This window comes from Bradyrhizobium sp. 604_D8_N2_3, assembly GCF_051810765.1.
Taxonomy (GTDB): Bacteria; Pseudomonadota; Alphaproteobacteria; order Rhizobiales; family Xanthobacteraceae; genus Bradyrhizobium; species Bradyrhizobium barranii.
In genome coordinates this window covers 2,980,678-3,096,020 of record NZ_JBPWPM010000001.1, presented here as the reverse complement: position 1 = coordinate 3,096,020, position 115,343 = coordinate 2,980,678, and the positions used below count along the sequence as shown (strand labels likewise).

The window sequence follows — 115,343 nt, the reverse complement described above, 5'->3', positions numbered from 1 at the left end:
GGTCGCCAAGGTTTTCAAGGATATTCATCTCGATGCCGGCATCGGCATCGAGCTCCAGATCGGTCCGCAATCGCGGATGGCGGCGATCCATGTCGCGGAATATGTGAAGAGCAACGGCCTCGATCCCGCCGCCTGCAACATCCGCTTCGGGCTCGATCCGCTTGCGGCCGGCGCGGTGTGGGGTCACAGCCCCTACACATGGGACGAGATCGTTCCGGCCGTCACTGGCGCCATCAAGGGGCTCGCCGCGCTCGGCTTCAAGGGACCGTTCGCGTCCGCCGACGGGCGCGTGATCCACGATGCCGGCGGCTCCGAGGTGCAGGAGCTCGCGTTCGTGCTGGCCTGCGGCGTCGCCTATCTGCGCGCGATCGAGGGCGCCGGCGTTCCACTGGAGCAGGCGCAGGACATGATCTATGCGCGGCTCTCTGCGGATGCCGACCAGTTTTTGACCATGGCAAAATTCCGCGCACTGCGGCTGCTGTGGGCGCGCATCGAGACGGCGTGCGGGCTGACGCCGAAGCCGCTGTTCATTGCCGCCGATACGGCCTGGCGCATGCTGACCCAGCGTGACCCTTACGTGAACATGCTGCGCGCGACCATCGCGACATTCGCGGCCGGGCTCGCCGGCGCCAATGCGATCACCGTGCTGCCGCATACGCTGGCGCTCGGGCTACCTGATCCATTCGCGCGGCGCGTGGCGCGCAATACGCAAGCCCTGCTTCTGGAAGAAAGCAACCTCGCCAAGGTCAGCGATCCCGCCGCCGGCGCGGGCGGCATCGAGACATTGACGGCGCAGCTTTGCGACGCCGCCTGGGCGCTGTTCCAGGACAGCGAGAAAGCCGGCGGCGCCTTCGCCGCGCTTCAGCAAGGCCTGTTCCAAAGCAAGGTCGCGGCCGCGCGAAAGGCCCGCGACGCCAACATCGCAAAGCGCCGCGACGTGCTGACAGGCGCCAGCGAGTTTCCCAACCTGCATGAGCGCGAGACGGCGGTGCTGACGGCGACGCCGGTCAAGCTCGCTCCCTACGGCGAGCAGAAATACAAGTTCGATGCGCTGCCGCCGATCCGGCTGGCGGAACCGTTCGAGGCGTTGCGCGACAAATCCGATGCGGCGCTGAAGGCGCGCGGTGCGCGGCCAAAGGTGTTTCTGGCCAATCTCGGCACGCCCGCCGATTTCACGGCGCGGGCGACCTTTGCCAAGAGCTTGTTCGAGGCCGGCGGCATCCAGGCCGTCGACAGCGAGGGCTTTGCCGATCCGGCCAAATTGGCCGCCGCATTCAAGGCCTCCGGCGCCGAGCTCGCCTGTCTTTGTTCCAGCGACAAGGTCTATCCGGAACACGCCGACGCCGCGGCGAAGGCCCTGCAAACGGCGGGCGCGCGACATATCTATCTGGCAGGCCGTCCGACCGATGCCGAGGCGGCACTCCGTGCGGCCGGCGTCACGGGTTTTGTCTTCGCCGGAGGCGATGCGCTTGCGACACTGCAAGACGCCTACCGACGGATGGAGCAGGCATGAGCGAGGCGGGCAAACCAGTTTTCACCGGCGGTTGCCAATGCGGCGCGGTGCGCTTTGCGATTTCGGCAACCCCCAACAGGGTTTCGATCTGCCATTGCCGTATGTGCCAGAAGGCGAGCGGCGCGCCGTTCGCGTCCTTCGCCGACATCAACCGGACGGACTTCGCCTGGAGCAAGGGGCAGCCGGCGTTCTTCCGCTCCTCCTCGATCGCTGATCGCGGCTATTGCGCCGCCTGCGGCACGCCGCTGAGCTTTGGCCGCATCGACGGCGACCGGATCGAGATCATGACCGGCGCCTTTGACCGCCCCGACCAGCTGGTGCCGACGCGCCAATACGGATCCGAATCCCGGCTCGGCTGGGTGGTCGGAATCTCCAATTTGCCGAGCCAGACCACGCAACAGAATTACGGACCGGAGAAGATGGCGACCATCGTCAGCCATCAGCATCCGGATCATGATTGAGCGTCTAATGATATGGTTGAAACCATGAGCCGCATTCCTGATTTCGCCGACGTCGCCTTCGAGCGCATCGCTACCGCCGCGCCGTCAGGCAGCGCCGAGCCGTGGCTGACGCCCGAGGGCATTCTGGTGAAGCCCGCCTATGGCGAGGCCGATCTCGCCGGGCTCGATTTCCTCGAGACCTATCCGGGCATCGCGCCGTACCTGCGCGGCCCCTACCCGACCATGTATGTCAATCAGCCCTGGACCGTCCGGCAATATGCCGGCTTCTCCACGGCGGAGGATTCCAACGCATTCTACCGCCGCAACCTCGCGGCCGGACAGAAGGGCCTCTCGGTCGCCTTCGACCTCGCCACCCATCGCGGCTATGACAGCGACCATCCGCGCGTCGGCGGCGACGTCGGCATGGCCGGTGTTGCCATCGATTCCATCTACGACATGCGCACGCTGTTCGCAGGCATTCCGCTCGACCAGATGAGCGTGTCGATGACCATGAACGGCGCGGTGCTGCCGATCCTCGCGCTCTATGTCGCCGCCGCCGGCGAACAGGGCGTGCCGCCGGAAAAGCTCTCGGGCACCATTCAGAACGACATTCTGAAAGAGTTCATGGTGCGCAACACCTATATCTATCCGCCCGCGCCCTCGATGCGGATCATTTCGGACATCTTCGCCTATACCTCCACGAAGATGCCGAAATACAATTCGATCTCGATCTCCGGCTATCACATGCAGGAGGCCGGCGCGACGCAGGACCTCGAGCTCGCCTATACGCTCGCCGACGGCGTCGAATATCTGCGCGCCGGTCTTGCCGCGGGCCTCGACGTCGACCGCTTCGCGCCGCGCCTGTCGTTCTTCTGGGCGATCGGCATGAACTTCTTCATGGAAGTCGCCAAGATGCGCGCCGCGCGCCTGCTCTGGGCGAAGCTGCTGAAGCCCTTTAACCCGAAAGACCCGCGCTCGCTGTCGCTGCGCACGCATTGCCAGACTTCGGGCTGGTCTTTGACCGCACAGGACGTGTTCAACAATGTGATGCGCACGACGGTGGAGGCGATGGCGGCCACCCAGGGCCACACCCAGTCGCTGCACACCAACGCGCTCGACGAGGCCTTAGCGCTGCCGACCGACTTCTCGGCCCGCATCGCCCGCAACACCCAGCTGTTCCTGCAGCAGGAGAGCGGCACCACCCGCATCATCGATCCCTGGGGCGGCTCGTATTATGTCGAGCGGCTGACGCGCGACCTCGCGGCGAAGGCCTGGAGCCACATCCAGGAGGTCGAGGAGCTCGGCGGCATGGCCAAGGCGATCGAGGCCGGCGTGCCCAAGCTGCGCATCGAGGAGGCCTCGGCCAAGACGCAAGCCCGGATCGATGCCGGCAAGCAGGCGGTGATCGGCGTCAACAAGTACAAGCCGACGGATGAGGCTCCCATCGACATCCTCAAGGTCGACAACACCAATGTCCGCCGCCTCCAGATCGACAAGCTGACGCGGCTGAAATCCGAGCGCAACCAGACCGACGTCGACGCGGCGCTTGCCGCGCTGACGCGCTCGGCCGGCGAAGGCAACGGCAATCTGCTCGCGCTCGCGATCGACGCAGCACGGGCGAAGGCGACCGTCGGCGAAATCTCGGACGCGATGGAAAAGGTGTTCGGCCGGCACCGCGCCGAGATCAGGTCCATCACCGGCGTCTACAAGCGGGAGGCGTCCAGCATGGGTAACCAGGTCGAGAAGGTTCAGGCGCTGATCGACGCCTTCGAGGAGGCGGAAGGCCGCCGGCCGCGCATCCTGGTCGCCAAGATCGGCCAGGATGGCCACGACCGCGGCCAGAAGGTGATTGCCTCGGCCTTCGCCGACATCGGCTTCGACGTCGACATCGGGCCGCTGTTTGCAACTGCCGATGAAGCTGCGCGGCAGGCGGTCGAGAACGACGTGCACATCCTCGGCGTCTCCTCGCTCGCCGCCGCCCATCTCACCGCAGTGCCTGAACTCAAGGCCGCGCTGAAGAAACAGGGCCGCGACGACATCATGATCATCATCGGCGGCGTGGTGCCGCCGCAGGATTACGACGCGCTCTATGCGGCCGGCGCCGAAGCCATCTTCCCGCCGGGCACGGTGATCGCGGAAGCCGCCGAGGAGCTGATCCGCAAGCTGAATGCCCGGCTCGGGCATAGCGAGGCGGCGGAGTAGATGGTACGCTGGCCGTATCACCGGCCGGATTGTCTCCATGACACGTGATGAGGTCATCGCTGCGATACGCCAGAACGCTGATGCCATCAAAGCCAAGGGCGTCTCGAAGCTCGCCATCCTCGGCACGCGGGACGGCGACGATTATCACCCGCACAGCGACATCGATGTCCTGGTCGAGGTCGAACCGGAGGCCTCTTTCTCGCTGCTCAACCTGATCGACGTCGAGCAGATCATCGAGGATGCGACCGGCTTGCAGGCGCAGGCGACTGTCCGGCGCTCCGCCTCCCCCCACTCTGCGCAGCAGATCGCAGACCACATCCTCGAAATATTCTGACGCTCACGTAAGGAGCACTCCCATTGAAGTTCATGATCGGTTTGAGCGTCGCCATGGCGCTTAGCGCAACGTGCGTGATCTCCGCCCTCGCCGCGGACCCCAAGCCCGACGCCATCATCAAGACCAAGAGCATCGACGCCCGCGTCTTCCTCGACGACAGGATCAAGGCGGATGCGGCGCTCGCGGCGGATTGCCTGGCCGAAGGCAGGAAGTGGCTCGACAAGAACGCGGCCGAGGCCGCCGCCTCGCGCAAGGAAGATCCGCAGTTCTTCAAGGACGGCGGCTGGGATTTCGAGCGCAAATATGCGATCCGCTCCGTTGTTGCAGATCGCTATGTCAGCGTCCTGCGCAACGACTACATGGACACTCATGGCGCCCATCCCAACTCGGACGTGAACACGATCCTGTGGGACAAGAGCGAGGGCAAGCGCATCTCGATCCGCCCGTTCTTCACCGAGACCACCGACAACGGGGCAACTATGAAGGCGATGGTGAAGGCCGTGATCGCTTCGCTGAGAGTCGAGAAGAAGAAGCGCGACACCAGCGAGACCGCGACCGACGAGTGGTTCAAGAGCGTCGAGCCGAGCCTGCTCAAGATCGGCGCGGTGACGCTCGCGCCGTCAACCGAAACGGGCAAGAGTTCCGGGCTCACCTTCCACTATCCGCCTTACGCGGTCGGCCCCTACGCCGAGGGCGAATATGTCGCCTTCGTGACGTGGGAAACGCTGAAGACCTATCTCACGGCGGAAGGCATGCGTATCTTCGGCGGTGCGCGACCGAAGGGCGACGCGGCGGAGCCGCAGTGATGATGTTTTGAGCAGCGACACATTGCTCACAACGCTGTGGTAGCGCTACCTTGCAGCGGCGCCGCAAAGCCGACTAGAATGCCTTCATTGACAAGAGCGCCCGGTGTCACGGGCGCCGCTGGGAGGCATTGATGTCCAAGATTTCGCGCCGCACTTTTGCGGCCTCTTCCGCCGCGATTGCCGCATCCGCCGCATTCGGTCTCACACCCGCACGCGCACAGGCGTATCCGGCCCGGCCGGTCACCGTGATCGTGCCCTGGGGCGCCGGTGGCGGCACCGACGCGACTGCGCGCATTGTCGCAGCCCTCCTGGAAAAGGATCTCGGCCAGCCCTTCAACGTCGTCAACCGCACCGGCGGTTCAGGCGTGGTCGGCCATAGCGCGATCGCGACCGCGCAGCCGGACGGCTACACGATCGGCATGCTCACCGTCGAAATCTCGATGATGCACTGGCAGGGCCTCACCGAGCTGACGCCGAAGAGCTACACGCCGCTGGCGCTGATGAACGAGGACCCGCCCGGCATCCAGGTCTCCTCCTCCTCGCCCTACAAGACCGTCAAGGAGCTCGCCGAAGCCATCAAGGCGGCGCCTCCCGGCAAGTTCAAGGCGTCGGGCACCGGTCAGGGCGGCATCTGGCATCTCGCGCTGGTCGGCTGGATGCAGGCGATGGGCCTGCCCGCCAACCAGGTCGCCTGGGTGCCGTCGAATGGCGCTGCGCCCGCGATGCAGGATCTCGCCGCCGGCGGCCTCGACCTCACGACGTGCTCGGTGCCGGAGGCGCGCGCCATCATCGAGGCGGGCAAGGCAAGGAGCCTTGCCATCATGGCGCCGGCGCGCAACCCGATCTTCAAGGACGTGCCGACGCTGAAGGAGGCGATGGGCATCGACTACGCAACCGGCGCCTGGCGCGGCATCGGCGCACCGAAGAACCTGCCGCCGGAGATCGCAACGAAGCTCACCGCAGCGCTGAAGAAGGTCTACGACTCCGCCGAGTTCAAGGACTTCATGAGCAACCGCGGCTTCGGTACGGTGTGGGGCGATGCCGGTCAGTTCGCAAGCTTCATGGACAAGGGCGACGCCCAGATGGGCGAGGCGATGAAGGCCGCCGGCCTGAGCAAGGCGTGATCCGGACCTGCGATGCTCTGATCGCCTCCCCCCGCTTGCGGGGAGAGGCCGGAATTCGCGCGAAGCGCGGGTTTCGGGTGAGGGGGACTCTCTACGAGTCCAATTCTCACCTCCCCCGCGGAGAGCCCCCCTCACCCCAACCCTCTCCCCGCGCGCGGGGAGAGGGAGAATACCTCGCATAGGATTCTCACATGCGTCTTCCCGACTCCGTCACGGGATCGTTTCTCGTCGTGCTCGGCGCGGCGGCTGCCTATGGCGGCTGGATCCTGCCGCCGGTGCCGGGGCAGCCGGTCGGCCCCAACGTATTTCCGCTCGTGATCGGCATCGGGCTCGCGCTGTGCGGGCTCGCGATCGTGTTCGGCATCGGCCATTCCTTCGAGGAGGAGGAAGAGCTGGTCCCGCTCGAGGACGGCCAGGTGGCGGCCGCACCGCCGCCGCAGGGCAAGCTCTACGGCCTGCGCGCCCTGCTGCCGCCGGCGCTGCTGCTGTTCTACGTCGCCGCCGCCGACCGGCTCGGCTTCATCATCACCGCGGCGATCATGGTCTACGTCACCTCGACCGCGCTCGGGGCGAAGTGGAAGCTGGCACTGCCGCTCGCGGCGCTGTCGCCGTTCGCCATCCACCTCATCTTCGGCAAGCTGCTGCGCGTGCCGCTCCCCGCTGGCCTGTTGCCGACGCCCTGGTGATCCCATGCTCAAGACCCTCATTGAAGCATTCGCGCTGATCTCCACCTGGGAGGTCATCATCGCGATGTTCGCAGCCTCCGTGTACGGCCTCGTCATCGGTTCGCTGCCGGGCCTGTCGGCGACGATGGCGACCGCCCTGCTCGTCCCCGTCACCTTCTACCTCTCGCCGATCGCGGCGATCGCAACCATTGTCGCAGCCTCCTCGATGGCGATCTTCTCGGGCGACATCCCCGGCGCGCTGCTGCGCATTCCCGGCACCCCCGCCTCGGCAGCCTATGCCGACGAGGCCTACGCCATGACGCGCAAGGGCCAGGCTGAGCTGGCGCTGGGGGCCGGCGTCTGGTTCTCCGCCGTCGGCGGCATTGCCGGTGTGCTGTCGCTGATGATCCTGGCGCCGCCGCTCGCCGAGATCGCGCTCTCGTTCTCGACCTTCGAATATTTCTGGCTGGCGCTGCTCGGCCTGATGTGCGCCACTTTGGTTGCGCGCTCCTCGCCGGTGAAGGCGATCGCGGGCATGTTCCTCGGCTTGCTGGTGTCCTGCATAGGTATCGAGAATCCGGGCGGCGTGCCGCGCTTCACCTTCGGCATCACCGATTTGTTCGGCGGCATCGAGCCGATCCCGGCGCTGGTCGGCGTGTTCGCGGTGGCGCAGGTGATGCGCGCGATGCTGACGCCCGAGCCGCCGCCGCTGCCGCGGCGAAAATTCGGAAGCATCATGGCCGGCCAGTGGAAGCTGACCAAGAAATATCACTGGCAGATGACGCGTGGAAACATCATCGGCATCATCATCGGCGTGCTGCCCGGCGCCGGCGCCGACATGGCCGCCTGGGTCTCCTATGCGATGTCGAAACGCTTCTCCAAGGAGCCGGAGAAATTCGGCACCGGCCACGTCGAGGGCCTGGTCGAGGCCGGCGCGAGCAACAATGCCAGCATCGCCTCGGGCTGGGTGCCCTCGCTGCTGTTCGGCATCCCCGGCGACACCATCGCCGCGATCGCGATCGGCGTGCTCTACATGAAGGGCCTCAATCCCGGCCCGACGCTGTTCACCGAGAAGGCGTCGAGCATGTACGCGATCTATCTGATGTTCATCATCGCGAACATCCTGATGATCCCGCTCGGCATCGCCATGATCCGGATCGCCGCCTACATCCTGCTGGCACCGCGCTCCGCCATCATGCCGATCATCATGCTGTGCTGTGCGGTCGGCTCATTCGCGATCGGCAACAACATGTTCGGCGTCGTCACCGTCGCCGCCTTCGGCATCATCGGCTATGTCATGGAGGCGAACGGCTATCCGGTGGCCGCGATGGTGCTCGGCATCGTCATGGGCACCATGGTCGAGCAGGCTTTCGTGACCTCGCTGATCAAGTCGGACGGCAGCATCCTGCCGTTCTTCGAGCGGCCCGTCGCGGCGATCCTCGCCGCCATGGCGATCGGCGCGCTGCTCTGGCCGGTGCTGGTGTGGGTCTGGCGCAAGGTGAAGCCGGTGCAGACAGCGGCGGCAACGACTCGGTGATATCGGGCGAGCGGCCCTCGCCTGCCCCGCCGGGGCGTTGTAAAGCAGGGCATGACTGAGAAGAAGGCCTCGCTGGACATCAAAACCCTCGCCCGCGACTTGCGCTCCGGCAGTCGCGCAGCCCTCGCCCGCGCGATCACGCTGGTGGAAAGCCGGCGCGGCGACCATCAGGCGCTGGCGCGCGAGCTGGTGCAGATGCTGCTGCCCGACACCGGCAAGGCGGTTCGCGTCGGCATCACCGGCTCGCCCGGCGTCGGCAAGTCCACCACCATCGACGTGCTCGGGACGTATCTCATCGAGCAGGGAAACAAGGTCGCGGTACTCGCGGTCGATCCGTCCTCGGCGCGCAGCGGCGGCTCGATCCTCGGCGACAAGACGCGGATGGCGCGGCTGTCGGCCTCCAATGACGCCTTCATCCGTCCCTCGCCATCGTCAGGCACGCTCGGCGGCGTCGCCGCCAAGACGCGCGAGGCCATGCTGTTGTGCGAGGCCGCCGGCTTCGACGTCGTGCTGGTCGAGACCGTCGGCATCGGCCAGTCCGAGACCGCAGTTTGTGACATGACCGACTTCTTCCTCGCGCTGATGCTGCCGGGCGGCGGCGACGAGCTGCAAGGCATTAAGAAGGGCCTGGTCGAGCTCGCCGACATGATCGCGATCAACAAGGCCGACGGCGACAATCTCAAGCGCGCCAACATCACCGCCGCCGACTATCGCGGCGCGCTGCATATTTTGGCGCCGCGATCCGAGCATTGGCACCCGCCGGTCGAGACCTATTCGGCGCTGACCGGCGACGGGATCGCAAAACTCTGGCAGAAGGTTCTGGATCACCGCAAGGCGATGAACGCGTCCGGTGATTTCGCCGCACGGCGGCGCGAGCAGCAGGTGAAATGGATGTGGTCGATGCTGGAGCAGCGCATGCTGGCGCGGCTGCGCAGCGAGGCGTCGGTGCGGACCAAGGTCAGGAAGATCGAGGCTGAGGTGGCCGAAGGCCATCTCACGCCGGCACTCGCCGCCGAGCAGATTCTGGAGTTGCTGCAATGAGCGAAAAGCTCCGCATTCTCCTCACCGGCTTCGGACCGTTTCCCGGCGCGCCCTATAACCCGACCCAGCCACTGGTGGCGCGGCTGGCGCAATTGCGCCGTCCGGCGCTCGACGATGTCGCGCTCGCGAGCCACATCTTCCCGGTCACCTATGCCGCGGTCGACCGGCAATTGCCTGATGTGCTCGCGAAGGAACAGCCCGACGCGCTGCTGATGTTCGGCCTCGCCTCGCGTACGCCTTACCTCCGCATCGAGACCCGCGCACGCAATGCCGTCACCATGCTCTGGCCCGATGCCGCCAACACCCGCTCCAGCAAGCGCGGGATCGCCGGCCATGCGGACGCGATGACGTTCGGTCCGCACACGGCAAGACTGCTGCGCGCCGCGCGCCTCACCGGCATCGACGCGCGCGCCTCGCGCGATGCCGGCGCCTATCTCTGCAACTATCTCAGCTGGCGCGCGATCGAGAATGTGAGGGCGGGCGGACCGCAGCTTGCGGCGTTCATCCACATTCCCCTGCTCGCCCGCAGCGGCGCGGTGCGGCGCAAGGGCGCAGCCCGGATTACGCTGGAGGAGCTGGTGGACGCGGGGGAAGCGATGCTGATGGAGCTGGTGGGGCTGGCAAGGAAGCAGCGGAACACTCAGATTTCGTAGGGTGGCAAAGGCGCGTCGCGCCGTGCCCACCATACATCCGCATTCGTGTAACAATGGTGGGCACGCTTCCGCCTTCGCTCTTCGAGCTACGGCGGACAAGTCGCTTTGCCCACCCTACGGCACCGTCTTTGCGGTAAACATTTAACCCTACCGCGAACAATCCTCACCGCCCCAGCCACCCTGCGCTACCTAGTCGGTCGCGGACCTCCCGCGTCCGCCGAAGGATGCGTCATGGACCTCAATCGCCGTCATCTCATCGGAGCTTCGACCGCAGGCATCGCGGGCGCCCTCGCCATGCCGGCCGACGCCGCGCGCGCGGCGCCGCTGACGTCCCTGCTCGGCCGCGATGCCACGCAATACGGCGTGCGGCCCGGCAGCAGCGAGGACCAGACCCGCGTGCTCCAGCGCGCCATCGACGACGCTGCGCGGGCACAGATGCCGCTGGCGCTGCCACCCGGCATCTACCGCAGCGGATTGCTGCGGTTGCCGAATGGCGCCCAGCTGATCGGCGTGCGCGGCGCGACAAAAATCATCTTCACCGGCGGGGCCGCAGCGATCCAGAGCGACGGGTCGGACTCGATCGGCCTGACCGGCCTCATCTTCGACGGCGGCGGCATCCCGCTGCCGACGCGGCGCGGACTGATCCATGTCCTCGGCGGGCGTGACGTCCGCATCACCGATTGCGAGATCACCGGCTCCGGCGGCAGCGGCATCTGGCTCGAGCAGGTGTCCGGCGACATCTCGGGCAACATCTTCACCAACATCGCGGTGACGGCAGTCGTCTCGTTCGACGCCAAGGGCCTCAGCGTGTCCCGCAACACCATCATCGGCACCAACGACAACGGCATCGAGATCCTGCGCACCGCAATCGGCGACGACGGCACGCTGGTCACTGACAACCGCATCGAGGACATCAAGGCCGGCCCCGGCGGCTCGGGCCAGTACGGCAACGCCATCAACGCGTTTCGCGCCGGCAACGTGATCGTGCGCGGCAATCGCATCAGGAACTGCGATTACTCGGCGGTGCGCGGCAATTCGGCGTCGAACATCCACATATCAGGCAACAGCGTCAGCGACGTGCGCGAGGTCGCGCTCTATTCGGAGTTCGCGTTCGAGGCCGCGATGATCGCCAACAACACGGTCGATGGTGCCGCCGTCGGCGTCTCGGTCTGCAATTTCAACGAAGGCGGCCGCATCGCGGTGGTCCAGGGCAACATCATCCGCAATCTGATCCCGAAGCGGCCGATCGGCACCGCCCCCGACGACGATGCCGGTGTGGGCATCTACATCGAGGCTGACAGCTCCGTGACCGGCAATGTGATCGAGAACGCGCCGTCCTATGGCATCGTCGCCGGCTGGGGCAAATATCTGCGCGACGTCGCGATCACGGGCAATGTGATCCGCAAGGCGCTGGCCGGCGTCGGCGTCTCCGTGGTGTCCGGCGCAGGCACCGCGCTCGTCAACAACAACATGATCTCGGAAACCCCGCGCGGCGCCGTGGTTGGGCTCGATCACGCCCGTGCAGTGACGTCGGATCTGTCGGCCGACGGCGCACAGCGCTTTGCGCAGCTGGTGGTCGGCGGCAATGCGGTGCGGCGGTAGCTGCCGCCCTCATCCCGGAGCCCAAACGCTAGAACGCGTTCCTCAGCAGCGGGTACTTCGCTTGCAGGCCGTCGAGGCTGAAGGTGAATTCGACGACGCGCTCGGGAGCGGCGACAATTTCGGCGGCGGGCGGGGCGAACTGCGGCAGAAGCGTTGCCATTACAGCAGGTGTGGCGGGCGGCGCCTTCACGGCAGGTGCGGCGAACGCCGCCTTCACGGCAGGCGTGGTGAACGCCGCCATTGCGGCAGGCGCGGCAACCGGCGACCTCACGGCGGGTGCGGTGAGCGGCGCCCGCGCAGCGGGAGCCTTGAGCGGCGCGACAGCGGCGGGCGCAGTGAACAATGCCACCGTAGCAGGCGTCGCTCGCGGCGCGAGCGGGGCTTCGGTGATTTCGGCAAGGACCTCCGGCTTGGGCGCGAGCCTGACCGGGACGGCGGTCTCCGCGGCGATGTGGACGGCCTTCGGCTGCACGGTCTGGGCCTGCTGGTCGCGCGGAAACACGCGGGGCATGGTCGCCGGCGACCAGCCGAATACGGGCGAGACACTCGCGGCCGCCGCGGCCACGTCACTACCGGTCGCGAGCGCGCGCCAGGTCTGGACGGCGCGCTTGGCTTCCTGGATGTTTTCGAGGAATGCGAGCTCGGAGTGATAGCGGCGCCAGCGTCCGGTCTCGAACATTTCGGAGAGATGTTCCAGCCGCTGCTCGGCGAGAGCGCACCAGCGTGCCGCAATGTCGCGGCCACGCGCCACGTCGCGAACAGCCTCTTGGCGATGTGTCATAAACCAGCCCGTTGGGAGAAAAATACGGACGCGACGCAACGCACACGAATCAATTTAGACGCGACATGAATATTTTGTGGAAAAGTTTTGACTTGTCCAGCAACGACACGCCGGTCGTCGTCAATCACCGTAGTCGTGCGGACAATTGCTGTGTTTTCGAGTCAAGCTTCGCACAAGCATAACCGGCCTGCGGGGCGACTCCCGGACGCCGACAAGGGGCGCCGCCACGTTCGCTCAACCAGAAGCTGATCGTGCCGAGCGATTCAAGAAATCAGACGCCTGAAAAGAAAAGACCCGTCCGGGGGGACAACCGGACGGGTCGAGCCATATGGGCGCTTGGGGTGGATGGGCGCTCGCGCCTGATATGACTTATGGGGAGGGATGACCGCTCCCACATAATTTGGTCGTGGCAGCCGGCTGAACGTTCAATGCGGCGTTCGATTTCTTGGCCCTCGCACGGCGCGCAAAGTTGTCGCAGCCGCTATCGCGTCGCCGGCCTATCCGCCTGAGAAATCGTGGATTTATCGTCTGCGCTCGACAGCGAAGGTTGTTCGATCGCGCGGATGCCAGGCTCGTCGCGACGCTTCTCGGCATCTTCACGTTTTGTTGTACCGGACGCAGCCGCAACAGGCGTCGCGCTGTCGGCGGGAACGGCCATCACTGCGGCAAACGCGTCGGCCTCACCGTCGCCGAACAGATCATCACGGCCGGGTGAGCCGAGGTCGCGCGCGGTCTTCGCCAGCGTCATGCGCAGCGCCTCCGGCTTGAGCGTGTAATTGCGCTCGAGCAGCAGCGCGGCGACGCCGGAGATATAGGCGGCCGAGAACGAGGTCCCCGAGGTCATCTGGTACTTGCCGTCGGGCGCCGGCAGGAAGATGTCGACGCCGGGCGCGGCCAGCGCGATGTAATTGCCGCGGTTGGACGCCGAGAACAGCTTGTCCTGCTGGTCGGTCGCGCTGACCGCGATCACGTTGGGATTGGCGGCTGGATAGAGCGGCGGCGATTTCGCGCCGGCATTGCCGGCTGCCGCGATCAGCACCAGCCCGCGGGCGGCGGTCGCCGCGATGGCGCGCTCGATCACGGCATCCTTCGGACCGGCAAAGCTCATATTGACGATCTGCGCGCCGTGCTCGGCGGCGTAATTCAGTGAGCGCAGGACGATGTAGGACGAGCTCTGGGCTCCACCCGTCGAGCCGCCAAAGGCGCGGATGGCGATGATGCGCGCCTCGGGCGCGCTGCCCATCAGCTTGGCATGCGCCACGATGGCGCCGGCAATGCCGGTGCCATGGACATGCGGGCCCTCGGCGCTGCCGAGCGCATCAAAGTTGTCGGCGATGGAGTGGGCGAGCTCGGGATGTTGGGCGTCGATGCCGGAGTCGATCACGGCAACCGTCACGTTGGCACCGTGCGCCAGCGTATGCGCCTGCGGCAGGCGAAGCCTGGCCAGCGCGTATTGCGCGGGATCGCCCTCGGTCGGCACTGACGATTTCTGATCCTGGAGCACGTAGCGGAAGTTCGGCTGGAGCGAGCGCACGCTGCCGTCGGCGGCGAACTCACGCCGCACCGTCTCGGAAGGCCTGCCGTCCGTGATGCGGAACAGGCCGAACGTCGCCCCGATCAGCGGGAAATTCTCGGATGAGACACGCGTCAAGCCGTGGCGACGCGCAAGCTCGTCGGCTTCAGTCGCCGACAGCGCGCCGTCGATCTCGGCCACGAATTCGTTGGCGAAGGTGCGCAAGTCGACGGCGGCCGGCGTGCTGTTGCCCCGCCCCTTCCCGGCGCTCTTCTTGCCCGATTTTCCCGCGCCATCGCCGCCCGCGCCCGGCTGCGCCAGGCATTCGCCGTCGGCGTCGCGATAGGGGGCGGTGCAGGCCGGATAGAGGTTCGGCGAATAGCGCGCATAGGGCAGCACTGGGGTCGGTCGCATCCGCGCCGTGGTGGTGGTACGCGGGATAGCAGGGATAGAACGCGGGCCGGGGCCGACGCCGACAGCCCGCGCACCAACACCGGGGCTGACGCGCGCGGCGATGCTGGGAGAGATGGTCGGGGTGCGCGTGGGGACGCTGATCGTCGGCGTGCGCATGATCGCCTGCGCCTGCGCAACCTCGACGCCGAGACCGGCGAGCAGGAGTGCAGCTCCGACCGATGAAGCGTAGGCCCCGGCTCGCGACTTACTCTCGGACTTGCGCGTCATCGGTGCAGCGGCGCCTTACGGCGCCGCGACGGCGAGGTTGACGAACTTCTCGCGCGACATCCTGCCGAGCAGCGAGGCGAGCTCGTCCCGGCCCATCGCCTTGTCGAACTGGAGACGGAACATGCCGCCCTTGGCATCGCCGATGATCGAAGCCTGGTAGCTGTCGAGCAGCGCGGTGATGTCGGCGACGCGCGCCTCGGGCGTGAAGCGCACCAGCGCGCGCGCAGGTGGAGCTCCAAGCTCACGCGTGATCGGCGCGCCGACCGACAGCGAAGCGGTCTCGAAGGTCGCGGGCTGGGTCTTTATCAGCACGGCGCCGATGATGCCGGCCTGGAGCAGCAGCGCGATGGCACCCAGGCTCGCCGACCAGGCCAGCGTACGCGGCGACAGGCTCGAGAAGAAGGTCGCGATGCGCGCCGAGAGCGGCAGCGAACCGACCGGCCGCGCCGGCTCGGCGTCGATCGCGGCGAACAGCTTCTGCATCGCCCGCGCCGACGGAGCCCCCAAGCTCTCGTTCAGATGGATGGTCTCTTCGTACTCGCCGCGGATCGCGGCATATTGCTTTGCAAGCGCCGGATCACGCGCCAGCGCTTCCTCGACGCGGCGAGCGTCACGCGTGTTCAGCGTGCCGGCGGCGTGCCAGGGCAGCAGCAGTTCAATTTCACTGGGCTCTTGCTCCAGCATCTTTTTGCTCAATGCCATCATGGCCAGCCTCGCTCAACGCCGGCTGCCTTCAGCAGTTCGGCCAGTTTCTTGCGCGCATAGAACAAGCGCGTCTTCACAGTGTTCTCCGGAATACCGACGATTTCGGCCACTTCTTCCACGGATTTCTCGTGGTAGTAGACGAGATCGACGATTTCCCGATGGTCCGGCGAGAGGCCCGTCAGACACTCCCGCAACGCTTCACTGGTATCCTTTTTCTGCACCGCGATTTCCGGATCGTCAGACGAATCCTCGATCGCGTTGGCAGCTTCGTCGTCCAACCCAACGTCCTTCCTGCGCCGGAGCGCAGACAGGGCCTTGAATCGGGTGATTGCCAGCAGCCAGGTGGAAACGGCGGATCGACCCTCGAACTTGCCGGCTTGACGCCAGACGTCGAGAAACACCTCGCTGATGAGGTCTTCCGCCGCCTGCTCGTCCCGCACGAGCCTTAGCCCGAACCTGTAGACCCTGACATGGTGCCGCCCGTACAGCACCTGCATGGCGAGCCGGTCACCTTGAGCGATCCTGGCGATGAGGACCTCGTCCGAAGCCGCCTGTGTCACGCTCAATGCCCGTCTCGCAAAGTTGGTCGGGTCGGCGCGGCGGACGGTTCGACGGGCGGGGCGAAATTCTTCAGCCTACCGCAGTCACACGGGGGTCTGTGTGATCTACCCCACATACGCGAATTTTCCTTTTGCCACCCGCGGCGGTTGGCCGGCTCGCTCGATAACGGTAACATAGTAATGAAGAATTCCCTGCGCAATGCCGTCCGGCGCGGACGGCCCGACATGATGGAACCATAGCAGCCCTGCACGACGTATGTCTCACCAAGCCCTGCTTTGGCTCGACCCCGTCGCCAACGATGCCTAATCGCCGGCAAATTTCCCCGCCGGCCGCTGTCACCCTGTTGCGCGCTGCACCGTTTGGATTCGATTTCGAAGGATACCAAACCTAAAGGCTTGCCGCGTAGATTTTTGGGCGACATTCACCCTTGGCGGGACAATGAGCACGGCCGCGACGACCTTACCGGAGAGGAATGCCGCTGAGGTCGCGGATCTCGTTCTCATGCCCGACGCGGCTGCGCCCGAGGTACGAGCACGCCGGGTCCGGCAACGCCGGCAGATGTATGTCGGCCAGGTCGCAAGCTACTCGCTCGGCGCCTTCGTGCTGCTGATCTATGCCCATGACGGCGTCGTCCCGATGAACGTTCCGTCGCTGTTCTGGGTCGGCGGCCTGATGATCATCGGCATCTTCGTCGTGATGTCGGAAGCCGGCGTCGGCGACAGACACAGCGACCATTATCTCACCGTCTTCCAGATCTCGGCGCACATGGCGCTGCAGTTCATCTTCCTGGTGTCGGTGCCGACCCTCGGCATCGCCTTCATCAGCGTGCTGTTCCTGATCTTCGCCTTCGGCACGCTGCGCATGACCTCGGCGCAGGCGATGTTCACCTGGGCGATCGCGACGACCTGCCTCGCGGCCGTCTTCCTCGCCTCCGACCTGCCGATCGGCATGCCAGTCGCCACGAAGCTCCAGCGGACCGCCTCGATGCTGTGCTTCGTCCTGGTGATCGGCCAGTGCGCCTTCCTCGGCCTGTTCGGTGCCACACTGCGAAAGGTCCTGTACCGGCGCAGCATCGAGCTGAAGGCCGCCTATCAGCGCATCGAGGAGCTCGCCGAGCTCGACGAGCTCACCGGCTCCTACAACCGCCGCTGCATCATGCGGCTGCTCGATGCAGAGGTCGAAAAGTCGCAGCAGGCGTCCGCACCTTGCGCCATCGCGCTGATCGACCTCGACTGGTTCAAGCGCATCAACGACGCCCACGGCCACCCCGTCGGCGACGAGGTGCTGCGCACCTTCGCCATCACCATTTTTGCAAATATCCGCCCGGCCGACTTTTTCGGCCGCTATGGCGGCGAGGAATTTCTGCTGCTGCTGCCGGGCACCGACGGCGGCGCAGCTGGGCGCATGCTCGAGCGGCTGCGCGGCATCGTCGCCGATCTCGACTGGAGCGCATTTTCCCCCGGCATGCGGGTGACGATTTCCGCGGGCGTCGTGACGCTGCGCGACAACGATACTGCCGACACGTTTCTCGCACGCGCCGACAGCGCGCTTTATTCCGCCAAGGCGCAAGGGCGCAACCGTATTGCAACGAGCTGACTAATCCATTTTTTCCTGGCTGCGCAGAAGCCGCAGCCGGACCGAACGCTCCAGGACAGGGCCATGAGATCGAAATCCGACAAACCATCCGAGAACCTGCTTGATGAATTGCAGACCGCGCTCTCGCACGGCACCGTCGCGCGCCGGGTCGAGGCCCTGCGCCGCGTCACCGATCTCTTCATCAACAATGCGGTGGATTATTCCGACGAGCACATCAGGGTGTTCGACGACGTGTTCCAGTGCCTGATCGAGCAGATCGAGACCTCGGCGAGAGCGCTGCTCGCCAACCGTCTCGCGCCGATCGCGGCCGCGCCGCCCAGGATCATCCGCACCCTCGCGCTCGACGAGGTGATCGAGGTCTCCGGCCCCGTGCTCTCGAAATCGGAACGGCTGGACGAGGCGACCCTGATCGAGATCGCGCGCACCAGGGGCCAGGCGCATCTCAAGGCGATCTCGCTGCGGCGGGTGCTGTCGGAAGCGCTGACCGACGTGCTGGTGGCGCGCGGCAACGAAGACGTCGTGCAATCGACCGTCAGCAATCCGGGCGCGCAGCTCTCCGAGGGAAGTTTTACCGACCTCGTCACGCGCGCCGAACGCGACGATGACCTCGCCACCTGCATCGGCCTGCGGCCCGACCTGCCGCGCCATCACTACCTGAAGCTGATCGCCAAGGCGTCCCTGAGCGTGCGCAGGAAGCTCGAGACCGCGCATCCGGAGCTCGCGGACGAAGTGTCCAGCGTGGTCCAGGAAGCGACCCATCGGGTCCGCGCCGCCGCCATGACCAGGCAGACCGAAATGGCGCGCGCGCTGGTGAGATCGCTGCACGAGGACGGTCGTCTCAACGAGTTTCAGGTCACCAGCTTCGCCGAGCAGGGCAAGTTCGACGAGACAAATGCGGGGCTCGCAGCACTCGCGGGCGTCGCGGTCGAGACCGCCGAGAACATGATGATCGAGAGCCGCAACGAGGGCGTGATGGTTCTCGCCAAGGTCGCGGGCATGCAATGGTCGAGCGTCCGCGCGATCATCGCGATGCGCGAAAAGCTCTCGGGCGGCTCGAAGACCGACATGCTGACGCTGCGCGATGCCTACGAGGCCCTGCGCTCATCGACCGCGCAGCAGGTGCTGCGCTTCCACCGCATGCAGCAGGGCACGACGCCGGCGGCGTGAGGCCGCCGCCGCTAGTAGCGCAAAACTTTCGAACCCGCGTAGGCGCCGATCGCGGTCACGAGTGCCGTCGCGATCGTGTACCAGGTCGCGACGAACAGCGGCGAGTCGTCGGTGCAGTGCGAGGCGTAGAGCGTTGCGGCAAGGCCGGCCGACAGCAGGCCGGCGAGCGCGCCGGCGAGTGCAGGATGCGACGGCGCGCCGTGGCGCAGGCCGAACAGCGCGCCCGCAAGCAGCGGCAGCGACATCGCGGGGATCGCGAGCATGCACACCCGGGAGTTCTTGCCCACCAGCCGCATCGTCATCGGCATCGCCGGGGCCATCATGGTCTCGCCGCCGATCGCAACCGCAAGCAGGCCGACGGGAAGCAGCAGCAGCCAGCCCCAGCCGCGCATCAAGGCTTCGGGCCGCGACAGATGCAGGCTGACGATGATCGCGGGAATCGCAAGCGACAGCGTGACCGCGAACTTCGTGTCGAAGAACGGATTATGCATCGCGGTCATCACGTCGGGCCGCACGCCAAGGAAGCTGGCGAAGATCAGGATCGAGAACGGCGCCGCCACCAGCAGCGCCATCGTCAGCACGGCACCGACGCGCGGCGCGCGATGGGCGTTGTCGGCCGCGAGCGAGCGAATGAGTTGATCGGTATCCATGACTAGTGGTCCCGCAGTTTGGCAGTCAGCGCCGCAAGTCCGCGATGCAGCGCGACCCGCACCGCACCTTCGCTCATCGAAAACTTTGACGCCGTGTCCTTGATCGAAGCGCTGTCGACGGCGATCGACTGCAGCACGTCGCGCTGGCGCTGCGGCAGCGTGTCGAGCTGCGTTGCGACCTCGGCCGCCGAGGCCGTCTCCTGCGGTGCCTCGCCCGGCAGCGTCTCGGCGAAATCGTCGATGTTGACGAAGACCCGCCGGCCCCGCCGCCGGAGCGCATCGATCAGCTTGTTGCGCCCGATCGCAAACAGCCACGGGGCGAAGGGGGCTTCGCTGTCCCAGGTGTGCCGCTTCAGATGCACCGCCAACAAAATCTCCTGCACGATATCCTCGGCCTGGTCGGGAGGCTGCCCGGCCCGCGCCAGACCCCGCCTCGCGGCAGCGCGCAGCACAGGCGTGACCGCCTTCAACAGGCGATGATACGCCGCATCATCGCCTGCCATGGCCGACCGCATCAGGCCGGTCCACTCGTCCTCACGTCCGCGCACGCGCCCTCACCATGCAATTCGGCAGCTCTTTCAGTTTGTTACGCCGGCACCAGAAAGATCACGACTTCGTGATCTGCGCCGTGCCTCGCCACGCGATGCGGCCGTCGAAACCCGCGACGGCTCATAACACCGATCGGTCCCGTCCGCATCCGGCGGCCGGTTGCGAGGCGGCGGTTTGCCCCGCTTTTGCCCGGGATAGCCCGAAGATTCCCATTTTTTGCCCCGCTGTGGTCACGCCCCAGGGGCTCTGTTCGGTCCCGGGACAGGCGGAATTGGGGAGATCGTCAACATGATGAAAGCCAGCGGGCGCGCCGCACTGATTCTTCTTGCCGGCCTTTTCGTGCTGGTCGGAGCCGCTGCACAGGCGGCACCGAGTTCAGCCGCAAGCAGCCAATCGGACAGCGCGGGCAACCAGGCCGACGCAGTCAAGCCGAGCAAGCAGCGGCGCCATGCATCGCGCCACCGCGACAGCGGCAAGACGGCGCAGAAATCCGACGACAAGGCCGACAAGAAGGACGGCGCGGCGAAGGCCGAAAACGACGTGCCGGCCTTGAGCCAGATGCCGCCGGCAGTCGCCAACGCCAACGCGCAGATCGCCGCAGCCGATACGCCGACGGCTGCCGCGGCCTCCGCGTTGACCGGCCGCGCCAACGACAACGTTCAGGCTGCAGCCGATAATACCACCGCGCCGAATGACGAGGCTCAGGTGGTGGCGCCCGATCAGCTCAACGACATCGACCGCGCCCTCCAACAGGACCCGCCGGCACAGAAGGCGGTGATCGCCGCAACCGACGCGCGGCCGGCGCCGGTGATGGCGAGCAGCCACAGCTCGGCCTGGGACCAGAGCTCGCTGATCGGCAAGATCTTCATCGGCGTCGGCACGCTGCTGACGCTGGCGTCTGCCGCACGCATGTTCTTCGCTTGATGCTTGGCCTGGTTTTTGGCCTGATTTTGGGGTGAGGGACCTCGTCCGGAACGCGCGTCTCGCCGCGCGTTCCGGACGGCCTCGTTCCGACAGCTTTTCGGCCCTTGAAGCCCACCGCGCCAGCGGGCACATTGCCCGCCCAATCAAACGCGTGGGTGGAGCATGAGCACGTTCGAACACATCATCGTCGAGAGCAAAGGCGCGGTCGGCATCATCAAGCTGAACCGGCCGAAGATGCTCAATGCGCTCTCCTTCGGCGTCTTCCGCGAGATCGCCGCGGCCGTCGACGATCTCGAGGCCGATGACGCCATCGGCTGCATCGTCGTGACCGGCAGCGAGAAGGCCTTTGCCGCCGGCGCCGACATCAAGGAGATGCAGCCGAAAGGCTTCATCGACATGTTCTCCGAGGATTTCGCCGCGATCGGCGGCGATCGCGTCGCGCGCTGCCGCAAGCCGACCATCGCCGCGGTTGCGGGCTATGCGCTCGGCGGCGGCTGCGAGCTCGCCATGATGTGCGACTTCATCATCGCCGCCGACACCGCCAGGTTCGGGCAGCCCGAAATCACGCTCGGCACCATTCCCGGCATCGGCGGCACCCAGCGCCTGACCCGCGCGATCGGCAAGTCGAAGGCGATGGACCTCTGCCTCACCGGCCGCATGATGGATGCGGCGGAAGCAGAGCGCTCAGGCCTCGTCAGCCGCATCGTGCCCGCCGACAAGCTCATGGACGAGGTCATGGAAGCCGCCGAAAAGATCGCATCGATGTCGCGGCCCGCCGTCGCCATGGCCAAGGAAGCGGTCAACCGCGCCTTCGAGACCACGCTCGCCGAAGGCATGAGCGTCGAGCGCAACCTGTTTCACGCGACCTTCGCGCTGGAGGACCGCTCCGAGGGCATGGCGGCGTTCATCGAGAAGCGCAAGCCTGTCAACAAGAACCGGTAATGCCCGCGAGCGGTCAGGCTGGTGTAAGGCTTCGCCGCTCTGGTGCAGAAACCCTGTGACGCGCCTGCAACAAGCACGGAATAGATGGGGGTTTTCCCCGCGGCAGTTTGCCTGCGGGACCCCGGCTGGTTAAACAGTTAAGAGGCCACCGTCGGCGGGGGCGGACAGCCGGGGTTTAGCAGGATTACATGATTGGGCGTGCCGCCAGAGTTGGTCGCGTGATGACGCGGCATCGATCGGGCGTGGGTCCTGTGCTTGCGACATGGACCACGCTGGCGCTCTGTTGCGCCCTGCCCTCCGCCGCATGGGCGGAAGCCCTGCCGGAGGCGCTCGCCAAGGCCTACCAGACCAACCCGCAGCTCAATGCCGAGCGCGCGCGGCAACGCGCCACGGATGAAAACGTGCCGCAGGCCCTCGCCGGCTACCGGCCGCAGATCGTGGCAAGCCTCAGCGCCGGCCTGCAATCGGTGCGCAATCTGCTGCCCGACAACACGATCCAGACCGCCAATCTGAAGCCGTGGATCATCGGCGTCACCGTGACGCAGACCCTGTTCAACGGGTTCCGCACCGCCAACAGCGTCCGCGCTGCGGAACTTCAGGTGCAGTCCGGCCGCGAGGCGCTGCGCAATGTCGGCCAAGGCGTGCTGCTCGACGCGGTCACCGCCTACACCAACGTGCTGGCCAACCAGTCACTGGTCGAGGCGCAACGCTCCAACGTCGCGTTCCTGCGCGAGACGCTCGCCGTCACCCAACGCCGCCTCAACGCCGGCGACGTCACGCCGACCGACAGCGCCCAGGCCGAGGCGCGGCTCAGCCGGGGGCTCGCCGACCTCAACGCCGCGGAAGTCGCGCTGGCGGTGAGCCAGGCGGTCTACGCGCAGGTGATCGGCAATGCGCCATCGCAGCTTCGGCCCGCCGAAGTCGTCGACCGCTATCTGCCGAAGAGCCGCGAGGATGCGCTGACGACGGCGATCCGCCAGCATCCAGCGGTGATGGCGGCGGGCTTCGACGTCGATGTCGCCTCGACCAACATCCGCGTCGCCGAGGGCGCGCTGCTGCCGAGCGCCAGTCTCCAGGGCAGTGCCAGCAAGAGCCGCAGCAACGACCCGACGCTGAGCACCATCGCCGAAGACCAGGCCTCGATCGTCGCCAACGTCACCGCGCCGATCTACGACGGCGGCCAGGCCGCCGCACAGACCCGACAGGCCAAGGAGATCACGGCGCAGAGCCGGCTCGTGCTCGACCAGGTCCGCAACCAGGCGCGCACGGCGGCGACCAGCGCCTGGGTCGCCAATGAGGGCGCCAAGATCACGGTCTCCGCTTCCGAATCAGAGGTGAAGGCGGCGACCGTCGCGCTCCAGGGCGTGCAGCGCGAGGCCGCCGGCGGGCAGCGCACGACGGTGGACGTGCTGAACTCGCAGGCCGATTTGATCCAGGCCAAGGCCCGCCTGATCGGCGCACTGCGCGACCGCGTCATCGCCTCCTACACGCTGCTCAGCGCCGTCGGCCATCTCGACGTCAAGACGCTCAGCCTCAACACGCCGGACTATCTGCCCGAGGTGCATTACCAGCAGGTCCGCGACGCCTGGCACGGCCTGCGCACGCCGTCGGGGCAGTAGTTTCAAATCGTCTGGCCTGATGCCGATGAAGAGCCGCCGCATCCATCTGATGGGAGCTTCGGGCTCCGGCGTGACGACGCTCGGTCGCGCGCTCGCCGGCCGGCTTGCGCTGCCGCATCACGACAGCGACGATTATTTCTGGCTGCCGACCGTGCCGCCCCACCAGACGACGCGCCCTGCCGCGGAGCGCCTGCGCCTGATGCGCGAGATGTTTCTGCCGCGTCTCGACTGGGTGCTGAGCGGAACCGTCACCGGCTGGGGCGACGAACTCGTCCCGTTCTTCGATCTTGTCGTCTTTGTGACGACACCGCGCGAGCTTCGCTTGCAGCGCCTGCGTGGCCGCGAGGCTACGCATTTCGGAGCTGATGCCGTCGCACAGGGCGGCTGGCGTCACGAGGAGACGGAGTCGTTCGTCGAATGGGCCTCGCGCTACGAAGCCGGCGATCGCGAGGGCCGCAGTCTCACAAAAGATGAAGCCTGGCTCGCGGGCCTGCCCTGCCCGGTCGTGCGCATCGACGGCTCACGCCGGCTTGCGGATCTTGTCGAGCAGCTATGCAGTGAAGCGGAGCGGCTACCCGGCTGATGTGATATTGTTCCGGTCCCACCTCAAAAATAACGAAGCAGGGAGAGAACCATGCTCAACCGACGCAGCGTCCTGCTTGCCTCCCTTGCCGCCGGAGTAGCCATGACCAACAAAGCTCACGCCCGTGCGGCGCAGCCCGCGACGCCGGTCGATTTCGACGTTCCGGCCCTTGCCTGCGATTGCCACACGCACATCCATGGTGACGTCGAAAAGTTTCCGTTCTTCGCGGGGCGCGTCTATACGCCGGAACCGGCAAGCCCCGAGGAAATGGCGGCGCTGCACAAGGCGCTGCATATCGAGCGCGTCGTGATCGTGACGCCGAGCGTCTATGGCACCGACAATTCCTCCACCTTGTTCGGCATGAAGGCGCGCGGCGCGACCGCACGCGGAGTGGCCGTGATCGACGACAAGACCACGGAAGCCCAGCTCGACGCGATGCAGGCGGACGGTTTTCGCGGCAGTCGCATCAATCTCGCCACCGGCGGCGTCAGCGATCCGAATGTCGGCCGCGCGCGCTTCACCGCCGCCGTCGAGCGCATGAAGGCACGCGGCTGGCACGTGCAGCTCTACACCACGCTGCCGATGATCTCGGCGATCAAGGAGCTCGTGCTGGCTTCGCCTGTGCCGGCTGTGTTCGACCATTTCGGCGGCCTCGAGGCGTCGCTCGGACTGGAGCAGCCGGGATTCTCCGACCTGATCGCGCTCGTCAAATCCGGTAAGGCCTATGTGAAGATCTCGGGAGCCTATCGCTCGTCGAACCTCGCGCCCGACTATCAGGACATGGTGCCCTATGCCCGGGCGCTGATCGCGGCGAACCCGGACCGCATCGTCTGGGGCACCGACTGGCCGCATCCGGATTCCAGCCCCGTCGAGGGACGCAAGCCCACCGACATCGCGCCCTTCTATCAGATCGAAGACGGCCGGCTCCTCAACCAGCTTCCGGTGTGGGCGCCGGATGCGGAGGTGCGCAAGAAGATCCTGGTCGACAATCCCGCGCGTCTCTACGGATTCTGAGGCGCGGCGACGGCGCGCGATCAGCGCGCGCGGCGGGAGAAGAAGGAGATCAGGACCGGCAAGGTCACGAGGATCACGACCGGCGCGAGCATCATGCCGGTGACGACGACGACGGCGAGCGGCTTCTGCACTTGCGAGCCGATGCCTTCCGACAGCGCCGCCGGCAGCAGGCCGACGCCGGCAACGACGCAGGTCATCAGCACCGGCCGGAGCTGCAACTCGCCGGTGCGTATCACCGCGCTCACGCGGTCCATGCCTTCTTCGATGAGCTGGTTGAACTGCGACAGGATGATGATGCCGTCCATGACCGCAATGCCGAACAGCGCGATGAATCCGATCGCGGCGGAGACGCTGAAGGCGGTGCCGGTGATCAAGAGACCGAGCACGCCGCCGAAGATCGCCATCGGAATCACGCTCATGGCGAGCAGCGTGTCGGTCATCGAGCCGAAATTGAACCAGAGCAGCACGCCGATCAGCGCCAGCGAGATCGGCACCACGATCGACAGCCGGCGGATGGCGTCCTGGAGATTGCCGAACTCGCCGACCCAGTCCATGTGCGCGCCGGGCGGCAGCTGCACCTGCTCGGCGACCTTCTGTTGCGCCTCGCGGATCGCGCTGCCGAGGTCGCGCTCGCGCACCGAGAACTTGATCGGCAGATAGCGTTCCTGCTGCTCGCGATAGATGTAGGCGGCACCGGAGACGAGGCTGATGGTGGCGACCTCGCTCAGGGGAATCTGCGTGACGGTGCCGTTGGGGCCAGGCGCGCCGATGCGCAAATTCTGGATCGCCTCGGCGCTCCTGCGATATTCCGGCGCGAGGCGGACGATGATCGGGAAGTGACGATCGGAGCCCGGCTCGTAGAGATCGCCCGCGGTATCGCCGCCGATCGCGACCTTGATGGTGGCGTTGATGTCGCCCGGCGCGAGCCCATAGCGCGCGGCCTTGGCACGGTCGATGTCAATCTGAATGGTCGGCTGCCCGAGCGAGGTGAACACCGCGAGGTCGGTGACGCCTTGCACGGTCGCCAGCACCGACTTGATCTTGTTGGCGGTGTCGGTGAGCGCCTGGAGATCGCTGCCGAACAGCTTGATGGAGTTCTCGCCTTTCACGCCCGAGACGGCTTCGGAGACGTTGTCCTGGAGATATTGCGAGAAGTTGAATTCGACGCCTGGGAAGCGATCGTCGAGCTGCTTCAATAGCTGCGCGGTCAACTCTTCCTTGTCGTGCGTCCCCGGCCATTGGCTCGCGGGCTTGAGGGGGGCGAAGAACTCGGCGTTGAAGAAGCCGGCCGCGTCGGTGCCGTCATCGGGGCGGCCATGCTGCGACACCACGGATTCCACCTCGGGCCGGGCACGGATCAGCTTGCGCATCTCGTTGACGTAGGTGTTGCCTTCCTGGAGCGAGATGGTCGGCGGCAGCGTGGCGCGGATCCAGAGATTGCCCTCTTCCAGCTTGGGCAGGAATTCGAGGCCGAGCAGGCGGCTGAGCGCCACCGTCATCAGCACGAGACCGACCGCGCCGCCGAGCATGATGCCGCGGTTGGCGACGGCCCAATTCAGCACCGGCATGTAGATCCGGTGCAGGATCCGCATGACCCTCGTCTCGGTCTCCTCGAGATGCGCAGGCAGAATGATCGCGGACAGCGCCGGGGTAATCGTGAAGGTCGCGAGCAGCCCGCCGGCGAGCGCATAGGCATAGGTGCGCGCCATCGGCCCGAAGATGTTGCCCTCGACGCCGGACAGCGTGAACAACGGCAGGAACGCCGCGATGATGATGGCGGCGGCAAAGAAGATCGAGCGCGACACGTCGGCGGCGGCGCTGAGGATGGCGTGGCTCTTCATGCCGAACAGCGTCTCGGGCGACATCTGCTCGGATTCCGACACCGGCGTGGTCTGCGTCAGGCGGCGGAAGATCGCTTCCACCATGATGACGGTGGCGTCGACGATGAGGCCGAAATCGATCGCGCCGACCGACAGCAGATTCGCGGATTCCCCGCGTAGCACCAGGATGATCACGGCGAAGAACAGCGCGAACGGAATGGTGGCGCCGACGATCAGCGCGCTGCGGAGATCGCCGAGGAACATCCACTGCAACAGTACGATGAGCAGGATGCCGACCACCATGTTGTGCAACACGGTGTGGGTGGTGAGTTCGATCAGGTCCCCGCGATCGTAGATGCGCTCGATGCGCACGCCGGGCGGCAGGATGCTGGAGTTGTTGATGGTTTGAACGAGCTGGTGGACGCGCTTGATGGTTGGCGAGCTTTGCTCACCGCGGCGCATCAGGACGATGCCCTGCACGATGTCGTCGGAATCGTCGATGCCGGCAATGCCGAGACGGGGTTTTTGGCCGACAGTGACGGTGGCGACGTCCTTGACCAACACCGGATTGCCGTTGGTCTGCGAGACCATGGTGTTGGCGAGGTCGTCGATCGAACGGATCAGGCCGACGCCGCGTACCACGGCCGATTGCTGGCCGATATTGACGGTGTTGCCGCCGACATTGACGTTGGAATTGCTGACCGCCTGGAGCAATTGCGGCAGCGTCAGGCCGTTGGCGACGAGCTTGTTGAAGTCGACCTGGAGCTCGTAGGTCTTGCTCTTGCCGCCCCAGCCGGTGACGTCGATGACCCCGGGTACGGCGCGGAAGCGGCGCTGGAGGATCCAGTCCTGGATGGTCTTGAGGTCGAGCACGCTGTAGTTCGGCGGGCCGACGAGGCGGTAACGGAAGATTTCGCCGATCGGGCTGAGCGGCGAGATCTGCGGCTGCACATTGCCCGGCAGCGGCGCGAGCTGCGCCAGCCGGTTCAAGACCTGCTGCTGCGCCTCGTCATAGGTGTAGGCGAAGGAGAACTGCAGTTTGATGTCGGAGAGGCCGTAGAGCGAGATGGTGCGGATCGTCGTGAGGTTCTTCAGACCCGCGACCTGGGTCTCGATTGGAATCGTGATGTAGCGCTCGATCTCTTCCGCCGACAGGCCCGGGCTCTGCGTCACGATGTCGACCATCGGCGGCGTCGGATCGGGATAGGCCTCGATGTTGAGCTGGTTGAACGCGATCAGGCCGCCGATCAGCACGGCGAAGAACATCCCGACCATCAGGAAGCGCCGGTTGACGGCAAGGGCGACGAGACGATCCATTCAGGTCTTCAATTTTCTTGGGTCGTCGATCAGCTACCGGACGCCGCGCGGTCGATGAACAGGCTGCCCTTGGTGACGACCTGCTCGCCTGGCTTCAGATTGCTGGTGATCTCGACGAAATTGCCATTGATGAGGCCGGTCTTGATCTGGCGAAGCTCGACCGACTTGTCCTCGCGCGCGACCCAGATGCGGACCTTGTCGGCCTCATAGATCAGCGCCTGCTTCGGCACCGCCGGCGCGGCACGGTCGCCGGCCGAATAGATCGTGACGTTGGCGAACATTTCCGGCTTGAGCAGGCCGTCCTTGTTGTCGATGGTCGCGCGAACCAGCAGGCGGCGGGTGGTGGGATCGATGGCGGCGGCGACGTAGTTGATCTTGGCGGTCAGGGGGTGGCCCGGCAGCGCCATCACGTTGACGCTGATGTCCTGCCCGATGCACACCGCGGCCGCATCGCTCTCGCGCACGAAGGCGGTGAGCCAGACCGTCGAGAGGTCGCCGATCACGAACACCGGATCGCTAGCGCCGGAATTGACGTATTGGCCCGGGCCGATCTTTCGCTGCACGACGGTGCCGGAGATCGGCGAGTAGATCGTGATCTCCCGATCGATGACGCCCTTGTCCTGGAATGCCTTGATGGTCTCGTCGGTGAAGCCGAGGATGCGCAGCTTGTTGCGCGCGGCTTCCAGCGCCGTCCCCGAGGAGCGCACGTCGTTCTGCGCCTGGACCTGGGTCGTTTCGGCCTGCTGATAGTCCTTCAGCGGAATGGCGCGGCCCTCATAGAGGTCCTTGGCGCGCCTGAACTGGATGTCGGCAAGATCGATCGCAGACTTCGCCTTGTTCTGCGAGGTCATCGCCGCGATGAAATCGTTCTGGGCCTGCACGGTGTCGGCGGCCTCGATCGTGAACAGCGGTTGACCTTGCTTCAGCATCTCGCCCGGCTTGGCGAGCAGCTTGGTCACCCGGCCCGCATAGGGCGAGAACACCGGCGTCGAGCGATCCTCGTCGACCGCGACCTTGCCCTCGGTGACATATTCGGCCCGGAAGGTCTTGGCCTTGACCGGCTCGATCGTCAGCGTCGCCCACTCGGACGGCGTCGGCGTGAAATTCTGCGCATTCCTGCGCGACTGGCTGGAGACCTCGGAGTGGCTCTTTTCCTTGGCCCCCGCACGCAGGAAGCCATAGGCACCGGCGCAGGCGAGTGCCAGTAAAACTACGGATGTGATCACCCGTTGTTTTGTAAACACCTGCAATCGCTTGGTATTTTCAACTACCATGGGGCCCGGTCAAGTCTGCGACGATCTCGGCAGACGCCTGCCTTATCGGTCGCGCTAATAGTGCTGAATTGGGATTTCAAACAACCTAAAAAACGCCAGCCACCTTTCCGTTTGCGTTAAAATATTGCATCGCGTCAGCTTCACGTCAGTTTCGCGCCGGCCATTGTGGCGGATGACTGCCGAGCGGCATCGCCGGGCGGCTCCATCGCGCCGGCGTGGTCGACAGCAGCGCGGAATGGCGCACCGCCTTCAACGTGCCGAAGCCAGATGGCATGGACTCGATGAATGCAGCATGTACGGCCTCGCCCGTAAGATCCGGGGTGTCCAGGCCGCCATCGAGCCGGCCGAGATTCCACAGCCAGCGTCCGGTCTGCGCCAGCGACACGCGCACGTGCCAGCTCCCGCCCTCGCGGGCCTGGCGTGCCTTGGCCATCATCGCGCCGAACGCCATCAGATAGCCGGTGGCATGGTCGAGCATCTGCGCCGGCAATTCCTTCGGACCGTCGATGCCCGCGGCCTGCCCCTCGGCGTGGTTGAAGCCCGTCGTGGTCTGCACCAGTGAATCAAAACCGCGCCGCTCCGCCCAGGGGCCGGCATGGCCATAGGCCGACAGCGTGACATAGACGATGCCGGGATTGATGTTCGCTGCATCCTCCGGCGCGAACCCGAGGGCTGCAAGCGCGCGCGGACGATAGCCTTGCGAGAAGATGTCGGCGCCCTTCAACAGCTCGCGCAACTGCGCCCTGCCCGCCTCGCTCTTCAACTCGACCAACGTGGTGAGCTTGCCGCGGCCGGTGTCGATGGTGAGCCAGGGAATGGCCGGCAGCTCCGGCCCCGAGACGAGCAGCACATCCGCGCCGTGCGCGGCGAGCGTGCGGCCGGCAACGGGGCCCGCGATGACGCGCGAGAGATCGAGCACGCGCAGGCCGGAAAGCGGACGATCGCCGTTCGACAATCCCTGCGGCCATGGCTTGGGTGGGGCCTCGCCGATCTTCTCGATCGAGACCAACGGCAGTTCGGCGAGCGCGCGCGCCTGCGGCAGCGCGGACCATTCGTCGTAGGAACGCATCAGGGCGACGACGCCGCCCGCGGCATAGGCCGCAGTTTGAAAATCCTCGCCCTTCCATTGCATCAACGCGGCCTGAACCTTGTCGCGCTCGGGCTCGCAGCCGAGCACGTTGCAGACGGCGTCGCGATGATGCGGGAAATTGGTGTGGCAGCGGACGAAGCGGTTGTCGCCGGTCTTGTAGACACCGGCGATGGCGTCCCAGGCTGGCGGCGGCGGCTTATCGTCGAGGCGCAAATAGCGCTCCGAACGGCATTCGGCGACGGCGTGGCGCATGTCGACGGAGACGTCCTGCGTCTCACCGCTGCGCAGTCTCCGGATTTCGGCGGCGGCAAGACCGGCGGCTGCGATCGTCGTCTGTCCGGCGACGGCGACGCGAAACGAGGACGGAATTTGCGGCTCCTCGCCGGTCAGCCGCACGCGCTCGAGCGCGGCCTTGTCGCCGCCGATGGAGGTCCAGAGATCCCTAAGAATATCGGCGGGGCTTTGCATGACCGCTTCTCTCCCTTTCAGATTTGAGCATGATCTTTTCGTAAATCCGCTGCGCATTTTCCGGATCATGCTGTAGTTTTCGCGACCATGTCATGATCGCAGAAAGGAATGCAATGGCCGCCGTAGATCCCCTCACCGCAGGCGCCGTGTTCATCGCAACGGCGGCCACCGACGCAGTCTATGTCATGTTCACCTCGGCCGTGATCGCGCGCAAGCGCGTGCCGGCGGCGAACTGGAGCGCGGTCTGGTACCTGCTCTCCTCCTACGCCGTGATCAGCTACACCGAAAACCCGTTCTATGTCGCTTTCGCGGCGATCGGCTCGTGGGCCGGCGCCTACGTCTCGCTGACCTTCCTGCACCGCCCGCCCGGCGGCCCGCCGGTGGGGGCGGCACCGGAGTGAGAGGACCGCCTCTCCGCGTCGTCATTGCGAGGAGCCCTTGCGACGAAGCAATCCAGACTGTCTCTGCGGATGCATTCCTGGATTGCTTCGCTACGCTCGCAAGGACGAATTGGAGAGTTCAGCATGTCTCCTGAAACGGCTACACTCTTTGCACCAACAAAAAGGAAAACCAAACAATGGATCTCGGTCTCAAAGCAAAAAACGCCATCGTCCTCGGCGGCACGCGCGGCATCGGGCGGGCGATTGCGGCGACACTGGCCGGCGAAGGCGCCAACGTCGCGGTGTGCGCGCGCAACGCCGATCAGGTTGCGGCGACCGTCACTGAACTCAAGGCAAGCGGAATCCGTGCCAGCGGCGGACCGGTCGACGTCACCGACGGCGCGGCGCTGAAATCCTGGATCGAGACTGCTGCAAAGGAGCTCGGCGGCGTCGACCTGCTGTTCGCCAATGCCGGCGCGATGGCGCAGGGCCACGATGCGGCGTCCTGGGAACAGAACTTCCGGCTCGACGTGCTCGGCGCCGTGCATGCGTTCGACGCCGCGCGGCCGTTCCTCGAGGCCAGCGGCGAGAAAAGCGGCGATGCCGCCTTCGTCATCATCTCCTCGATCTCGGCGGCGCAGGCCGATCTCGCCAGCTCCTACGGCCCGATCAAGGCGGCGCTGATCCACATGGCCAAGGGATTGGCGCGGCAATACGCAAAGAAGAAGATCCGCGTCAACGTGGTGTCGCCCGGCACGGTCTATTTCAAGGGCGGCGTCTGGAACATGATCGAGCAGAACATGCCGGAGCGCTACAACGACGCGATGAAGCGCAACCCGACGGGCCGCATGGCAACGCCGCAGGAGATCGCAAGCGCGGCGGTGTTTCTGGCAAGCCCGGTGTCGGGGTTCACCACGGGCTCCAATCTCGTCGTGGACGGCGCGATCTCGAACCGGGTGAATTTTTAGAGCGGGCACTCTGTCATCGCCCGACTTGATGTTTAGCCCGGACAGATCACTGACGGGTGTTCGGAGACATAGCTGACACATCAACATTGGCTGGATTGGTCCGATTCGGGAGGCCGTCCATGCCTTGGAGCGAGGTGTCAGTGATGGATCAGCGCCACGAGTTTGTGCGGCTGGCTTTGCAGGAGGGCGCCAACCGGCGCGAACTGTGCCGTCGGTTCAACATCAGTCCTGACGTCGGCTCCAAGTGGCTGGCGCGCTGGCAGGCCGGCGATCGGGAGCTGGCCGACTGTTCCCGGCGCCCGCATGCGATGCCCAAGCGGAGTGAGGCTGCGGTCGAGGCAGAAGTCCTGGCTGTACGCGACAAGCATCCGGCTTGGGGAGCACGGAAGATTGCCCATTGCCTGAAGCGGGGCGGGCAGACGGTGCCTGTGCCATCAACGGTGCACCAGATCCTGTGTCGGAACGACCGGATCAAACCGAGTGAGAATGCGCCGCCCAATCCGGGCCACCGGTTCGAGAAGGAAGCTCCCAACCTGCTGTGGCAGATGGACTTCAAGGGTCACCTGCCGCTCGCCAATGGGACGCGGTGCCATCCGCTAACGATCGTCGACGATCACTCGCGCTACGTGCTGTGCCTGAAGGCATGTGCCGACGAGCAGCGCCTCACCGTGCAGAATCACCTGTCGACGACGTTCCGCTGCTATGGCCTGCCGGAGGCCTTCTACACCGACAATGGCTCACCCTGGGGCGATACGTCCGGCATTCGTTGGACCGGACTGAAGGTGTGGCTGCTCAAGCTTGGCGTCAGGGTGGTGCACGCAAGGCCATGCCACCCACAGGCCCGCGGCAAGAACGAACGCTTCCATCGCACCCTGAAGGCCGAGGTGTTTGCAATGCGCCGCTTCCGAACTCTCCCGGAAGTCCAGCGCGCCTTCGACGCCTGGCGGCCGGTCTACAATCTGGAGCGGCCTCACCAAGGCCTCGATATGCAGGTCCCTGCCGATCGCTTCCGGCCAAGTGCTCGCCCCATGCCGGCCCGCGTTCCGAACGTCGAATACGACAGCGGCGAGATCGTGCGCAGGGTCTCATCGACAAGACCCTACATCTCCTTCAAGGGACACTTCTGGAAAGTTCCCCAGGCCTTCGCCCGCGAACGCCTTGCCATCCGGCCGCTGGATCGTGACGGCCACTACGGAATCTTCTTCGCCAGCTGGCAGGTCGCATCGATCGACTTGACCAATGGCCAACCTGTCAGTGATGTGTCCGAACAGGTGTCAGCCATGTCTCCGGGCTAAACACTTGATCGGGCGATCCAGTATTCCAGAGACAGCGCGGCTAGAACCGAGAAGCCGCAGCGTACTGGATACCCCGCTTTCGCAGGGTATGACACCGAGAGTATGACACGGCCCGGCTCAACAAGCTCGTCATTGCGAGCGCAGCGAAGCAATCCAGAGTCTTTCCACGGGCGGCAGTCTGGATTGCTTCGCTGCGCTCGCAATGACGGTGTGGCAGCATTCTGCGTCACATCTTCAATGGAAATCCCGCGATGGCGGCAGGATGCGGACGTTGCGGGGGTGGCGGATTTTTTGCGCCGGCATATCCGCGTGGGCCCGGGGATCGTCGTTGAGGGGCTCGATCAGGTCGGCGCCTGCCGGCACCGGATGCTTGCGGCTCAGCGCGTCGTTGGCGAGGCCGACCAGATCGTGCGAGCGGTCGACCATGCGCTGGGCGATGAGATGCGTCACCTTTTCGGGGCTGCTCTGGATATAGCCCTCGACCAGGATGAGGCGTGCGCCCATCACTTCCTTGCGGTACTGCTCCATGATCTTGGGCCACACCACGACATTGGCGATGCCGGTCTCGTCCTCCAGCGTCATGAACACGACGCCGCTGGCGCTGCCCGGCCGCTGCCGCACCAGCACCACGCCGGCGCAGCGGACGCGGCGCCGCTCGTTCTCATGGCTGATGTCCCTGCAGGCCACGACACGCTCGCGCGAAAACATCTCGCGCAAAAACTCCATCGGATGGCCCTTCAGCGATAACCGGATAGTCTGGTAGTCCGCGACCACCTGCTCGGCCAGCGGCATCTCCGGCAACGGTTTTGCATGCTCGTCCGGCTGCTCGCGCGCGGTCGCGGCCTCGAACAGCGGCAGCGGCACGTCGTCGGGCAGCCGCCGCACCTGCCACAGCGCCTCGCGGCGGTCGAGGCCGAGCGAGCGGAAGGCGTCGGCATCCGCGAGCAGGATCAGCGCACGCTTGGGCAGGCCGGTGTCGCGGGCGAAGTCTTCGAGCGAGGTGAACCGCTGGCGGTCGCGAGCCTTGATAATGCGGTCGGCCCAGTCTTCCTGAGTGACATAGACCTTGCCCTGCCGCTCAGCCTGCTGCCTCTTAAGCTCCTCCTCATCCGGATCGAGCCAGTGGAAGCCGTCGATCTGGCGAAAACCCAGACGCACGGCGCAATATCCGTCGTCCATATTCTCCAGCGTATTCTGCGCAAAACTGCAGGACACGTCGATGTCGCGCACCTCGACGCCATTCTTGCGGGCGTCGCCGACGATCTGCGCGGGCGCGTAAAAGCCCATGGGCTGCGAGTTCAACAGGCCGCAACAGAACACATCGGGGTGATGATATTTCAGCCATGACGAGATGTAGACGAGCTGAGCAAAGCTCGCGGCATGGCTCTCTGGAAAACCGTAGGAGCCAAAGCCCTTGATCTGGTCAAAGCAGCTTCTGGCGAAGTTGGGATCGTAGCCGCGCGCGACCATGTTGCCGATCAGCTTCTCCTCGTACTGGCCGATGGTGCCGACATTGCGGAAGGTCGCCATCGAGCGGCGCAGGCCGTTAGCCTCCTCGGAGGTGAATTTTGCCGCCTCGATCGCGATGCGCATGGCTTGCTCCTGGAACAAGGGCACGCCTTTCGTCTTGTGCAGCACCTTGTAGAGTTCGTCCGCGGGACCGTGTTCGGGTGATGGCGAGGGATAACTCACCTTTTCCTGGCCGTTCCGCCGTCGCAGATACGGATGCACCATGTCGCCCTGGATCGGTCCGGGCCGCACGATCGCGACTTCGATGACAAGGTCGTAGAAGGTCCGCGGCTTCAACCGCGGCAACATGTTCATCTGGGCGCGGCTCTCGACCTGGAACACGCCGAGGGATTCCCCAGCACACAGCATGTCGTAAACCTTGGGATCGTCCTGAGGGACACTCGCCAGAACCCAGCGCTTGCCCTTGTGGTGGTCGATCAAATCAAAACATTTCCGGATGCAGGTCAGCATGCCCAGCGCGAGCACGTCGACCTTCATCATGTTGAGCGCGTCGACGTCGTCCTTGTCCCACTCGATGAAGGTGCGTTCGTCCATCGCGGCGTTGCCGATCGGCACATAGGTGTCGAGCCGGTCCTGGGTGAGCACATAGCCGCCGACATGCTGGGAGAGATGACGCGGGAATTCGATCAGCTCGGTCGCAAGCTCGACCGCGAGGTTGATCATGGGATTGCTGGGATCGAGCCCGGCCTGCCTGACCTGCATGTCGTTGAGGCCCTTGCCCCAGCTTCCCCAGACGGTGTCGGCGAGCGCGGCGGTGACGTCCTCGGTCAGGCCCAGCGCCTTGCCGACGTCGCGAATGGCGCTGCGTGGACGGTAATGGATCACGGTGGCGATGATCGCGGCGCGGTGGCGGCCGTAGCGGCGATAGACATATTGCATCACCTCCTCGCGCCGCGAATGCTCGAAATCGACGTCGATGTCAGGCGGCTCCAGCCGCTCCTTGGAGATGAAGCGCTCGAACAGGAGATCGACGCTGGTCGGATTGACCGAGGTGATGCCGAGCACGTAGCAGACCGCTGAGTTCGCCGCCGATCCCCGCCCCTGGCACAGGATGTTCTGGCTGCGCGCATAATGTACGATGTCGTGCACGGTGAGGAAGTAGTGCGCGTATTTCAGCTCGGCGATCAGCGCGAGCTCTTTCTTCAGGGTCGTGCGCAGCTTGTCATCGATCTTGCCGCCGAAATATTTGTCGACGCCGGCCCAGGTCAGATCCTCCAGATGCTCTTGCGCGGTCTTGCCCCGCGGCACCGGTTCGTCCGGATACTGGTATTTGAGCTGGTCGAGCGTGAAATCGATCTTGCCCGCAAAGCGCATGGTCTCCGCGATCGCCTCGGGAAAATCGCGGAACAGCCGCGACATTTCGCGTGGCGTCTTCAGGAAGCGCTCGGCGTTGGCTTCGAGCTTCCTTCCGACCGCCTCGATCGTGGTTTTTTCCCGGATGCAGGTGAGCACGTCCTGGAGCGGACGGCGGCCGGGATCGTGATAGAGCACCTCGTTGGTCGCGAGCAGCGGCACGTTTGCTTTGGCGGCGAGATCATCGAGCCGCGCCAGGCGGCGGCGGTCGTCGCCGCGATAGACCAGGCTCGCCGCCAGCCACACGCCCTCGGCGCGGCTGTCCTTAAGCTTGGCGAGAACATCCAGCGCCTGCGCGGGCTCGAAGCGATGCGGCAGCGTCAGGATCAGGAGCTGGCCCTCGGAAAACTCAAGAAGGTCGGCAAAAGAGAGATGGCATTCGCCCTTCTCGATCCGCGTGATGTCGTCGCCGCGCTTGCCTCTGGTGAGGAGCTGGCACAGCCGGCCATAGGCGGCGCGGTCGCGCGGATAGACAAAAATGTCGGGCGTGCCGTCGATGAAGACGATGCGCGCGCCGATCAGCAATTTCGGCTTGTGCAGCACCTTGTCATTGTCGAGCTCCTTGTAGGCGCGCACCACGCCGGCGAGCGTGTTGTGGTCGGCAATGCCGATCACGGGAATGCCGAGGATGCTCGCCTGATGCACATAGGCGCGCGGATCCGAGCCGCCGCGCAGGAAGGAGAAGTTGGTGGTGATGCCGATCTCGGCATAAGCGGGCGTGGTCATGCGAAGAGACCGTGCACATACCAGTTGGGGGGAATGGGTTTGCCTTCGTCGTCGAACACCTCTCCTTCGTAAAGACCGTCGCGAAAGATCCAGAAGCGCAGGCCTTCGGCATCCTCGATGCGGAAATAATCCCGCGTCAATTGCTTGCCGTCCTGCCGCCACCATTCCATCGCGATGCGCTCGGGCCCTTCCACCCGCACCACCGCATGCAGCGCACGCCGCCAGGTGAACTGATGCGGCGGGCCGTCCGGCACGGTCGCGAACGGCACCTTGATCGGCTCCGGTCTGTCGAACAGCCGCAGGGGGCGCAGCGGCGGCTCGCTCTCGGCGCGCGCCGGCCATTCGGCCTGCATGGCCACGGCGAGATGGTGCTGGGCAGGCGCGGCCAGCACCGCACATTCGGGGATATGGGTATCCTCAGGCAAATGCACGACGACGCGCTTTCCGCCGATGCGCGCGGCGATGCGGTCGATCAGCGCGGCGAGCTCGTCATTGTCATGGACATGGGCGTCGAGATCGCGCTGCTCCTGCACCACGATCTCGGTGCGGCTCGCCGACAGCCGCACCATGTCGAAACCAAAGCCGGGATCCAGCGGATCGGCGAGCGCATCGAGACGTTCGCGAAACAGCCGGTCGATGACTTTGCTTTGCGTCACCGGCCGCCCGGTCTCGACCATGATCGCGCGCACCACGCCGTCGGTACGAAAGAAGGCGGCTTCCAGGCGCCGCGCGCCCTTGCCCTGCTTCTCCATGGACGCGATCAGCGTGTCGGCGAGCCGCGACAGCGTCAGCGCGATCATGGTGTCGGTGGCGATCGGTTCGGCAAAGCGCTTCTCCACGATATAATCCGGCAGCGGTTTGCGCGGATTGATCGGGGCATCGCCATGCCCCTGCGCATGCGCGAGCAGCGTGGAGAACCGCGCGCCGAACCGCGCCGTGATCTCATGCGGCTCGCGCGAGGCGACATCGCCGATGGTTTTCAGGCCGGCGCGGCGCAGACCAGTGGTGATGGCCTCGCCCGCACCAAGCGCGGATACCGGCAGCCGGCTGATCGCCGCCGCCTCCCCGCCATCGGCGACGATGGTGCCGGAGGCCTGCCGCGTCAGCGTGCGCGCACAGACCGAGGTGCCGGCGATCGCCGCGCTGACGGCAAAACCCTGACGGGCGAGCGCGCGGACGAAGGTCTGCAACAACGCAGCCTCGCCGCCGAACAGATGCGCGCAGCCGGTGATGTCCAGAAACAGCCCGTACGGCGGATCGAGCGCCACCAGCGGCGTGAAGCGGTCGCACCAGTCGGCGACGTCGCTGAGCGTCTTCGCATCGGCCACGACATCGGCGTCGAACACTTTCAAGTCCGGACACATCGCCCGTGCATTGGCCAGGGGCTGGCCGATGTGCAAGCCGAGGCGCTCGGCGGCTTCGTCCAGCGCATGGATCACCAGCGCATTGTTGTCCTTGATGACAACGATGCTCGGATCATTGGTCTTACCCAGCGCGCCGAAGAACCGCTGAATCCGATCGATGGGCAGGCGCGGCAGCCACAGGCTGAGGATACGTCGACGGTTCAGAGAACTGGCACTCATCACATTTCCATTCCATGATCCACCGGCCGCACGGGCCATGACGATTGCGCAAGAGTTCGGCATCGAAGCGCGGCGCGCCCCAGGAGCTCCATGCCGGGCCCGGCGGCGAATGCGCCGCGCGCAACATCCACCGCGTCTCCGCGGTCGAGGGCAGCGGCTGCGCGGCCATCCGCAACATCAGGCCGGTGACACCGGAGCCTTGCGCGGCCAGTGTCAGCTTGCGGCTCGCCACGAGATCGAACTGCCGCGTCTCACCCCAGAGCTCGAGCACAACGGCGCCAAGCGCGTCGCAGGCGAGCGCATCGGCCGAGGTCCGCAACGCGCTCTCGACATCGGCGGCGCGCACCATCACCACGCGGCGCGGATCGAGACCGATCTCGGCAAGCCCGCTCATCGACAGCGCGCCGGTCTCGAGTTCCGAAAAATCCTGCCGCACCCACAGCAGCGGCCGGCGCCGCGAGACACGCCCCGCAAGCCCCATGACAAAACCCGTCGCGGCGGTTCCCTGCCGGCCCTCGCAAAACACCTCGTGGATCACCGCGCGCGCGAGCCCGCCCTTCAGCGCGCTGTCGACCTCGTCGTGGCCGAGCGCGACGCGATCGTGCTGATGCACGACCTCCGCCGTCTCGATGCGCTCGATCTGGCCGCGCAAGGTCGCAAGCGCGTTCATCCGTGCGCCGCTCATATACGCCGCTCCTTCAGAGGTGATTGCCGAGGTTCTCAAAAATAAGAACCTACGGCTGGCTCATTTGTTCATGATATGTTCTAATATAAAGCTAACAGCGGCCGGGGAGTCAATCGAATTGGTGCTCATCCGGATTCGTAAGCTGAATCAAAGGGATTCCACGATGGACGTACAACGCAAGCTGGAGATTCTGGCTGATGCCGCCAAATACGACGCGTCGTGCGCCTCCAGCGGCACCGAGAAGCGGGATTCCAGCGATGGCAAGGGCATGGGCTCGACCGCGCCGGGCATGGGCATCTGCCATTCCTACGCGCCGGACGGACGCTGCATCTCGCTGCTCAAAGTGCTCCTGACCAACGCCTGCAATTACGACTGCCTTTATTGCGTCAACCGCGCCTCCTCCAACGTGCCGCGTGCCCGCTTCACCATCGACGAAGTGGTCAAGCTCACGCTCGACTTCTACCGGCGCAATTACATCGAGGGCCTGTTTCTCTCCTCCGGCATCATCCGCAGCCCCGACTACACCATGGAGCAGGTGGTCAGCGTCGCGCGCAAACTGCGCGAGGAGCATCACTTCCGCGGCTACATCCATCTCAAGACCATTCCCGAGGCCGACGACGCGCTGATCGCGGAAGCCGGCAAATATGCAGATCGCCTCTCCATCAACATCGAGATGCCTGAGGAGACGAGCCTGCAGCAATACGCACCGGAAAAGGATGTGCGCGCGATCCGCCGCACCATGGGCCGGCTGCGGCTGAAGCTCGACGAGGCCGAGGAAAACCGCAGCACAAAGACGAAGGCCAGGCCGCAGCGCTTCGCGCCCGCCGGACAGAGCACACAGATGATCGTCGGCGCCGACGCGGCCTCTGATCACACCATCCTGCACACCAGCTCCAATCTCTATGGCTCCTACCGGCTGCGGCGCGTCTATTACTCCGCCTTCAGCCCGATCCCCGATGCCAGCCGCGCTTTGCCTCTGGTACAGCCGCCGCTGCTGCGCGAGCACCGGCTTTACCAGGCCGACTGGCTGATGCGGTTCTACGGTTTCGACGTTGCGGAGATCGTTGACGACAGCGCGATGCTGCCGCTCGACATCGATCCGAAGCTCGCCTGGGCGCTGCGCCATCGCGACCGCTTCCCGCTCGACGTCAACCGCGCCAGCCGCGAGGAGCTGTTGCGCGTGCCGGGCTTCGGCACCAAGGCGGTCGAACGCATCATCGCGACGCGGCGCACCACCACGATCCGCCTCTCCGATCTCGCGCGGCTGCATGTGCCCCGCAACAAGGCGCTGCCATTCATCGTCCTCAGCGATCACCGGCCCGCGCCGCATCGCCTCGACGAGGCGCGGCTGATCGAACGGTTCAAGCCGAAGGCAACACAATTGGGGTTTGGCTTCTGATGCAGTACATCACCCTCGACACCGAAACCGATTTCGACGGCTGGCGCAAAGCCGCGCGTAGCCTCGTGCTGCATCATGTGCAGCCAACCGATGTCACCTGGACCGTACAAGGCGGCGAAGCCGAGCTGTTTGCACCGCCCTCCCCGTCTCCGATATTTGAGGTGAACGACAGCACCTTTAACGTCTCGGCAAAATTCGTCGATCTCGCCAAGGCCGCGATCCTGCATCGCGACGGCGAGCGCTTTGCGATCCTCTATCGCCTGCTCTGGCGATTGAAGGACAATCACGATCTCATCGAGGTCGCGACCAATCCTGATGTCGCGCAAGTCACCGCCATGGCAAGAGCAGTCCATCGCGACGAGCACAAGATGCATGCCTTCGTGCGCTTCCGCGAGATCGGCCGCGAGCGCGCGGCGCATTACGTCGCCTGGTTCGAGCCGGAGCATTACATCGTCGAGCTTGCCGCGCCGTTCTTTGCCAAGCGCTTCGCCGACATGCCATGGTCGATCCTGACACCCGATCTGTGTGCGCATTGGGATGGCCACGCGCTCTCGTTCACGTCGGGCGTGAGCAAGAGCGAAGCACCCGGCGAAGACCGGCTCGAGGAAACCTGGCGGCGCTACTACGCCAGCATCTTCAACCCGGCGCGGCTGAAGGTGAAGGCGATGCAGACGGAGATGCCGAAGAAATACTGGAGGAACCTGCCCGAGGCGTCGATCATTAAGCCCTTGATCGAGGACGCCGAGCGCATGACCGGCGCCATGATCGCCAATGCCGCAACCGATCCGCACAAGCCCCAGAAGCGGCCGGAGGCTCCGATGCCACGCAAGCTGGCTGCCGACGATCTCGAAGCGCTCCGCGAGGAGGCCGCGCACTGCCGCGCCTGCCCGCTCTACAAGGACGCGACGCAGACCGTGTTCGGCGAGGGCCCGAAAGACGCGACCATCATGCTGGTCGGCGAGCAGCCCGGCGACAAGGAAGACCTCGCCGGCCACCCCTTCATCGGCCCGGCCGGCCAGATGCTCGACCGTGCGCTTCAGGAAGCCGGCGTCGACCGCAACAAGGTCTACGTCACCAACGCGGTCAAGCACTTCAAATTCGTGCCGCGCGGAAAGATCCGTCTGCACCAGAAGCCGGCGACGCCGGAGATCCGGGCGTGCCGGCAATGGTACGAGCGGGAAGTTTCGGCAATCCAGCCCGAGCTCATCGTGGCAATGGGCGCCACCGCCGCGCAGAGCGTGTTCGGCAAGATCACCCCGATCGGCAAGACCCGTGGCCGGCTCATAGATATGCCCGAGGGACGCAAGGCACTGGTGACGGTGCACCCGTCCTATCTGTTGCGGCTGCCTGATCCGGAAGCCAAAGTGCTGGAATATCAGCGCTTTGTCGAAGACCTGAAGATTGCCGCCAGTTTGCAGAAGAAAGCCCCACGCGCCGCCTAAATACTGGCGAATACTGGTGGGAAAGCGACTTTAGGACGCAGTTGTCATCCAGCCTTCAAATCCATCGCGGACAATAGCCCCTTCAAATTAGTTAAGGGGCGTCCAAAAATGACAGACGTTGCATTCGACCGTGCGGTAGGCGATCCGACGCCCGTCCAGCCGGCTTCCAGGCCAAATCTCGACAAGGGTTTTAACCCGCTCACGATGATCCTGTTCTTCGGCATCCTTGCCGCAGGCCTGCTGTTCGTTGCCTACAGCATCTATGTCGACGTCAACGCGACCGGCACGAAGGTGACGACCTTCCTGCCCTACATCCTCTTGTTCGTCGCGCTGCTGATCGCGCTCGGCTTCGAATTCGTCAACGGCTTCCACGACACCGCCAACGCGGTGGCGACCGTGATCTACACCCATTCGCTGCCGGCTGAATTCGCGGTGATGTGGTCGGGCTTCTTCAACTTCCTCGGCGTGCTGCTGTCCTCCGGCGCGGTCGCGTTCGGCATCGTCTCGCTGCTGCCGGTCGAGCTGATCCTCCAGGTCGGCTCCAGCGCCGGCTTCGCCATGGTGTTCGCACTCTTGATCGCCGCGATCATCTGGAACCTCGGTACCTGGTATTTCGGCCTGCCCGCCTCCTCCTCGCACACGCTGATCGGCTCGATCATCGGCGTCGGCATCGCCAATGCCGTCATGCGCGGCCGCGACGGCACCTCGGGCGTCGACTGGAGCAAGGCCACCGAGATCGGCTACGCGCTGCTGCTGTCGCCGCTGTTCGGTTTCATCTGCGCCGCCGTGCTGCTGCTGCTGCTCAAGTTCATCGTGCGCAACCCTGCGCTCTATGCCGCGCCCGAAGGCAACAAGGCGCCGCCGCTCTGGATCCGCGGCCTGCTGATCGCAACCTGCACCGGCGTCAGCTTCGCCCACGGCTCGAACGACGGCCAGAAGGGCATGGGCCTGATCATGCTGATCCTGATCGGCACCGTGCCGACCGCTTACGCGCTCAACCGCGCGCTGCCGGAGAGCCAGGTCGCCCAGTTCCAGAAGGTCTCGGAGGCCGCCTCCAAGGTGATCGCGGCCAAGGGCGCCGGTCACTCGATCATCGGCGATCCTCGTCCTGCGGTGACGCAGTACATCACCTCGCACCACATCAGCGAAGGCACCTACCCCTCGCTGTCGGTGCTGGTGAAGGATGTCGGCGACCAGGTCGCGAAGTACGGCTCGCTCAACAAGGTACCGGCGGAAGTGGTCGGCAACACCCGTAACGACATGTACCTGACCTCGGAAGCGATCCGCTTCCTGATGAAGGACAAGGAAAACGACCTCAACAAGGAAGAGGTCGCGACCTTGAACGCCTACAAGGGCGGCCTCGATAGCGCCACGAAGTTCATCCCGACCTGGGTGAAGGTCGCCGTCGCCATCGCGCTCGGCCTCGGCACCATGGTCGGCTGGAAGCGCATCGTCGTCACCGTCGGTGAGAAGATCGGCAAGACCCATCTCACCTACGCACAGGGCGCCTCCGCCGAGCTGGTCGCCGCCGCCACGATCGGCGCCGCCGACGTGTTCGGCCTGCCGGTCTCGACCACCCACGTGCTGTCGTCGGGTGTCGCCGGCACCATGGCCGCGAACGGCTCGGGCCTGCAGATGGCGACCATCCGCAACCTGCTGATGGCCTGGGTGCTGACGCTGCCCTGCGCGATCGCGCTGTCGGCCACGCTGTATGTGATCTTCTCGCGGATCTTCTGAAGCCGATCACGCGCCTCAAAGACAAAGGGCCCGTGCGATGCACGGGCCCTTTTCGTTTGTGGTTCGGGGGGCGGCGTTAAGACGCCGCGAGCGATTCCTCGACCAGCTTGACCCAATAGGACGTGCCGAACACGATCGCCTCGTCGTTGAAATTGTAGGCTGGGTGATGCAGGCCGGCGCTGTCGCCGTTGCCGCAGAAGATGAACGCGCCGGGCCGCGCTTCCAGCATGTAGGCGAAATCCTCGCCGCCCATCAGCGGCGGCATCTCGTGCACATTGGCCTCGCCGGCAACGTTCCTGGCGATGCGCCGCGCCACCTCGGTCTCCGCAGCGTGGTTGTTCACGACAGGGTAGTTGCGCTTGTAGTGCAGGTCGATCTTGGCGCCGGTGATCTGCGCCACGCCCGCCACCACCTCGTGCACGCGCTTCTCGACCAGCTTGCGCACCTCCGGCGACAACGTGCGGATGGTGCCCCTCAGCGTTGCGGTCTGCGGAATGACGTTGCGGGCGTTGCCGGCGTGAAATTCGCAGATCGAGATCACGGCCGATTCCAGGGGATCGACGCTGCGGGCGACGATTGACTGCAGCGCGGTGATCACCTGCGCGCCGACCAGCACGGAATCGACGCATTTGTGCGGACGCGCGGCGTGGCCGCCGAGGCCCTCGATCATGATGTCGACCTCGTCGGTCGCCGCCATGATCGGGCCCGGCCGGATTGCGAACGAGCCGATCGGAATGCCCGGGCCGTTGTGCATGCCGTAGACCTGCTCGATGCCGAAACGCTCCATCAGGCCGTCCTTGACCATGGCCGCGCCGCCGGCGCCGCCTTCCTCGGCAGGCTGGAAGATTACGACAGCATCGCCGGCGAAGTTGCGGGTCTCGGCAAGGTAGCGGGCCGCACCGAGCAGCATCGCGGTGTGGCCGTCATGGCCACAGGCGTGCATCTTGCCCGGAGTCTTGGAGGCGTAAGGCAGGTTGGTCTGCTCGTCGACGGGCAGCGCGTCCATGTCGGCACGCATGCCGATCACCTTGAGCCCATCGCCGGCCGGCTTGCTGCCCTTGATCACGCCGACCACGCCGGTCTGCCCGAGGCCGGTCACGACCTCGTCGCAGCCGAACTCGCGCAGCCGGTCCGCAACGAATGCTGCGGTGCGGTGAACGTCGTACAGCAGCTCCGGATGCTGGTGGATGTCCCGGCGCCATGCCTGAATATCGGGTTGGAGGTCGGCGACTCGGTTCACGATGGGCATGGAGGGTCTCAAGCCTTGTTGGGAATACAGGACTGTCTACCATGCAAGCACCAGTCCACCTAACTCCCGTGGATCGAGGGTCCCCTGTGCTCTCGTCATGGCCGGGCCTGTCACCAGCTTGTCTTGGCCATCCACGTCTGACTATTAGGACGGAAAGCGCGTGGATGCCCGGGACGAGCCTGGGCATGACGCCTGTTTGGGTGGAAGCAGAATGCCGAGGCGGCTCGAAGGTGAGTTTGACTACATTGTCGTCGGGGCCGGCACGGCCGGCTGCATCATCGCCAACCGCCTCTCGGCCGTATCAGGGAATCGCGTCCTCATTCTCGAAGCCGGCGGCGACGACAACTGGATCTGGTTCCACATTCCGGTCGGCTATCTCTTCGCGATCGGCAATCCGCGTTCGGACTGGATGTTCAAGACCGAGGCCGAGCCCGGTCTCAATGGCCGCTCGCTGGCCTATCCCCGCGGCAAGGTGATCGGCGGCTCTTCGGCGATCAACGCCATGATCTCGATGCGCGGACAGGCCGCTGATTACGACCACTGGCGCCAGCTCGGCATGACCGGCTGGGGTTATGACGACGTGCTGCCGCTGTTCAAGAAACTCGAAGATCACTTCCTCGGCGCGAGCGAGCATCACGGCGCCGGCGGCGGCTGGCGCATCGAGGCGCCGCGGCTGTCATGGGCCGTTCTCGACGCCGTGGGCGACGCCGCCGAGGAGATGGGCATCAAGCGCATTCCGGATTTCAACACCGGCGACAACGAAGGCACCAGCTATTTCCACGTCAACCAGAAGCGCGGTCGGCGCTGGTCGTCCGCGCGCGGCTTCCTCAAGCCCGCACTGAACCGCCAAAATCTGCGGCTCGAGAAGAACGTGCTGGTCGATCGTCTCATCATCGAGCAGGGCCGCGCCGTCGGCGTACGCTTCATCCAGAATGGCGAGGTCATCGAGGCGCGCGCGAAGCGCGAGGTGATCCTCTCGGCAGGCTCCATCGGCTCAGTGCAGGTGCTGCATCGCTCCGGCATCGGTCCCGCCGACTGGCTGTCGCCGCTCGGCATCGACATCGTGATGGACAAGCCCGGCGTCGGCCGCAACCTTCAGGACCATCTCCAGCAGCGCGCGATCTACAAGGTCGAGGGTGTGCGCACGCTGAACGAGACCTACTACAATCTGTTCCGCCGTGGCCTGATGGGGCTCGACTACGCCTTCCGCCGCCGCGGACCGCTGACCATGGCGCCGTCGCAGCTCGGCATCTTCACCCGCTCCGACGCGACGCGCGCCCGCGCCAACATCCAGTTCCACGTGCAGCCGCTGTCGCTCGACAAGTTCGGCGATCCCCTGCACTGCTTCCCCGCGATCACCGTGAGCGCCTGCAATCTGCAGCCGACCTCGCGCGGCACGGTGCGGCTGCGCTCGGCGAGCTTGGACGAGAAGCCGATCATCGCGCCGAACTATCTGTCGACCGACGACGACCGCCAGGTCGGCGCCGACGCCATCCGGACCACGCGGCGACTGATGCGGCAGAAGGCGCTCGCGAAATATCGCCCGAGCGAATATCTGCCCGGTCCCACCGTCGGCGACGACGATGCCTCGCTCGCCAAGGCCGCCGGCGACATCGGCACCACCATCTTCCATCCCGTCGGCACCGCAAAGATGGGCGCGGCGAATGATCCGATGGCGGTGGTGGACGAGCGGCTGCGTTTCTACGGCCTGAGCGGCCTGCGCATTATCGACGCGTCGATCATGCCGACGATAACGTCAGGCAATACCAATACGCCGACAGCGATGATCGCCGAGAAGGGCGCGACGATGATTTTGGAGGACGCGAAGTAGCGTCCCGTCCCCATGATCAATCCACATCGCTTCTCCATTGGCCCCACTGACGCGCAGATCGCGATGCTGCAATGGGGCGAGAGCGGGAGGCCGCCCGCGCTGCTCGTGCACGGCACCGGTTTCGTCGCCGACGTCTGGGATGAGGTCGCGCGCGAGCTTGCATCGACCTGCACCGTTTACGCGCTCGACCGCCGCGGCCACGGCGCGAGCCACAAGCCCGATGCCTATCATTTCCTTGATTATGCCGAGGATGTCTGCCGGGTGATCGATGCGCTCGATCTGCGCGACGTCTACGGCATCGGCCACAGCGCCGGCGCGACCGATCTCCTGCTCGCGACGAAACTTCGGCCAGGACGCTTCACGCGCCTGTTCGTGATGGAGCCGACCGTGATGGACCCGCGCGCGGCGCGGCCCGGAGGCTTGAGCGAAGACTCGCTCACCCGCGTCCAGGGCACGCTGCGCCGGCGGGCCGAATTCGACAGTGCCGACACCGTGTTCGAGCGCTACCGCACAGCGCCGGCGTTTGCCGATTGGACCGAACCATCGCTGCGGGCCTATGTGCGCCACGGCTTCGTGCCGCTGGAGAATGGCCGGGTTCGGCTTTGCTGCACGCCCGAGATCGAATTCGCAATCCTGCGTCCGATCTACGAGGCGATGGAGCAGGTCTATGTCGGCGATGCCCGCGGCAATCCGTTTGTCTCGCTCACCGAGATCGACTGCCCGGTGCGCGTCACCACCGCCGCGAAGTCGGGGCCGATCTACAAGGAGATGGCGCGACGCGCCGTGTCGCTGATTCCGCGCGTCAGCACACTGGTCTTCGAGGGCGCCGGGCACTGCGTGGCGCAGGAAGTGCCGGAACGCGTGGTGGAGGCCGTGCGGGAATTCGCGAAATAAGTCTCGCGCCCCGGACGCGCTGCAGCGTGCAACGCTGCTGCGCAGAGCCCGGCCCAGACAATCCGAGCCGCGCGGGTCCCGGCTCTGCGGCGCACCGCCATAACGCGTCGAAGACGCGCGTGAACCCGCTCTTGGGCGCTGCACCGCGTCCGGGACACGAGACCCTACCACCTCACGAAAACGTCATCGCATCCGGGAATAAGTCTCCTCCGCCCCCAATCACCTCCCCGAAGCCCAATTCCGGGCGAAGTGGAGACGTGCGATGAGCGGACACGATCACGGGGACGGCGTCAGCCGCCGCAAGGTGCTGGAATGCATGACCTGGGCCGGCACCGGGGTGCTATGGACCATCACGGGCGGCGTGCCGCGCTCGCTCGGCATCATCGATTCCGCGCAGGCCGCCACGGCAGCCGCGCCCGGCATGACCTTCCTCCAGATCAGCGACAGCCATGTCGGCTTCGACAAGCCGGCAAACCCCAACGCGCTCGGCACGCTGGAGGAGGCCATCAACAAGATCAACGCAATGCCGGCAAAACCCTCCTTCATGATCCACACCGGCGACATCACGCACCTGTCGAAGGCCGCCGAGTTCGACAATGCCGACCGCATCATCTCGCAGAGCAAGCTCGACGTGCACTACGTGCCTGGCGAGCATGACTTTCTCGACGAGGAGGTGAAATTCTATCGCGAGCGTTACGGCCGCGGCACCAAGGGTGCAGGCTGGTATTCGTTCGACGCCGGCGGCGTACACTTCATCGGCCTCGTCAACGTCGTCGACCTCAAGGGCGGCGGTCTCGGCAATCTCGGCGCCGAGCAACTCGCCTGGCTCGAGGACGATCTGCGCGGCAAGTCGAAATCGACACCGATCGTGCTGTTCGCGCATATCCCGCTCTGGACGGTCTATCCCGAATGGGGCTGGGGCACCGAGGACGGCGGTCGCGCGCTCGAATACGTCAAGGGCTTCGGCTCCGTCACCGTGCTGAACGGACATATCCATCAGGTGATGCAGAAGGTCGAGGGCAACGTCACTTTCCACACCGCGCGCTCGACTGCGTTCCCGCAGCCCGCGCCGGGGACCGCGCCCTCGCCCGGACCGATGAAGGTCGAGGACGCAAAGCTGCGCGGCATGCTCGGCGTCGCCAGCATCAACTTCAAGCAGAACGAGCAGCGGCTCGCGATCATCGACACGCCGCTGCAGGGTTGATCCAAGATTGAACGGAAAAAGGCTGAACGGAAGCTGACAATGAAAACACTCAATCGCCGCGACTTCGGTGTCGCCGTGGTCGCGGCCATCCTGTTGCCCGCAACGACGGCCCGTGCCGACGACATGGAAGTGCATATCGACAATTTCGTTTTCCAGCCGGCCGAGTTGAAGATCAAGCTCGGCACCACCGTGACCTGGACCAACCGGGACGACATCCCGCACACCGTGGTGTCGGCCGGCAAGTTCAGGTCCAAGGCCCTGGACACCGACGACAAGTTCTCGTTCACCTTCACCAATGCGGGCGACTACAAATATTTTTGTTCGTTGCACCCGCACATGACGGGGATGATCAAGGTTGAGTAACGTCTCAAACCAAGGCATCAACGTCTTGCCCGGCCGGTGGTCCCACGCCGGCCGGGCTCGTGTGCCTTCCGTCACACACGGAGACGAAACAAACAGGGACGAAACAACGCGACGCGCAGAACAAGAGGCAAAGCGAGGAGCGATGCCCGCCAACGACGATTTGCAGAAGGCGCAGCGCTTCCGTGAAGCCGCGCTGCCCTATCTCGACGACGTCTACACGCTCGCGCGCTATCTGCTGCGCGATGCCTCCGACGCCGAGGATGCGGTGCAGGAGTGCTATTTGCGCGCGTTGAAGCATTTTGACAGCTATCGCGGGCCGGCGATGAAGCCCTGGCTGTTCGCGATCCTGCGCAACGTCTGCAACGCAGAATACGCGCGGCGCGCGCACAGGCCCAGCGCGATCGAGGATACGCCCGGCGCCGCCGAGCAGACGCCGATCTGGCAGGAGAGCGAGGCGAGCCCCGAGACCGAGGTGCTGCGCAGCCGCGATGCCGGCGCCATCCGCAAGTTGATCGACGCGCTCGCCGAACCGTTCAAGGAAACATTCGTGCTGCGGGAGATCAACAACCTGTCCTATCGTGAAATCGCCGAGGCCGTCGGCGCCCCCGTCGGCACCGTGATGTCCCGCCTCGCCCGCGCCCGCGCCATGCTGCGCGCGGCCTGGACGGCGGAAGAGGAGCACTCGAGATGACCTGCGACGAAGCAAAAATCCTGCTTCACGCGCTGCTCGACAACGAGCTCGATGCCGGCCACGCGCGCGAGGTCGAAGCCCACATTGCCAGTTGCCCGGACTGCGCCGCGGAGTTTGCCGCACAACGCGAGATGCAGCGCGTGCTCGCCGACACCGATTTGCGCTATGCCGCGCCGGCTAGCCTGCGCGCCCGGATCGAAGCCGCGCTGCCGCAGCCGCAGCGCCGGCAACCGACCCGCCGCTCCGTGCTGCGCGGCTTTGCGATGGGCTCGGCCGTCTCCGCGCTCGCCGCCTCCGGCGTCGTCGCCGTGGTGCTGCGCCAGGACGACCAGCAGCGCATCCTGTCGGAGGTCGTCTCCGCGCATCTGCGCTCGCTTCAGGCCGGCCATCTCATCGACGTGGTCTCCACCGACCAGCACACCGTGAAGCCGTGGTTCAACGGCAAGCTCGACGTCGCCCCGCCCGTGATCGATCTCACCGCGCAAGGCTTCACGCTGGTCGGCGGCCGGCTCGACTATATCGACGCCCGCGCCATCGGCGCCGTCGTTTACAAGCGCCGGCAGCACGTGATCAATTTGTTCGTATCGCAGACATCGAACGCGGAATATCGCGCGCCGAAGACCGAGACCATGCAGGGCTTCAACTGCCGCCGCTGGGGCAATCGCGGCCTGAACTTCTGGGCCGTCAGCGATATCGGCGCCGACGAGCTCGCCGAATTCGTCGACAAGTTCGAGGCGGCGATGAAGGCGAATGTGGAGGGGTAGCTGGCGGAGCGAAGCAATCCAGCCCGCATCCGCAGAGGGATACTGGATTGCTTCGCTTCGCTCGCAATGACGACCGCTGAGATAGATCGGCGAATTTACGCCGACCGCCGCACCGCGTTGTCCACCAGCGTCTTGCCGAGCGACCAGATCGCGCCGGGGACCTTGTGGCTGCCGGCGATGACGTCGTCGAAGGCGCGCTCGATCCAGCCGCAATCTTCCTCGGTGATGGTGAGCGGCGGCAGCAGCTTGATGGTGTGGCTGCCGTGACCGGCGACTTGCGTGAGGATCTTGTGGTCCTTGAACAGCGGCACGGTGATGAGCTGGCAGAACAGGCCCTTGTTGGCAGCTTCCAGCACGTTCCAGGACGCCCGCAGCCGCAGCGACTTCGGCGGGCCGAACTCGACGCCGATCATCAGGCCCTTGCCGCGCACTTCCTTCATCAGCTCGTAGCCTGGCACCATGCGCGTCAGCGCGAGGCGCAGCTCGGCGCCGCGCTTGGCGGCGGACTCGATCAGCTTCTCGGACTCCATGACGTCGAGCGTCGCGATGCCCGCGGCCATCGCCAGATCGTTCTTGGAGAAGGTGGAGCCGTGCACCACGGCGCGGTCCATCTGGTTGAAGATCTTGTCGAAGATGCTCTTGCGCGTCAGCACGGCGCCGACCGGCACGTGGCCGCCGGACAGCGACTTCGACAGCAGCACCATGTCGGGCTCGACGTTCCAGTGCTCGACCGCCAGGAAGCGGCCGGTGCGGCCCATGCCGGTCTGGATCTCGTCGGCGACGAACAGCGTGCCGTATTTCTTGCAGAGCGCGGCAGCGCCCGGCAGGAACTCGTCGGTGGGCATGTTGACGCCCTTGCCCTGGATCGGCTCGACGACGAAGGCCGCAACCTCGCGCGAGGCCAGCGCCTTTTCGAGCGCGGCGAGGTCGTTGAACGGAATCGAGGTGCAGCCGGGCAGCAGCGGCTCGAAGCCGGTACGGAAGTTCGAATCACCCGTTAGCGACAGCGCGCCGTAGGTCAGGCCATGATAGCCGTGGGCGCAATAGACGATGCCGGGACGGCCGGTGGCGCCGCGGGCGAATTTGATCGCGGCTTCGACGCATTCGGCGCCGGAATTGGCGAAGAACGCCTTGTCGAGATAGGGGACGTATTTCAGCAGCCGCTCGGCGAGCACGCCGGCAAGCACCGAGACGTCGAACTGGACCAGATTGGGCAGGTCGGCATCGAGCACGCTCTTGAGCGCCTCGCGCATGACAGGGTGATTGCGCCCGATCGCGAACACGCCAAAGCCGGACAACAGGTCGAGATAGCGCGCCCCCTCGCGATCGTAGAGGTACTGCCCCTGCCCCTTCTGGAAGCCGACATCGTAGCCGATGGTCTTGAGAACCCGAACGAACTGCTCGTTCAGATACCGATTATGCAGGGTGCTGCGCTGGGCCTGACGGTCCGCGAATAGCTGAGACATGTCTGGATTTGGGCTGTGCATCCGCTACATACTTCGCTTGAGGGCCGGCTCGTCAACTGAAAAGGGACCGTTACCGAAAACGGTCTGTGCGGCCTTTTGCCCTTTTTCGGACCATCTTCGCAAGCACAGCTTTAAACCATGTTGCACTGCCAAGGAACTATCATGCGTTTAGCCCTTTACACCGGACTAATACTGGCTGGTGGTTACACCTGCCTGACACCCGCGCTCGCCGCCGATCCCACCGGCGACTGGCGGGTCGCCGACGCCGTCGCCAACATTCGTGTCGCCCAATGCAATGGCAGCATGTGGGGCGCGGTTTCCTGGGAAAAACAGCCCGGCGGCCGCGATGAATACAATCCGGATCCGTCGAAAAAGACCAGGCCGACGCTGGGCATGGCGACCCTGATCGACATGAAGAAGAAGCCCGGCGTCGATCAGTGGGAAGGGCAGGTCTACAACGCCAAGGACGGCCAGCTCTACAGCGCAACCATCACGACCGTCGGCACCGACCAGCTCGAAATCAAGGGCTGCGTGATGGGCTTCCTCTGCGGCGGCGAGACCTGGACCCGCGTCGCCCCGCCGATTCCTTTGAGCACCGCCAACGCCATGGCCAAGGGCGCACCGAAGCCCACCGGCGCGGCGCCGAAAGCCCAAGGCAACAACGGCGGCACCACAGGCGGCCCGACAACAGGCGGCACGACCGGCGCCAGCGCCACAGCGCCGGCCCCTGCCCCCGCAGCCCAGAAGACCGCTACCACCGCCAAGCCCGGTCAGAAGAACGCCGCCGACCCGGTCGGCGACATCTGCCTACTCCCTGAGATTGCGGGGTTTGCCCATTAGGGCCGGCTGGAACAGCAGCACTGCGGCAAGCGTCGTCACCAGCGAGAGTGCGAGTAGCTTGCCCATGCTGGACGTTCCGGGGTGGCTCGACAGCCACAGGCTACCGAACGCGGTCGCCGTCGTCAGCGCGCTGAAAAAGATCGCGCGTGTCAGGCTGGTCTGGAGCAGGTTTGTCCTGCCCGAGCGCCAGGCCACGACATAATAGATCTTGAAGGCGACGCCGACGCCGAGCAGCAGCGGGAACGCGACGATGTTGGCGAAGTTGAGCGGCAGCCCGATCAACACGCAGATTTCGAGCGTCACCGCGCCGGCGACCAGCAGCGGCACCAGCGTCATCAGCACGTCGACGAACCGCCGCAGCGTGATCCAAAGCAACAGGCCGATCACCAGCAGCGCGTAGATGCCGGCGTGGATGAACGCCTTCACCACGGTGTCACCGGATTTCAGGATCGAGACCGGCCCGCCGATCGCGGTCGGCTCGGCCGCGAGCACCGCCGCCGCAAATTTGCGCAGCGTGTCGTTGTCGTTGGGATCGCCCTTCGGCTGCGCCTCGACGCGGATGATCCCGTCCTTGCTCTTCCAGGCGCTGACGAGCTCGGGGGGCAGTGAGGCCAGGGTGACCGGCCCGGCCTGCATCGCGTTCCTGAGCTGGCCGAACGCGATCTTCAGCGGCGTGACGAACACGTCCTGCGCCGTGTTCCGCGTGGCCTCGTCGCCATTGGCGAGCTTTTCGAGCGCGTCCGCCAGCCGGCGCGAGGCGACGGCGCCCGGGCCCTTCGTGTCACCGGCGGTCCGGCGCAGATTGTCGACCGAGGATTTCAACGCCTCGACGTTTTCCTTGTCCGTTGGCGCAGCGTCGACCTGGTCAGGATTGAGCGCGGGGTTGAGCACCTTGGCGCCCTGCGCGAGCAGCTTCAGCTTTGGCGCCTGGTCGGTCGGCACGAAGCTGTCGAGCGACATCACGCGCAGCACCTCCGGCACCTTCTCCAGCTTCGCCTCGACCTGCCTCGCCTGCTCCTCGGACGTGGTCATCACGTTGATGGCATTGGCGCCGGTGTTCGGATCCTTGCGCAAATCGAGGAAGGTCGCGATCGACTCGGCCTTCGGGTTGCGCAGGTTCATCGGGTTGAAGTCGAACTTCAGGAAGTAGAGCAGCGGCAGGCCGGCGAGCGCCAGCAGCAACGTGCCGCCCACGACCAGCACACGGTGCTTCTCCAGAAAGTAATCGAGCGGCGCCAGGAAGGCATAACCGACGGGCTCCTGCTCACCGGGCGGGTTCAACAGCTTCAGCATTGCGGGCAGTACGGTGATGCTGGAGAGGAACGCCACCAGCATGCCGACGCCGGCGATCTGGCCGAGCTCGGAGATGCCCTTGTAATCGGTGGGCAGGAAACAGAGGAAGCCGGCGGCGGTCGCCATTGCCGCCAGCGACAGCGGCACCGCGGAGCGCTTGGCGGCAAGCACCAGCGCGCCGGAGAGATCGTTGTGCTTGTAGCGCTCCGAGCGGTAGCGGACGCTGTACTGGATACCAAAATCGACGCCCAGTCCCACGAACAGCACGGCGAACGCGATCGACAGCAAATTGAACGAGCCGACCATCATCAGGCCGGCAGCGGTCGTCAGCGCAAGGCCGACGAAGAGATTGACGAACACCGCGAAAATGATCTTCGACGAGTGCAGCGCCATCCACAGGATGAGCAGCACGACCAGCACAGTCCCGACGCCGTTGACGACGGCGCCCTCCTGGACGGTGGCGTATTCCTCGTTGGCGATCGGGACGGGACCGGTCAGTCGCACTCGTGCCTGGTACTTGTTCGCAAAATCCAGATCAACTGCCGCCTTGCGGATCGCGTCGGTGGCGCCCTTGCCGGGCTCCAGCGCGTTGTAGTCCAGGATCGGCTTGAACTCGATGAAGGCGCGCTTATCGGAATCCGTCAGCGGCTCGTCGCTGACGAGCTCACGCCAGGAGAAGCTCGCTTTGCCCTTGTTGAGCACGGTCTCGACGGTCTGCGCGATCTGATTGAAGGGCCGCGCGGTATTGTCGAGCTTGACCTGGCCGCGCTTGACGCCGGCAAGTCCCGTCTCCAGCGCGCCGGTCAGGCCGCGGATCGAGGGATCACCGGCCATGATCTCGACCAGGGGCGCTGCGGATTCGAACTGGCTGGTGATCTTGCCGACCTCTTCGGTCGGCAGGAACAGCAAGCCGTTCTTCTCAAAGAACTCGCCGGTGCCGAGCTGCTGCATCGACTGGAAGTCGGTCTTGTTGTCCTTCAGCTTGGCGAAGAGCGCATCCGCCGCCGCGGTCGCCATCTCCGGCGTCCTGGCCTCGACGACCGCGAGAATCGTCGCGTCGCGGTCGAAGGCACGGTCGAATTGCTGGTCGCGCTGGCGCCAGTCCAAATTCTGGGCAATCAGCGAATTGATGTCGGTGTTGATGGCGAAATGCTTAGACGTGTAATAGCCCGCCCCGACCGAAAGCAGGAGCCCGAGAACGACGACGAGGGAGGCAAACCGGGTGCAGGCCCTGACGATGGCAACGACTACGCTTTGCAGCATCTTTTCTTTCTGCGGTTAACAGCTTGCCGGAAACGCCCGCTGTTTATCGGAGTTCCCCGGCGAAACCTATTGCTGTTTTGAGTGGTTCTCGCCGCACGAAGGTTCGAGGTAAACGGCGACAGACCTAGGCAAAATCATGCGGGGCGGTCGGTATAGCCGGTGACTTGAGGCGGGAAAGTGGCGAAGCGGTGAGCACAAATGTCGCCATTTTGCTCAGAGCGCATGCCCTATTATAATACCGCGGATGCGCACGGTAACGGAACCAGGGTTTCATCCGGTCTTTCCTTTTTGCCGATTTTTTGACACAAAGTGCTGTGCCTCCATGCGCCGGGGCCCAGATAGGGTGGGCGGTTACCGCGTGCGCGAAACCAATGGTGCGGTTATTGCAACTCATTGGACAGTATCGAAGTGCCGCCGGGGACTTGAGAAGCGGATTGGTGCAAATTGCGTGATGGGCGTCCTATGGAAGTTTATCTAGCGCAGCCGCGCGGCTTTTGCGCGGGCGTGGTGCGTGCGATCGAGATCGTGGAACGGGCGCTGGAGAAGTACGGCCCGCCCGTCTACGTGCGCCACGAGATCGTGCACAACAAGTACGTGGTCGAGAGCCTGAAGAACAAGGGCGCGATCTTCGTCGAGGAACTGTCCGAGGTTCCGCCGAAAGCCGTGACCGTTTTCAGTGCCCATGGCGTCGCCCGCAGCGTCGAGGAAGAGGCTGCCGCGCGCGACCTTCCGGTGCTCAATGCCACCTGCCCCCTGGTCACGAAAGTTCACAATCAGGGGAAACGCTACATCTCCAGGGGCCGCACCCTGATCCTGATCGGCCATGCCGGCCACCCCGAGGTCGAGGGCACGATGGGCCAGGTTCCCGCCCCGGTGCTGCTTGTCCAAAGCGTTGAAGAGGTTAAGGCCTTGACGCTGCAGGCGGATACGCCAGTGGCCTACATCACCCAGACCACCCTGTCGGTCGACGACACCAAGGACATTATTGCGGCCCTCCAGGCCCGCTTTACAGATATTCAAGGCCCGGATATCCGGGATATCTGCTATGCGACACAGAACCGCCAATCTGCGGTAAGGGACTTGAGCAAGCTGGTCGACGTGATCTTGGTGGTGGGCGCTGCCAATAGCTCGAACTCGAACCGGCTCCGCGAAATCGGCACTGAGGCCGGCGTCGCGAGTTATTTGATTGCCGACGGCAGCGCGCTCAATCCGGAGTGGTTGAAAGATGCCAAGACCGTCGGCGTCACGGCCGGCGCTTCGGCGCCTGAGGTACTCGTGGATGACGTGATCGAAGCGATGCGGCGGATCGGACCAGTCAAGGTCTCGGTGCTGCCGGGCCGCGAGGAAAACATCGAATTCCGGCTTCCGGCCGAACTGGCTGCGAGCTGACCCACCCGAAGTCCTAGCCCAGAAAGAAACTTGTAATGGCTATCCCCTTCTTCAAGGAAATGCGTATCGGCGGCTATTTGCTCAAGCAGAAACTGCTTGGCCGCAAGCGCTATCCGCTCGTGCTGATGCTGGAGCCGCTGTTCCGCTGCAACCTCGCCTGCGTCGGCTGCGGCAAGATCGATTATCCGGATGCGATCCTCAACCGCCGCATGACCGCCCAGGAGTGCTGGGACGCGGCCGACGAGTGCGGCGCGCCGATGGTCGCCATTCCCGGCGGCGAGCCGCTGATCCACAAGGAGATCGGCGAGATCGTGCGCGGCCTGGTCGAACGCAAGAAGTTCGTCTCGCTCTGCACCAACGCGCTGCTGCTCGAGAAGAAGCTCGACCTGTTCACGCCCTCCCCGTACCTGTTCTTCTCGGTGCATCTCGACGGCCTGAAGGACCATCACGACAAGGCTGTGTCGCAGAAGGGCGTGTTCGACCGCGCCGTCTCCGCGATCAAGGCGGCCAAGGCGCGCGGCTTCACCGTCAACGTCAACGCCACCATCTTCGACGGCCATCCGGCCGAGGAGATCGCGAAATTCCTCGACCTCACCGTCGAGCTCGGTGTCGGCGTCTCGATGTCGCCGGGCTATGCGTATGAGCGTGCGCCGGACCAGGAGCACTTCCTCAACCGCACCAAGACCAAGAAGCTGTTCCGCGACGTCTTCGCGATGGGCAAGGGCAAGAAGTGGAACTTCATGCATTCCGGCCTGTTCCTGGACTTCCTCGCCGGCAACCAGGAATACGAGTGCACGCCGTGGGGCATGCCCGCGCGCAACATCTTCGGCTGGCAGAAGCCCTGCTATCTGCTCGGTGAAGGCTATGCCAAGACCTTCAAGGAGCTGATGGACACCACCGATTGGGAAACCTACGGCACCGGCAAGTACGAGAAGTGCGCCGACTGTATGGCCCATTGCGGCTACGAGCCGACGGCTGCGACCGCTGCCATCAGCCACCCGCTGAAGGCGATGTGGGTGTCGCTGCGCGGCATCAGGACCACGGGCCCGATGGCGCCCGAGATCGACATGACCAAGCAGCGTCCGGCGCAGTACATCTTCTCGGCGGAAGTGCAGAAGCGCCTGTCGGAGATCCGCAAGGACGAGGCGGCCGCGGCGCAGGAGAAGGCGGCGCGGAAGGCGTCGACCGCCGCGTAAGCACGCAAGTCGGTACGAACAAAGAAGGCCCGGTCGCCACCGCGACCGGGCCTTTTCATCTTCGGCACGAACGCCCCGAGGCGACCGGAGGCAGATCCGCTGCCCCGTGAAGCCAAACGGCCCTGCGCGGCCACTCGTGCCATAAGGCAGATTGCCGACCTTCGTCAGGCTGATCGCGCTGAATCCAGCAAACCGACGATCGAGCCCAGCGTGTCCGGAACGAGCGTCGTGCGACGGCGATCTATCTGCGTCCAAGCGAGTCGGCGGCAATTGTCGAGGGCATGATGCGACGGACGCTGTGGGTCGTGGATCGAAACCGCATGGAAGCGACCGAGTGAGCAGGCACCAAAACGCAAAAGGCCCGGTCGCCAATGGCGACCGGGCCCTTTGCTTTATCGTATCAAGAGGTCAGGCCGCCTTGGAGACCAGGGCCTCGCTGTCGACGAGCTCGGTGCCGATCAAATAGTCGCGGCAGCCGCGCAAGCTACGCAGCGCGCGGTTGAAGTCGATGCCGGTCGAGACCAGCGCATGCAGCGTGGTCGGATTGCGCACGATGCCGCGCAGAACGGCGGCGAGATCGATCTGGCCGTTCGGCTTGATGGCGGCGCGGGCGAGCGCCGGCAGCGCGCGATGGGCGGGATCGCTGATGACGCGGACCGCGGCAAAGGGCAGCCCCGCCTCGGCGGCGTAGGCGGCCGCGATGTGGCTCTCCATGTCGACGGCGGAGGCGCCGGTTTCCGAATGCAGCGCCGCCTTGCAGGACCGCTTCGTAACCACCTCCTCGGCGCCGGCAAGGCTGCCGCGCACCACGCGGCGGCGGCCCGACGTCAGGCGGTCGATCAGGTCGTCGCCGAGCGACAGGCCCGCGGCCCAGCGGGTATCGCCGGAGAGCACCTCGGTCGCCAGCACGACGTCGCCGGAGCGCAGCGTCGGGTCGAGCCCGCCGGCCACGCCGAACGAGATCACGCCGCGAATCGTCTCGGGATCCACCACCGTCAGAAGCGCCCGCAACTGGGTCGGGCTGCTCGACGAGCAAATGACCGCCATTCCGGGCCCAGCCGCGATACGGGCCTCCTGAACCAGTCCAGTCACGATCAATATCGGCCGCGGGTCGATGGCATTACCCACGGTCAGATAGTCCCCCGTCCCCAAAGTCACATCCCGACCCCTACCACCCTGCTGTTGGTGTTCCGCAAGTTCCGATACCGCGCCAACGCCCACAGCGGGAAGAACTTCGGGTAACCGTGATAACGCAGATAGAATACACGAGGAAAGCCTGTGGCGGTGTACCGCTGCTCGTCCCACAGTCCTTTTTTGTTCTGTGTTGCAATCAGGTACTCCACCCCGCGGGCGACGGCCGGGTGATCAACCTCGCCAGCAGCCATCAGGGCAAGCAAGGCCCATGCCGTTTGCGAGGCGGTCGAGGGAGACGCCTCCCAGCCCTTGTAGTCGAGACGGTAGCTGACGGCGGCCTCGCCCCAGCCGCCGTCCTTGTTCTGGATCGAGGCCAGCCAGTCGGCGGCTTTCCGAATCATCGGGTCGTTATGGCGGACGCCGGCCATGTTGAGGGCACAGAGCACCGACCAGGTTCCGTAGATGAAGTTCATGCCCCAGCGGCCGTACCAGGACCCTTCCGGGTGCTGGGTCTTCCTGAGGTAGGCGACCCCGTCGGCGACATGCTTGCTGGTCTTCTCGGTCTCGCCGAGCTGGGCCAGCATGGAGATGCAGCGCGCGGTGACGTCCTCGGTCGGCGGATCGAGCAGCGCGCCATGGTCCGAGAACGGGATGTTGTTCAGATAGTATTCGAGGTTGTTGACGTCGAAGGCGGCCCAGCCGCCGTCGTCGCTCTGCATGCCCTCGATCCACTCCCGGCCGCGGTCGATTGCGGCGTCATAGCCGGTCGCACCGTGCTCGCGTCGCATGCGGTCCATCGACATCACCACCACCGCGGTGTCATCGAGATCGGGATAATAGGCATTGTTGTACTGGAAGGCCCAGCCGCCCGGGCGCACGTCGGGCCGCTTCACCGCCCAGTCGCCCTTCACCTCGAGCTCCTGCTTCGGGATCAGCCAGTCGAGGCCCTGCTTGGCCGCAGGCAGGGCTATGTCACCGCCGGCTTCGAGCAGCGCGTGGGCGGTCAGCGTCGTGTCCCACACCGGCGAGACGCAGGGCTGGCAATAGGCCTCGTCGCCGTTGAACACGAGCAGCTTGTCGATGCCGCGGCGCGTGACCGCTCGCGGCGGATAATTCTCGTCCTTGCCGAGCGCGTCATACATCATGACGATGTTGGCCATGGGCGGATAGATCGCGCCCATGCCGTCCTCGCCGTTGAGCCGCTCCTCGGTGAAGGCGAGCGCCGTATCGATCGCGCGCTGCCGCAGGCTCTTCGGAAACATCGGCTCGATCACGCGCAGAATGCCGTCGAGCGCGCGGAATAGCACGAACCAGGCCATGCTCTGGTGCGGCGCCTTCGCGGTCATGCCGATCGAGCGCGGATCCTGGAGAAACAGCTCGTCGATCCCGACGCCCTTCGGATTCTTCGCCAGCGGCTTCAGCGCGGCGAGAACCATCAGCGGCACCATGGTGGTGCGCGCCCAGTAGGAAATCTTGTTGAGGTGGAACGGCGACCAGAACGGCAACAGCACGATCTCGATCGGCAGCACCGGCACCGCGCGCCAGGTCACCACGCCGAACATCGCAAGCAGGAAGCGCGTGAAGACGTTGCTGTTGATCGCGCCGCCGCGGGCATGGATCGCCTCGCGCGCACGCACCATGTGCGGGGCGTCGACGGAATCACCGATCATCTTGAGCGCGAAGTAGGACTTCACGCTCGCGCTCATGTCGAACTCGCCGTCATGCACGAGCGGCCAGCCGCCATGGGCGCCCTGCACGCGGCGGAGATAATTGCCGAGCTTGGCCTCGAGCACGGCGTCCACGGGCTCTGCGAGATAATGGCGCAGCAGGATGTATTCGGCCGGAATGGTGCAGTCGGCCTCGAGCTCGAACACCCAATGGCCGTCGGATTGCTGGAAGCCGAGAACGCCTTGCGTCGCCGACGCAATGCTCGATTCCAGGACGCCCGATTCCAAGGCTTCGCGGCTGGTCGCGTTCACGGAATCCATGTCGCTCGATTGCTCCGATAGTCGATTGAAATTGACCGGGACTTTGCCCGTCAGGGCCGCTTTGCGGCCAAAACCAGATCGGCGGCGCGATCACCGGACCGCACCGATCCCTCGATGGTTGCAGGCAATCCCGTAGCAGTCCAGTCGCCGGCAAGAAACAGGTTTTTCAGCGCAGTGGCCGGCCCCGGACGCAGGGCATTCTGGGCCGGCGTGGCCGCAAATGTGGCACGGCGCTCGCGCACGATCTGCCAGGGGGGCAGCTCGCCGGAGACCCCGCCCGCCTTGCAGACGTCGTTCCAGATCGCCTGCGCGAGTTCCTCGCGCGGCATGTCGACCAGGCGGTCGCCATTGCTGATGGTCACGGAGAGCCGGTTCGGGAACGCGAACAGCCATTCCACGACGCCGCCGATCACGCCGAGGATCGGCGCCGAGCCCGGCGGCGGTTCAAAGCGGAAATGCGCGTTCACGATGGCGCGGAATTCGGTCGGCGTCTTCAGCCCGGGCAGCAGGCTCGCAGCGGCACGCGGCGGCACTGCCATCACGACGACATCGCCCTCACCGAGCTGGATCACATCCTCGCCGCCGAAATTCAGCGCGCTGGCCTTGCCGTCACCGGTCGTAAACGAACGCAGCTCATGGCCGAGCTGAACGGTGTGGCCGCGCTCCTGCAAGAACTTGACGGCAGGCTCGATCAGCACGGCGCTCAAGCCGTCGCGCGCAATCAGCGGCCGGCACGCCTGTCCGCCGGCAAGCAGCGTCTCGCGCACGATCGCGCCGGCAAGCCCGGCCGAGCCCTCGGGCGGATCGACGTTGAGCGCCGCAAGCAGCAGCGGCTGCACCAGCCGCTGATACAGGATGCCTTCGCAGGGAATGGACTTGCCGACCAGCGTCTCCTCCGACGCCCAGATCAGCGGCGCCAGCTTGAGATAATCGCTGAGCCCGGTGTCGGGAACGCGGCGGCTCTCGTCGAGCACCCAGGTCGGCAGCCGGCCATCGCCGAGATCGATCTGCCAGCGCTGCCCGGTCTTGATGTCGACGAACGGAAACTGCGCGCGCTCGGGGCCGACGAGGCCCGCCTCGGTGCCGATCGAGCGGGCATAGGCGCGCGCATGGCTGTTGCCCGACAGCAGCAGATGATTGCCGTTGTCGATGGTGAGATTGGTGGCGCCGTCGAAATAGGAACGGCAGCGGCCGCCGGCCTGGTGCGTCGCCTCGTGCACGGCGACCTTGAAGCCGGCATTGGCGAGCCGCACGGCGGCGGAGAGGCCGGAAATTCCAGCACCGATGATGTGAGCTGTCTTTTGCATCAGATGAAAGCGTAACGGAGCAGGATCAGGATGCGCGCGACCTTCGACACACGCACCGGCTCGCGCGGCGCGTTGAAGCCGCGTGCGATCAGGAGGTCCAGAATGGAATGGTAGTATTTCGACATGATCCGCGGCGCGCGCACGGCGCGGCGCTTGTTGCGGTTCATGATCTCGTCAGACTTCTCGAAATGCGCCTTCGCACGCTGCGTCAGCGGCTGGCAGACCTTCGGCAGCGCGCGCTCGGTGATCACGCGGTTCGGGTCGTTGGAGGTGATGCCGGCATGCAGCAGCGCCTCGCGCGGCAGATAGAGCCGGCCGAGGCCAGCGTCCTCGTCGATGTCGCGCAGGATGTTGGTGAGCTGGAGCGCGCGGCCGAGATGGTAGGCGAGCTGGATGCCGTCTTCCTCGGGCAGGCCGAACACCCGCACCGACAGCCGCCCCACGGCGCTGGCGACGCGATCGCAGTAGAGATCGAGCGTCGTCATGTCGGGCGCGCGGATGTCCTGCGGCACGTCCATCTCCATGCCGTCGACGATCGCAAGGAAATCCTCGCGCTTGAGGCCGAAGGTCTTCACCGAGGCGACGTAGTCCTTCAGCCGCGGCGGCGGATGGCCCTGATAGAGCGCGTCGATGTCGTTGCGCCACTCCTGAAGCGCGGCGAGCCGCTCGTCGCGCGGGCCGTCGGAATCGGCGATGTCGTCGACCTGGCGGCAGAAGCTGTAGATCTGGAACATCGCTTCGCGCTGGTCATGCGGCAGGATGCGCATCGCAGCGTAGAAGGAGCTGTTCGATGCGGTCGAGCCGTAATTGGCGCTGGGCGAGGTCGCCTCAAGCGTCATGTGCAGTCCCCGGTCTGGAAATGGCCTTGCGCCCGATCGCGCGGCGGCCGACTTCGCCGATCATGCCGGCGAGGCTGAAAGTGAGAAGCTCGAACTTGTTCAGATGCACGCGCTCGCGCAGGGGATCGCGCACCTTCAACAGGCGCACGATGCGATCGGCATAGGCCTGGATCACCGCGACGTCGACGCCGAGGCGGAAATCGCGGATCTCCGCGCTGAGCGACCGGCCCTCGTCGAGCAGGGCTGCGTTGCGCACGGCGAGCGCCTGAAGGCAGGCCAGCATCGCCGGCGGCGACTGCGTCAGCCCGAGCTGCTCGACCGAGGCGCCACTCGCGGCCAGCGCGTCGCGCGGCAGATAGACGCGATTGAGCTCGCGAAAATCCTTGCCGCAATCCTGGAGGTGGTTGTTGATCTGAAGACCTGCGCAGAGCGCGTCCGAGGCCGCCCATGTCGACGTGCTCTCGCCGTGGACGTCGAGCATGAAACGGCCGACCGGCATCGCCGAGTAGCGGCAATAGTGGATGACCTCGTCCCAGTTCTCGTAGCGCAGCTTGGTGACGTCCATGCGGAACGCGATGAGCACGTCGAGCGCGTGGCGCGGCGCCATGCCTCGCTCGGCCAGCGCCCGCCGCAGAATGACGGCTTCGGCCTGGGTGTCGCCCTCGCCGAGCAGTTCCGCCTCGAGCAGGTCGAGATAAGCGAGCTTCTGGTCGGGCGGCAGCGTCGCGTGATCGGCGATGTCGTCGGCGGTGCGGACGAAATTGTAGTACGCCAGGATCAGCGCGCGATGGCGCGGATGAATGATCCAGGACGCGACGGGAAAATTCTCGTCGCGGTCACCCTTGCCGGATCGCAATTCGCTCGCAGAGGTCATCGAGGGCTGGTTTACAATCGTTTGGACAGGAAGGGCTTTTTCGCTCGCGCGGGCTCATGCCGGCGATGCCGCCGCGGCCCCCATATAGGGGAATACGGCCGCAAAACCAATCCTGTCTCTCGATGGCTGCCCTTCCGGATCCGGCCCGAAAAGGCGGCCCCGGGGCCGCCCTTGGTAGGCCAGTGGCCGAGCTTACTGGTTGTGGGTCTTCAGGACCTGGTCGCAGGCCTGCGAGATCTTGGCCCGGTTCTCCTTGAGGCAGGCCAGGATGGTGAAATCGCCCTGGTCGATGACCGGACGGCAGAACTTCTGCACATCGCGCGTGCAGGCCTTCTGTTCCGCGTCCGTGCCGCGTCCTGCCTGGGCGAATGCCGCCGTCGAAAGGGATGCCGACAGCAGGGTGAGAGCGACGAGAAGCTTACGCATTGTATTCCTTCATTCTGACGGCAGAATCGCACCAATCCCGGACAGCACAGGGCGGACGACCGGAATGGATTGTTCTGATGGCAAGTCGCCGCGGAACGTGCGGCCTCGGAGAAGGCACAAGCACTGGCAAATGCGGCCAAATTGGCGCCACAGCCACCAAATTAGGTCTTCCCTCGCTCTTCATTGGCAGATGTAAGAGTTTGATACTACGTCATAATTCTGGCACACCGCGTTTTGATGCGTACCTGTTGCAGAGCTGCATCTCTCCGCCCTGCTTTTCCCGCCAGAAACACACCGAAACAGAGAGAATCGCGCAGCCTGACCTGGCGCGAGGGCGTCGTGAACCGCCGTCCCCGGCTGTCAGACTTTGAACCAGACACAGCCTCGGAACACTAAACTTTCGATGTGGCGAGACGTTCATCCTAAGCGAACGTCGCTCGAAAACGGGATATTCAAAATGCAATTCTTTGGGCGATCTGGACAGGCAATCAAGGCGGCCGGCATCGGGGCTGCGCTGCTCTTCTCAGTCTCGGCAAGCCATGCTCAGTCGTCCGGACCGTTTGCAGGTTTCGACGGTGCGTGGAGCGGCACCGGCACGGTGTCGCTGTCCGATGGCAGCACCGAGCGCATCCGCTGCAAGGCCGACTACAAGGTCGCCGGCACCGGTCTCAGCCTCAAGCAGGCCCTTCACTGCGCGTCCGACAGCTACAAGTTCGACCTCACCAGCGACGTGACGAGCCAGGGCGAGCGAATCTCCGGCAACTGGAGCGAGACCAACCGCAACATCTTCGGCAATCTCCAGGGCACCGCCGGCGGCGGCCAGATCGAGGTGTTCGTCGAAGCCAACGGCTTCGCCGCCAACCTGTCGCTGCGCACCAACGGCACCAAGCAGACGGTGCAGATCAGCTCGAAGGGCGAGATCCGCGGCGTCAACATCACGATGACGAAGGGCTGACGCCCTTCCCAGCGGATAAGGAACACGCCCCCGGTTCTCGCGAGCCGGGGGCTTTTTGCTGACATTGTTGCGGACATGGACCCAATTCGCAGACATCTGCTCAAGGCCGCCGGGCTCTTCGTAACCAGCCGCGCCTTCGCCAATGACCAGCAGGGTACGAGCATGCAGCCTTCGTCGGTAAAACCGCGTCACGTGCTCTGCTTCCTCGGCAAGGACGAGAGCCTGCTGCACCCGTCGAAGGCGGTGGCCAAGACAATCGCGGATTTCAACTTCGAGATCGACCGCACCTATTCGCAAGCCAAACCCGATCCGCACATGGAGCGGTCGTTCGGCGTGTGCTGGGACCGCGTCTTCCCGAAAGCCTGGTCTGCCGCGGACGAAGCGACCGTGGCCAGCCACAAAGCGGTGCTCTATTTGCTGAGCCCGCCGCTGGAGCAGCAGAAGGCAGTCGCCTTTTCGGCCGCGGCCTTGCGCATCGTCGAGGAGATGATCGAAGCCGGTGCCACCGCCGTGAAGGGCGAAAGCGCCGGCATTGCCCACGGCCTCGAGCGGTGGCGCAGTCTCGGCGATCAGGCCCGCAAGGGCGCAAAGACCAGTCAGGGCCTTGGCATGACCCTCGCCGTCGCCAAGGCGTGTCGTCTTGCTTTCGCCAAGCGTCCGCTCGGCGGCGATCGCTATTACGAGACCGTCGGCTATCACCTCGTCGGCTTGCCGGAGATCTATGTCGCGAAATCGCGCGGCAACGAATGGTCGGCGGTGATGCTCATGGAGGAGCTTGCCAACGCGATGGCCGAGAGTGGCATCGAAGCGACGCTACGCGATCGCAAGCTTACGCTCTCGCGGGAGCAGGACTACGCCGAGGACGATTTCAAGTTCAATCCGTACGGGATCGTCCGGGTCGAGGCGTGAGCAAAGGGCGGCGTATGCCGCCCGCTCAGATCGCCGGCTTGTCAGGGCCCTGAAGCTTGGCGTGCAGGTTGATCAGCCACATCGCCGTCGGCCGCAGGATGAAGAGGTCGGCGACGAGGGCCATCACCATCGAGAAGGCGCTGAGCCAGCCGAACAGCCGCAGCGACGGCAGGTCGGAGAACACGGTGACGACGAGACCGCAGGCCAGCACCAGCGTGGTCAGGATCAACGCCGGGCCGACCAGCACCGTCGCGCGCTCCACCGCGAGCGCCGAACCGACGCCCGGCTTGCTCTCCAGCCTGAGGCGATTGAGGAAGTGGATCGTCGCGCTCAAGCCCAGGCCGAACGAAACGGTCAGCGCCACGACACTGGCAAATTGCAGCCCCTCGCCCATCGCCCACAGCACCGTTCCCGACATCACCACCGGGAAGATGCCCGGCAGGATACAGGCGAACATCACGACCCAGGAGCGGAAGGCAAGGCCGATGAAGATCGCGACGAGCGCGAATTCGACAGTGAGCCCGCGGTTGAGCTTCTCGATCATGCCGGCCGAGTTGCGCGCGGCAATCGCGGCAAGACCCGTTACCGCGATCTCGTAGCCCGGATGCTTCTTGCGGACGGCGTCAAGTTCGGAATCGAGCTTGTCGACGATCGGTAGCAGCTGGCTGGAATCCTTGTCCGGCACGCGGCCTGCGACCACGACGGCGTCCTGCTCGGCGTCGATGAAGCGCCGGACCAGATGCTCGGGGATGACGTTGACATATTCCTTCAGCGTCGCGACGTCGGCGCTGCCGGCCTTGTCTGCGAGCCAGCGGCGCAGGGTCTCGAGCGACCAGACGTTGCCGACACCGGCCGCCTTCTCGACGGTCGCATGCACGTCCGCGATGGTCTGGAGCGTCTCCGGCGAGTAGAGCGTCTCACCCTTGGGGAACTGGACCAGCACGTTGACCGGATTGGCACCGGTGAGCTTGGCATCGAGCCGGTCGCTGGCGGCGACGGCCTGGCGCTTGTCCGGCACCTGATCCGCGAGCCGGTAGCGCGGTTCCAGATTGGCGTAGATGACGCCGAGGCCCGCGACGAACAACACTGCAATCAGGCTGAACAGGCCGGGACGGCCCACCATGCGGACCGCGATCCAGTAGCAGAAATTGCGCAGCGCCTGCACGCCGGCATCCGCGCTCTGGAACTTGGAAGCAAAGACTTTCTCATTGCGCACCAGCAGCACGCCGAACACCGGCACCAGCGACAGCACCGCGACCAGCGCGATGATGGTGGCGGCGAGGCCCGCCTCGCCGAACTTGCGGATCAGGTCGGAGTCGGAGAACTGGAGCGCGATGAAGGAAATGCCGGCGGTGCCGTGCGTCAGCACGCAGGCCGGGCCCACCACCAGCACGGCGTTCTTGAACGCGGTGAACTTGTCCTGGCCCGCGATCAGCCGGTCGCGCGCGGCGAACGTCAACTGCATCGAGTCCGAGAAGCTGATCACCATGATGAGCGGCGTCATCACGTTCAGGAACATGTTGAGATTGAAATTGGCCCAGCCGAGCGCACCGAGCGCCAGCAGGATCGCAATCATCGGCGGGAACGCCGCCGCGACCATGAACGAGATCTTGCGGAAGAAGATGATGGCGATAACGCAGCCGGCGAGGATGCCGAGGATGTTGTAGGTCAGCCCGTCACGCTCGACCGCGTTGCGGATCTCAAGCTGCATCACCGGCACGCCGGAGAGCTGCACGTTGAGGCCGGTATTGCCGAGGTCTTCCTTCATCAGCGCACGGATGTCGCCGACGGTCTTGGTCAGCTTGCTGGAGGCGACCACCTCCGGATCGAGCGAGAGCACGATCAGCGCCAGCGTGCCGTCGTCCGACAACAGCTTGCCGCGGATGATCTCGTTGTTCTTGACGGTCTCGACGAACTTGTCATAGGCCGCGCCCTCGGGCAGTTCGGGCGGGAACAGCGCCGCCGGCAGCCTGCCCGGCGCCGGCGCCTGCCGCGCCGAGAACAGCGAGACCAGGCCGCGCGTGCCTTCGACCAGCTGCATGTCGGTGACGAAGTCGCGCAGCTTCTCGAGGTTATTCCGCGCCAGGAGGGTCTTGCCTTCGACCACGACGAGGACGTCGAATTCCTCAGCCGGGAACTTCTTTGTCACCGCTTCATACTGGCGGAATTCCGGCGTGTTGGACCGGAACAGCTGGGACAGCGAATCGTCGATCTTGATCCGGTGAATGCCGAACACGGCACCGACGATCAGGGCGAGCAGAACGATGCAGGAGACGATCGGCGCCCGGACGGCGATCAGCCCGATGCGCTCGAGCCCGAAGGCGATCGAGGACGTCGGTCCCTGCTCGACCTTGTCGACATGAACCTCATTCTCGCGGTGCTTTTCGAGCATGCCTTGTCCAGTTCCTAATCGGCTCGGGTCTGTGAGCTTATTGCGTCCCGCGAACGGCTTGAAAATGCCATACAGATGGGAGGCTTGCCCTTTGAAAATGCGCGGAAAATCGCCGCGAGGGGTTTAGCAGGTCCAAACGCCCTCTCGCAAGCGCGCGCAAGCGCACAAATTGGATCAACATGCGGCGATTTCGACCCTTGATACCGGTCATTCCGGCCGGATCGTCCCGATTCGAGCGGGAGGATCGCCGCTCTCGTCTTTCAGCGCCACGCCGGTGGCCTCCCGCGCCAGCCCCTCGCGAACAAGCCAGGCGATTTTGAAGGCGGCCTCGTCATGGCTCAACCCGGCCTTGTGGACGTTCGAGACGCAATTGCGCTCGGCATCGGTGCGGCCCGGCTTCGGTGCGAAGGTCAGATAGGCGCCGAGGCTGTCGGGCGCGGACAGGCCCGGCCGCTCGCCGATCAGCGTCACCACCATGCGCGCACCGAGAATGGCGCCGATCTCGTCGCCGAGCGCGACGCGCGCGCCTGAGGCGACAACGAAATGTCCAATCGCGACGTCGTTCCCTTCCGCAAGCAGCGGCAGCAGGTGAGACACCAGCGCCACCGCATGGGCGTGGACCGCGGCCGACGACAGGCCGTCGCCGATCACGATGGCGAGCTGGCACGGCTCCGAGGCACTTCGCGCCAAAAGCTCCGCTGAACCGGCATCGAGCTGTCGTCCCAGATCCGGCCGCCGCAAATAATCCCTGCGGTCGACCGCCTGGCTCCGCGCCTCGGTGACGATAAGGCCAAGCGCGCGGAGATCTGCGACCAGACGCGGCGCGTCGAAGACTGCATGCACGGCATCGCGGGCGCGGGCATGGTCCAGCGTGAAATCCAGCAAGGCCCTTGTCGGCACGCTCGCGCCGCTGCGGCCGAGCGCGACGCGCGCAGGCGTCAGCGACCGCAGATCGAGGGTCGGGCGGCGCGGGACGGCCGGATCAGACATGTCGCGTCATTCGGCGGGAACGGAGGCCTCGCGCAGGCGGATCGAATAGTTCGAGGCGTTTTGCCTGCCGCTGGACGCCGCGCGCGCAAACGTAATCAGATGGTGCGCGATCAAGGTGCAGCCGATCAGCCCTTCGAGGTCGCCGCGCTTGATGCGCCCGAGCGCAAACTTCCAGAACACGCGCCTGTAGTCGCCGAGCACACCGACCTTCCAGAAGATGTTGCGCAGCATCACGAGACCGCGCCGGATGTTGGGCCAGGTCTTCATCTCGTCCGGCGTCGGCATCTTCAGGCGGTGCACATAGACGTTGTCGCATTGATACTGGAAGCGCGCGTAGACCTTCTCGGGCTCGTAGGCGACGCCCATGGCGTGCTTCCAGGATGCGACGACCTCATCATAGGGCAACAGGAAGTCGACGTTGGAATCGCGACCGTCATCCTCGATCAGGCGTCCCTCGCGCTCCAGACGGTCCCACAGCGGCGTCTTCGGCAGCGCCTGGAGCAGGTTGATCGTGAGCAGCGGAATCCGGGACTCCTCGACGAAGGCCAGCAGCGCCTCCGAGGTGTTCGGCTTGTCGGTGTCGAGCCCCATGATGATGCCGGACACGACCTCCATGCCGTAGGAGTTGATCGTTTGCACGCCCTCGAGGATCGGGACCATCATGTTGTGGTCCTTGTGCATCGCCTTCAGCGCGTCGGGATCGGGCGTCTCGATGCCGCAGAAGATGGTGATGAAATAGGCCTCGCGCATCTTTTCGAGGATCTCGGGCCGCTTGGCGATGTTGAGCGTCGCCTCGCAGGCGAGCCGCACCACATAGCCGGTCCGCTTCTGCCATTCGATCAGATGCGGCAGCAGGTCCATCGCCGCCTTGCGGTTGCCGATGAAATTGTCGTCGACGAAATAGACCGTGTCGGTCATCCCGCATTCGCGCAGGCGGTCGAGCTCGGCGATGATCTGCTCGGGCGACTTGAGGCGCGGATTGCGGCCGTAGAGGCCGGGGATGTCGCAGAACTCGCACTGATAGGGGCAGCCGCTGGAATATTGGATGCTGCCGAGGAAGTATTTCTTCACGTCGGCGAGTTCGTAGGCCGGGATCGGAAACTCCGTCATCGGCACGCGGTCCTTGGTGGTGAGCACCACCTGCTCCCCGGGACGCGACGTGTCGCGCGCCAAAATCTCGATCAGCCGATTGGTGGCGTCGCCGAGTTCGCCGACATGGAGATAGTCGAAGGACGGATAATAGTCCGGGCAGGCGCTGACGGAAGGACCGCCGAGCGCGACCGGGAGATCGAACTCATGGGCGCGGCGGCAGATGTCGTTCATCTGCTGGCGCTGGATGTGCATGCCACTGACGAAGACCGCCTCCGCCCACGCGAACTCTTCGTTGGTCGCGCGACGGAGATTCTCGTCGACGAATTTGACCTCCCACTCCTCGGGCAGATAGGCCGCGAGCAGCAAGAGCCCCTGCGGGGGCATGAAGGCGCAGACGCCGTCGGTCAATGGATAGGAATGCTCGAACGTCCCGAACGACGAGGTGTACCGGGGAAACACGCACAGAATCCGCCGGGCCGTACCGTTACTTTCAGCTCGCATCAAAGCTCCCCCGCCACGGTCGACATAGCTGCGGAAATTGCCAGCCAGACACATAGCGTAATGCTGTCGCCGGAATTTCTCAATATTGTGGCAGGACCATAATTCCGAGAGGGACCAATGGTTTCCTCAAGCCGCCGGGCGCTCCCGCCGCGTCACGCGATCAGCCGTGAGGCAAAATCGGGCAGCAGGCCTGCGTCGCCGGCAAGACGGAAATCGGCGCCCGCGATCCCCGACTGCACCAGCCAGTCGTCGAATTCCGGCGCGCGGCGCAGGCCGAAGACGTCGCGGACATAGAGCGCGTCGTGAAAAGACGTCGACTGGTAGTTCAGCATGACGTCGTCGGCCCCGGGGACACCCATAATGAAGGTGACACCGGCGGCCGCCAGCAGCGTCAGCAGATTGTCCATGTCGTCCTGGTCCGCCTCGGCGTGGTTGGTGTAGCAGATGTCGATCCCGAGCGGCAGGCCGAGCAGCTTGCCACAAAAATGATCCTCCAGCCCGGCACGGATGATTTCCTTGCCGTCGTAGAGATATTCCGGGCCGATGAAGCCGACCACGCTGTTGACCAGCAATGGCGCAAAGGCGCGGGCGACCGCATAGGCCCGCGCCTCGCAGGTCTGCTGGTCGACGCCGTGATGGGCGCCCGCCGACAGCGCCGAGCCCTGGCCGGTCTCGAAATACATCACGTTCTCGCCGACCGTGCCGCGCTTCTGCGAGAGGCCGGCCTGCTGCGCCTCCTTCAGGAGCGCGAGATCGACGCCAAAGCTGCGATTGGCGGCCTCGGTGCCGGCGACCGACTGGAAGACGAGGTCGACCGGCACGCCCTGCCCGATCAGCGACAGCGTCGTCGTGACATGGGTCAGCACGCAAGCTTGCGTCGGGATCTTCAGCCGCGCGATGATCTCGTCCAGCAGCCGCAGCAATTGCGCAATGACAGCGGGATCGTCGCTCGCCGGATTGATGCCGATGCAGGCATCGCCGGCCCCTAACAGGATGCCGTCGAGGATCGAGGCGGTGATGCCCCTGGCGTCGTCGAAGGGATGGTTGGGCTGAAGCCGCGTGCTCATCCGCCCCTTCAGGCCAATGGTGTTGCGAAAGGCGGTGGTGACCTCGCATTTCCGCGCCGCCAGGATCAGGTCCTGGTTGCGCATCAGCTTTGAGACCGCGGCCGCCATTTCCGGGGTGATGCCGCCTGCCAGCCTGCGCAAAACCTCGGATGTCGCCGCGTCCGACAGCAGCCAGTCGCGAAAGGCGCCGACCGTCAGCGAAGCCACCGGCGCGAATGCTCTGGCATCGTGGCTGTCGATGACGAGGCGGGTGACCTCGTCGGCTTCGTACGGGATGACAGCTTCCTGCAAGAACTGCCCGAGCGGGACGTCGGCGAGCGCCATCCGCGCCGCGATCATCTGCGCGGCACTTGCCGCGGCAATTCCGGCCAGCCGGTCGCCGGAGCGCGGCGGCGTCGCCTTGGCGAGCAGGTCGCGCAGGTCCGGGAACGTGTAGGTCGTGGCGTCGATGGTGTGGCGGTAGACCAAAGGCCCCTCCGGGGTTCATCGGCCAGTGGCCGACATCAGCGCGATCCCAAACTATACCCAGATCAAGACACTGAAATATCTTACCTTTCTTTCGACTAAGGACGAAGGGGCCGGGCCACGGCGTTAAGACGGCGTCCATCTTCATTCTGCATAGTTTTGCATCAATTTTATACGACCGCGCTCTCCGGCCACTGCCGGCCATTGGGGCCTCTGAAAAGCATGACAACCGACCGATCTGGGAATGCCACGGGGGTGGCAGGCCGTTTCACGCTTGCGACCAAGCTCTACGCGATCTTCGCGCTGTTCGCGCTGCTCACGGCGGCGATCGCGACGCTGTCCGACTACAACAGCCGCCGCAGCGCCGAGTTGACGAGCGCGATCGAGACGGCGAACGCCGCCGCGCTCAATGTCGAGCGAGTCAACTCGCTGGTCTACGCGGTCGTGATGGAATCGCGCGGCGTCTACATGTCGACCGAACCGGCCGTCGTGAAGAAATACGGCGAAGGCCTGCTCAAGTTCAACGCCCAGATCCTCGACGTCGTGAAGCGCTGGGAGACCATCGTCAAAGCCGACGATGCCGAGCAGTTCGCCACGTTCAAGAAGCGCATCGAGCAGTTCGTCGAGTTCCGCAAGGAGCTGGTGCGCCGCGGCGTCGAGATCAATGCGGCCGCGGGCCGCGAATGGGGCGACAACGACGCCAATCGCGCCGTGCGCTCGGCGCTGAACAAGGATCTCGAGGCACTGTACAAGGTCTATGCCGAACGCGCCAGACAGATCGCGCAAGAGACCGAGACCAATCGCACCCTCTCCTTCGTGCTGACCTGCCTCGGCGGCGTCGCGCTGGCCCTCGTCGTGATCGGCATCGTCATCATCGCCCGCTCGATCGCCCGTCCCCTCTCCGCCATCACCGCGACCATCGAGCAGGTCGCGGACGGCGCCGAGAATGTCGTGGTACCGCACTCTGACCGCGCCGACGAGATCGGCGCGCTGGCACGCGCCATCCAGATCTTCCAGGACGCGATGGGCCGCAACCGCAATCTCGCCTCGCAGGTCTCGCAGGACTCCGCCGCGCGCGAGCAGCGCGCCCGCCACATCGAGCAATCCGTCGACGCGTTTCGCGAGGCGATCGGCGCGATCATGCGCGGCCTCAGCGACAACGCCTCTGTCATGCGCGAGACCGCGCAGACGATCACCCGCGTCACAGCGGATGCCAACAGCCGCGCCGGCACCGCGGCGAACGCCACCGAGCAGGCCTCGCACAACGTCACCGCGGTGGCAGGCGCAGCCGAGGAGCTGTCGGCGTCGGTGGTGGAGATCGGCCGCCAGGTCCGGCAGTCCGCAAGCGCGGTCGAGCAGACCGGTCAGCGCACCGAGAAGTCGATCTCCGAGATCGAAAGCCTCGCGGCCGCCACCCAGCGCATCGACGGCGTGCTCAACCTGATCCAGGCCATCGCCGAGCAGACCAATCTGCTCGCGCTCAACGCCACCATCGAAGCCGCGCGCGCCGGTGACGCCGGCCGCGGCTTTGCCGTCGTTGCGCACGAAGTGAAGGCGCTGGCGGGTCAGACCGCCAAGGCGACCGCCGAGATCGGCGAGAACGTCTCGATGATCCAGGCGTCCACCCGCAACGCGGTCGATGCCGTGCGCGAGATCGGCGGCGCCGTGCGCGAGATCAGCGACGTCACCTCGGCAATCGCCGGCGCCATCGGCCAGCAGGACACCGCCACGCGCGAGATCTCGTCCAACGCCCAATCGGCCGCGCAGGGCAACGAGACCCTGGTCGCCAACATCACCTCGCTGCGCGACGCCATCGGCGAGACGGACACGGCGGCAGCCTCCGTGCTGACGGCGGCGAGCAGCCTCACGGAGACGGCGGACACGCTGTCGCGCGAGGTGGAAAAGTTCTTCCAGAACCTGCGTTCGGGAGCGGCCGACAGCCGTATCGCCAAAGCGGGATGATGAAGGCGAAATGATCCGGCGCACCGCGGCGCCATGAGGCCGGCGGCAGGCCTGCCAGAACCAAAACTGAAAAACAACCCCATGCACAGTAGCCGGGGCCAGCGATATCAATGGCTTGGCTTCGCGCTCGGATGACTACTGATTTTACGAAATCGCTTTGACTCGTCGGGCAAAACACTGGCATGATGTCATCGTGGCGGCGTCAGGCGCCATGGATGAGCTGGGTCAGCTTCAGTAGACTTGTGTTTGCGGAAGGAGGCGCCAGAAGCGGCTACCGACGGTCAAGCAGGCCGAGCGCTTCTTCCACGCACTGCTCGAGACTGCGCCGTGCTGTGTCGACCGTAAAATGATCGCGCTCCCACGGAGCGTACGCTCGGCCGGCGACCGCATTCCAGCCGGGCAACGACAGCCCGGCAATGTCGGTCGATCTCGTCTCAATCCTGCGTCGGTGCTCGTCTGCATCGCTGCACGCCACCTCGATCCAGGCGATCTCGGCGCCAGCCTTTCGCGCAGCGATTTGCCAGCCTTCCCGCGCCTCCTCGCAATCATTGACGCAGTCGGCAATCACGTCCAGGCCGAGGGCGAGGTTGTCTGTCGCGACGGCCTGAGCGGCGCGATAGGTCCAGTCCAGCAGATCAGCCGGTGCAGTACCGGATGCCCAGATCGCTTGATCCATCGAATCGATCCGCAGCCAGGCGGCTCCGGTACGCCGCGCCAGAACCCGGGCAATGCTTGACTTGCCGACCCCCGGCAAACCAGCAAGCGTGATGAGTCTCGCCATTGCACACCCGAATTGCGTTGGACCGGCCCCTTAGGGACGTGACGTCGGCCACCACGAATAAGCGGCCAAGCAAACGAAAGCGGCTATTAGCCACTGCAGCCCGGCAAGCACTGCCATCGACAGCTCACATCGAGCGAGACGGGACTATCATTCCGAGCCGGATGGATCGACCAAGATGCGAACGCGGCCGTCGGCATCCGCGACTTCACGATAACGGCTCAACTCCGCCTTGAGGTCGGGATCCGAATTGGCCCAGGCCAGCCAATCGAACGGCATTGAGCTCAGCAGATAGGTATCCACGAGAATCACATTCGGCCGACCGGCCCGCAGGTCCGCCAACAGCAGCCGCCGCTCGAAATTGATGATGCCGTCCAGTTTCGCTCGCTCACCCTCAGGCAGTTGCGAGCTCTTCTGTTGGAGCATTGAGCCGGCCGCCAACGCCTGCCCACACGTGTTGCCCGCCCAGGTCGCATTGATCTGACGGACGAGCGGATGCCCGAGAGCGACGTGATCGCCGATCGTGATCAGCCGCGGATGCTTTGCAAGGGCCAGGATACGCCCCTCCAGTGGCGGGAACGGCCGCACCTGAAGGGACAAACGGGAGCCGATGCACACAATCGCAGCAAGGGCGCAGATCATGACAGGCAGGCGCAACGTCTTCGTGCGAGCCTGCAGCAATGGCGCGGCACTCGCAAACATGCAAAGCGCAAATGCCGTGTAGGTCCAGCCCTTACCCTGGATGATGAAACTCGCCGCTCCGCCAACCGCTGCGGCCAGCCACGGCGTTGCGCCGCCTTCCCATTTGAAGTCCTGCGGCGCCAACAGGCGCACGAGGCCGACGGAAGCGACCAGCATAACGGCCGGGAAAAAAAGCAGATCGCCGAAATCCATCCTCAATGGCACATAAGCGGCAGTAACCATCGGGGCAAAGGTCAACAGATAAGCCGGAAAGAAGATGGCGAGCACCGCTCCATAGCCGATCACGACAGCAGCGGCCGCACACGCTTCGGGTGTGAACAAGGGTTTGATGGAGCGTTGACGGAGGACGCAGAGGATGATCGGCAGGCCGACCACGAGGGTAAGGTAGGGCTTCAGGCTCATGCCCAACCCGGCACCCAGTCCCGCCAGGATCGCAACCGGTCCGGGCGCAAGCCCGCGCCAGCGGATCGCAGCGATGGCGACGAAAGGCGTCATCGCAATGACGGCGATGTGTTCACGCTGTCCGAATACGGCGCTGGGAAAAATTGCGAACAGGAATGCTAGCACGCACGCCGTAATGCTCCTCTCGTCGGCTTCCAGCTTTGCCGCCGCAGCGGCACGATCGATGATGACGAGTGCGGCAACGATCTCGATCATCACCAGGATGATCACGATGATCTCGGGGGCAATGCCGGTGATGCGCGCAAGCTGCAACGCCGGCATGTACAAATAGACCGACAGCGGCGGATTCAGTTCGAAGACGTCGACGCCGAGCTTTCCGCCATCGAGAACTTTCTCGCCTTCGGTCAGCAGGCAGCTCAAATCCGCGTTGAGAACGACAGGCATTTGAACGAGCAAGGCCATCAGCAGGATCGCCGACACGATGATCCAGCGGTAGCTCATGCTAAACGTGCTTCCTGACATGGCCAGGGGCGTGACCGCCTCTTTTGACGCCGGCAAAGGCCCTCTCCTCGAACGGAAGCGGTCTGTTCTCTCTCACCCGTGCGCGAACCTGCCGCTGCGCGTACTCAGCGCCACTTTCAATCGAGAGTCGTTACTATTGTGCTACAATGATCTGAAACAATACGGTAACGACCTGAAACAGTGCCGTTTCATGGTTAAATGTCAGGTCGAATGGCGAGACGCCGGGGTTGCGCGCGGCATCCTGCGCGCCGCTATGAGCGTTCATCCCACATCAAGGTGCACGCGCTCCTGGAGAGGGTCAGGCCCTACCCCATCACTCCGCCGCGCTTGATCAGCTCCTTGCCGACCGCGGCAAGGTGCACCTGGTCGGGGCCGTCGCCAATGCGGATGAAGCGGGCATAGACGTAGGCGCGGGCGAGGAAGGTGTCCTGCGAGACGCCGGCGGCGCCGTGGATCTGGATGGCGCGGTCGATGACGCGAGCGGCCATGCTGGGCACCACGATCTTGGCGGCGGCGATCAGGTCGCGCGCGGCCTTGTTGCCTTCGCGGTCCATCTTGTCGGCGGCCTGCAGCGTGAGGAGCCGCGCCTGCGCGATCTCGCAGAAGGAGTGCGCAATGTCCTCGCGCACCGAACCCTGGTCTGCGAGCGGCTTGCCGAAGGCTGTGCGCGACACCGAGCGCTGGCACATCAATTCCAGCGCACGCTGGGCGCAGCCGATCAAGCGCATGCAGTGATGGATGCGGCCGGGGCCGAGCCGGCCTTGCGCGATCTCGAAGCCGCGGCCCTCGCCGAGCAGGATGTTCTCGGCCGGCACACGGACATTCTCGTAGACGATCTCGGGATGGCCGACCGGCGCGTCGTCGTAGCCGTAGGTCAGCATGTCGCGGACGATGCGCACGCCGGGCGTCGCCTTGGGCACCAGGATCATGGATTGCTGGCGATGGCGGTCGGGATCGTCGGGCGCGGTCTTGCCCATCACGATCAGGATCTCGCAATCCTCATTCATCGCGCCTGACGTGAACCATTTGCGGCCGTTGATGACGTAGTCGCCGCCGTCGCGCTTGATCTCGCACTGGATGTTGGTGGCGTCGCTGGAGGCGACCTGCGGCTCCGTCATCGAGAAGCCGGAGCGGATGCGCCCCTCCAGCAGCGGCTTCAGCCAGCGCTCCTGCTGCGCCGGCGTGCCGTAGTTCGCCAGCACCTCCATGTTGCCGACATCAGGGGCCGAGCAGTTGAAGATTTCAGGCGCCCAGAGGATGCGGCCCATGATCTCCTTCACCGGCGCATATTCGAGATTGGTGAGGCCAGTGTTGTCAGGGTCTTGGCCGTGCTCGCCTGACAGGAACAGGTTCCAGAGCCCCTGCTCGCGTGCCAGCCGCTTCAGGTCCTGGAGGACCTGCGGCGTCTTGTAGCGCGCGGCCTCCGGCTTGACCTGCTCGTAATAGAGCTCCTCGACCGGCTCGACATGCGCAAGCATGAACTGGCGAACGCGTTCCTGCAGCTCCAGCGAACGGGCGGAGTGTTGAAAGTCCATGGTGGTCTCCTGTTCGCTGCGCTTAGCTCTTCCCTTCTCCCCTTGTGGGAGAAGGTGGCGCGAAGCGCCGGATGAGGGGTTGTATCCACTCGCACAAGCAGTCGTGAGGAGAGACACCCCTCACCCGGCTGCGCTTCGCGCATCCACCCTCTCCCACAAGGGGCCTGTTGCGTAATTCGTCAATTGTGATTCCCTAGGGCAAAGCCTTGGAGGGTAGCGATGGCGGTCAAGCGGACGGGACAGCCGAGCTTTGTGGAAGCGCTGATGCCGAAGGGAGCCGGCGCCAATGCGGCGCTGGATCGGCTGGCTGGCCTGGTCAAGTGGTACCGGTTCGAGAAGCTGATCGGCCATTTGCGGGATGAAGGGGGGCCCGGTCGACCAGGCTATCCGGTGCTGGTGCTGTTTCGTGCTGTGCTGTTGCAGTCGCTGTATGGTCTTTCGGAGCGCGAACTCGAGGAAGCGCTGGGCGACCGGTTGTCGTTCAAGCGCTTCGTCGGTTTGAGCCTTGAGGATGCGACGCCCGACCACACGGTCCTGAACCGCTTCCGGAACCAGCTCGTTGAACAAGGCCTGCTGGAGAAGCTGTTTGGCGAACTGGATCGTCAGCTTGAGAATGCCGGCGTGATCCTCAAGCGCGGCACGATGCTGGATGCGACCTTGATCCAGGCAGTCTCGGCTCCGCCCAAGGAGGATCGCCCCTCAAACGATCCTGATGCCCGGTTTGCCAAACGGCAGGGCAAAAGCGGCTCGACCTTCGGCTACAAGGCCCATGTCGGTGTCGACGAAGGATCCGGCTTGATCCGCGCGGTGTTGACCACACCCGCTAACGTCAACGATACGACACCGGCGGACGCTTTGATCCGCGGCGATGAAGCCGTGGTCTGGGCCGATGCGGCTTACGACACCCATGCCCGACGGGCCCGGCTGAAGGCGGAAGGCAAGAAGCCCCGCATCGCTCGTCGGCCCAACAGACATCACCCGGAACTGCCGCCCAGGCTCAAACGCTACAACCTCCTCATCGCGCGTCGACGAGCCCAGGTCGAGACCACCTTCGCTACTCTCAAACGCCGCATGCGGCTGACCTGCATCCGCTACGTCGGTCTGATCAAGGCGACCGGGCAAGTCCTGCTCGCCTCGATCGCCTTCAACATGAGGCGGTGGGCCACGATCGCCGCGTGAGCTGCCCGCTCAGGGCGACAACTACAGATCTTGCCAGGCAATTGCCGGGACCAGGGCACTCGCTCCTGACGTCTTCAGCCTCAAGAGCCGATAACGCAACAGGCCCACAAGGGGAGAGGGTGCACCGTCTGTGTGGCCGCTTTGCTAGCGGTGTCGTAGGGTGGGCAAAGCGACTTGTCCGCCGTAGCTCGAAGAGCGAAGGCGGAAGCGTGCCCACGTTTCTGTTTCGGTGTTGGATCGGTGGTGGGCACGGCGCAAGTGCGCCTTTGCCCACCCTACGATTCCGAGTTCGCGGAGAGAACGCCCCCTCACGTCCCGCGCAAGAGCTCGCTCGCCACGATCCAGTCGTTGCCGTCGAACTGGAGCATATAGCCGTCCTTGATCGGGCGGAAATCCTGCGGTGTGGTGTTGAGGGTGATGCCGGGCATCAAGAGCGACAGCGGCACGTTCTTGAGGTTCGCCGCCTGCGCCATGATGTTCTCGCGCGTCAGATTGTCCTTGCACTGCTTGAGCAGGACGACCAGTGCCTCGGCGACGGTGTAGCCGTAGAGGCCGGCGACATTGTTGATGTCGGCATTGGGCAGGCGCTTCTTCATGAAGTCGATATAGGCCGTCATCGACGGGTCGTCCTTCGGCTGCTCGACAAACGGCTTGAGCGAGCCGAGCGACAGCACGCCCTTGCCGGCATCGAGGCCCGCAGGGACCATGACGGTCGCCTTGTTGGCGCAGCCGGAGGCGAGGAAGCGCGTCGGCTGCCAGCCGACCTCATGGGCCTTGCGGATCGCCTGCGCGCAGGCGCGCGGCGTCACCGAATAGATCATGAAGACATCAGCCTTGGTGTTGGCCAGCGTCAGCACCTGGGAATCGACGGTGGGATCGGTGACCTCGAAGCTCGAGGCCATCGCGAGCGCCTTGTCGGCGTCGGCACCAAGCGCTTCCTTGACACCGCGAAAATATTCCTTGCCGGCGTCATCGTTCTGATAGAGCACCGCGAAACGCGCGTTCGGGTTCTTGGCGCGGGCGTAAGCGACGTCGATCGCGGCCTCGCTGGTGTAGTTCGGCGCCCAGGGCAGCGCCATCGACCACGGCATGTTGGCGGGATCGTTCCACTTCGAGGCCGAGCTGATCAGGAACAGCTGCGGCACCTTGTTGCTGTTGAGGTATTTTGCGATCGCCGAGCTCGGCGCCGTGCCCATGGTCGCGAAGATGAAGGCGACGCCGTCGCCCTCGACCAAACGTCGCGCGGCTTCCATGGTCTTCGGCGGCGAGAAGGCGTCGTCGAGCGACAACAGGTTGAGCTTGCGGCCGTTGACGCCGCCCTTCTCGTTCACCTCATCGAAATAAGCGGAGATCACCCTGCCGGTGATGCCGAGCGGCGATGCGGGGCCGCTATAGGGCATGGTGTTGCCGATCTTGATCTCGGTGTCACTGACGCCGGGACCGTAGGACTTTTGCGCGGAGACGGGCGTGGACAGGCAGGCGGCAGCTAGCGCTGCGGCCAGGACCAAAGCGGCTCTCATGGTTTCTCCCCGGTGATGATCGTCCACGCGAGGCGACCGCGCGGCGTGCTGCTTTTTGCCAGCACGTCAGATCAGCGGAGTTCCGCAAGATGGTCTTGCGTCGAGTTGCTGGTTCATTCGACGTCTCGTTTGGAACCTGCGTATGAACGCCGCAGCAGGGCGAACAGGCTGCCGCCGGTCGCGGCTCCAACGAGATAGACAACGAGGGTTTGGAGCGCGAGCGGCAGACTGAGATTCATCTTGAAGAAGGAGATCGTGACCGTGTCGAGATTCTGCACGGCGAAGACGATGGTCGCTGCGGCGAAAAACACGATCACGGCAAGATGAAACCAGCGCATGACAATCCCTCAGCGTCGCCCGACGCGCGATGAAATCTGGATGAACCGTCATCGCGCTCTTGGGCGACCACGGTCCTTCTCCGGATCAAGCCTTAATGGCGCCGCCGCAGGCTAAAGCCCAGACTGACCCAGCCGGCGCCGGCCATGATCAGGTCGATGCCGAGGAACAGGCCGAGGATATAGACGCTGTTGACCGGCCAGCGCGCCAGGATCAAGAGCCCGAGCAGCAGGGTGATGACCGCAGACAGTGCCACCCACACCCACGGGCTTTCCCTTTTCATGCTGAAGGCGAGAAACAGCCTGACGGCGCCCGAGGCCAGCAGCGACGCGCCGAGGAACAAGGTAAGCAGCACCGCGGCGAACAACGGGTTCTCGAAGGTCAGGAAGCCCGCGACGATATAGAGCACGCCGAGCAAGGCCCAGATCAGGAACTTGCCCCAGCTCTTCATCTGGAACGCGCCGATCACCTCGGTGACCCCGGCGATGATCATCATCACACCAACCACGAGCACGCTCGCCACCGTCGCCATCATCATGCTGCCGAGCGCGATGAAGCCGGTGATGAGATAGACGACGCCGAGGGCGACGATCCAGCCCCACTTGGCGTGCAGCGCAGCAATGCCGGACCCAAGACCCAAGTTTGGAGACGTATCCGAAGCACTTGTCATGACGGCTACTCCTGCATGCGAAGTCCCAAGGCACATCTCAGGATAGCACGAGCCGCGCTGGGACAACAGCCAGTAGAGCAGCCCCCGCGGGAGCCCCCATTGACTTAAGTCAAGAGCGGACGGGGCGCCTCACGCGCGCGAGCGCTCCATGTCGAGCTCGGCCTTGAGACTATCGAGATCGCGATAGATCGAAGCAACCGCCAGCACGCGCCCGCCCTTGCGGTACTTCAGCAGGCAATCCCTGCCGTCGATGCTGCCGTCGGTCGCGATGTCGTCGAAGCTCTCGGCATGGCCGACATAGTTGATCGGAACGTCATAGTGCTGCGACCAGAAGAACGGCACGGCGTCGAAGCGTTCGCGCCTGCCGAGCATGTTGCGCGCCGCGGCCTGGCCCTGCCGCTCCGCCACCACCCAGTGCTCGACGCGGATGTTCTGGCCCGAATGGGGATCGGGCCAGCGCGCGATGTCGCCGGCCGCGAAGATGCCCGATGCGCTGGTCTCGAGATATTCGTTCACGCTGACGCCGCGATCGATGGCGAGCCCCGCCTGCTCGGCGAGCGCAAGGCGCGGCCTGACGCCGATCCCGACCACGACCAGATCGGCCTCGATCACGCTGCCGCTCTTCAGCGTGGCGCGTTTGCCCTCGAGTTTTTCCACGGTGTCCTCGAGGTGAAAGTGGACGCCGTTCTCTTCATGCAGCGCGCGGACGAAGTCGCCCATCTCGGGGCCGAGCACACGCTGCATCGGCCGCTTCTCGGGGGCAACCACATGCACCTCCAGCTTGCGCGCTCGCAAGGAGGCCGCGACTTCGAGGCCAATGAAGCTGGCGCCGATCACCAGCGCGCGCTTCGCGCTACCCGCCGCCTTGATGATGGCGCGGCTGTCGGCAACGGTGCGCAAGGTGTGCACGTGTGGCTGGTCCGCGCCCGGAATCTGCAATTTGACCGGCTCGGCGCCGGTCGCGAGCAGCAGCCGGTCGAACGGCAGCTTGTCGCCATTGCCGAGCGTGATGGTGCGCGCCTTCGGATCGATCGCTGCGACGTTCGTGTTGAGCCTGAGATCGATGCCCGCGTCCTGATAATAGTCCTCGCCCCGCAGCGGCAGCCAATCCTCGGGTGCACTGCCGGCGAGGTAATCCTTGGAGAGGTTCGGCCGGTCGACCGGCATCGCGCCATCATCGCTCAGCATGGTGATGGCGCCGGCAAAGCCCTCGCGCCGAAGCGTCTCGGCGGCCGCAAAGCCGGCCGCACCACCGCCGACGATGACGAATTTTTCCGGCGTCGGCGCGCTGCGATGTGACGCTGCAGGCTGCGGCATCTCGCGCTTGCGCTGAACCGAGATCCTGTCCTGGTCGCGCGTGACCTCCCAGACCGCCAGCGCGTTCAGCGCCGGCGGGCGGGTGGCTTCGCCCGTGCGCAAGGAGAAGCAGGCGTGATGCCAGGGGCAGCGGATCGTGTCGCCCACGACCAGCCCTTCGGCGAGCGGACCGTGATAGTGGCTGCAGGACGGCTCGATCGCGAAGACCTCGCCATCTGCGGCTACCAGTAGCACATCTTCCTCGCCGACATGGCCGAGCAGCTTGCCGTCCTCGAACGCGGTTAGCAACACGCCCCTGGTGAGGTCCGGCCCGCTCGGCGTCTTGTGCTCGGTCATGGTGTCGTCTCCTTCAGCTCGGCCCGCGCGGATCACGCGTCCGAATTGGCCAGCCCCAACAGCTCCTGGCGCGTCAACGCGTTGTCACGGAACACGCCCAGCATGCGGCTGGTGACGAGATCGGTCCCAGGCTTGTGCGCGCCACGCGTGGTCATGCAATGATGCGTCGCCTTGATGATGACGCCGACGCCTTCCGGCTTCAACACATCGTTGATCGTATTGGCGATCTGCGCGGTCATCTTCTCCTGGATCTGGAGGCGTTTTGCGTAGATATCCACCACCCGCGCGAGCTTGCTGATGCCGACGACGCGGCCCTGCGGGATATAGGCGACCCAGGCGCGGCCCACGATCGGCGCCATGTGGTGCTCGCAATGGCTTTCGAAGCGAACGCCGCGCAGGACGATCATCTCGTCATAGCCTTCGATCTCCTCAAAGGTCTTTTGCAGGATTTCGGTCGGATCCTGCGCATAGCCGGAAAAATACTCTGCGAAGGCGCGCGCAACCCGGTCCGGCGTGTCGTGCAGGCCGTCGCGGGCGGGATCGTCGCCCGCCCAGCGGATCATGGTCCGGACCGCCTGCTCGACCTCGGCCCTGCCAGGCCGTTCGCCCGGCAGCTGCGCCACCGCGACGCCCTCCAACCTGCGCGCATGTGAATTCATCAATAGCCTCCCTGCAATGGGCCGCGCACATCTGGCGGTCCCTCAGCTTGGACGGCTGCAATCGGAAAAGGTTCCCGAAGTCGCGAAAAATCGGGCGACCGGGCGGCGGGGCGGGAAAGCCGGGCTTTACGAGGCTGCTTTCCGCACGTCGAGCACAGCGCGCGCCCATTCGGCAGGCCGCTCCTGCGGCAGGTTGTGGCCGGCTCCAGCGAAGACACGCCGTTCGAACACGCCTTCGAATTTGGGCGCATGATGGGCGGTGCCGGGATTGACGCCGTCGCTGTCGCCGTCGACCGCGATCGTCGGGACACGGACCGGCGGCTGCGCGGCGAGCTTGGCCTCGATCGCGGCATAGGCGGGATCGCCTTCGACCAGCCCATAGCGATGACGGTAGGAGTGGATCACGACATCGACGAAATCAGGATTGTCGAACGCCACCGCACTCGTTTCGAACGTCGCGTCGTCGAAGCCCCATTTCGGCGACCACATCGCCCAGAGCTGGCGCGCAAAGCCGCGCCGGTTGCGCTCCAGCGCGCGGCGGCCGCGCTCGTTGTGGAAGAGATATTGATACCAGAGCGCCGCCTCCTCCGGTGGCGAAGCCGGCTCCATCGCACGCGCGATGTTCTGGATGTTGTAGGAATTGCCGGAGACGAGGGCGATCACGCGCTCGGGATGCAGCACCGAGACCACGCAGGCCGCGCGTCCGCCCCAATCGTAACCGCCGACGACCGCGCGTTCGATGCGAAGCGCATCCATGAAAGCCAGCAGATCGGCGCCGAGCGCCGCCTGCTCACCGGAGCGCAGCGTCGCTGCGGACCGGAACCGCGTCGGCCCGTAGCCGCGCAGCCAGGGCACAAGCACCCGCGCGCCGGCTTCCGCGATCAGCGGCGCGGTCTCGGCATAGGCGTTCACATCGTAGGGAAAGCCGTGGCCCATGATGCAGGGCCAGCCATCCGGTGCGCCGTATTCGAGATAGGCGATGTCGAGGATATCCGTGGCGATGGTTTTTTGTTGCATGATTTGCTCACGGAGTTGAGAGGCCGTAGCCTGGATGGAGCGCAGCGCAATCCGGGATTCGCGGATACAGGCGTCCCCGCATTCCGCTTCGCTCCATGCGGGCTACGGGGGCTATTTCTGCGGGCCAGACAGCGAGATCTCGCGTTCGGCGCGGAACACGTTGCTGTAGAGATTGGCGATCCACTGCCGGCCGATCTCGGTCTTGTTGAGGTAGCCGATCTCGGTCTGAATGTGCGGTGCGACGCTGTTCCAGTAGAATTGTGGATAGCGGTTCACGATGTCGGCGGGCGAGTCGTAGCCGAGCTGGCGATTGATGCCGACCTCTTCGAATTCGTAATAGAGCGCGTTGGCCTTGCGCAGATAGTTGGGATCGCCGAGCTGGCCGATGAAATCGGCGGCACGCAGGATCGAGGCTTCGTCGTCGTACTCCTGGCCTTCGCGGGCCGGGAAGCGAGTGCCCTCGATGGCGCTGGCGATGCGTTCCGGGTCCAGCCCCGGGATATGCTGCAGCCGCCGCATGACATAGAGCTTCGACCGGTCGACATGATACATCATCAGGCTGGCATCCGAGGCGCCGCGCGGCAATGAAACCTTGGTGCCCGCCGCGTCGATCACGAAGCCGTCATTGTCATCCTCCTCGAACAGGCCCCGGGCATAGCCGATGTCGTGGGCGAGGCACGCGATCAGGATGTGGACGTAATCCGCGGCCTCGAGGTGGGTGTGGAGATATCGGCCGCTGAGGATGGAATGGCCCGCCAGGGTCACCAGCATCGTGTGCTCGACATTGTGGTAGAGCGCGTCGCTGTTGCCAATGCACTCCATCGCGGTGCGCGTCGCGCTCTCGACGATGTTCGCGGGAGACTCGCCGTACCTGCGACGCATGAACGAGCCCAGCACTTTCTCCAGGGATTCAGCCGCCAGTCTCGGTAACGTCATCATGGATGCAGCCCCGCTCGTCGGTGGTGTCCCACGCCAGCTCCCGACGTCTCATTTCGTGTCTTCGACGCAACGGCCAGCATAGCCCATCTTGGGCCAAGTGACCAAACGCCGGGACGAATTTACGGAAATATGTTGCTGTTGTGCCCTGCGACATCACGGTTGCAGTCGGGGCGCGACACAGCCTGGCCGGGCCCGTCAAGACCGCTTTTATTCCACCAGCAGCACGTCCACGGCGACGCCGAGCTTCTGCTTCGGCGAGCCGACGATGATGCCGTCGACCGGCGAGACGTCGGAAAAGTCGCGGCCGACCGCGAGCACGATGTGATCGTTGGCGACCAGCAAATCATTGGTCGGATCGAAATCGACCCAGCCAAGCTCAGCCCCACACCACAGCGACACCCAGGCATGGGTGGCATCGGCGCCCTGCAAACGCGGCTGGCCCGGCGGCGGAATGGTACGGAGATAGCCGCTGACATAGGCAGCCGGAAGGCCGAGCCCGCGTAGCCCTGCGATCATCACATGGGCAAAGTCCTGGCAAACGCCGTGGCGCTTGTCGAAGACCTCGCCAAGCGGCGTCGAGATCACCGTCGCCTTCGGATCGTAGCGGAATTCGGTGCGGATGCGATGCATGAGATCGGTCGCACCGGCGAGGATCCCTGCGCCTGGCGCAAAGCTCGTGGCCGCATAGGCGCTGACGGGGTGCAGCACCGGCACCAGCGGGCTCGCGAAGACGTAGCCGACCGGCGAGGACGGCCCGAGGCTCGTTGCTTCAAACGCGATGTCGCGGATGCTTTCCCAGGGCGGGCTGACGGCATCGCGCGCCGGCGATTTGCGCGAGACGGACACGCGCGAGCGCGAGTCGATGCGCAAGTTTCGGTGCGCGGTTTCGATCACGACGCTCTCGGTGAGCGTGCCGAAGAAGTCGCGGCGGACGTGGCGCTCGGACGGGCGCGGCCGGATCTCGACCCTGTGCGAGATCAGCTCCTGACCGTCGCCGCTCTTCGGCTCCAGCCGCAGCGTGCAGCGGGCAAAGCTGACCGGACTCTCGTATTCGTAAGTCGTGACGTGACGGATGTCGTAGATCACGCCAGCCCCGTCAGCTTTTCCGGCCGGCTCGCATTGGGGCCGTGCGGGAAGTAGTGCAGCCCGATCGCCTCGGCGAGGCTGAGCAGGTCCTGCTCCAGCGAGAACAGGGTCTTGACCTCGAGCTTCTCGGCTTCCGCGGTGGCCAGCATGGACTGCACCGCCACCGCGAGCCGCTGCGGCTGCTCGATCAGGCCGTGCTCCTTCAGGCTCGGGAGCGAAGCGATGTGCTCGTTCAGCGTCGTCACCTGGAACGCGACCGAACGCGGATTGTAGCTGTCGAGCACGGCGAGATCGCGCACCGGCGCCAGGATCGGCGCCAGCAGATAGCGCGAGCGGTAGGTGATCTGGGAATCCACCAGCGTCAGCAGGATATCGAGGTCCTCGTCGCAGGCCTCGTCATAGGCGAACTGGCGCGCGAAGCGCGTGGTGTTGATGGCGCGCTCGGTGCGGCGGCCGATATCGAGGAAGCGCCAGCCGGCGGCGCGGTTCATGTTCTCCTGCGCCAGCCCCGCCAAGCTCGCAAGCTCCTGCAAGGTCAGTTCGGCCGCACTCAGCACGTCGTCGTCGTCCTCGACCTCGTAGGCGAGGCGATCGGCCATCTCGGTGATGACCTGCCAGGCGTCGGGCGACAGCCGCTCGCGCAAGGATGTCGCCGTGCGCTGCGCCGCGCGCACCAGCGACAGCGCCGAGCCGAAACGCTCCGGGCTCTGCAGTGCTTCGGCGACGATGCGCCCCGGCGCCGTGCGCGAGGCCTGCGAGATCGCGCCCCACGCCACCAGCAGGCGCTGGATGCGGTCGGCCGATTGCAGCGAGGCAGCGGTGCCCTTGTTGGGCCCGCTCGGCGAACCCAGCGCGCGCACCAGCCGCAGCGTTGCCTCGGCGCGTTCGAGATAGCGGCCGAGCCAGAACAGATTGTCCGCGGCGCGGCTCGGCAGCACGCCGGCGATGCGGCGGATCCGCACCTTGTCGGTCGCGGGCAGCAGCGTCGCGATCGAGACCTTCTTGTCCGAGACCACCCAGACGTCGGCGGCGCGCGCGCCGTCGCCCATCGACACCGCGCGCGCGTCCGCCTGCTCGGCGATCCGGCAGAAGCCGCCGGGCATGATAGCCCAGCCGTCGGCCGTCGCGGCCGCGAACACGCGCAGCACGAAGGGACGCGGCGTGAGCTGGCCCTGCTCCCACACCGGCATGGTCGAAAGCCGCACCATCTCCTGGCCGACATAGTCCATGCCGCGCGCGCTGATGGCGTCGACGAGACGCTGGCGCCCGGCGGCGTCGAGCTCACTCGCGAGCACCGGGCCATTGCTGTCGAAGCCGGGAACGCCGCGGCGATAGGCGCCCTCGATCGCGACCTCGTCGAGCCGTGACAACACCTCGTCGCGCGCGTTGCGCTGGCCGCACCACCAGGTCGCGATATGCGGCATCTTGAGCTCTTGCCCGAGCAGGCGGCGGCTCAGGGCCGGCAGGAAGCCGAGCAGCGCGCGCGCCTCCAGCACGCCCGAGCCCGGCATGTTGGCGACGACGACGCCGTCCTTGCGCAGCACGTCGATCAGGCCGGCCACGCCGAGATGCGAGGAGGCATCGAGCTCGAGCGGATCGAGCGAGTTGGAATCGACCCGGCGCAAGAGCACGTCGAGCCGCTTGAGGCCGGCGACGGTGCGGATGTGGATACGGTTGTCGCTGACGGCGAGATCGTCGCCCTCGACCAGCAGAAAGCCGAGATAGCGCGCCAGGGTTGCGTGCTCGAAATAGGTCTCGCTGAAGCTGCCCGGCGTGAGCACGCCGATGCGCGGCTCGTCGCGATCGGCGCGCGCACGCAGGCTGTCGCGAAACGCCTCGAAGAACGGCGCGACGCGCGGCACGTTCATCGACTTGTAGAGATCGGAGAAGGCGCGCGAGAGCACCAGGCGGTTCTCCAGCGCATAGCCCGCGCCTGAGGGCGCCTGCGTGCGGTCGCCGAGCACCCACCAGCGCCCGTCGGGTCCGCGGCCGACATCGGCGGCATAGAGCGAGAGATAGCGCCCGCCCGGCGGCGGCACGCCACAGACGGGACGGAGATATTCGGGACTGCCGGCGATCGCGGCGGCCGGCAGCGCGCCTTCCGCGACCAGCCGCCCCTCGCCATAGATGTCGCGCAGCACGAGCTCGAGCAGCTCGGCGCGCTGGGTGATGCCGGCGGACAGCTGCTTCCAGTCGGCCTCGTCGATCAGCAGCGGCAGATGGCTGATCGACCACGGCCGATCGGCGCTGTCGCCGGGCGCACGGTAGGTGACGCCGGCCTCGCGCAAATGGCGGTCGGCCATGCCGAACCGCCGTTCGATCTCGTCCGGCGCGAGCGCGCCGAAGGCGTCGAAGAAGCGGCTCCAGACCGCGCGGGGGGCGCCGTCGGGCCCCAGGAACTCGTCGGGGATGCCGGGCAGGCGGCTATAGTCGCGGACCCATTGCGCGAGGCGGCGCTGGCCTTCGCGCTGACCTCGCGCCTTACCCGTCTTGTCGTCCTGCTCGGCTGCGCCCTCGCCCATGCGCCTCTCCCTGCCCCACCATCATTCTCATTGCAGGAGCGGGGTCCGCAAGTCGAGGGTCAGCGGAAACTCATTTGTGCGTTCCTCGGGCGGGGGCTGCATCGGACCCGGCGTATGGCCGTGGTCCTGAAAGCGCGCCAGCCGCCGCGCCTCGGCCTCGTAGGTGTTGACGGGCTTGGTGTCGTAGCTGCGCCCGCCGGGATGGGCGACGTGATAGACGCAGCCGCCCAGCGAGCGGCCGTTCCAGGTGTCGATCAGGTCGAAGGTCAGGGGCGCGTGAACGGGGATGGTCGGGTGCAGGCCGGAGGCCGGCTGCCAGGCCTTGAAGCGGACGCCGGCCACGGCTTCGCCCGAGCGACCGGTCGAGGTCATCGGCAGGCGGCGGCCGTTGCAGGTCACGATGTGGCGGCCCTCGACAAAGCCCTCAGCTTTCACTTGAAGTCGTTCGACCGAACTGTCGACGTAGCGCACCGTGCCGCCGGCCGAGCCCTCCTCGCCCAGCACGTGCCAGGGCTCCAGCGCCTGACGCAATTCCAGCGTCACGCCGCCATGATGGACGCGGCCGAAGGCGGGGAAACGGAATTCGAGCTGGGCCAGATACCATTCCGGCTCAAAGGGATAGCCGGACTGCTTCAACTCAGAAAGCACGTCAAGAAAATCCTGCCAGATGAAGTGAGGCAGCATGAAGCGATCATGCAGCGCAGTGCCCCAGCGCACGAACTTGCCTTGTTGCGGCTCGCGCCAGAATTTTGCGATCAGCGCGCGGATCAGCAACTGCTGCGCCAGCGACATGCGCGGATCGGGCGGCATTTCGAGCGCGCGGAATTCGACGAGGCCGAGCCGGCCAGTGGTGCCATCGGGCGAATAGAGCTTGTCGATGCAGATCTCGGCGCGGTGGGTGTTGCCGGTGATGTCGACGAGCAGGTGCCGGAACAGCCGGTCCACCAGCCACAGCGGCGTCTGGTAGCCCGGTGGCGGCACGTGCGAGAGCGCGATCTCGAGCTCGTAGATGCTGTCGTGCCGGGCTTCGTCGATGCGCGGCGCCTGGCTGGTCGGGCCGATGAACAGGCCGGAGAAGAAATAGGACAGTGACGGATGCCGCTGCCAGTACAGCACGAGGCTCTTCAAGAGATCAGGCCGGCGCAGGAACGGCGAGTCCTGCGGGCTGGAGCCGCCGACCACGACGTGGTTGCCGCCACCGGTGCCAGTGTGGCGGCCGTCGACCAGGAAGCGGTTGGCGCCGAGGCGTGTCTTGCCGGCGTCCTCATAGAGCCCGACGGTGATGTCGACCGCCTCGCGCCAGCTCTTGGCCGGCTGGATGTTGACCTCGATGACACCAGGGTCGGGCGTCACCTTGATCACCTCGATGCGCGGATCGAACGGCGGCGGATAGCCTTCGACGTGAACCTGGATCTGCATCTCCTCGGCGGTCGCTTCGAGGGCCGCGACCAGCTCGAGATAATCCTCGATGCGCTCCACCGGCGGCATGAAGGCGCAGAGCACGCCGTCGCGGACTTCGACCGACATCGCGGTGCGGACGGGGACGGACGTGTTGAGATGCTCGGGCGCGACCTGCGGCGGCGATTCCGGGCGCGCGGCGAGGGTGAACACCGGCAGCTTGCCCCGAGGCTCCAACGGATCCTGCTCGACGATGTAAGGATATTGGTTGGGCGGGATGTAGCCGAGCGAGCCGATCGGCAGGCGCAAGCCCAGCGGTGAATCGCCCGGCATCAGGAACAGATGATTGCGCCGGAGTTGCCAGCGCTCGCTGCGCCAGCGCGGCGGCGCGTTCCAGCGTTGCACCGGCAGCACGAAGCCACGCGGCGTGTTGAGGCCCTCGTCGAACACGCGCGCCATCCGCGCGCGGGCTTCGGGATCGGATAATTTGGAGTCGGACGGATCGACGTTGAGGGGAAGCTCGGCTTCCTTCTGGAGCCAGTACGCGGTGTCCTCATAGGCTGGGATGACGTAGCCGGGATCAAGTCCGAGCCGCGCCGCCGCGCCCTCCACGAATTCCTGGGCGTCCTTGACCTCGGCGCGCCGCGGATTCTCGATCCTGGCGATCAGATCGGCATTCTTCCAGATCGGTACGCCGTCCTTGCGCCAGTACAGGCCAAAGGCCCAGCGCGGCAGGCTTTCACCGGGATACCATTTGCCCTCGCCGAAGTGCAGCAGGCCACCCGGCCCGAAGCGCGTGTGCAAGCGGCGGATCAGATCGTCGGCGAGCGCGCGCTTGGTCGGGCCGACGGCCTCGGTGTTCCATTCCGCCGCTTCCAGATCGTCGACGGAGACGAAGGTCGGCTCGCCGCCCATGGTCAGCCGGACATCCTGCGCGGCGAGATCGCCGTCGACCTGCTCGCCGAGGTCATTGAGCCGCGTCCAGGATTCGTCGGAGAACGGCTTTGTAATGCGCGGCGCCTCGCGGATGCGCTTCACGCTCATGTCGAACTCGAACTCGACCTCGGCAAAGCCGGCGCCGCCGGAGATCGGCGCCGCCGAACGATAGTGCGGCGTGGCCGCAACCGGGATGTGCCCCTCGCCCGCGAGCATACCCGAGGTCGCGTCGAAGCCGATCCAGCCCGCGCCGGGCAAATAGACTTCGGCCCAGGCATGCAGGTCGGTAAAATCGTTCTCGACCTCTGGCGGTCCCTCGATCGGATCGATGTCGGGGCGTATCTGAATGAGATAACCGGAGACGAAACGGGCCGCGAGACCGAGATGACGGAAGGTCTGGATCAGGAGCCAGGCGGAGTCGCGGCACGATCCGGCACCGGAGGAGAGCGTCTCCTCCGGAGTCTGCACGCCGGGCTCCATGCGGATGATGTAACGGACGTGCTTTTGAAGCTCGCGATTGAGATCGACCAGGAAGTTGACGGTGTTCGGGGCTTCAGGCGGGATCGCGTCGAGAAATTTTGCGAACAGGCGATCGGGCTTGATGGTCTCGAGATACGGCGCGAGCTCGGTCTTCAGATCCTTCGAATACTCGAACGGAAAGCTGTCGGCATAAGGCTCGACGAAGAAGTCGAACGGGTTGACCACGGTCATCTGCGCCGTGAAATCGACCTCGAATTTCAGCTCGGTCGTCTTCTCCGGAAAGACGTAGCGCGCGAGCCAATTGCCCTGCGGATCCTGCTGCCAGTTCACGAAATGATTGGCCGGAGTGACCTTGAGCGAATAGCTCAGAACCGGCGTGCGCGTATGCGGCGCCGGCCGCAGGCGGATGGTCTGCGGGCCAAGATCGATCGGGCGGTCGTATTTGTAGTGCGTGACGTGGTGTAATGCGACGTAGATCGACACGGGGTGCGGTGCTCCAGCAGCTTTTTTGAGCAGAACACCGGTTCCGGGTGGGATCAAGCACTAACAACGGGCACGGGTTGCCTACGCCGCGGGCTGAATTGCGAGTTACACTTGCCGAAGTGATCTACCTATGATCGAATGAACCATTGCCTGCACAAGCCGCGCCCGACGCGCCGCTTTGCGCATGATGGACTCTCCCGTTCGTAATGGTTGCCGCGCAACGTCTCGACGCGTGGCGCGGCCTGAAAGAGGAGATGTTTCCGATGAGCTTTCTGGTCAGATTCCCGCGGGCTTCCTATCGCGCCGACGCGCTCGATGGTTTCACTGTCACTCCAGGTTTCACACCGGAAAACGCGCAAGCCATGATGTGGTTGTCGCAGCTCGCCTACGAGACCGACGACCGCGACAAGGTAGACAATATCCTGACGGCACTGGGGCTAGAGATGCGCGGCTTCGGTGCCGACACTCCCGCTACAGGTTTGGTACCGCCAAAAGCCCGCTTCATTGTCGCCGTCGGACGCGGCGCGACTTTCGTCACACTCTCCGGCACCGATCCGCTCAGTATCAAGGATTGGATCACCGACTTCACCCTCGCACCAAGTCAAAATGTTCTTCACAAGGGATTTGCCGAAGCCGTCGATGCAGTCCGATCAGACATCGAAGTCGCGATCAGGAGTGGCGGCGCCGGACAGCCGCTCTTCTTTACTGGACACAGCATGGGCGGCGCCTTGGCAAATATCTCAGCACTGCGGGCGTTGGATGCTGGCCTACGGGCAACCGCCATTTACACGTTTGGCGGGCCGCGAACCGGCGGTCAGGATTTCTTTGAAGCCTACGAGCCTCTCAGCGAAAGCACGTTCCGGCTCGTCAACGGTAACGACATCGTCCCGGCCGTTCCACCCAGCCTGCGAGGCAACTTCCGCCACGTCGGCCGAATGCTGCGTTGCGCGTCTGGCTCGACCTTCGCAGGTCAGGTGCCGGCGTCGAAAGAGGGAAACGACCCCAGCTTCAACCTAGTCGGGCTTGGTACCCTTCTTACCGGAGGCAATTTCCACCTGAAGATCCCAAGCATCGAGGAACTCCGCAACATCGACCCGCGGACGCTCGACCAATCCGACGTACTGCCCGGCTTCGTGCGCGACCATGTTCCGGCAAGCTACTTCCGGGCGTTGTCGGTCACCATTCCGTAACTGCCGCGTAGCCTCACATAGTCGCCCCGAGCACCCAGGGCGCGAATTCGGCACCGCCGAAATCGAAGCTCTCGCTCTTGGTCGGCTGTCCGGACGCCGTCTTCAGGATGAGCTCGAAGATGCGCTGGCCGCATTGCTCGACGCTCTCCTCGCCTTCGAGGATGGTGCCGCAATTGACGTCCATGTCCTCCTCCATGCGCTTGTACATGGGCGTGTTGGTGGCAAGCTTGATCGAGGGCGCCGGCTTGCAGCCGAACACGCTGCCGCGGCCGGTGGTGAAGCAGACCAGATTGGCACCGCCGGCGACCTGGCCGGTCGCCGCGACCGGATCGTAGCCGGGCGTGTCCATGAAGATGAAACCCTTCTTGGTGATGGGCTCGGCATAGCGCAGCACGTCGACGAGATTGGTGGTGCCGGCCTTGGCCATCGCGCCGAGCGATTTCTCCAAAATGGTGGTGAGGCCGCCGGCCTTGTTGCCGGGGCTCGGATTGGCGTTCATCTCGGCGCCCTCGCGCTCGGTATACGCGTCCCACCAGCGCATGAGATCGACCAGCTTCTCGCCGACCTCGCGGCTGACGGCGCGGCGCGTGAGCAGATGCTCGGCGCCATAGGTCTCCGGCGTCTCGGACAGGATCACGGTGCCGCCGTGACGGACGATGAGATCGCTGGCAGCCCCAAGCGCCGGATTCGCGGATACGCCGGAATAGCCGTCCGAGCCGCCGCATTGCAGGGCCACGGTGAGTTCGCTGACGGGCACGGATTCGCGCTTGACCTTGTTGGAGTCCGCGAGAGCTTCACGCACGAAGGCAATACCCGCTTCGACAGTCTTGCGGGTGCCGCCGACCTCCTGGATGTCCATCGCGCGCAGGCGGCCGGCGAGCTTCTGCTCCTCCATCAGGCCGCCGATCTGGTTCACCTCGCAGCCCAGCCCAAGCACGATGACGTGGGAGAAATTGACGTGACGCGCATAGCCACCGAGCGTGCGGCGGAGCAGCGCCAAGGGCTCGTTCTGCGTCATGCCGCAGCCGGTCTTATGGGTCAGCGCGACCACGCCGTCGACATTGGGGAAGTCGGCGAGCGGATTGTCGCCGGTGAACGGATTCTTCTTGAAGACGTCGGCGACGAGGCTTGCGACATGCGCGCTGCAATTCACCGAGGTGAGGATGCCGATATAGTTGCGCGTGGCGACGCGGCCATCCGGGCGGCGGATGCCCTCGAAGGTTGCCGGCAGATCGAAGTTCGGCGTCGGCTTGACGTCGGCGCAATAGGCATAGTCCTTGGAAAAATCGCCCATGCCGCAGTTCTGCGTATGCACGTGCTGGCCCGGCGCGATCGGCACCGTCGCAAAGCCGATGATCTGTCCGTAGCGCCTGACCGGCTCGCCCACTGCGATCGGCTTGATCGCGACCTTGTGGCCGGAGGGAATGCGCTCGACCGTGGTCACGCCGTCGGCAACCAATGTTCCCGGCGGCAGGCTCGCGCGCGCGATCAGCACGCCATCATCGGGATGGAGGCGAATGACGGGGCTGATGGTCATGGCAGGTCTCCTGTATCAAAACTATCGTGCCCCGGACGCAGCGCAGCGTGAAACGGTGCGCTGCTGAGCCGGGGCCCCATGTGTCGTTTCTTTCGCAAGCAACTGGGTCCCGGCTCTGCGAAGCGGCGCTAGGCGCCGCATCGCGTCCGGGACACGAGATCAGGCCTTCCCGGCCGAATCCTTGCGGGTCGCGTTGACCTGCATCTTGGCGTAGGTCGTCATCAGGCCGACTTCGTTGGACAACGTCACCAGCTTGAAGCCCATGTTGATCGCACGCGCTGCGCCTTCCGCACCGCTGCAATGGATGCCCGGGTTGAGACCGCGCTTGGCGCATTCCTTGATGATCTTGTCGTAGATCGCGAGAATCTCCGGCTCGGTGCGGTCGAGCTTGGGCTCGAGGCCGTAGGAGAAGCCGAGATCGGACGGGCCGATATAGACGCCATCGATGCCCTCGACGTCGAGGATCGCTTCCATGTTCTCGACCGCGGTCCTGGTCTCCATCATCGGCAGCAGGATGGTGTCGGCATTCGCGGTCTTCTGGTAGGAGCCCGCGGTGCCGTACATGCCGGCGCGGATCGGGCCGTTGGAGCGGACGCCCTGCGGCGGATACTTGGAATAGGAAACGAGGTTCTTGGCCTCCTGCGCCGTGTTGACCATCGGGCAGATCACGCCATAGGCGCCGCCGTCGAGCACCTTGCCGATGATGCCGGGCTCGTTCCAGGGCACGCGGACCATCGGGGTCACGGGATGCTTGTCCATGGCCTGGAAGCACTGCACCATCGAGAGATAGTCCTGCACGCCGTGCTGCATGTCGACGGTGACGCTGTCGAAGCCGCATTGCGCGATCATCTCGGCGGAGAAGCCGGAGGGAATTGCGAGCCACGCGTTGACCACGGCCTTGCCCGACTTCCAGATTTCCTTGACCTTGTTCGCCACGTTGCCTTCCTTCTTTTGTTGCTTGGACCGTTGTTTGGACCTTCGTCACCATGACGAGCGCCGCGACAGCACGGCTCTGCTGTTACCGCGAACCGGGGCTCCGCGCTACGCTCGCAATGACGCAAGGCCTATGCGGTCGCCCGCTGGATGCTGACTTCGCTGACGCCGACCTCGCGGGCGGTGTTCACTATTGCCGCCCAGGTGTCATCCGGCAAGGGGATGCCGTTCTTGGTGCGCTCGGCCCGGGTTTTCCGCTCGGGATCGCCGGGAATCAGCACCTGATCGACCCCTGCCATCGGCTTGGTGGCACGGATGAAGTCCGTATAGCGCGATACCTCTGCGTCGAACACATGGGAGGTATCAATCACCTTCGGATCGACATAGAACGCCAGCATGCCGTTGGCAAAGCGCCGCCCGCCCGAGGTGGCCCCGGTTCCGGTCAGCGCGCCGCCGAGCAGCTCGCACATGAAGGCCAGACCCGAGCCTTTGTGGTCGCCGAAGGCACGGATCGCGCCGGTGCCCTTGGTGTGATCGCGCGGCCCTTCCGGCGTGAAGGGCCCGTAGAGCACGGTCGGGTCCTCGCTCAGGGTCCCGTCGGCATCGACCAGTGCGCCCTTCGGCAGCTTCTTGCCGCCGCGGCTCGCGACCAGCACCTTGCCTTCGGCGACGACCGAGGTGGCGAAATCCAGCACGATCGGATCCTGCCCCTCGCGCGGGATGCCGACGCAGTAAGGCGCGGTGGAGAGCCGCTTCTCGACGCCGCCGAACGGCGCCACCAGCAGCGAGCCGGCCGCATTGACGAAATGCACCGAGACCAACCCTTCGGCGGCAGCCATCTCGGCCCAGTCGCCGACGCGGCCGATATGACCGGCATTGCGCAGCGCAACCGCGGCAAGGCCCGCCTTCTTGCATTTCTCGATGCCGATCCGGACCGCCTGCGGCGTCACGGTCTGGCCATAGCCGAACTTGCCGTCGACCACCGCGAGCGAAGGCGTGTCGACAACCACCTCTGCGTTCTGGTTCGGGACCACGAAACCCGTCTTCTTCCAGCGGATGTAGACGGGCACGCGGATCACGCCGTGGCTGTCATGGCCGGTGAGATTGGCCGTGGTGAGATAGGTCGCGATCCGCTTCGCTTCCTCCGGCGAGGAGTCTGCGTGACCAAACACCTCGCCGACGAAGTCGATGAGGTTCTGGACCTGGATCGTGACCATCAAGAAACTCCCCGGTTAAGCATTCACCTTGGCATGGCCGCCGAGATAGGCGGCGCGGATCGCTTCGTTGCCCCAGAGCGCGTCGGGCTTGCCGCCGAGCACGATGCGGCCGGTTTCGAGCACATAGCCGTAATCGGCCACCGACAGGCCCATGCGCGCGTTCTGCTCGACGAGCAGCACCGTCGTGTTGCGCCGGATCTCCGAGATGATCTTGAACACGGCCTGCACGATGACGGGCGCAAGACCAAGCGAGGGCTCGTCGAGCAATAACAGCCGCGGCTTGGCCATCAAGCCGCGCGCAACCGCCACCATCTGCAACTGGCCGCCGGACAGCGTCCAGCCGAGTGCGTTGGTGAACTTCCGGATGTCAGGGAACAGGTCGAACATCGCGTCCGCCTCCCGCGAGATCTCCGAGGTCGGCGCGCGGCGATTGGACGCGCCGAGCATGATGTTCTCTTTCACGGTGAGACCCGGGAAGACCCTGCGGCCTTCCGGCACGTGCGAGATGCCCATGCGGACGATCGCTTCCGGACCAAGACCTGCGATCGACTTGCCGTCGAACAGGATGTCGCCGGAGGTCGGCTTGGCGAGGCCGGAGATGGCGCGCAGCGTAGTGGACTTGCCAGCGCCGTTGGCCCCGAGCAGCGTCACCACCTGCCCCTGCTCCACCGCGCAGGTCACCCCGCGCAGCGCTTCGATCTCGCCGTAGCGCACCACCAGATTGCGGATTTCGAGCAACGGCATCATTCGCTCCCGAGATAGGCGGAGACGACGTCGGGATGACGCAGCACGGCCAGGGATTCGCCGTCCGCGATACGGCGTCCGAAGTTGAGCACGGTGATGTGCTGGGCCGCTTCCGAGACCAGCGTCATGTCGTGATCGATGATCAGGATCGTCAGGCCCTGCGCCGCGATGCGCTTGAGCAGCTCGTGCAGTTCCAGCTTCTCGGTTGAGTTGAGGCCGGCAGCGGGCTCGTCGAGCAGCAGCAGCGTCGGGTTCGAGGCCAGCGCACGGGCAATCTCGATCAGCCGCTGATGGCCGTAGGAGAAGCTCGAGATCAGCTCGTTGGCCCGGCTGCCGAGCCCGACGAAGGTCAGCGCCTCCATCGCCCGCTCGGTCAGGGCGTCGTCGCCCTTCCCGACCATGGTGTTGCCGGGCCGCTCGGCGCCGATCTCGACATTCTCCAGCGCCGTCATCGAACGGAACAGGCGAATGTTCTGGAACGTGCGGCCGAGACCAGACGCCGTGCGCTGATGCGGCGGCATGTGGGTGATGTCGGTGCCGTCGAGCACGATCCTGCCGGCTGTCGCTTCATAGAGACCCGAGAGCACGTTGAGCGTCGTGGTCTTGCCCGAGCCGTTCGGCCCGATCAGCGCATGCACGCCGCCGCGCTTCACGGCGATGTCGACGCCGTCGACGGCCTTGAGACCGCCGAAATGCTTCGACAGGCCGGTGACTTCCAGCACCGTGTCGCCGCCGATCGTCGCCGGCTTCAATTGCAGGGCAGCCGCTGCCGGCGGCGCCTTGATCTTGGCGCGCCAGCGCGTGAAGGCGTCCGCAACAAAGCCCCAGATGCCGTCGGGCATGAAGCGGATGATCAGGATCACGAACAGGCCGTAGATCGCGAGATACAGGCCCGGCACGCTCTTGAGGAAGCGCAGCCATTCCGGGATCAGGATCAAGAGACCCGTGCCGATGGCAGAACCGATCGGCGAGGCCACGCCGCCGAGCAGCGACATGGTCAGGAACACGATCGATTCTGCAAAGGAGAACTGATCGGGGCTGACATAGGCGAAGCCGCCGGCAAACAATCCGCCCGCGAGCCCGCCGAGCAGCGCACAGAGCGCGAAGGCGTAGATCTTGGTGCGGAAGACGTCGATGCCGTTGACGCCGGCCGCAAGCTCGTTGTCGCGCACGGCGCGCATGGCGCGGCCGAGCTTGGTGTCGGAGAGATGCCAGACCAGGTAGCCGACGATCGCCAGCATCGCCACGCAGAAGGCGAGATAGCTCTGCGACGACTGGAACAGGTCGGGACGCTTAATGTTGGGGACGCCGTCGGGACCGCGCGTGAGCCAGATCGCGTTGATCATCACCAGCGTGACGATCTGCTGGAACGAGATCGTCACCATCGCAAGATAATGGCCGCCGAGCCGCAGCGTGGACATGCCGAGGAACGCGCCCGCGAGCAGCGAGATCACGCAGCCGCCGACGAGACACAGCCAGAAGCTGAGCTGCAGATCCGTCGTGCCCATGCCGACCGCATAGGCGCCGAGCCCGAAGAACGCCGCCTGCGCCAGATTGATCTGGCCGCACAGGCCGAGCACGACGGAGAGGCCGAACACCGCGATCGAGAACGTGGTGGCCTGCAGCAGGATGTTATGGACGTATCCGTCGAAGCGCATGTTGGCCGCGAGCGCGACCAGGATCGCCGCGCCGATGAAGTACGGCAGGTGCCGGATCACGAGCGGTTTCGAACGGATGGCGGGCGCCGGAATCGGCATGTTGTCGCTGGGTGCGCTCATGCCTTTTCCGCCACGCGTTCGCCGAAGATGCCTTGCGGCCGGAAGATCAGGAAGGCGACCAGCACCAGGAAGGCGAAGCCGTCCTTGTAGGGCACCGAGATATAGGCCGCACCAAAGGTCTCGATCACGCCGAGCGCAAGACCGCCGATGATGGCGCCGGCAACGTCGCCGAAGCCGCCGATGATGGTGGCCGCGAACGCCTTCAGCGCGATCGTCGAGCCCATCTGGATCGAGACGAACAGCACGGGTGCGACGAGGATGCCGGCAAGGCCGCCAAGCACCGCCGAATAGATGAAGGTGATCATGATCATGGTGGAGACGGAAATGCCGAGCAGCGAGGCCATTTCCTTGTCCTGCGAGGTCGCCTGCAGCTTCTTGCCGAGCAGCGTCTTCTCGAAGAACCAGAAATTGAAGATCACGAGGCAGATGGTGACGCCGATGATCAGGAGATACTGGCTGTCGAGATAGACCGGGCCGACTTGAATGCCGGGCGTTTCAAACCAGCCTTCCAGCACCTGCGGCTGCGGACCGTAGATCGCGAGCACGGAATTGGCGAGCAGGATCGAGGCGCCGATGGTGGCGATGATCACAGGCAGATAGGTGCGGTGACGCAGCGGATAATAGACGCCGAGATTGAAGATGACACCGAGCAGCGCCATGCCGAGCAGCGCGACGATGAAGGCCGCCCAATAGGGCAGACCGGCTTCGACCGCGACGACCATCAGATAGGCCGCGACCATGGAGAATTCGCCCTGGGCAAAATTCACCACGTTGGTGGCACGGAAGATCAGCACGAAGCCAAGCGCGACGAGCGCGTAGACGGCGCCGATACCGATGCCGGTAAAAAGGAGTTGTAGGGCGAGATCCATGACAAGCTTCTGTTGGAGGTCGGATGCGTTCGCCGAAAGACGGTTCGACCTCCCCGATCGAAATCGGGGAGGCCGTTTCAACGTCAGTCGTTGAACTCGATGTGCTTGTCGAAGACGATGCTGCCCTTCTCGTTCTTCACGATGTTGTAGCCGTGGAGACCATCGCCGTTCTGGTCGAAATTGTATTCGCCCTCGGCACCCGGGAACTTCTTGATCGCGAGGATGGCTTCGCGGACCTTGGCCGGATCGGTCGTGCCGGCCTTGTTGATGGCCGCCGACAAGACGCTGATGGCGTCGAAGGTCCAGGAGCTCTGGTTGTCGGGCGCGACCTTGACCGCATCGCGGTAGATCTTGCCGAATGCCTTCGAACCTTCACTGGAATCCTCGGCATAGTCCGCCACGCCATACGTGTTGTAGAGCGCGGGACCTGCGAGCTTCAGCGCGGTGATGTTGACGATCGAAGGCGAGCCGACCCACGGGATGTTGACGCCGAGCTGACGGAGCTGGCGGGCGAAGATGCCGAGATCGTTCTCGAACGTGAAGTAGGAACCGAGGATGTCGGCGCCGGACTGCTTGATCGCGAGCACGACCGGGGTGAAGTCCTGGCTCTGGTTGGCGTAGCCTTGGTCGAGCACCGAGGGGGCACCGAGCTTTTCGAGCGCGGCGGTCAACGCCTTGCCGCCGGCGGTGCCAAAAGCGTCGGTCGAGTGCAGCACGGCCCACTTTTTCTTGCCGAGCGTATTGACGCCGTATTCGGCGATGACGCGACCGGAATAGCTGTCATTGGGGCGGCAGCGGAACAGCCACTGATTGCCCATGTGGGTGAGGTTAGGATCGGTGCCGCCGATCATCACGGGCTTGCCAAGCTTGATCACGTCGGGCGCCATCGCGTGCACCTGGGTCGAACGGATCGAGCCGAGGAACCCGACGATGTCGGACTGCGCGGCGAGCTTGGAGAAAGCGAGCACGATGCCGGGATTGGTGGTCTGGTCGTCCTCGACGATCAACTCGCCTTGTTTTCCCAGGATACCGCCGGCTTTGTTCACAGCTTCGAGCGCGAGCTTGGCGCCCTTGATGGCGTAACCGCCGGATTCAGCGGCGGGACCGGTGACGGGCGCGCACATGCCGATCTTGATGGTGGCGCCTTGCGCATGCGCGCTCTTGATGAGGTATGGCGCGGCAATGCCGGCAGCAATTCCGGCCGCGAAGTCGCGTCTCGTCAGTCTCATTCATTCCTCCCTGGGGCCGGGCATCCTTGTCGGCCCTTCTTGGTCTTGGCTCTATCGCTGAATACAGAACCGGATGCTACTTACGAATTCTGCCGATACGAGTAAATTGATATTGCGCCAACATCGACTAACTGCGCAGAGCGCGCACCCAATAGTGATCAACACCCGCGACGGCTGTCTATTCTCAGCGATTTCTCACGGCATTTTCACGCATTTCGTGGCGATCGCGCTGCCCACGCATTATGCAATGATGACAGTCATGCGTAGTTGGAAAGTGATCATGCAAATTTGCCGTTACGTTTCATCCGTGACGTCACTCGCGCCCGTGGAAGCGAGACACGATTCCAACTGACCGAGCATCTCCTGCAACTCGGCGAGCTTGCGCGCGCCGAAGCGTTGCGTGATCTCGGCGTAGATCGCTTCCGAGGATGGGGCGACCGCGGCCATCAGCTTCACGCCCTCCTTCGAGATCGAGACCATGCTGCGGCGCTGGTCCGCCTTCGCGGTCTTGCGCTCGATCAGATTGCGCGCCTCGAGATCGCGCAGGATGCGCGACAGGCTCGGGCCGAGGAGAAATGCCGTGCGCGCGAGCTCTGTCACCTCCGCGGCCTCGATGGCTGCCAGTGCGCGGAGGATGCGCCATTGCTGCTCGGTCAGGCCGTGCTCGCGCAGCTTGGGACGAAATTGCCGCATCACCGCTTCACGCGCCCTGAGCAGCGACATCGGCAGCGAGCGCGAGAAGTCGCGCATCGGCACCTGCCGTGCGGCGGGCTCACTTCCGTTCGCGGGATCAGCCGGTCTCTTCGCCATGTCGTCCTTTCAAGCCGCAAAATGTTTGCAGTGCAGCAAACCCAAATTGTGTTTGACGCATTCACTTAACATGTTAAGTATCTCCGGGCACCACGATTTGTAAGATCACAGATGGCGCTTTCCAACGACGATATCCAAGCTTGCGCGAACCGTCTGCATCAGGCGGAGAAGACCCGCACCCAGATCCGGCAGCTCTCGCAGGATTTTCCAGGCATTACCATCGCTGACGCCTACGCGATTCAAAAGGCCTGGGTCGACCTCAAGCTCGCGGAGGGCCGCACCGTCAAAGGCCACAAGATCGGCTTGACCTCGAAGGCGATGCAGAGCGCGCTCAATATCGACGAGCCGGATTCAGGCGTGCTGCTCGACGACATGTTCTTTGCCGATGGCGGCCTTGTCCCGACCGAGCGCTTCATCGCCACGCGCGTCGAGGCCGAGCTCGCCTTCGTCATGAGCAAGCGCCTCGCGGGGCCGGACTGCACGATGTTCGACGTGCTCAACGCCACCGACTTCGTCGTGCCGGCGCTGGAAATCCTGGACACGCGCATCGAGCGCGTCGATCCCAAGACCAAGGCGACGCGAAAGATTTTTGACACCATCGCCGACAACGCGGCGAATGCCGGCATCGTGCTCGGCGGACGGCCGATCCGCCCGCTGGACGCCGACCTGCGCTGGATCGGCGCGCTCTGCTTCAGGAACGGCCAGCTCGAGGAGACGGGCCTTGCCGCCGGCGTGCTCAATCATCCCGCGACTGCGGTGGCCTGGCTCGCCAACAAGATCGCGCCGCTCGGCCTTGCGCTCGAGCCCGGGCAGGTCGTGCTCGCCGGCTCCTTCATCCGTCCGATCGAGACCCGCAAGGGCGACACAATTCAGGCCGATTATGGCGCCTACGGCTCGGTGAGCTGCTACTTCGCTTAGACGAACAAAAAAACAGGGAGTGAAACCGCGATGCCGCATTTCACCATCGAATATTCGGCCAATCTCGACGGCCGCCTCGACATCGGCGCCGTCTGCGAGGTGGTGCGGAAGGCGGCAGTCGAGACCGGCATCTTCCCGCTCGGCGGCATCCGCGTCCGCGCTGTCAGGTGCGAGCACTACGCGATCGCGGACGCGCGGCAGGACTACAGCTTTCTCGACATGGTCCTGCGCATCGGCGAAGGCCGCGACCTTCCCACGCGTCAGAAAGCCGGCGAGCACGTCTTCCAGGCGCTTTCAAAACATCTCGATCCCGTCTTCGCCGCCAGCAAGTTCGCCCTGTCGTTCGACATGCAGATCAACGACAAGGACACCAGCTGGAAGCGCAACAACATCCACGACGCCCTGAAAGTGGAGGCTGCCCATGGATAAGCCCACGCCGAAAGCCGATGTGTTCCAGGCCAATCGCGACCGCGCAGCACCGCTGCTGAAGAAGCTGCGGGCCGACGGCATCGGCCACATGATCGACGGCAAGATCGTCGCCTCGATCTCCGGTGAGACATTCGAGACGAAGTCGCCGGTCGATGGCGCCACGCTCGCGAGCGTCGCACGCGGCAACGCCGAGGACATCGACGCCGCAGCCACCGCCGCTGCGCTGGCCTTCAAGTCCTGGCGCGACATGGGACCGGCGATGCGGAAGAAGCTGCTGCACCGCGTCGCCGACGCGATCGAGGACAATGCCGAAGACATCGCGGTGCTCGAATGCATCGACACCGGCCAAGCCTATCGCTTCATGGCCAAGGCCGCGATCCGCGCCGCCGAGAATTTTCGCTTCTTCGCCGACAAATGCGCCGAGGCGCGCGATGGCCAGAACACGCCGAGCGACGAGCACTGGAACGTCTCGACCCGCGTGCCGATCGGCCCGGTCGGCGTGATCACGCCGTGGAACACGCCGTTCATGCTCTCGACCTGGAAGATCGCGCCGGCACTGGCCGCGGGCTGCACCGTCGTGCACAAGCCGGCCGAATGGTCGCCGGTGACGGCCGCCGTTCTGGCAAGGCTCGTCAAGGAAGCCGGCGTTCCCGACGGCGTGCTCAACACCGTGCACGGTTTTGGCGAGGAGGCCGGCAAGGCCCTGACCGAGCATCCCGCGATCAAGGCGATCGGCTTCGTCGGCGAGAGCGCGACGGGATCGGCGATCATGGTTCAGGGCGCGCCGACCTTGAAGCGCGTGCATTTCGAGCTCGGCGGCAAGAACCCGGTGATCGTGTTCGACGACGCCGATCTCGACCGCGCGCTCGATGCCGTCGTGTTCATGATCTACTCGCTCAACGGCGAGCGCTGCACGTCGTCGAGCCGTCTGCTGATCCAGCAAGACATTGCCGAGACATTCATCGAGAAGCTGACCGCGCGCGTGAAGGCACTCAAGGTCGGCCATCCGCTCGATCCCGCCACCGAGATCGGGCCGCTGATCCACGAGCGGCACCTGGCCAAAGTGTGCTCCTATTTCGACGTCGCGCGGCAGGACGGCGCGACGATCGCAGTCGGCGGCAAGGCCTATGACGGCCCGGGCGGCGGACATTACGTCGAGCCGACACTGGTGACCGGCGCAACCGGCAAGATGCGCGTGGCGCAAGAGGAAGTGTTCGGCCCCTTCCTCACCGTGCTGCCCTTCAAGGACGAGGCCGACGCCATCGAGATCGCTAACGACACCCGCTACGGCCTGACCGGCTATGTCTGGACCAACGACGTCGGCCGCGCACTGCGCGTTGCCGACGCGCTGGAGGCCGGCATGATCTGGCTGAACTCGGAAAACGTCCGCCATCTGCCGACGCCGTTCGGCGGCATGAAGGCCTCAGGCATCGGCCGCGATGGCGGCGACTACTCGTTCGACTTCTACATGGAAACCAAGCACGTCTCGCTGGCGCGGGGCACGCACAAGATTCAGAAACTGGGAATTTGATTGTCATTCCGGGGCGCGCGGAGCGCGAGCCCGGAATCCATTCATCCACCAACTCTGCTGCGCGATGGATTCCGGGCTCGGCTCTGCGAGCCGCCCCGGAATGACAGAAGACCGAGGGGAAACGCCGATGCCCGTACCGCAACACATCTTCGAACCGCCGTTCAACATCATCCGCTCCAGCCACGTCGTGCTCGACGTGACTGACCTGAAGCTCAGCCGCGAATTCTACGAGACCACCGTCGGCCTGCATGTCGAGGATGCCGACGACAAGGTCGTCTATCTGCGCGCAGCCGAGGAGCACCAGCATCACTCGCTGGTGCTGCGCAAGGCGGCGGTGCCCGCCTGCGCCCGGCTCGGCTTCAAAGTCGGCAACGACAAAGACCTCGACAAGGCCGCCTCCTTCCTTTCGGAGAACGGTCTCTCTTACGCCTTCGTCGACCAGCCCTTCCAGGGCCGCACGCTGCAATTCACCGACCCCTTCGGCTTCCAGATCGAGCTCTACGCCGCGATGGACCGGCGCCCGCATCTGCTTCGCCGCTACGATCTCTACAGGGGATGCCATCCACAGCGGCTCGATCATTTCAACGTCTTCGCCGCCGAGGTGCAGGACACCGTCGAGTTCTACGCGCGGCTCGGCTTCCGCCTCACCGAATATGCCGAGGAGGACGGACCGAACGGGCGCATTGCGGCTGCCTGGATGCATCGCAAGGGCAATGTCCACGACTTCGCCATCACCAACGGCAAGGGCCCTCGCCTGCACCACTTCGCCTACTGGACGCCGACGGCGATGAACATCATCCATCTCTGCGACGTGATGGCCTCGCAAGGCTTCGTCAAGAACATCGAGCGCGGCCCGGGACGCCACGGCATCTCGAATGCGTTCTTCCTCTACGTGCGCGACCCCGACGGGCACCGCCTCGAACTCTACACCAGCGACTACTTCACCGGCGATCACGACCACGAGCCGCTGCGCTGGTCGCTGCGCGATCCGCGCCGCCAGACGCTGTGGGGCGCGCCGGCGCCGCGGTCCTGGTTCGAGCAGGGCTCGCCGTTCAGCGGGCAGGCCGTGCGTGAGCCGAAGTTCGTCGCCGACGTGCTGGTGGCGGATTAATGCCGATGACAGGCAAAGCCTCTCTCTTCGTCGTCCCTGCCTAGTGCGCAATTGCGCACGGGAGCAGGGACCCATAACCACAGGGAGGAGTTTGGTGAAGACCCGTTGTTCGGTACTCCTACCTCATCCAATCGATAGATTCCGCGGTATGGGTCCCGGCGTTCGCCGGGACGACAGGAAGTGAAGAGTCACCAATGAAGCTCCCTCGCCTCGCCACCTATTCCGTCAAGGGTGAAACCAAGTACGGCGCCGTCCTTGAGGGCGGCATCGTCGATCTCTCCGCACGCCACGCAAAAGACTATCCGACGCTGCGCGAAGTGATCGCCGCCGGAAAGCTCGTGGGCCTTGCCGAGGAGGCAGCCAGCCTGACGCCAGACCATGCGCTCGGCGACATCACCTGGCTGCCGCCCGTGCCCGCGCCGGAAAAGATCATCTGCATCGGCGTCAACTATCCCGACCGCAATGCCGAGTACAAGGACGGCCAGGAGGCGCCGAAATATCCGAGCATGTTCATGCGCTCGCCCCGCTCCTTCGTCGGCCACGAGACGCCGCTGGTGCGCCCGCGCGCGTCAGCGCAGCTCGACTACGAAGGCGAGATCGTGCTTGTGATCGGCAAGGCCGGCCGGCACATCGCGGAAAGTGCCGCGCTCGACCACATCGCGGCGCTCACGCTCTGCAACGAAGGCTCGGTGCGCGACTGGCTGCGCCACGCCAAGTTCAATGTCACGCAGGGCAAGAATTTTGATTCCAGCGGCAGCCTCGGCCCGTGGCTCGTGCCCTACACGCGGGAATCGCAGATCGCCGACATTCGTCTGACCACGCATGTCAACGGCGAGCTCAGGCAGGAGGACCGGACCAGCCGGCTGATGTTCCCGTTCCGCTATCTCATCAGCTATATCTCGACCTTCGCGACGCTGGTCCCCGGTGACATCATTGTGACGGGCACGCCGACAGGTGCCGGTGCGCGGTTCGATCCGCCGCGCTATCTGACGCCCGGCGATGTCATCGAGGTCGAAGCCGAAGGCATCGGCATGCTACGGAATGGCGTCGTCGACGAAGCCTGACAACAATCGAAATGGAATAGTGCAATGACCACCCTCACCGGCGGCGAAGCGATCGTAAGCGGCCTTGTCGCCCACGGCGTCGACACCGTGTTCGGCCTGCCCGGCGCGCAGGTCTACGGCCTGTTCGACGCCTTCCACCAGGCCCAGCTCAAGGTGATCGGCGCGCGGCACGAGCAGGCCTGCGGCTACATGGCGTTCGGCTATGCGCGCTCCAGCGGCAAGCCCGGTGTGTTCAGCGTGGTGCCCGGCCCCGGCGTGCTCAACGCGAGTGCGGCGCTGCTGACCGCCTACGGCTGCAACGAGCCGGTGCTGTGCGTCACCGGCCAGGTGCCGACGCAATTTCTCGGCAAGGGCCGCGGCCATCTGCACGAGATGCCGGACCAGCTCGCGACCTTGCGCACCTATGTGAAGTGGGCGGATCGGATTGAAACGCCCGGCAACGCGCCGACCACCGTGTCGCGCGCCTTCCAGGAAATGACGTCCGGCCGTCGCGGCCCCGCCTCGGTCGAGATGCCCTGGGACGTCTTCACCCAGCGCGCGGACACCTGTGCCGCGAAGGTGCTGGAGCCGCTGCCCGCGCCACTGCCCGATCCTGATCTGATCACCCAGGCGGCCGCGGTGATCAGGAGCAGCAAGGCGCCGATGATCTTTGTCGGCAGCGGCGCGATCGAGGCGCGCGACGAAATCCTCGAGCTCGCCGAGATGATCGATGCACCCGTCGTCGCCTTCCGCAGCGGGCGCGGCATCGTCTCCAACGCGCATGAGCTGGGGCTCACGATGGCTGCCGCCTACAAGCTATGGCCGAAGACCGATCTCATGATCGGCATCGGCTCGCGGCTGGAGCTGCCAACCATGTCGCGCTGGCCGTATCGTCCCGACGGATTGAAGAGCATCCGCATCGACATCGATCCCGTCGAGATGCGGCGCTTCATCTCCGACACCGCCATCGTCGCCGATGCCAAGACCGCGACCGCCGATCTGATCCAAGCGGTCAGCAAGGCCGGCTACGGCAAGACCGCCGGCCGCCGCGCCGCGATCCGCGAGGCCACCGCGACCGCGCTGGCAGAGATCCAGAGCATCCAGCCGCAGATGGCCTATCTCAACATCCTGCGCGAGGTGCTGCCGGCGAACGCGATTGTCACCGACGAATTGTCGCAGTTCGGTTTCGCGTCCTGGTACGGCTTTCCGATCTACGAGCCGCGCACCTTCATCACGTCAGGCTATCAGGGAACGCTCGGCTCGGGCTTCCCGACCGCGCTTGGTGCCAAGGTGGCCAATCCCGACAAGCCCGTGGTGGCGATCACCGGCGACGGCGGCTTCATGTTCGGCGTGCAGGAGCTTGCCACCGCCGTGCAGTTCAACATCGGCGTGGTGACGCTGGTGTTCAACAACAACGCCTATGGCAATGTCCGCCGCGACCAGCGCGAGCGCTTTAACGGCCGCGTGGTCGCGTCCGATCTGGTCAATCCGGATTTCGTCAAGCTCGCGGAGTCCTTTGGTGTGGCGGCCGCGCGTGTCACCGCGCCGGACCAGTTCAAGGCGGCGATGGAAAAGGCGCTGGCCCATGACGGGCCATATCTGATTTCGGTGGAAGTGACGCGGGATTCGGAAGTCAGCCCGTGGGCGTTCATTCATCCGCCGAAGCCGTAGAGCTTCTCACGGGCTCTTCCCAGTCGCCGCCTCGCCCGGCGAGCCGATCATGTCATCGGCCACGCGAGAAATCAGGTCCTCGATACCGGTGGGAAAACTTATGCCGTGAGCATCCTCGTCAGCCATGTATACGATGGCGCGCTCCGGCCTGGAAGGTATCCAAAACTCGTACTTGGCGCGCCACAATACCAAATGAGCAAAAAGCGTCTGCAATCTTACTGAGAGCTCTTTGGCCTGTTGTTGTCTGCCTCCGCCTTTGAAATAATCGTCCTTCGAAAGCCAATCGATGATTTGCAAGTTCAGTGGGTACAAACAGTTGCTCGTATAATTGCGGATGACGCCATGCTCTAACTTCTGTCGGTCGTCCAAAGAGAGATATCCGTGGGCAAGAACGTTGTCATACGACCCATCTAGCTCCGGATGAGCACGAGTGATTTCGTCGCAGAGCCGCCGTGCCAGCGCGTTCTGTATAATGAAGGCCTTCCTCGTCGCCAGCAGCAGGGATAGCAGGTGAACAAGCTGAGCGCGCCGCGCAGTACGGGCCGCCCTCCATTGAAGAGCACTTTCGATCGCAAGCTTCGAGACATACCCCAAGGCTGCAATCACAGCACCGATCAGCGCCGTGCTCAGCCATCCCGGTATTTGCTGCATGGGCCCCTCGACTTTCGTACTCGGGTAGCCCCAAGTCTAGCCGATTTCCTGCGAGCAAGCACTCTGCTTGATTCACCGCGTCCTGCGGAACGTCAGATTGATCCGCTGCCGCCCGAGCAGGGCGTGCTCGCCATCGGCGAGCGGCGCGACGCCGTGATAGGCGAGTCGGCTCGGCCCGCCCCAGACCACGACGTCGCCATGGACGAGCCGGAAGCGGCGTGACTTGTCGCTGCGCGCCAGGCCGCCAAACAGGAAGGTCGCGGGCAGCCCGAGCGAGACCGAGACGATCGGGGCCGAATAGTCCAGCTCGTCCTTGTCCTGATGCAGCGACAGCCGCGTGCCGGGTTCGTAGCGATTGACGAGGCAGGCGTCGGGCGCAAAGTCGGTGAACCCGCCCTGCTCCGCCGCGCCTCGAGCCAGGTCGCGAAGCACCGTCGGCATCTGGGGCCATGGCGCGCCGGTTCGCGGATCGATCGGATCATAGCGATAGCCGGTGTGATCGGTGATCCAGCCGCGCTCGCCGCAATTGGTCATCGCCACCGACATCAGGTGGCCGCCGGGCGTGGTCATGCGGCGGAACGGCGACTGCGCCACGATCGCGCGCACGGCGGCGATCAGCTCGCTCTCGATCGGCCTGACGAATCCGCGCAGCAACACGGCGCCGTCGGCGATCTCCTCACGCGACGGCTGTGCCTCGGCGGCCGTGTCGAACAGATCACCCGTCAATCGCAGCGCTCATTTGGCATCATGGAAGATCACACCCAGCGTATGACGCTGGCCGGACCTGATCCGGCTGACGCCATGGCGGAGATTAACGCGGTAGGTGCCGCGTGTCCCCTGCACCGGGCGGTGATGCACGGCAAAGGCCACAGCGTCGCCCTGCGCCAGCGGCACGACCTCGGCGCGCGACTGCATGCGCGGGCGCTGCTCGGTCAGCACGAACTCACCGCCGGTAAAATCGCGTCCCGGCTCGGACAAGAGGATCGCGACCTGGAGCGGAAACACGTGCTCGCCATAGAGATCCTGGTGCAGGCAGTTGAAATCGCCGGTCTCGTACTGCAGCAGCAGCGGCGTCGGCCGCGCCTGGCCTGCCTCGTGGCAGCGCTTGAGGAACGCCGCATGCGCGGCTGGATAACGGATGTCGATCCCCATCGCCTCGTTCCAACGATTGGCAACGCCCTGAAGATGCGCATAGAGCGCCGGGCGGAGCTCCGCGATCAGATCGGGCAGCGGGTAGGAGAAATATTTGTACTCGCCACGGCCAAACCCGTGGCGGCCCATGACGATGCGGCTGCGGAAGCCCGCATCATCGGGATAGAGCGCGGCGATGGCGCGGCATTGGTCCGGCGTCAGCAGATCCTTCAGGACGGCGCTGCCCTGGGCATCGAGCTCGACGGTGATTTGAGGCCAGTCGAGGGCGTCGACGTGGGTGGCGAGGTCGACTGAGGGCTTAGGGGGTGATTTGCGTGCCGTTGCTGTCATGACTGCCACCTTCGCAAGACCGGCCCGCCCTTTGCCACCCGATTCCCGACTATCTCCTCGTCATTGCGAGCGCAGCGAAGCAATCCAGAGTCTTTCCGCAGAGGGATCCTGGATTGCTTCGTCGCAAGGGCTCCTCGCAATGACGGCGGAGGGGTATCAGCCTCGCACCGGCAGCGTCGTCACGTCGTACCCGTGCTTGATCGTCCGTTTCAGCACCGGATCCTCGAGCTCGAACTCGAACCGGTCCGCCGGGCGGATGCCGCCCTTGGCAGCAAAGGTGCCGCCGAACATGGCGCAGCCGTCGGGGAACTTGCCACCCTCAAAGCCGCGCGCGATGAGGTCGGCGACCGGCAGCATCGCGTCCAGCGTGCCCTCCTGGTAGAGCACGCGCTCGCCCTTGATGGTGGCGTAGGAGCGCAGGATCATCCTGTCCCAATGACCGATGACGTCCTCGAGCTCCCAGAGCGTGGATGCGACCGGCTTGTCGCACATCTGCTTGGAGACCGTGACGTTGTAGGCCTCGACCTTGCGGTCGGTATGGTCGGAGCCGCAGCCGACGAAGATGCGGCCCTGCCAGCCGATCAGCACGAATTCGACCTCGCCGGAGGAATCGCCGCCACAGCATTCGATGCCGTCTTCCTGGGTCAGCCGGCGCGCCGAGGCGCGGTAGTAGATCGGCGTCGAGGCCGGCGGGGCGATGCCCATCTCTTGCAGCTCGGCGATGTGCTTGTCGCGCGCGACGGGATCGCGGCCGGTCCAGCCCGCAATGACCATCTGGTCGATCGCCAATGTCAGCGGCGTGGTGGTGTCCTGGGCGTCAACGGTGAAAGTCAGGTCAAACACGAATTACGGCCTCCATGCCGGCAGCAAGCTCGAAAATACGACGGTCAGATCCGCCCGCGCCCGCCAGCATCAGGCCGACAGGAACGTCACCCTCGCGATGCGCGGGCAGCGAGATGGCGCAGCCGTCGATCATGTTGATGAGGGTGCAATTGCGCAGCGCCCGCAGGTTTTCCCTGGTGAACGCCTTGTCATCGGCGAGATCGGAAATCTTCGGCGGCGTGTTGGCGGTGGTGGGCAGCACCAGCGCGTCATAGGGCGCGACGCGCGCATTGACGCGCACGATCAGCGAGCGGCGCTCGTTGAGGAGATCGATGTAATCGGCAGCGCTCTGCGCCTCGCCGCGCATGATGCGCACGGAGACCCTGGGGTCGTAGACGTCGCCCTTGGCCGTAATGAGGTAGCGATGCCAGGCATAGCTTTCGGACGCCGCAAAGCCGCCCTTGGCGTTCATCGGGCCGATGTCGTGAAATTCGGCCATCTCGATCCGCTCGATGATCGCACCGTGATCGGCGAGGCTCTTGAGCGCGCGCTCGAACGTCGAGGCCACGTCCGCATCGAGATCGTCGAGCGCAATCGTGGTCGGCACTGCGAGCCGCATGCCCTTTACCGGCCGCGGCTTCAGCGGGACGATCGGCTCGTTCGCGAGCACGGCATCGAGAATGGCACAGCAGCTGACCGACCGCGCCAGCGGCCCGATGCTGTCGAGCGAGAAGGACAGCGGCACGGAGCCGTCCAGCGGCACGCGGCGCTGCGTCGGCTTGTAGCCGACGATGCCGTTGAAGGCGGCCGGAATCCGGCAGGAGCCGCCGGTGTCGGTGCCGAGCGCGCCATGCGCCATGCCGTCGAGCACGGACACCGCGGCGCCCGAGGACGAGCCGCCGGGCACGTGTCCCTCGGCTCGGTTCCAGGCGCCCTTCGGCGTGCCGT

Annotated in this window: 95 protein-coding genes (2 of these 95 only partly in view); 44 read left to right on the top strand and 51 right to left on the bottom strand. The window is 65.0% G+C overall.

The window, feature by feature from the left end:
- From AB7245_RS14675 to AB7245_RS14625, 11 genes are all read left to right on the top strand, one after another.
- A protein-coding gene (locus AB7245_RS14675) for a methylmalonyl-CoA mutase family protein (protein ID WP_085402700.1) crosses the window boundary here: on the top strand, window positions 1-1,513 show its 3' portion. Its footprint begins 359 nt before the window's first position; only the last 1,513 of its 1,872 coding nucleotides appear in the window; the start codon falls outside the window, past its left edge; the stop codon is at window positions 1,511-1,513.
- A complete protein-coding gene (locus tag AB7245_RS14670; RefSeq protein ID WP_085402699.1) occupies window positions 1,510-1,974 on the top strand; it encodes a GFA family protein in 465 nt (154 codons plus the stop codon). The genes AB7245_RS14675 and AB7245_RS14670 overlap by 4 nt, the downstream gene beginning before the upstream one ends.
- Window positions 1,975-1,998: 24 nt before the next feature.
- Window positions 1,999-4,155: a methylmalonyl-CoA mutase gene (gene scpA / locus AB7245_RS14665; RefSeq protein WP_085402784.1), complete on the top strand. Its 2,157-nt coding sequence runs from the start codon at window positions 1,999-2,001 to the stop codon at window positions 4,153-4,155.
- A 37-nt stretch (window positions 4,156-4,192) separates the two neighbouring features.
- Complete coding sequence (locus tag AB7245_RS14660; protein ID WP_085402698.1) at window positions 4,193-4,489, top strand: nucleotidyltransferase family protein; 297 nt, start codon at window positions 4,193-4,195, stop codon at window positions 4,487-4,489.
- A gap of 32 nt (window positions 4,490-4,521) precedes the next feature.
- A complete protein-coding gene (locus tag AB7245_RS14655; protein ID WP_085402697.1) occupies window positions 4,522-5,295 on the top strand; it encodes an RsiV family protein in 774 nt (257 codons plus the stop codon).
- 131 nt (window positions 5,296-5,426) lie between these two features.
- Window positions 5,427-6,419: a tripartite tricarboxylate transporter substrate binding protein gene (locus AB7245_RS14650; RefSeq protein WP_028146998.1), complete on the top strand. Its 993-nt coding sequence runs from the start codon at window positions 5,427-5,429 to the stop codon at window positions 6,417-6,419.
- 191 nt (window positions 6,420-6,610) lie between these two features.
- Complete coding sequence (locus AB7245_RS14645) at window positions 6,611-7,105, top strand: tripartite tricarboxylate transporter TctB family protein (RefSeq protein WP_039151132.1); 495 nt, start codon at window positions 6,611-6,613, stop codon at window positions 7,103-7,105.
- 4 nt (window positions 7,106-7,109) lie between these two features.
- The gene (locus AB7245_RS14640) at window positions 7,110-8,621 is read left to right on the top strand and encodes a tripartite tricarboxylate transporter permease (protein ID WP_085403858.1); all 1,512 of its coding nucleotides are present in this window, start codon (window positions 7,110-7,112) and stop codon (window positions 8,619-8,621) included.
- Window positions 8,622-8,672: 51 nt separating this feature from the next.
- Window positions 8,673-9,662: a methylmalonyl Co-A mutase-associated GTPase MeaB gene (gene meaB / locus AB7245_RS14635; RefSeq protein WP_085403859.1), complete on the top strand. Its 990-nt coding sequence runs from the start codon at window positions 8,673-8,675 to the stop codon at window positions 9,660-9,662.
- Complete coding sequence (locus AB7245_RS14630; protein ID WP_085403860.1) at window positions 9,659-10,315, top strand: pyroglutamyl-peptidase I; 657 nt, start codon at window positions 9,659-9,661, stop codon at window positions 10,313-10,315. Before meaB ends, AB7245_RS14630 begins: the two co-directional genes overlap by 4 nt.
- Before the next feature lie 231 nt (window positions 10,316-10,546).
- Window positions 10,547-11,917: a TIGR03808 family TAT-translocated repetitive protein gene (locus tag AB7245_RS14625; protein ID WP_063984604.1), complete on the top strand. Its 1,371-nt coding sequence runs from the start codon at window positions 10,547-10,549 to the stop codon at window positions 11,915-11,917.
- A gap of 28 nt (window positions 11,918-11,945) precedes the next feature.
- Here the strand turns inward: AB7245_RS14625 and AB7245_RS14620 are convergent, their stop codons facing one another.
- From AB7245_RS14620 to AB7245_RS14605, 4 genes are all read right to left on the bottom strand, one after another.
- Entirely contained in the window at window positions 11,946-12,698 is a 753-nt protein-coding gene (locus AB7245_RS14620; RefSeq protein WP_094184353.1) for a TIGR03809 family protein, read from the bottom strand.
- Between the two features lie 481 nt (window positions 12,699-13,179).
- Window positions 13,180-14,892 (bottom strand): S8 family serine peptidase, encoded by a 1,713-nt coding sequence (locus tag AB7245_RS14615; RefSeq protein ID WP_085403861.1) that lies wholly within the window; start codon window positions 14,890-14,892, stop codon window positions 13,180-13,182.
- A gap of 15 nt (window positions 14,893-14,907) precedes the next feature.
- Window positions 14,908-15,597: a hypothetical protein gene (locus AB7245_RS14610; protein ID WP_085403862.1), complete on the bottom strand. Its 690-nt coding sequence runs from the start codon at window positions 15,595-15,597 to the stop codon at window positions 14,908-14,910.
- On the bottom strand, window positions 15,594-16,163 hold the full coding sequence (locus AB7245_RS14605) for a sigma-70 family RNA polymerase sigma factor (RefSeq protein ID WP_008140099.1): 570 nt from the start codon (window positions 16,161-16,163) through the stop codon (window positions 15,594-15,596). The genes AB7245_RS14610 and AB7245_RS14605 overlap by 4 nt, the downstream gene beginning before the upstream one ends.
- A 433-nt stretch (window positions 16,164-16,596) precedes the next feature.
- Between AB7245_RS14605 and AB7245_RS14600 the strand changes: the two genes are divergently transcribed.
- Complete coding sequence (locus AB7245_RS14600; RefSeq protein ID WP_085403863.1) at window positions 16,597-17,754, top strand: GGDEF domain-containing protein; 1,158 nt, start codon at window positions 16,597-16,599, stop codon at window positions 17,752-17,754.
- Window positions 17,755-17,817: 63 nt separating this feature from the next.
- Window positions 17,818-18,921 (top strand): DUF2336 domain-containing protein, encoded by a 1,104-nt coding sequence (locus AB7245_RS14595; protein WP_085403864.1) that lies wholly within the window; start codon window positions 17,818-17,820, stop codon window positions 18,919-18,921.
- A gap of 11 nt (window positions 18,922-18,932) precedes the next feature.
- Here the strand turns inward: AB7245_RS14595 and AB7245_RS14590 are convergent, their stop codons facing one another.
- A complete protein-coding gene (locus tag AB7245_RS14590; RefSeq protein ID WP_085403865.1) occupies window positions 18,933-19,571 on the bottom strand; it encodes an NrsF family protein in 639 nt (212 codons plus the stop codon).
- Between the two features lie 2 nt (window positions 19,572-19,573).
- On the bottom strand, window positions 19,574-20,119 hold the full coding sequence (locus tag AB7245_RS14585; RefSeq protein WP_028146986.1) for a sigma-70 family RNA polymerase sigma factor: 546 nt from the start codon (window positions 20,117-20,119) through the stop codon (window positions 19,574-19,576).
- A 289-nt stretch (window positions 20,120-20,408) separates the two neighbouring features.
- Here AB7245_RS14585 and AB7245_RS14580 point away from each other — a divergent pair, with 289 nt between their 5' ends.
- The 5 genes from AB7245_RS14580 to AB7245_RS14560 all read left to right on the top strand — a co-directional run bounded on the left by AB7245_RS14580 (window position 20,409) and on the right by AB7245_RS14560 (window position 25,202).
- Window positions 20,409-21,044 (top strand): hypothetical protein, encoded by a 636-nt coding sequence (locus tag AB7245_RS14580; protein ID WP_085403866.1) that lies wholly within the window; start codon window positions 20,409-20,411, stop codon window positions 21,042-21,044.
- 162 nt (window positions 21,045-21,206) lie between these two features.
- Window positions 21,207-21,986: an enoyl-CoA hydratase gene (locus AB7245_RS14575; RefSeq protein ID WP_085403867.1), complete on the top strand. Its 780-nt coding sequence runs from the start codon at window positions 21,207-21,209 to the stop codon at window positions 21,984-21,986.
- Window positions 21,987-22,174: 188 nt separating this feature from the next.
- Window positions 22,175-23,605, top strand: coding sequence for a TolC family outer membrane protein (locus AB7245_RS14570; protein ID WP_094184354.1), 1,431 nt, complete (start codon window positions 22,175-22,177; stop codon window positions 23,603-23,605).
- 25 nt (window positions 23,606-23,630) lie between these two features.
- Window positions 23,631-24,188: a hypothetical protein gene (locus tag AB7245_RS14565; protein ID WP_085403969.1), complete on the top strand. Its 558-nt coding sequence runs from the start codon at window positions 23,631-23,633 to the stop codon at window positions 24,186-24,188.
- Window positions 24,189-24,239: 51 nt separating this feature from the next.
- On the top strand, window positions 24,240-25,202 hold the full coding sequence (locus AB7245_RS14560; protein ID WP_085403869.1) for an amidohydrolase family protein: 963 nt from the start codon (window positions 24,240-24,242) through the stop codon (window positions 25,200-25,202).
- A 20-nt stretch (window positions 25,203-25,222) separates the two neighbouring features.
- Here the strand turns inward: AB7245_RS14560 and AB7245_RS14555 are convergent, their stop codons facing one another.
- The 3 genes from AB7245_RS14555 to AB7245_RS14545 all read right to left on the bottom strand — a co-directional run bounded on the left by AB7245_RS14555 (window position 25,223) and on the right by AB7245_RS14545 (window position 31,171).
- The gene (locus AB7245_RS14555; protein ID WP_439034361.1) at window positions 25,223-28,339 is read right to left on the bottom strand and encodes an efflux RND transporter permease subunit; all 3,117 of its coding nucleotides are present in this window, start codon (window positions 28,337-28,339) and stop codon (window positions 25,223-25,225) included.
- 29 nt (window positions 28,340-28,368) lie between these two features.
- The gene (locus AB7245_RS14550; protein ID WP_085403870.1) at window positions 28,369-29,613 is read right to left on the bottom strand and encodes an efflux RND transporter periplasmic adaptor subunit; all 1,245 of its coding nucleotides are present in this window, start codon (window positions 29,611-29,613) and stop codon (window positions 28,369-28,371) included.
- A 145-nt stretch (window positions 29,614-29,758) separates the two neighbouring features.
- The gene (locus tag AB7245_RS14545; protein WP_439034360.1) at window positions 29,759-31,171 is read right to left on the bottom strand and encodes a CoA transferase; all 1,413 of its coding nucleotides are present in this window, start codon (window positions 31,169-31,171) and stop codon (window positions 29,759-29,761) included.
- A 113-nt stretch (window positions 31,172-31,284) separates the two neighbouring features.
- Between AB7245_RS14545 and AB7245_RS14540 the strand changes: the two genes are divergently transcribed.
- The 3 genes from AB7245_RS14540 (at window position 31,285) to AB7245_RS14530 (ending at window position 33,814) form a co-directional block, all read left to right on the top strand.
- Window positions 31,285-31,572 (top strand): hypothetical protein, encoded by a 288-nt coding sequence (locus AB7245_RS14540; RefSeq protein WP_085403970.1) that lies wholly within the window; start codon window positions 31,285-31,287, stop codon window positions 31,570-31,572.
- A 176-nt stretch (window positions 31,573-31,748) separates the two neighbouring features.
- A complete protein-coding gene (locus AB7245_RS14535) occupies window positions 31,749-32,519 on the top strand; it encodes an SDR family NAD(P)-dependent oxidoreductase (protein WP_085403872.1) in 771 nt (256 codons plus the stop codon).
- 119 nt (window positions 32,520-32,638) lie between these two features.
- A complete protein-coding gene (locus tag AB7245_RS14530; RefSeq protein ID WP_439034359.1) occupies window positions 32,639-33,814 on the top strand; it encodes an IS481 family transposase in 1,176 nt (391 codons plus the stop codon).
- Between the two features lie 234 nt (window positions 33,815-34,048).
- On the opposite strand, the gene AB7245_RS14525 is transcribed toward AB7245_RS14530, so the two are convergent.
- Genes AB7245_RS14525 through AB7245_RS14515 form a run of 3 tightly spaced genes read right to left on the bottom strand, consistent with a single transcriptional unit; the run spans window position 34,049 to window position 39,691 of the window.
- Entirely contained in the window at window positions 34,049-37,423 is a 3,375-nt protein-coding gene (locus tag AB7245_RS14525; RefSeq protein ID WP_085403873.1) for an error-prone DNA polymerase, read from the bottom strand.
- Window positions 37,420-39,006: a Y-family DNA polymerase gene (locus tag AB7245_RS14520; protein WP_085403874.1), complete on the bottom strand. Its 1,587-nt coding sequence runs from the start codon at window positions 39,004-39,006 to the stop codon at window positions 37,420-37,422. Before AB7245_RS14520 ends, AB7245_RS14525 begins: the two co-directional genes overlap by 4 nt.
- On the bottom strand, window positions 38,909-39,691 hold the full coding sequence (locus tag AB7245_RS14515; RefSeq protein ID WP_085403875.1) for an ImuA family protein: 783 nt from the start codon (window positions 39,689-39,691) through the stop codon (window positions 38,909-38,911). Before AB7245_RS14515 ends, AB7245_RS14520 begins: the two co-directional genes overlap by 98 nt.
- Window positions 39,692-39,854: 163 nt before the next feature.
- Here AB7245_RS14515 and AB7245_RS14510 point away from each other — a divergent pair, with 163 nt between their 5' ends.
- From AB7245_RS14510 to AB7245_RS14500, 3 genes are all read left to right on the top strand, one after another.
- Window positions 39,855-41,090, top strand: a complete 1,236-nt coding sequence (locus AB7245_RS14510; RefSeq protein WP_085403876.1) for a putative DNA modification/repair radical SAM protein — start codon at window positions 39,855-39,857, stop codon at window positions 41,088-41,090.
- Window positions 41,090-42,532, top strand: a complete 1,443-nt coding sequence (locus tag AB7245_RS14505; RefSeq protein WP_085403877.1) for a UdgX family uracil-DNA binding protein — start codon at window positions 41,090-41,092, stop codon at window positions 42,530-42,532. Before AB7245_RS14510 ends, AB7245_RS14505 begins: the two co-directional genes overlap by 1 nt.
- A 108-nt stretch (window positions 42,533-42,640) precedes the next feature.
- The gene (locus tag AB7245_RS14500; RefSeq protein WP_028146969.1) at window positions 42,641-44,269 is read left to right on the top strand and encodes an inorganic phosphate transporter; all 1,629 of its coding nucleotides are present in this window, start codon (window positions 42,641-42,643) and stop codon (window positions 44,267-44,269) included.
- Window positions 44,270-44,345: 76 nt separating this feature from the next.
- On the opposite strand, the gene AB7245_RS14495 is transcribed toward AB7245_RS14500, so the two are convergent.
- Window positions 44,346-45,518, bottom strand: a complete 1,173-nt coding sequence (locus AB7245_RS14495) for a M20 aminoacylase family protein (RefSeq protein WP_085403878.1) — start codon at window positions 45,516-45,518, stop codon at window positions 44,346-44,348.
- A 211-nt stretch (window positions 45,519-45,729) separates the two neighbouring features.
- Between AB7245_RS14495 and AB7245_RS14490 the strand changes: the two genes are divergently transcribed.
- From AB7245_RS14490 to AB7245_RS14465, 6 genes are all read left to right on the top strand, one after another.
- Entirely contained in the window at window positions 45,730-47,349 is a 1,620-nt protein-coding gene (locus AB7245_RS14490; protein WP_085403879.1) for a GMC family oxidoreductase, read from the top strand.
- Window positions 47,350-47,361: 12 nt separating this feature from the next.
- Window positions 47,362-48,243 (top strand): alpha/beta fold hydrolase, encoded by an 882-nt coding sequence (locus tag AB7245_RS14485; protein WP_085403880.1) that lies wholly within the window; start codon window positions 47,362-47,364, stop codon window positions 48,241-48,243.
- 262 nt (window positions 48,244-48,505) lie between these two features.
- Complete coding sequence (locus AB7245_RS14480; protein WP_085403881.1) at window positions 48,506-49,447, top strand: metallophosphoesterase family protein; 942 nt, start codon at window positions 48,506-48,508, stop codon at window positions 49,445-49,447.
- Between the two features lie 39 nt (window positions 49,448-49,486).
- Complete coding sequence (locus AB7245_RS14475; RefSeq protein ID WP_028146964.1) at window positions 49,487-49,810, top strand: cupredoxin domain-containing protein; 324 nt, start codon at window positions 49,487-49,489, stop codon at window positions 49,808-49,810.
- A gap of 142 nt (window positions 49,811-49,952) precedes the next feature.
- Window positions 49,953-50,501 carry a sigma-70 family RNA polymerase sigma factor gene (locus AB7245_RS14470; RefSeq protein ID WP_028146963.1) on the top strand — a complete coding sequence of 183 codons (549 nt, stop codon included), beginning with the start codon at window positions 49,953-49,955 and terminating at the stop codon, window positions 50,499-50,501.
- Window positions 50,498-51,265, top strand: coding sequence for an anti-sigma factor family protein (locus tag AB7245_RS14465; protein ID WP_085403883.1), 768 nt, complete (start codon window positions 50,498-50,500; stop codon window positions 51,263-51,265). Before AB7245_RS14470 ends, AB7245_RS14465 begins: the two co-directional genes overlap by 4 nt.
- A 95-nt stretch (window positions 51,266-51,360) precedes the next feature.
- On the opposite strand, the gene hpnO is transcribed toward AB7245_RS14465, so the two are convergent.
- The gene (gene hpnO, locus AB7245_RS14460; protein WP_028146959.1) at window positions 51,361-52,752 is read right to left on the bottom strand and encodes an aminobacteriohopanetriol synthase HpnO; all 1,392 of its coding nucleotides are present in this window, start codon (window positions 52,750-52,752) and stop codon (window positions 51,361-51,363) included.
- A gap of 141 nt (window positions 52,753-52,893) precedes the next feature.
- On the opposite strand from hpnO, the gene AB7245_RS14455 reads away from it, so the two are divergent.
- Complete coding sequence (locus AB7245_RS14455; protein ID WP_085403884.1) at window positions 52,894-53,571, top strand: DUF2147 domain-containing protein; 678 nt, start codon at window positions 52,894-52,896, stop codon at window positions 53,569-53,571.
- Here AB7245_RS14455 and AB7245_RS14450 read toward each other — a convergent pair.
- Complete coding sequence (locus AB7245_RS14450; protein ID WP_085403885.1) at window positions 53,539-56,127, bottom strand: MMPL family transporter; 2,589 nt, start codon at window positions 56,125-56,127, stop codon at window positions 53,539-53,541. The two genes, AB7245_RS14455 and AB7245_RS14450, sit on opposite strands and share 33 nt — an antisense overlap.
- A gap of 462 nt (window positions 56,128-56,589) precedes the next feature.
- Here AB7245_RS14450 and ispH point away from each other — a divergent pair, with 462 nt between their 5' ends.
- Both ispH and hpnH read left to right on the top strand, forming a co-directional pair.
- Window positions 56,590-57,516 (top strand): 4-hydroxy-3-methylbut-2-enyl diphosphate reductase, encoded by a 927-nt coding sequence (gene ispH / locus AB7245_RS14445; protein WP_063984631.1) that lies wholly within the window; start codon window positions 56,590-56,592, stop codon window positions 57,514-57,516.
- 35 nt (window positions 57,517-57,551) lie between these two features.
- The gene (gene hpnH / locus AB7245_RS14440; RefSeq protein ID WP_063984632.1) at window positions 57,552-58,712 is read left to right on the top strand and encodes an adenosyl-hopene transferase HpnH; all 1,161 of its coding nucleotides are present in this window, start codon (window positions 57,552-57,554) and stop codon (window positions 58,710-58,712) included.
- 408 nt (window positions 58,713-59,120) lie between these two features.
- Here the strand turns inward: hpnH and AB7245_RS14435 are convergent, their stop codons facing one another.
- From AB7245_RS14435 to AB7245_RS14410, 6 genes are all read right to left on the bottom strand, one after another.
- The gene (locus tag AB7245_RS14435; RefSeq protein WP_063984634.1) at window positions 59,121-59,870 is read right to left on the bottom strand and encodes a phosphorylase; all 750 of its coding nucleotides are present in this window, start codon (window positions 59,868-59,870) and stop codon (window positions 59,121-59,123) included.
- Window positions 59,867-61,834: a squalene--hopene cyclase gene (gene shc / locus AB7245_RS14430; protein ID WP_085403886.1), complete on the bottom strand. Its 1,968-nt coding sequence runs from the start codon at window positions 61,832-61,834 to the stop codon at window positions 59,867-59,869. Before shc ends, AB7245_RS14435 begins: the two co-directional genes overlap by 4 nt.
- Window positions 61,835-61,884: 50 nt before the next feature.
- On the bottom strand, window positions 61,885-63,141 hold the full coding sequence (gene hpnE, locus AB7245_RS14425; protein ID WP_085403887.1) for a hydroxysqualene dehydroxylase HpnE: 1,257 nt from the start codon (window positions 63,139-63,141) through the stop codon (window positions 61,885-61,887).
- The gene (hpnD, locus tag AB7245_RS14420; RefSeq protein ID WP_071915699.1) at window positions 63,141-63,980 is read right to left on the bottom strand and encodes a presqualene diphosphate synthase HpnD; all 840 of its coding nucleotides are present in this window, start codon (window positions 63,978-63,980) and stop codon (window positions 63,141-63,143) included. Before hpnD ends, hpnE begins: the two co-directional genes overlap by 1 nt.
- Window positions 63,970-64,854: a squalene synthase HpnC gene (hpnC, locus tag AB7245_RS14415; RefSeq protein WP_014496822.1), complete on the bottom strand. Its 885-nt coding sequence runs from the start codon at window positions 64,852-64,854 to the stop codon at window positions 63,970-63,972. Before hpnC ends, hpnD begins: the two co-directional genes overlap by 11 nt.
- A gap of 192 nt (window positions 64,855-65,046) precedes the next feature.
- Window positions 65,047-65,280: a hypothetical protein gene (locus tag AB7245_RS14410; RefSeq protein WP_028143219.1), complete on the bottom strand. Its 234-nt coding sequence runs from the start codon at window positions 65,278-65,280 to the stop codon at window positions 65,047-65,049.
- A 457-nt stretch (window positions 65,281-65,737) separates the two neighbouring features.
- Between AB7245_RS14410 and AB7245_RS14405 the strand changes: the two genes are divergently transcribed.
- Window positions 65,738-66,235, top strand: a complete 498-nt coding sequence (locus AB7245_RS14405) for a hypothetical protein (protein ID WP_028146949.1) — start codon at window positions 65,738-65,740, stop codon at window positions 66,233-66,235.
- A gap of 75 nt (window positions 66,236-66,310) precedes the next feature.
- Window positions 66,311-67,144: a hypothetical protein gene (locus AB7245_RS14400; RefSeq protein ID WP_085403889.1), complete on the top strand. Its 834-nt coding sequence runs from the start codon at window positions 66,311-66,313 to the stop codon at window positions 67,142-67,144.
- A 25-nt stretch (window positions 67,145-67,169) separates the two neighbouring features.
- On the opposite strand, the gene AB7245_RS14395 is transcribed toward AB7245_RS14400, so the two are convergent.
- The 4 genes from AB7245_RS14395 to AB7245_RS14380 all read right to left on the bottom strand — a co-directional run bounded on the left by AB7245_RS14395 (window position 67,170) and on the right by AB7245_RS14380 (window position 73,654).
- Window positions 67,170-69,536 carry an efflux RND transporter permease subunit gene (locus AB7245_RS14395; protein ID WP_071915703.1) on the bottom strand — a complete coding sequence of 789 codons (2,367 nt, stop codon included), beginning with the start codon at window positions 69,534-69,536 and terminating at the stop codon, window positions 67,170-67,172.
- Between the two features lie 207 nt (window positions 69,537-69,743).
- Window positions 69,744-70,526, bottom strand: coding sequence for an ethanolamine ammonia-lyase subunit EutC (gene eutC, locus AB7245_RS14390; protein ID WP_085403890.1), 783 nt, complete (start codon window positions 70,524-70,526; stop codon window positions 69,744-69,746).
- 6 nt (window positions 70,527-70,532) lie between these two features.
- On the bottom strand, window positions 70,533-72,119 hold the full coding sequence (locus tag AB7245_RS14385; RefSeq protein WP_085403891.1) for a B12-binding domain-containing radical SAM protein: 1,587 nt from the start codon (window positions 72,117-72,119) through the stop codon (window positions 70,533-70,535).
- 152 nt (window positions 72,120-72,271) lie between these two features.
- A complete protein-coding gene (locus AB7245_RS14380; protein WP_085403892.1) occupies window positions 72,272-73,654 on the bottom strand; it encodes an ethanolamine ammonia-lyase subunit EutB in 1,383 nt (460 codons plus the stop codon).
- 219 nt (window positions 73,655-73,873) lie between these two features.
- On the opposite strand from AB7245_RS14380, the gene AB7245_RS14375 reads away from it, so the two are divergent.
- Window positions 73,874-75,613: a methyl-accepting chemotaxis protein gene (locus AB7245_RS14375; RefSeq protein WP_085403893.1), complete on the top strand. Its 1,740-nt coding sequence runs from the start codon at window positions 73,874-73,876 to the stop codon at window positions 75,611-75,613.
- Between the two features lie 271 nt (window positions 75,614-75,884).
- On the opposite strand, the gene AB7245_RS14370 is transcribed toward AB7245_RS14375, so the two are convergent.
- The 3 genes from AB7245_RS14370 to AB7245_RS14360 form a co-directional block, all read right to left on the bottom strand.
- Window positions 75,885-76,394, bottom strand: a complete 510-nt coding sequence (locus tag AB7245_RS14370) for an AAA family ATPase (RefSeq protein WP_085403894.1) — start codon at window positions 76,392-76,394, stop codon at window positions 75,885-75,887.
- A gap of 147 nt (window positions 76,395-76,541) precedes the next feature.
- The gene (locus tag AB7245_RS14365) at window positions 76,542-77,996 is read right to left on the bottom strand and encodes a hypothetical protein (protein ID WP_085403895.1); all 1,455 of its coding nucleotides are present in this window, start codon (window positions 77,994-77,996) and stop codon (window positions 76,542-76,544) included.
- 326 nt (window positions 77,997-78,322) lie between these two features.
- On the bottom strand, window positions 78,323-79,552 hold the full coding sequence (locus AB7245_RS14360) for an acyl-CoA dehydrogenase family protein (protein ID WP_085403896.1): 1,230 nt from the start codon (window positions 79,550-79,552) through the stop codon (window positions 78,323-78,325).
- A 219-nt stretch (window positions 79,553-79,771) separates the two neighbouring features.
- On the opposite strand from AB7245_RS14360, the gene AB7245_RS14355 reads away from it, so the two are divergent.
- Window positions 79,772-80,731, top strand: coding sequence for an IS5 family transposase (locus AB7245_RS14355; protein ID WP_085398127.1), 960 nt, complete (start codon window positions 79,772-79,774; stop codon window positions 80,729-80,731).
- A 308-nt stretch (window positions 80,732-81,039) separates the two neighbouring features.
- Here the strand turns inward: AB7245_RS14355 and AB7245_RS14350 are convergent, their stop codons facing one another.
- From AB7245_RS14350 to AB7245_RS14305, 10 genes are all read right to left on the bottom strand, one after another.
- Entirely contained in the window at window positions 81,040-82,251 is a 1,212-nt protein-coding gene (locus AB7245_RS14350; protein WP_041955751.1) for an ABC transporter substrate-binding protein, read from the bottom strand.
- A 113-nt stretch (window positions 82,252-82,364) separates the two neighbouring features.
- The gene (locus tag AB7245_RS14345) at window positions 82,365-82,589 is read right to left on the bottom strand and encodes a hypothetical protein (RefSeq protein ID WP_014496835.1); all 225 of its coding nucleotides are present in this window, start codon (window positions 82,587-82,589) and stop codon (window positions 82,365-82,367) included.
- Window positions 82,590-82,681: 92 nt separating this feature from the next.
- Window positions 82,682-83,257, bottom strand: coding sequence for an HdeD family acid-resistance protein (locus AB7245_RS14340; protein ID WP_014496836.1), 576 nt, complete (start codon window positions 83,255-83,257; stop codon window positions 82,682-82,684).
- Window positions 83,258-83,386: 129 nt separating this feature from the next.
- On the bottom strand, window positions 83,387-84,910 hold the full coding sequence (locus AB7245_RS14335) for an FAD-dependent oxidoreductase (RefSeq protein ID WP_085403897.1): 1,524 nt from the start codon (window positions 84,908-84,910) through the stop codon (window positions 83,387-83,389).
- A gap of 32 nt (window positions 84,911-84,942) precedes the next feature.
- Window positions 84,943-85,569 (bottom strand): GTP cyclohydrolase I FolE, encoded by a 627-nt coding sequence (gene folE / locus AB7245_RS14330; RefSeq protein ID WP_071915711.1) that lies wholly within the window; start codon window positions 85,567-85,569, stop codon window positions 84,943-84,945.
- 126 nt (window positions 85,570-85,695) lie between these two features.
- Window positions 85,696-86,586, bottom strand: a complete 891-nt coding sequence (locus AB7245_RS14325; RefSeq protein WP_085403898.1) for an alpha/beta fold hydrolase — start codon at window positions 86,584-86,586, stop codon at window positions 85,696-85,698.
- A gap of 111 nt (window positions 86,587-86,697) precedes the next feature.
- On the bottom strand, window positions 86,698-87,525 hold the full coding sequence (locus tag AB7245_RS14320) for a metal-dependent phosphohydrolase (protein WP_085403899.1): 828 nt from the start codon (window positions 87,523-87,525) through the stop codon (window positions 86,698-86,700).
- A gap of 207 nt (window positions 87,526-87,732) precedes the next feature.
- On the bottom strand, window positions 87,733-88,611 hold the full coding sequence (locus AB7245_RS14315) for a transglutaminase family protein (RefSeq protein ID WP_085403900.1): 879 nt from the start codon (window positions 88,609-88,611) through the stop codon (window positions 87,733-87,735).
- Entirely contained in the window at window positions 88,608-91,133 is a 2,526-nt protein-coding gene (locus AB7245_RS14310) for a circularly permuted type 2 ATP-grasp protein (RefSeq protein WP_135214867.1), read from the bottom strand. Before AB7245_RS14310 ends, AB7245_RS14315 begins: the two co-directional genes overlap by 4 nt.
- A gap of 27 nt (window positions 91,134-91,160) precedes the next feature.
- Window positions 91,161-94,430, bottom strand: a complete 3,270-nt coding sequence (locus AB7245_RS14305) for a DUF2126 domain-containing protein (protein ID WP_354075227.1) — start codon at window positions 94,428-94,430, stop codon at window positions 91,161-91,163.
- Window positions 94,431-94,693: 263 nt separating this feature from the next.
- On the opposite strand from AB7245_RS14305, the gene AB7245_RS14300 reads away from it, so the two are divergent.
- Window positions 94,694-95,620: a lipase family protein gene (locus AB7245_RS14300; protein ID WP_161495909.1), complete on the top strand. Its 927-nt coding sequence runs from the start codon at window positions 94,694-94,696 to the stop codon at window positions 95,618-95,620.
- A 13-nt stretch (window positions 95,621-95,633) separates the two neighbouring features.
- Here AB7245_RS14300 and AB7245_RS14295 read toward each other — a convergent pair whose 3' ends face one another.
- The 8 genes from AB7245_RS14295 to hpaR form a co-directional block, all read right to left on the bottom strand.
- Entirely contained in the window at window positions 95,634-97,157 is a 1,524-nt protein-coding gene (locus tag AB7245_RS14295; RefSeq protein WP_071915717.1) for a UxaA family hydrolase, read from the bottom strand.
- 159 nt (window positions 97,158-97,316) lie between these two features.
- On the bottom strand, window positions 97,317-98,093 hold the full coding sequence (locus tag AB7245_RS14290) for an HpcH/HpaI aldolase family protein (RefSeq protein WP_028157190.1): 777 nt from the start codon (window positions 98,091-98,093) through the stop codon (window positions 97,317-97,319).
- Between the two features lie 128 nt (window positions 98,094-98,221).
- Window positions 98,222-99,307 carry a malate/lactate/ureidoglycolate dehydrogenase gene (locus AB7245_RS14285; protein WP_085403904.1) on the bottom strand — a complete coding sequence of 362 codons (1,086 nt, stop codon included), beginning with the start codon at window positions 99,305-99,307 and terminating at the stop codon, window positions 98,222-98,224.
- Window positions 99,308-99,322: 15 nt separating this feature from the next.
- Window positions 99,323-100,051, bottom strand: a complete 729-nt coding sequence (locus tag AB7245_RS14280) for an ABC transporter ATP-binding protein (RefSeq protein WP_063986556.1) — start codon at window positions 100,049-100,051, stop codon at window positions 99,323-99,325.
- Window positions 100,051-101,829, bottom strand: a complete 1,779-nt coding sequence (locus tag AB7245_RS14275; RefSeq protein ID WP_085403905.1) for a branched-chain amino acid ABC transporter ATP-binding protein/permease — start codon at window positions 101,827-101,829, stop codon at window positions 100,051-100,053. The genes AB7245_RS14280 and AB7245_RS14275 overlap by 1 nt, the downstream gene beginning before the upstream one ends.
- Window positions 101,826-102,698, bottom strand: a complete 873-nt coding sequence (locus AB7245_RS14270) for a branched-chain amino acid ABC transporter permease (protein ID WP_071915720.1) — start codon at window positions 102,696-102,698, stop codon at window positions 101,826-101,828. Before AB7245_RS14270 ends, AB7245_RS14275 begins: the two co-directional genes overlap by 4 nt.
- 83 nt (window positions 102,699-102,781) lie before the next feature.
- Window positions 102,782-103,927, bottom strand: a complete 1,146-nt coding sequence (locus tag AB7245_RS14265; protein WP_085403906.1) for an ABC transporter substrate-binding protein — start codon at window positions 103,925-103,927, stop codon at window positions 102,782-102,784.
- Window positions 103,928-104,221: 294 nt separating this feature from the next.
- Complete coding sequence (gene hpaR, locus AB7245_RS14260) at window positions 104,222-104,737, bottom strand: homoprotocatechuate degradation operon regulator HpaR (protein WP_085403907.1); 516 nt, start codon at window positions 104,735-104,737, stop codon at window positions 104,222-104,224.
- A gap of 111 nt (window positions 104,738-104,848) precedes the next feature.
- On the opposite strand from hpaR, the gene hpaH reads away from it, so the two are divergent.
- The 6 genes from hpaH to AB7245_RS14230 all read left to right on the top strand — a co-directional run bounded on the left by hpaH (window position 104,849) and on the right by AB7245_RS14230 (window position 111,440).
- Window positions 104,849-105,655 (top strand): 2-oxo-hept-4-ene-1,7-dioate hydratase, encoded by an 807-nt coding sequence (hpaH, locus tag AB7245_RS14255; RefSeq protein WP_085403908.1) that lies wholly within the window; start codon window positions 104,849-104,851, stop codon window positions 105,653-105,655.
- 30 nt (window positions 105,656-105,685) lie between these two features.
- A complete protein-coding gene (locus AB7245_RS14250) occupies window positions 105,686-106,084 on the top strand; it encodes a 5-carboxymethyl-2-hydroxymuconate Delta-isomerase (RefSeq protein WP_085403909.1) in 399 nt (132 codons plus the stop codon).
- Window positions 106,077-107,615 (top strand): 5-carboxymethyl-2-hydroxymuconate semialdehyde dehydrogenase, encoded by a 1,539-nt coding sequence (hpaE, locus tag AB7245_RS14245; RefSeq protein ID WP_085403910.1) that lies wholly within the window; start codon window positions 106,077-106,079, stop codon window positions 107,613-107,615. Before AB7245_RS14250 ends, hpaE begins: the two co-directional genes overlap by 8 nt.
- A gap of 127 nt (window positions 107,616-107,742) precedes the next feature.
- A complete protein-coding gene (gene hpaD, locus AB7245_RS14240) occupies window positions 107,743-108,726 on the top strand; it encodes a 3,4-dihydroxyphenylacetate 2,3-dioxygenase (protein ID WP_085403911.1) in 984 nt (327 codons plus the stop codon).
- Window positions 108,727-108,920: 194 nt separating this feature from the next.
- Window positions 108,921-109,790: a fumarylacetoacetate hydrolase family protein gene (locus tag AB7245_RS14235; RefSeq protein WP_085403912.1), complete on the top strand. Its 870-nt coding sequence runs from the start codon at window positions 108,921-108,923 to the stop codon at window positions 109,788-109,790.
- A 24-nt stretch (window positions 109,791-109,814) separates the two neighbouring features.
- Window positions 109,815-111,440, top strand: a complete 1,626-nt coding sequence (locus tag AB7245_RS14230; RefSeq protein ID WP_085403913.1) for a thiamine pyrophosphate-dependent enzyme — start codon at window positions 109,815-109,817, stop codon at window positions 111,438-111,440.
- 6 nt (window positions 111,441-111,446) lie between these two features.
- On the opposite strand, the gene AB7245_RS14225 is transcribed toward AB7245_RS14230, so the two are convergent.
- The 5 genes from AB7245_RS14225 to AB7245_RS14205 form a co-directional block, all read right to left on the bottom strand.
- Window positions 111,447-112,091: a hypothetical protein gene (locus AB7245_RS14225; RefSeq protein WP_028146918.1), complete on the bottom strand. Its 645-nt coding sequence runs from the start codon at window positions 112,089-112,091 to the stop codon at window positions 111,447-111,449.
- A gap of 72 nt (window positions 112,092-112,163) precedes the next feature.
- Window positions 112,164-112,817: a DNA oxidative demethylase AlkB gene (gene alkB / locus AB7245_RS14220; protein WP_085403914.1), complete on the bottom strand. Its 654-nt coding sequence runs from the start codon at window positions 112,815-112,817 to the stop codon at window positions 112,164-112,166.
- A gap of 9 nt (window positions 112,818-112,826) precedes the next feature.
- Entirely contained in the window at window positions 112,827-113,573 is a 747-nt protein-coding gene (locus AB7245_RS14215) for a 2OG-Fe(II) oxygenase (RefSeq protein WP_085403915.1), read from the bottom strand.
- Window positions 113,574-113,729: 156 nt separating this feature from the next.
- Window positions 113,730-114,416 carry a DUF2848 domain-containing protein gene (locus AB7245_RS14210; RefSeq protein ID WP_085403916.1) on the bottom strand — a complete coding sequence of 229 codons (687 nt, stop codon included), beginning with the start codon at window positions 114,414-114,416 and terminating at the stop codon, window positions 113,730-113,732.
- On the bottom strand, window positions 114,409-115,343 hold the 3' portion of the coding sequence (locus tag AB7245_RS14205; protein WP_085403917.1) for an amidase. 415 nt of this gene lie beyond the right edge of the window; the window shows 935 of its 1,350 coding nt (coding positions 416-1,350); its start codon lies beyond the right edge, outside the window — the gene reads right to left on this strand; its stop codon occupies window positions 114,409-114,411. Before AB7245_RS14205 ends, AB7245_RS14210 begins: the two co-directional genes overlap by 8 nt.

Coding starts and splice junctions, on each gene's coding strand:
- AB7245_RS14670 (WP_085402699.1), top strand. CDS start 1,510: ATGAGCGAGGCGGGCAAACCAGTTTTCACCGGCGGTTGCCAATGCGGC.
- scpA (WP_085402784.1), top strand. CDS start 1,999: ATGAGCCGCATTCCTGATTTCGCCGACGTCGCCTTCGAGCGCATCGCT.
- AB7245_RS14660 (WP_085402698.1), top strand. CDS start 4,193: ATGACACGTGATGAGGTCATCGCTGCGATACGCCAGAACGCTGATGCC.
- AB7245_RS14655 (WP_085402697.1), top strand. CDS start 4,522: ATGATCGGTTTGAGCGTCGCCATGGCGCTTAGCGCAACGTGCGTGATC.
- AB7245_RS14650 (WP_028146998.1), top strand. CDS start 5,427: ATGTCCAAGATTTCGCGCCGCACTTTTGCGGCCTCTTCCGCCGCGATT.
- AB7245_RS14645 (WP_039151132.1), top strand. CDS start 6,611: ATGCGTCTTCCCGACTCCGTCACGGGATCGTTTCTCGTCGTGCTCGGC.
- AB7245_RS14640 (WP_085403858.1), top strand. CDS start 7,110: ATGCTCAAGACCCTCATTGAAGCATTCGCGCTGATCTCCACCTGGGAG.
- meaB (WP_085403859.1), top strand. CDS start 8,673: ATGACTGAGAAGAAGGCCTCGCTGGACATCAAAACCCTCGCCCGCGAC.
- AB7245_RS14630 (WP_085403860.1), top strand. CDS start 9,659: ATGAGCGAAAAGCTCCGCATTCTCCTCACCGGCTTCGGACCGTTTCCC.
- AB7245_RS14625 (WP_063984604.1), top strand. CDS start 10,547: ATGGACCTCAATCGCCGTCATCTCATCGGAGCTTCGACCGCAGGCATC.
- AB7245_RS14620 (WP_094184353.1), bottom strand. CDS start 12,698: ATGACACATCGCCAAGAGGCTGTTCGCGACGTGGCGCGTGGCCGCGAC.
- AB7245_RS14615 (WP_085403861.1), bottom strand. CDS start 14,892: ATGACGCGCAAGTCCGAGAGTAAGTCGCGAGCCGGGGCCTACGCTTCA.
- AB7245_RS14610 (WP_085403862.1), bottom strand. CDS start 15,597: ATGATGGCATTGAGCAAAAAGATGCTGGAGCAAGAGCCCAGTGAAATT.
- AB7245_RS14600 (WP_085403863.1), top strand. CDS start 16,597: ATGAGCACGGCCGCGACGACCTTACCGGAGAGGAATGCCGCTGAGGTC.
- AB7245_RS14595 (WP_085403864.1), top strand. CDS start 17,818: ATGAGATCGAAATCCGACAAACCATCCGAGAACCTGCTTGATGAATTG.
- AB7245_RS14590 (WP_085403865.1), bottom strand. CDS start 19,571: ATGGATACCGATCAACTCATTCGCTCGCTCGCGGCCGACAACGCCCAT.
- AB7245_RS14580 (WP_085403866.1), top strand. CDS start 20,409: ATGATGAAAGCCAGCGGGCGCGCCGCACTGATTCTTCTTGCCGGCCTT.
- AB7245_RS14575 (WP_085403867.1), top strand. CDS start 21,207: ATGAGCACGTTCGAACACATCATCGTCGAGAGCAAAGGCGCGGTCGGC.
- AB7245_RS14570 (WP_094184354.1), top strand. CDS start 22,175: ATGATTGGGCGTGCCGCCAGAGTTGGTCGCGTGATGACGCGGCATCGA.
- AB7245_RS14565 (WP_085403969.1), top strand. CDS start 23,631: ATGAAGAGCCGCCGCATCCATCTGATGGGAGCTTCGGGCTCCGGCGTG.
- AB7245_RS14560 (WP_085403869.1), top strand. CDS start 24,240: ATGCTCAACCGACGCAGCGTCCTGCTTGCCTCCCTTGCCGCCGGAGTA.
- AB7245_RS14555 (WP_439034361.1), bottom strand. CDS start 28,339: ATGGATCGTCTCGTCGCCCTTGCCGTCAACCGGCGCTTCCTGATGGTC.
- AB7245_RS14550 (WP_085403870.1), bottom strand. CDS start 29,613: ATGGTAGTTGAAAATACCAAGCGATTGCAGGTGTTTACAAAACAACGG.
- AB7245_RS14545 (WP_439034360.1), bottom strand. CDS start 31,171: ATGCAAAGCCCCGCCGATATTCTTAGGGATCTCTGGACCTCCATCGGC.
- AB7245_RS14540 (WP_085403970.1), top strand. CDS start 31,285: ATGGCCGCCGTAGATCCCCTCACCGCAGGCGCCGTGTTCATCGCAACG.
- AB7245_RS14535 (WP_085403872.1), top strand. CDS start 31,749: ATGGATCTCGGTCTCAAAGCAAAAAACGCCATCGTCCTCGGCGGCACG.
- AB7245_RS14530 (WP_439034359.1), top strand. CDS start 32,639: ATGCCTTGGAGCGAGGTGTCAGTGATGGATCAGCGCCACGAGTTTGTG.
- AB7245_RS14525 (WP_085403873.1), bottom strand. CDS start 37,423: ATGACCACGCCCGCTTATGCCGAGATCGGCATCACCACCAACTTCTCC.
- AB7245_RS14520 (WP_085403874.1), bottom strand. CDS start 39,006: ATGAGTGCCAGTTCTCTGAACCGTCGACGTATCCTCAGCCTGTGGCTG.
- AB7245_RS14515 (WP_085403875.1), bottom strand. CDS start 39,691: ATGAGCGGCGCACGGATGAACGCGCTTGCGACCTTGCGCGGCCAGATC.
- AB7245_RS14510 (WP_085403876.1), top strand. CDS start 39,855: ATGGACGTACAACGCAAGCTGGAGATTCTGGCTGATGCCGCCAAATAC.
- AB7245_RS14505 (WP_085403877.1), top strand. CDS start 41,090: ATGCAGTACATCACCCTCGACACCGAAACCGATTTCGACGGCTGGCGC.
- AB7245_RS14500 (WP_028146969.1), top strand. CDS start 42,641: ATGACAGACGTTGCATTCGACCGTGCGGTAGGCGATCCGACGCCCGTC.
- AB7245_RS14495 (WP_085403878.1), bottom strand. CDS start 45,518: ATGCCCATCGTGAACCGAGTCGCCGACCTCCAACCCGATATTCAGGCA.
- AB7245_RS14490 (WP_085403879.1), top strand. CDS start 45,730: ATGCCGAGGCGGCTCGAAGGTGAGTTTGACTACATTGTCGTCGGGGCC.
- AB7245_RS14485 (WP_085403880.1), top strand. CDS start 47,362: ATGATCAATCCACATCGCTTCTCCATTGGCCCCACTGACGCGCAGATC.
- AB7245_RS14480 (WP_085403881.1), top strand. CDS start 48,506: ATGAGCGGACACGATCACGGGGACGGCGTCAGCCGCCGCAAGGTGCTG.
- AB7245_RS14475 (WP_028146964.1), top strand. CDS start 49,487: ATGAAAACACTCAATCGCCGCGACTTCGGTGTCGCCGTGGTCGCGGCC.
- AB7245_RS14470 (WP_028146963.1), top strand. CDS start 49,953: ATGCCCGCCAACGACGATTTGCAGAAGGCGCAGCGCTTCCGTGAAGCC.
- AB7245_RS14465 (WP_085403883.1), top strand. CDS start 50,498: ATGACCTGCGACGAAGCAAAAATCCTGCTTCACGCGCTGCTCGACAAC.
- hpnO (WP_028146959.1), bottom strand. CDS start 52,752: ATGCACAGCCCAAATCCAGACATGTCTCAGCTATTCGCGGACCGTCAG.
- AB7245_RS14455 (WP_085403884.1), top strand. CDS start 52,894: ATGCGTTTAGCCCTTTACACCGGACTAATACTGGCTGGTGGTTACACC.
- AB7245_RS14450 (WP_085403885.1), bottom strand. CDS start 56,127: ATGCTGCAAAGCGTAGTCGTTGCCATCGTCAGGGCCTGCACCCGGTTT.
- ispH (WP_063984631.1), top strand. CDS start 56,590: ATGGAAGTTTATCTAGCGCAGCCGCGCGGCTTTTGCGCGGGCGTGGTG.
- hpnH (WP_063984632.1), top strand. CDS start 57,552: ATGGCTATCCCCTTCTTCAAGGAAATGCGTATCGGCGGCTATTTGCTC.
- shc (WP_085403886.1), bottom strand. CDS start 61,834: ATGGATTCCGTGAACGCGACCAGCCGCGAAGCCTTGGAATCGGGCGTC.
- hpnE (WP_085403887.1), bottom strand. CDS start 63,141: ATGCAAAAGACAGCTCACATCATCGGTGCTGGAATTTCCGGCCTCTCC.
- hpnD (WP_071915699.1), bottom strand. CDS start 63,980: ATGACGCTTGAGGCGACCTCGCCCAGCGCCAATTACGGCTCGACCGCA.
- hpnC (WP_014496822.1), bottom strand. CDS start 64,854: ATGACCTCTGCGAGCGAATTGCGATCCGGCAAGGGTGACCGCGACGAG.
- AB7245_RS14410 (WP_028143219.1), bottom strand. CDS start 65,280: ATGCGTAAGCTTCTCGTCGCTCTCACCCTGCTGTCGGCATCCCTTTCG.
- AB7245_RS14405 (WP_028146949.1), top strand. CDS start 65,738: ATGCAATTCTTTGGGCGATCTGGACAGGCAATCAAGGCGGCCGGCATC.
- AB7245_RS14400 (WP_085403889.1), top strand. CDS start 66,311: ATGGACCCAATTCGCAGACATCTGCTCAAGGCCGCCGGGCTCTTCGTA.
- AB7245_RS14395 (WP_071915703.1), bottom strand. CDS start 69,536: ATGCTCGAAAAGCACCGCGAGAATGAGGTTCATGTCGACAAGGTCGAG.
- eutC (WP_085403890.1), bottom strand. CDS start 70,526: ATGTCTGATCCGGCCGTCCCGCGCCGCCCGACCCTCGATCTGCGGTCG.
- AB7245_RS14385 (WP_085403891.1), bottom strand. CDS start 72,119: ATGCGAGCTGAAAGTAACGGTACGGCCCGGCGGATTCTGTGCGTGTTT.
- AB7245_RS14375 (WP_085403893.1), top strand. CDS start 73,874: ATGACAACCGACCGATCTGGGAATGCCACGGGGGTGGCAGGCCGTTTC.
- AB7245_RS14370 (WP_085403894.1), bottom strand. CDS start 76,394: ATGGCGAGACTCATCACGCTTGCTGGTTTGCCGGGGGTCGGCAAGTCA.
- AB7245_RS14365 (WP_085403895.1), bottom strand. CDS start 77,996: ATGAGCTACCGCTGGATCATCGTGTCGGCGATCCTGCTGATGGCCTTG.
- AB7245_RS14360 (WP_085403896.1), bottom strand. CDS start 79,552: ATGGACTTTCAACACTCCGCCCGTTCGCTGGAGCTGCAGGAACGCGTT.
- AB7245_RS14355 (WP_085398127.1), top strand. CDS start 79,772: ATGGCGGTCAAGCGGACGGGACAGCCGAGCTTTGTGGAAGCGCTGATG.
- AB7245_RS14350 (WP_041955751.1), bottom strand. CDS start 82,251: ATGAGAGCCGCTTTGGTCCTGGCCGCAGCGCTAGCTGCCGCCTGCCTG.
- AB7245_RS14345 (WP_014496835.1), bottom strand. CDS start 82,589: ATGCGCTGGTTTCATCTTGCCGTGATCGTGTTTTTCGCCGCAGCGACC.
- AB7245_RS14340 (WP_014496836.1), bottom strand. CDS start 83,257: ATGACAAGTGCTTCGGATACGTCTCCAAACTTGGGTCTTGGGTCCGGC.
- AB7245_RS14335 (WP_085403897.1), bottom strand. CDS start 84,910: ATGACCGAGCACAAGACGCCGAGCGGGCCGGACCTCACCAGGGGCGTG.
- folE (WP_071915711.1), bottom strand. CDS start 85,569: ATGAATTCACATGCGCGCAGGTTGGAGGGCGTCGCGGTGGCGCAGCTG.
- AB7245_RS14325 (WP_085403898.1), bottom strand. CDS start 86,586: ATGCAACAAAAAACCATCGCCACGGATATCCTCGACATCGCCTATCTC.
- AB7245_RS14320 (WP_085403899.1), bottom strand. CDS start 87,525: ATGATGACGTTACCGAGACTGGCGGCTGAATCCCTGGAGAAAGTGCTG.
- AB7245_RS14310 (WP_135214867.1), bottom strand. CDS start 91,133: ATGGGCGAGGGCGCAGCCGAGCAGGACGACAAGACGGGTAAGGCGCGA.
- AB7245_RS14300 (WP_161495909.1), top strand. CDS start 94,694: ATGAGCTTTCTGGTCAGATTCCCGCGGGCTTCCTATCGCGCCGACGCG.
- AB7245_RS14295 (WP_071915717.1), bottom strand. CDS start 97,157: ATGACCATCAGCCCCGTCATTCGCCTCCATCCCGATGATGGCGTGCTG.
- AB7245_RS14285 (WP_085403904.1), bottom strand. CDS start 99,307: ATGGTCACGATCCAGGTCCAGAACCTCATCGACTTCGTCGGCGAGGTG.
- AB7245_RS14280 (WP_063986556.1), bottom strand. CDS start 100,051: ATGCCGTTGCTCGAAATCCGCAATCTGGTGGTGCGCTACGGCGAGATC.
- AB7245_RS14275 (WP_085403905.1), bottom strand. CDS start 101,829: ATGAGCGCACCCAGCGACAACATGCCGATTCCGGCGCCCGCCATCCGT.
- AB7245_RS14270 (WP_071915720.1), bottom strand. CDS start 102,698: ATGGATCTCGCCCTACAACTCCTTTTTACCGGCATCGGTATCGGCGCC.
- AB7245_RS14265 (WP_085403906.1), bottom strand. CDS start 103,927: ATGAGACTGACGAGACGCGACTTCGCGGCCGGAATTGCTGCCGGCATT.
- hpaR (WP_085403907.1), bottom strand. CDS start 104,737: ATGGCGAAGAGACCGGCTGATCCCGCGAACGGAAGTGAGCCCGCCGCA.
- hpaH (WP_085403908.1), top strand. CDS start 104,849: ATGGCGCTTTCCAACGACGATATCCAAGCTTGCGCGAACCGTCTGCAT.
- AB7245_RS14250 (WP_085403909.1), top strand. CDS start 105,686: ATGCCGCATTTCACCATCGAATATTCGGCCAATCTCGACGGCCGCCTC.
- hpaE (WP_085403910.1), top strand. CDS start 106,077: ATGGATAAGCCCACGCCGAAAGCCGATGTGTTCCAGGCCAATCGCGAC.
- hpaD (WP_085403911.1), top strand. CDS start 107,743: ATGCCCGTACCGCAACACATCTTCGAACCGCCGTTCAACATCATCCGC.
- AB7245_RS14235 (WP_085403912.1), top strand. CDS start 108,921: ATGAAGCTCCCTCGCCTCGCCACCTATTCCGTCAAGGGTGAAACCAAG.
- AB7245_RS14230 (WP_085403913.1), top strand. CDS start 109,815: ATGACCACCCTCACCGGCGGCGAAGCGATCGTAAGCGGCCTTGTCGCC.
- AB7245_RS14225 (WP_028146918.1), bottom strand. CDS start 112,091: ATGCAGCAAATACCGGGATGGCTGAGCACGGCGCTGATCGGTGCTGTG.
- AB7245_RS14215 (WP_085403915.1), bottom strand. CDS start 113,573: ATGACAGCAACGGCACGCAAATCACCCCCTAAGCCCTCAGTCGACCTC.